Genomic DNA, 100,475 nt, shown 5'->3' with positions numbered 1-100,475 from the left:
CTGAAACAGATGTTCCTGGATTTAAAAGAGCTGGGATATGAAGGGTCGTACGACCGCGTGGCCGCCTTTGGTAGACGGTGGAAGGTGGGTCAAATGGAGAGGGTCAAATCCGCGAGCAAATCAACAAATTAGCTTCATCATTAAATCTTTGTTAAAGACCTGCTGCTCTCGATACTACGGGAAGAATGCGCGATGGTGTCGCGGAGGATAGCGGTCTTCTAGCTTGAAATGCGCTCCTCGTTGTACTGATACGATAAATTTTTTAGCATGGACTACTGCATCTATTCTTGCGCTGCAGCCCATGGCCTTGATCCCGCTTGCTGAGTTATTTGGGATGGAGTCGATGACTGAGCGAAGCTCTTCTTTCGTCGGGCACGAAGATGGCGGGGATGGGGTGCTGTTACTTTTGATCTGAGAACAAACTGAAGTCTAGCAGCCGTGTTAAGACGTCCTAATGCTTGCCAACGTGCTTTGGCGCCTCTGATATGGTGCTAGAAGGTGGGGCGGGGCTGTAAGTGGCTGGGGCCGCTGTCGTCGATTGAGATTGGTGCGGGTAGTCAGACTCGAACTGACAAGCCTTGCGGCGCTGCGACCTAAACACAGTGTGGTTACCAATTTCACCATACCCGCACGTACAACACATCAGGTTAGATATTTTGTCGTGGACAATTTTGTCTGAGCAAAAATCTTCCCAAATTTCCCAAACTCTTCCCAAATTTTTGGCGTGAATTAACCTGAATTTGGATGAAATAGGCTGAAACAAACTGAGACAGCCTGAATTCTTGCCTTGGCCTAAGTGCTTGATTTTTCTGCCAAAAAACGCTGGACCCCTTGTTGGGTAAGGCTCCTGCTGCGTGCATAAAAAAACAAGGTGCTTAAACCTAAACCTGGTGCGTCTACCAATTTCGCCATCCTCGCTGAAGGTGTCGGGCACCGGTGCGATAGCAGTCTGGCAGCGGGTGCGCCGCAGACCTGCCGCTACCGATGCAGGTAGCAATTTGTCAAAGCGCGCCATTGTACTGCAAGGTGTTGTCACTGTGGGCGTTTTTCTGTGGGACATTTTCTCGTCGCCGCCCATCGGTAGTACCATGCCGCCTGTCTTTTTACCGGGCAGGATTCTCATGACACGTTATCGTCACTACAAGGGCGGCATTTATGAATATGTCGACGAGGCCATCCTCGAGGCCGACCTGACTCCCATGATCGTCTACCGCGCCGCCGATGGCCGGCTCTGGCTGCGTCCACGCACGGCCTTCTTCGAGATGGTGGAAGTCGAGGGCAGGCAGGTGCCGCGTTTCGAGAAGATCGAAGACTGACGCTGTTTGCTCCCCGTCGACGTCGCCGTCCCACCGCGGCGGCACAGCGCCCAAGCTGAACAATGCCTGCGCACGGCGGTCTATCGCACTGTTGTCTGTCTTTTTCCCTGTTTGATTCACTTTATCCGGACATCCTCATGAACCATCAAGCACGCGCCCTGGCTGGCGCGATGTTCTCCTTCTTCGCAATCGCCGCCGCTGTTCCACATGCCGCCTCGGCCGAAGAGCTGGCCGATGTCAGCACGGCCTTCCGCTGGCTCGGCAAGAACGACCGCGTGGTCATCGAAGCCTATGATGATCCCAAGGTGCATGGCGTGACCTGTTACGTCTCGCGCGCCCGCACCGGCGGCGTGAAAGGCACGGTTGGCCTGGCCGAGGACAAGTCCGAAGCCTCCATCGCCTGCCGCCAGGTGGCACCGACCCTGCAATTCCAGGACAAGCTGCCGGTCCAGGAAGATGTCTTCAGCGAGCGCATGTCGATTCTGTTCAAGCGCCTGCACGTGGTGCGCGTGGTCGATACCAAGCGCAATACGCTGGTCTACCTGACCTATTCCGACAAGCTCATCGATGGCAGCCCAATGAACGCGGTGACCGCCGTGCCGGTGGCACCTTCCACGCCGATTCCGGTGAAATGAGGAAAATTCTCTAAATTCTTTACGCCGGACTTTGCCGGCAGGCAATCCATCAGCGGCGGTAGCGCGTTGGCGGGCCGCGCCGGGGCTGGTCCTGCGGGCTTTGGTGGGGATTTGCCGCTGTTTGCAGCGTGGCAAGCCCATTTTTGGACTATCGGCGCTTTTTGCGTATAAAATAGCGAGCTTTAGCGCGGCCGGGCAGGGCGCTTTTCGTCTGCAGTCTGATGATTGGGATGGAAGACAGCATGCTCCGGCTTACGGAATTCTTAACATTTGGACGATTTAAATGGCAACTGCAGTCGAAACCCTGAGCAAACTCGAACGTCGTATGACCCTGTCTTTCCCGCTGGCCGATGTTCAGGCTGAAGTGGAAAAGCGCCTGAAGGTGCGCGCCCGTACCGCCAAGGCACCGGGTTTCCGTCCGGGTAAAGTGCCGATGAAGATGGTTGCCGCCCAGTTCGGCTACCAGGTCGAAACCGAAGTCCTGAACGACAAGGTCGGCCGCGCATTCAACGACGCCGCTGTCGAAAACAACCTGCGCGTGGCTGGTTTCCCCCGCATCGAACCCAAGACCAGCGAAGAAGCCGGTGAAGGCAAGCTGGCCTTCGACGCCACCTTCGAAGTCTATCCGGAAGTCACCCTGGGCGACCTGTCCGGCGCTGAAGTCGAGAAGACCACCGCAGCCGTCTCCGACGCCGAAATCGACAAGACCATCGACATCCTGCGCAAGCAGCGCGTGCACTACCACGTCAAGGGCGAGCAAGGCGCGCACGGCGACGGCGGTGCCGACCAGTCGGCCCAGAACGGCGACCGCGTGACCGTGGACTTCGTCGGCAAGATCGACGGCGTCGAATTCCAGGGCGGCAAGGCCGACGCCTTCCCGTTCGTGCTGGGCGAAGGCCGCATGCTGCCGGAATTCGAAGCTGCAACCATCGGCCTGAAGGTCGGTGAGTCGAAGTCCTTCCCGCTGGCCTTCCCCGAGGATTACCACGGCAAGGACGTGGCCGGCAAGACCGCTGAATTCACCATCACCGTCAAGAAGATCGAATGGGCGCACATGCCTGAAGTCGATGCAGTCTTCGCTCAATCCCTGGGCATCGAAGACGGCGACCTGACCAAGATGCGCGAAGACATCAAGAAGAACCTGGAGCGCGAAGTCACCGCCCGCACCAAGGCCAAGACCAAGGACAGCGTCATGAACGTCCTGATCAAGGCCTCGGAACTGGAAGTGCCCAAGGCCCTGATCGACCAGGACGTCGAGCGCCTGTCCGAAATGGCCCGTCAGGACATGGCCCAGCGCGGCATGGACCCCAAGGTCATGCAACTGCCCAAGGAACTGTTCACCGCCCAGGCCGAGCGCCGTGTGCGCCTGGGCCTGATCCTGGCTGAAGTGGTCAAGCAGAACAAGCTGGAAGCCACCGAAGAACAGGTCAAGGCGCAGATCGAAGATTTCGCCCAGAGCTACGAAGATCCGCAACAAGTGCTGAAGTACTACTTCTCCGACCGTCGCCGCCTGGCTGAAGTCGAAGCTCTTGTTTTGGAAGAAAACGTCGTCAACTACGTTCTCGGCAAGGCCAAGGTCTCGGAAAAGCCGGTTTCGTTCGACGAACTGATGGGTAATCAGGCGCAAGCGTAATCCGGTTTTCTCTAGTAGTATCAGAAAACTCTTACGCTTAAGGATGCATACATGACAGGTCTGATGAAGCAATCTGCACTGGATACGCAAATGCTCGGCATGGTGCCGATGGTGATCGAACAGAGTGGTCGTGGCGAACGCGCTTACGACATCTATTCGCGCCTGCTGAAGGAACGCATCATTTTCCTGGTCGGACCGGTCAATGATGCGATGGCCAACCTGATCGTGGCCCAGCTGCTGTTCCTGGAAAGCGAAAACCCGGACAAGGATATTTCCCTGTACATCAATTCGCCTGGCGGTTCGGTCTCGGCCGGCATGGCGATCTTCGACACGATGCAGTTCATCAAGCCGCAAGTGTCGACGCTGTGCACGGGCTTGGCCGCCTCCATGGGTGCTTTCCTGCTGGCTGCTGGCGCCAAGGGCAAGCGTTTCTCGCTGCCGAACTCGCGCATCATGATTCACCAGCCCTTGGGCGGCGCCCAGGGCCAGGCATCGGATATCGAGATCCAGGCACGTGAAATCCTGTACCTGCGTGAACGCCTGAACACCATCCTCGCTGAAAAGACCGGCCGTAGCGTCGAGCAGATCAGCAAGGACACCGATCGCGACAATTTCATGTCGGCCGAGGCCGCCGCGGAATATGGCCTGATCGACCAGGTGCTGACCCAGCGCGCTTGAGGTTGCGTCATCGCATTGGCGACCATCCAACGCGAAAAAATGCCCGAACGTAACACGGTTCGGGCATTTTTTTTGGCCAAATTTTGACGAAATTGGCACAGAGCGGCTTTTTGGGTTCTGTTTGCTTGATAAATGGCACCTGGGCTGACATATAACGGTCATACGGCAGTCCTGTGAAGCAATTTGGGACATCAAAAATGACCAAGCCGTGACGAATCCGGATTTCGCGGGTATGATCGGGTCGTAACTTTTACTCTAGTAGCTCTATGTCCGAGAAAAAATCTTCCAGCGGCGAAAAACTGCTTTACTGCTCCTTCTGCGGCAAAAGCCAGCATGAAGTGAAGAAGCTCATCGCCGGTCCTTCGGTCTTCATCTGCGACGAATGCATCGACCTGTGCAACGACATCATCCGTGATGAAGCCGCCAGCGTGGAGAGCGTTACCGGCACCAAGTCGGATCTGCCGACCCCGCAGGAAATCACCGACCTGCTGGACCAGTACGTGATCGGACAGGCTACCGCCAAGCGCATCCTGTCGGTGGCGGTCTACAACCACTACAAGCGCTTGAAGCACCTCGGCAAGAAGGATGACGTCGAACTGGCCAAGAGCAACATCCTGCTGGTCGGCCCCACCGGCTCCGGCAAGACGCTGCTGGCACAGACCCTGGCGCGCATGCTCAACGTCCCGTTCGTGATCGCGGATGCGACCACCCTGACCGAAGCCGGCTATGTCGGCGAGGACGTCGAGAACATCATCCAGAAGCTGCTGCAGAACTGCAATTACGAAGTCGAGAAAGCCCAGAAGGGCATCGTCTACATCGACGAGATCGACAAGATTTCGCGCAAGTCGGACAACCCGTCCATCACCCGCGACGTCTCCGGTGAAGGCGTGCAGCAGGCCCTCCTGAAGCTGATCGAAGGCACCATGGCTTCGGTGCCTCCGCAGGGTGGCCGCAAGCATCCGAACCAGGACTTCGTGCAGATCGACACGACCAACATCATGTTCATCTGCGGCGGCGCCTTCGACGGCCTGGCCAAGATCATTTCCGACCGTTCCGAGAAGAGCGGCATCGGTTTCTCGGCCAGCGTCAAGAGCCAGACCCAGAAGAGCAATTCGGAAGTGCTGTTGAATGCCGAGCCGGAAGATCTGGTCAAGTTCGGCCTGATCCCGGAACTGGTCGGCCGTCTGCCGGTGATCGCCACCTTGAACGAGCTGGATGAGGAAGCCCTGATCCAGATCCTTGTCGAGCCCAAGAATGCGCTCATCAAGCAATATGCCAAGCTGTTGCAGATGGAAGGCGCCGAGCTGGAAATCCGTCCGGCCGCCATGCATGCCATCGCCAAGAAGGCCCTGGCGCGCAAGACCGGCGCACGTGGCTTGCGGTCCATCCTTGAGCACGCCCTGCTGGATGTGATGTATGAACTTCCGAGCGAGCAGAACGTGGCCAAGGTGGTGGTCGACGAGAACACCATCACCAACGGTGCCAAGCCGCTGTTGATCTATCATGACCAGCCGAAGGTGTCGGGCGGTTGATTGTCCCGGCAGGTGAAGTAAACAGTAAAGAGTAAAGAGCAGGAAAAGGAAGGCCTCATCCGGGGCCTTCCGGTAGCAAGAAGCCACCACGAAGTCCGGTCACCGCAAACACGGTAAAATAAACCGGCGCACATAACTGGCTTCCATCGAAAAGCCACCCGGAGCTAGCTTCGCGTGTGGCTTTTTTATTTTGTTGCGATCATGACAACGCGCAGCTGGTGAATATTTATTCCGCCGGACTTGTGTTTTGGTCACTCGTGCCAACATCATTCACAGTACTTATTGATAAGGCCCGCCATGACGACTCCTATACTCACAGAACAATCGCAATTGCCGCTGTTGCCCTTACGGGATGTGGTTGTCTTCCCGCATATGGTGATCCCGCTCTTCGTCGGCCGCCCGAAGTCGATCAAGGCGCTGGAAGCGGCCATGGAGCAAGGCAAGAGCATCATGCTGGCAGCCCAGAAGGCGGCTGCCAAGGATGAGCCTTCGGCCGAAGACATTTATGAAATCGGCTGCGTGGCCAATATCCTGCAGATGCTGAAGCTGCCTGACGGCACCGTGAAGGTGCTGGTCGAGGGCGCGCAGCGTGCCCGCATCCATCACATCAGCGAACTGGAAACCCACTTCGTCGCCGAACTGACCCCGGTCGAATCCGAGCAGGGCGACGAGGCTGAAGTCGAAGCCATGCGCCGTACCATCGTGCAGCAGTTCGACCAGTACGTGAAACTGAACAAGAAGATCCCGCCCGAGATCCTGACCTCGCTGGCCGGTATCGACGACGCCGGCCGCCTGGCCGACACCATCGCCGCGCATCTGCCGCTCAAGCTTGAGCAGAAGCAGGTGATCCTGGAGATCTTCAACGTCACCAAGCGCTACGAGCATCTGCTGGGCCAGCTGGAAGGCGAACTGGACATCCTGCAAGTGGAGAAGCGCATCCGTGGACGCGTCAAGCGCCAGATGGAAAAGTCGCAGCGCGAGTACTACCTGAACGAACAGGTCAAGGCCATCCAGAAGGAACTGGGCGAAGGCGAAGACGGTGCCGATCTGGAAGAGCTGGAAAAGAAGATCGCCGCCGCCAAGATGCCCAAGGAAGCCCTGGAAAAGGCGCAATCCGAGCTCAAGAAGTTGAAGCTCATGTCGCCCATGTCGGCTGAAGCGACCGTGGTGCGCAACTACATCGACACGCTGGTGGCGTTGCCCTGGAAGAAGAAGTCCAAGGTCAACAACGACCTCACCAATGCCGAGAAGGTCCTCGAAGGCGATCACTATGGCCTGGAGAAGGTCAAGGAACGCATCCTGGAATACCTCGCCGTGCAACAGCGCGTGGACAAGCTGAAGGCACCGATCCTGTGCTTCGTCGGTCCTCCGGGCGTGGGCAAGACCTCGCTGGGCCAGTCCATCGCCCGCGCGACGAACCGCAAGTTCGTGCGCATGGCGCTGGGTGGCGTGCGCGATGAAGCCGAGATTCGTGGCCACCGCCGCACCTACATCGGTTCCATGCCGGGCAAGATCCTGCAGAGCCTGTCCAAGGTCGGCGTGCGCAATCCGCTGTTCCTGCTGGATGAAATCGACAAGCTGGGCATGGATTTCCGTGGCGATCCGTCGTCGGCCCTGCTGGAAGTGCTGGATCCGGAGCAGAACCACACCTTCTCCGACCACTACATCGAAGTCGATTTCGACCTGTCGGACGTGATGTTCGTGGCGACCTCGAACTCCTTCAACATCCCGCCGGCGCTGCTGGACCGGATGGAAGTGATCCGCCTGTCGGGTTACACCGAGGACGAGAAGACCAGCATTGCGCAGCGTTACCTGCTGCCCAAGCAGATCAAGAACAACGGCCTGAAGGAAGGCGAGATCAGCGTGGCCGAATCGGCCATCCGCGACATCATCCGCTACTACACCCGTGAAGCCGGTGTGCGTTCGCTGGAACGCGAAGTCTCGAAGATCTGCCGCAAGGTGGTCAAGCTGCTGCTGCTCAAGAAGCAGGAGAAGAAGGTCACCGTCACCTCGCGCAACCTGGACAAGTTCCTGGGCGTGCGTCGCTATGACTTCGGCATCGCCGAGAAGGAAAACCAGATCGGCCAGGTGGTCGGCCTGGCATGGACCGAAGTCGGTGGCGACCTGCTGACCATCGAAGCGGTGAACATGCCCGGCAAGGGCCAGATCATCCGCACCGGTACTTTGGGCGACGTGATGAAGGAATCGATCGAAGCCGCACGTACCGTGGTTCGCAGCCGTGCCCGCAAGCTGGGCATCAAGAACGAAGTGTTCGAGAAGAGCGATATCCACATCCACGTGCCGGAAGGGGCGACGCCCAAGGATGGTCCGTCGGCGGGTATCGCGATGACCACGGCGCTGGTGTCCATCTTCAGCGGCATTCCGGTGCGGGCTGATGTGGCGATGACTGGTGAAATCACGCTGCGCGGCGAAGTGCTGCCCATCGGTGGTCTGAAGGAAAAGCTGCTGGCGGCGCATCGTGGCGGCATCAAGACCGTCCTGATTCCTGAGCAGAATGTGAAGGATCTGGCCGAGATTCCGGACAACGTCAAGAACAAGCTGGAGATCATTCCGGTGCGCTGGATCGACAAGGTCCTGGAAGTCGCTCTGGAACGCCAGCCGGTTCCGCTGACGGAAGATGAAGCCATTGTCGAAGCGGCCGTCAAGCCCAAGGAAGGCGCGACGGATCCGGTGGTGAAGCATTGATCCGGCGGGAGTCTTCCGCCTTGAAAGGCGCCTCAGTTGAGGCGCCTTTTTTATGTGCCAAAAGGATTCATGTATCGGCTCATGGGAATGAGCTTGAAAATCTCACTGAAAATCGCATCAAGCCTGCAGCTTGGCTTGACAGGGCTCTGGACGGGCTTGTTTAATAGCCGCTGCGGAAAATTTCCGTCAGGCAAGCGATGGTGTGGAGGGCTCTGTCGCGATGTGTTGGAGCTGAGGCACCGTCGTTTGAAATCAAACAACCAGAAACTTGTTCGAGGGGCGTAAGTGAATAAAGGCGAACTGATTGAGCACATTGCCGGCGAGGCCGACATCTCCAAGGCAGCAGCGGGACGTGCAATAGACGCATTCATTGGTGCAGTGAAGAACACGCTGAAGAAGAACGGCACGGTCACCCTGGTAGGTTTCGGGACCTTCGCCGTGGGCAAGCGCGCTGCGCGGACGGGCCGCAATCCGCAGACGGGGGCTGCCCTGAAGATCAAGGCATCGAAGGTTCCTAAATTTAAAGCTGGCAAAGCTTTAAAAGATGCTATAAAATAATGTTCTTTCGTTGCTGAGGTAACAAAGCAACGAGACTGTCAAGTTTGCCGGGGCGCTTAGCTCAGTTGGTAGAGCGGAGCCCTTACAAGGCTTAGGTCGGGAGTTCGAGCCTCTCAGCGCCCACCAGCATCTTGCAGTCGGCACCAGTTTAGGAGCGGTAGTTCAGTTGGTTAGAATACCGGCCTGTCACGCCGGGGGTCGCGGGTTCGAGCCCCGTCCGCTCCGCCAAATAAAACGCCTCATTCGAAAGAATGGGGCGTTTTTGTTTTTGCGCAGCAAAAACCTGCGGAACGGAGGGAGCCGCCTGCGCGGCTCCCGGCGGGGCGAGAAGGGAATCGCTTGCAAGCGATTCCGCGGCCTGCGCTTGTGTAGGAGAGCCCCGTCCGCTCCGCCAAATAAAACGCCTCGTTCGTAAGAACGGGGCGTTTTCGTTATTGCAGATGAATTTTCTCTCACTCGCCGCATGAATCCGATCTGAGAAAATTACGCCACACGTATCAAATAAATGTGAGTTTCAAGTACTTTTCCACATGGAAATGTTTACACTGGTCTCGAATTTGCAGTTTCTGAAAAAACAGGAGACCGGCACAGCCGGGGCAGACAATGTTTTTGAGGGAACCCGGCCTGCTGCATGGGGGCCGAGGAAGAAGGGCAAGAGCCGCTCCCCAAAGATGTGAAGAGAACCCACGAAACGCATTGCGGATTCGCAAAGTGGTGCAGTGTCATGGGCAAGCAGGGCAATGAGTGACGGCGCGGGGCAGCGTCGTCCGGCCAGGGCCTGCACGTGGACATCAAATGGGATCAACAAGGGGGTAGCGATGAAGCTCGCCAATTTCAATATCGGCGTCCGCCTGGGCGCCGCATTTGCAGTAGTTTTGCTGCTGATCGTGGTCACGGCCATGGTGGGCGTCAGGAACCAGGCTTCCAACAATGCTGAAATCAACAGCATCGTCAACGAGAAATACCAGCTCATCGCCTTGAGCAACCAGATCAAGAACAATGGCTACAAGGCCAATGCAGTGCTGTCCAACATCTTGCTGGCGACCACGCCCGAGGCCTCGGCGAAGTACATGGATGACTACGCCGGCCTGCGCAAGGCCAACACCGAGGCCTACCAGAAGCTGGAAGGCATGCTCGATTCCGACAAGACCAAGTCGCTCTACGCCGAACAGACCACCGCCCGCTCGGCCTACGGTGTGGCCGTGCGCAAGTTCTTCGAACTGATGAAGAGTGGCGAGCGGACCGAGGCGACCACGCTCTACCAGGGCGACATGTCACGCCTGCAGGTGGAGTACTTCGTCATGGTCGACAAGATGGTCAATTCGCTGGCCCAGGAAATGGTGGAAGACTCACACCAGGTCGCCGTGGATGGACAACTGGCCGTGATCCAGATGATCGTGCTGGCAGGCGTAGCCGTGGTGCTGGCGTCGGTCATCGGCGTGCTCATCACGCGCTCCATCACCGCTCCAGTACGCCACGCGGTGGTGCTGGCCGAAGCCGTGGCGCAGGGCGACCTGTCGTATCGCCTCAATGCCGCCGGCAAGGATGAGATCAGCCGACTGCTGCAGGCACTGCAGCACATGAGCGATAACCTGCATGACACCGTCTCCAACGTGCGCAATGGCACCTCCGCCATCGATATGGCCGCGCGTGAGCTGGCGCAGGGCAACCTGAGCCTGTCTGACCGCACCGAACAGCAAGCCAGTTCGCTGGAAGAAACCGCCTCGGCCATGGAGCAGCTCACCTCGGCCGTGCGCCAGAACGCCGACAATGCGCGTCAAGCCAGCGAACTGGCCGTCTCGGCCTCGGATGTGGCCGTGCGCGGCGGGGCCTCGGTGGAGCAGGTGGTCAACATCATGACGGCCATCAGCACCTCCTCCGGCAAGATCGCCGACATCATCACGGTCATCGATGGCATCGCGTTCCAGACCAACCTGCTGGCGCTGAACGCGGCCGTTGAAGCGGCGCGCGCCGGCGAGCACGGACGTGGTTTTGCGGTAGTGGCCAGCGAAGTGCGCGGCCTGGCCCAGCGCAGTGCAGTGGCAGCCAAGGAAATCAAATCGCTCATCGAGGGCTCGGTCGGCCATGTGAAGGCCGGCAGCGCCATCGTCGAACAGACCGTCTCCACCATCGATGAAGTCATCGCCAGCATCAAGCATGCCACTGACCTCATCACCGATATCAGCGCCTCCAGCAAGGAGCAGAGCGAGGGCATCGAGCAGATCAACCAGGCCATCAGCCAGATGGACCAGATGACCCAGGAGAATTCGGCCCTGGTGGAACAGAACGCGGCTGCCTCCCAGGCCTTGCAATCGCAGGCCGAGCAGCTGTCGGCGCTGATGGGCCGCTTCCGCCTCAGCGAGTTGCTGGCCAACGGCGCTGCCGGCGGCTACGCCGCTTCCCCGCGCAACAGTCCGCGCGAAAAGATCATCCAGCCCGAGCTGTCCCTGATCCAGGGCTGAGGCTTCCCCCGGGCGGCGTGCCTGCCGCCTGACCCCGTATCTGCGAGGAGACCGCGCCCGCTGCATCACTGTGGGCGCGACAACAACAAAGTGTCCCCCTGCAAGCTGCTGCCGCACCAGGCCGGAAAGGGCCTGGCAGCCGGCTGGCAGGAGCGGACACGTCCGTTGCGTGCGTCGCCGCTGCTGCAGGGCGCTGCGCGCTGCACCGTCCCCGTCCTTGCCCAGAAAGGTTACTCATGACGCTCCACCACGCCCACGCCAGCAGCACCGAGCAGATCTCCGATGCGCGCCAGGCCCTGGCCCATGCCCGCATCCAGTCCTTCATCGAAGCCTATCGCCACGAAGGCTACCGCATCGCCGACATCGATCCGCTGGGCACGGTCTCGGTACCGGAGATCCCCGCCTTGCTGCCGCAAAGCCATGACCTGAAGGATGAGGACCTGGCACTGGGCCAGCACCGCTTCCTGGAGGGACTGGGTCTGACCAACGTGAAGGAACTGACGCATTTCCTGAGCCGCCTCTATTGTGGTCCGCTCGCGCTCGATGCCAGCGGTGTGCGCGACGAAGGCCGGCGCCAGTGGCTCTTCGCCCGCCTGGCTGCGCGCGAGCACGGTAGCGAGCCGGCCCAGGGCGAGCGTGCTGCCGTCCTGGCCCGGCTGGCCGCCGCCGAGCAATGGGAGCACTACCTGCAACAAGACTATCCGCAAGCCAAGCGTTTTTCGCTGGAGGGTTGCGAAGCGTTGCTGGTGCTCATGGATGCACTGGTCGAGCGCAGCAGTTTCTACCAGCTGGAGCAGCTGTTCCTGGCCATGCCGCATCGTGGTCGCCTGAACCTGCTGGTGAACCTGATGCAGATGCCGGCGGCAGAGATCGTCGCGTATTTCGACGCCAAGCGCACCACGCAAGCCGCCGCGGGCGCGGTCGACCTGCCTTACCACCTCGGTGCCGAGACCGTGCGCAGCACTGCCCACGGCAAGCTGGGCCTGTTCATGGCCCACAATCCCTCGCACCTGGAAAGTGCCTATCCCGTCCTGCTGGGCATGGTGCGTGGCTATCGCAGCGCGCATCCGCAATCGCCCATGCCGGCCTCGGTGGTGATCCACGGTGACGCCGCCTTCTGCGGACAGGGCGTGGTGATGGAGTCGCTCAAGCTGGCCCAGCATGCGGGTTACGGCGTGGGCGGCACGGTGCACGTGATCGTCAACAACCAGATCGGCTTTACCACCCCCAATCCGCTCGATCCGCTCAATCACGGCTACTGCACCGACATCGCCCGCATCGTCGGCGCGCCCGTGCTGCACGTCAATGCCGACCAGCCGGAGGCGGTATTGAGGGCGGCACGGATCGCCTTTGACTACCGCATGCAGTTCGGTGCCGATGTCGTGATCGACCTGGTCGGCTATCGCCGCTGGGGGCATGCCGAGCAGGATACGGCGACCGTGACCCAGCCGCTGCTGCACGGTTTCATCGACAAGCATCCGCCGGTCACGCAGCTCTATGCCCAAGCCGGCTGGCCGGGCTCGCACGAGGGGGCGGCGCTGCTGGCCGCCAGCAGTCAGGAGGCCCTGGCGGGTTTTCGCGCCAGCCGCCCTGCGGCGCCTGCTGCGGCCAAGGCCACGCCGATGGCCGCGAGCCCGGTTGCACCGGACCTGCAGCGCCTGCGCCAATTCGTCGAACGCATGACGCGCTTGCCCGAGGGCTTCGACGCCCATGCGGCCATCACCCGCCTGATCACGCAATGGCAGGACAGCGTGAGCGCTCCCGATCATCCCTGCAGCTGGAACTTTGCCGAAAACATGGCCTATGCCAGCCTGCTGTCGGAAGGAATGGGGCTGCGACTGTCGGGCATGGATGTGCAGCGCGGTACCTTCATGCAGCGCCATGCCGTGTGGCACGCGGTCGATGCCGCACAAGGCGTGCAGCAGGCCTTCTGGCCGCTGCGCCAGGTGGCGGCACCCGGCGCAGCACTGGAGGTCATCAATTCGCCGCTGAGCGAAGAGGCCGTGGTGGGCTTCGAATACGGGTTCAGCGTCCAGGCCGGCGACGGTGCGCTGGTGATCTGGGAGGCCCAGTTTGGTGACTTCGTCAATGGCGCGCAGATCATGATCGACCAGTACATCAGCTCCGGGCGCGGCAAATGGGGCTATGCCTCGGCCCTGACGGTGCTGCTGCCGCACGGCTATGAAGGCGTGGGCCCGGAGCATTCGACCGGCTACCTGAGCCGCATGCTGCTGCTGTGCGCGCAGCAGAACATGCGCGTGGCGTATCCCTCGAACTCGGCGCAATGGTTCCATCTCTTGCGCCAGCAGGCGCTGCAGGGCGATCGTCCGCTGGTCGTCTTCACGCCCAAGTCGGTGCTGCATGCCGAGGTGCGGTCCCATTCGCCGCTCTCGGCGCTGTTGCAGGGAAGCTTCCAGCCGCTGCTGCCGGATGCGCAAGCGCTGCCCGCCGCACAGGTGCGGCGGGTGGTGCTGTGCAGTGGCAAGGTCTGCCATGACCTGGCGGATGCGCGCAGCCAGGCTGGCGATACCGCTACCGCGCTGCTGGCCGTGGAGCAACTGCATCCCTTCCCGGTGGAAAGCCTGGCCGCGCAGTTGCGGGGGTATCCGCAGCTGGAAGAGGTGATCTGGGTCCAGGAGGAAGAACGCAAGCAGGGCGCGTGGCTGTGCGTGCGGGATGCCATCGAGGCGGCCATGCCGACGCAGGCAGGTCTGCGGGCCGTGACGCGCCCCGATACCGACTCGGGACCGACCGCCTCCAAGGCCACCCACTACCTGCAGCAGGCTGCACTGGTGCAGGCCGTGTTCCCGCTGTAAACGAACGACGCCCAAAAGGCGAAAAAAAACGGTGTACTTCATCCTGAAGTACACCGCCCACCCCCTCCGGTTTCCCCGGTATGCATCGCAACTGATGTTGTAGTCCGCGCCTTGCTACATCGTCAAGCTGCAGCGCAATGCCGGCAGCGGGATCCTGGTGTCAAAAGCGCGTCATCCTGGCACATCAGCTCGTCCATCGGGCTTGGTTCAATAGGTCAGTGTCACGGTCACGGTATCCGAGTAGGCGCCGGCCAGCGGTGTCTGGGATGCAGGAATCTGGCCATAGACCGTCAGCGTCTGGGTCAGTCCCGAGCCGGTGCCGGCCTGGGTATCGGTACCGATGGTGGAGCCCCAGTTGTTGGTGCGGGCGGAGTCGCGGTACAGCGCATAGTTCAGGGTGCCGCCGCCGGCCGCGCTCATCTTGCGGTTGCTCACCGTTGCGCCCGTACCTGTGCCGGCATCCAGGCCAACGTTGTAGGTCGTGCCGTTGGTGCAGAGTACCGTGATGGTGCCGCTCTGGTTCACCACGCTCTGGGTGTAGGCGCCAAAGGCGATGGCCGAACCGACCACGGTGCAGGCTGCGACCACCGAAGCGCTGATGGTCAGCGTGCCGCTGGCGGTAGCCGCGATGGAAGCCGGGGCGCTGGAGGCCAGCACGACAGCAGCGATGGAAGCAGCAACGAAGCGATTTTTCTTGATGAAGAACATGTGTTTCTCCTTGTCTGGCTGCCCCGTCCTCGCCCCTTGCAAGAACTTCCCTGTGCAGCGTTGGTATGGAGATACTTTAATTTCCGAGGCCCGCATCCGACATCCGGGGATTCCCTATCAACCATCAATTCACGTCAGGGAAAACCTGAATCGCAACGAGAAGCCTTCTCAAGCTCATCCGTTTTATCAGGGCTTGTTCACATGCAGTCGGCACTCGCAGATTGAACGTGAACAGGCTTAGTAAGTGATGAGCACGGTGAGGGTGTCGAGATAGCTGCCGGCCTTCACGTTCTGGCTACCCGGCACGCGCCCATAGACGGTGTAGGTCTTGCTGACCGGGGTGAGCACCTGCAGCAGGTAGCCATCGGTGACAAAACTGGTACTGGAGGAACCGTCGCCCCATACCGAAGAGCGTGCGGCGTCGGCGTAGGCCTGGTAGTTCAGGCTATTGGCACCACTGAGCATCTTGCGCTGCGCATAGGCGCCGCTGCTGCCGGCGCTGAGTTTGACGGTGTAGCCGATCAGGAGCGACACGGTGGCTTGGCAGGTCACGGTGATGCTGCCGGTATTGTCGAGGTGGGCGCTCGATTGCGGGTCGTACAGGCCGAAGGACACCGGATTGGAGCTGGCCGAGCAGAGTTGCTGAGCCTGGGCCGGGCGGCAGCCCAGCATGAATGCCAGCGGCAGCAGCAGCGTGGCCAAGGGCAGGGGATGGACATTTTTCTTCATGTGCTCTCCATGATGCGGGCCATTTCCTGACAAACACTAACGGCAGATCACGACTTCGTTGCGCATGCCGCCATCGCTGCCGGCCTGCAGCGTCAGGGTGGCCTGGCAGCGCGCGCCCGAGGGCAGCAGTACGTCCAGGGTATTGACCGGACCCAGCTCAGGCAGGTAGCTCACGCCGTCATAGCCGACCGGTGCCTGCAGGCCGCTTTCGCGTACGCGGATGGAAGCGCCCAGGGGGATGAATTCGCCAGCCGCATCTTTGAGCACGATGGTCACATCCGAGGCGCGCCGGGCATTGAAGTGCACCACCACGCCGGATCGGTCACGCGGCTTCACGTACTGGTCGGACTGATCCAGTTGCAGGGTCAGCGGCAGGTCCAGCACGTCCACCGAAATCTTGTTGACGTCATAGGCGCGCAGGTCGGTCAGCAACAACTGGCCGTTGTCGTCGGTCCGGCCGGCATAGCGGTTCTCGTTGTAGATGCCGACATTCTTGACACCGCTGGCATTGACCACCGCAAAGCTGTCATCGATCCAGTCGGTGGCAAAGGCGCTGCCATCCATGAAGGCCAGCGCGCCACGCGCGCCCAGTCGCTGGCTGGTGGCGTTGGCCGACTGCGAAGCAGCCGCACTCACGCTGCCGTAGCGGCTCTTGTAGTTGAGCTGGCCGATGCGCTGGCGATAGCTGCCTTCGGTATCCTGCAATTGCCAGCCGAGGTCGCCGATGGCCACCGTCGAGCGGCTGGCCTGCAGCGTGCTGGTGCGCTGGCCGTTGTTGTTGCTCACGCTGGCACCGGCCACGTCGCGCCCGCCGAAGGGGATGATCAAGCCGATGGTGGCACCGTAGCCGCTGCTGCGAAAGTCGCGGTAGGCGGTGAGGTAAAAGTTGGAACTGCTGCCGACCGACTTGAACCAGGTCAGGGTGACGGTCTCGCTGTCGGCCAGGCTGCTGGTACCAAGCCCGGTGAAAAGCAGCGGGCTCTTGCTGCGTGCATAGGCCATGCTGAGCGACCCGTATTGCCCCAGGTTCAGTCCCAGCGTGGCAAGGGTAGCGCTGCGCGAGACGGGAGCCCCTTGCAGCGCGCCGATATCCTGGTAGCCGCGGGTGGACTGCGTGCGCGACAGGGACAGGCTCACCGGGTCGGCATTGCGTTCGATGGCCAGCGCCATTTGCTGGCCGGAATTGCCTTCGCTGCTGCTGGCGGCCAGCGAGCTTGCCAGCACCGCGCGGTTGCCCAGGTTGAAGACCGCGCCCCCGCCGGCCAGCTTGAGGCTGCGCATGGCTTCGGCGTGGCCTTCCAGCGTGAGCCAGTCGCTCATGCCATGGCGCGCCGTCCCGGATAGCGCGAACTGCCCATAGTCATTGCTGCGCAGCCCATAGTTGCGCCGCACCCAGCCACCCTCGGCGGAATAGGAGGACAGCCCTGGCTTCAACAACCGGTCGGTGGCGTAGAAGTTGATGGTGCGGAAGGTCTGGCGGCCCAGTTCATCGGTCACCGCCACGGCGATCTGCCCGGCGCCGCTGGCGATGGGGGGCTGGCGGATCTCGAAGGGACCGGGTGGTACCGGCTGGGAGAGCTGGCGCACGCCATTGACGAACAGGTCGACGGTGGACGGCACCACCGTTTCCCCGCCCAGGGACGGTGTGGGAAAGCGCACCAGGTCCGGCCGCAGGTTGAAGTCGGAGGCATACTGGAAACCACCCAGGCGCACCGAGCGGCTCCACGCCAGGCTGCCGTTGATGACGTCGCCGACGCGATAGCGGGTCAGGGTGGCCGGTTCCGAATAGGTGTAGGTCGACTCCAGCCGGGCTGACACGCCGCCGCTGTTGCCGGTATAGCCCAGGCCGGTCGAACTGAAGACACTGCTGCCGGAGAACCAGCGCGCATCGAACAGTCCGCCCAGCGCATGCTGGCGCTGGCTGCTGGAGGCCAGCAGGTCGTAATTGAGCACCAGACCGCTTGCGCCGGGTGACAGGGGCACTTTGCTGGCAATGCTGGCGGCGTCGATGTCGGTGGTGTTCATGAAACGGGCCGGGACCATCAGGTTGATCTTGGCGCCGGCCTCGTCGAGGTCGACGGCAGTCGCCAGTGCGCGCAGGGCGATGAGGTCCTCGTCAGCACCATCGACCCGCAGCTTGAGGCTGCGCAACTCCGCTGCAGTGACGTAAAGCAGTTGCTGGCGCCGGGTGAACTGCGCCACCAGGTTCGTTGCGCGACCGTTGATGGAGACTTCCAGCAGCAGGATCTCGTCGCCCGGCTCAGCAGTGGCTGCTCGCGCCAGCGTTGCCATGGCCATGAGCGTGGCCACGGTGAAGGACAGGAGCCAATGTGTCGTGCGAATCAAGGCGCCACGGTCAGTTCGGCATCAATCGGCCCGGCATCGCTGTTGGCAGTCAGCTTGACTCGGCTGCCCACGGCAAGCGGGGTATCGGTCTCGATCAGGTACTGCCGGGTGATGCCGGCCAGGGTGTAAGGATTGCCGCCGGCCGGGGCGCTGAGCTTCTTGCCATTGGGCAGGGTCAGGGCCAGGTCCAGCAGTCGCGCGCGCCGGTTGCCGCTGTTTTCCACCAGCAGGCGCAGCGGCTTGCCGGCGCGCAACTGGTATTCCAGCTGGGCCCTGGGCGAGCCGACCGGCGCAATGAAGACCGGCATGGAAATGCGGAACTTGAAGTTGATGGCGGCCCCTTCGGTGGCCGAGGGGATTTCATCGATCAGCAGGCGATAGGCGATCTCATTGCTGGCGGCGGGCTGTTTGGCCACCACCCGGATCACCTGCGAGGCGCCGGGCGCGAGGTTGAATACCGGCGGACTGAGGATCAGGTTCTGCGAGGGCTGCAGTTCATCCTTGCTGTCAGCCTGGTTCCAGTCGTAGGCGCGCAGCTGCAGGGAAACGTTGTGATTGTCGTTGTTGACGATCTTGATCACGCCGGCCGTACGCGAAGACGACAACTCCAATACCACTGGCGCAATCTCGAAGTTGGAGGCCCACGCCGCCTGCACCACCCCCATCGCCGCCATGCCGGCCAGCGCCAACAAGCGCAGACCTTGTCCCCATCCGGATGCTGATTTTTTCACGCTACGGCATCTCCACTCTGGTTGTCAGACCATTGTCAGTTTCTTTCTAGATTAAAACGAAACAGGACAACAAGTGTGAAGAGAGTTACATTTCAGCTACGAATGTGACCAATAATCAACAAATAGTTTTCTGTAAGGTAACTGCTGAGCAGGTGGGCGGGCATACAAAAATGGCGTGGCTTCGAAGAAAGCCCACGCCATTGCATATTGCATTTGCTGCGTCACCGGCGCTGAGCCGGCGCACCCCGACCAGTCACGGGGGATCAGTAGGACAGGGTGATCGCTACCACGTCGCTGTAGCTCCCCGCGCGCACGGTCTGGCCGCCCGGGATGTAGCCGTAGACAGCGAGGCTCTGGCTGCTGCCGTTGCCAACCCCTGAGACCGTATCGCTGCCATTGCTGTTGCCCCAGGCACGAGTGCGGCCGGCATCCTGGTAGAGTCCGTAATTGAGGGTGTTGACGCCATCGGCCGTGCTGAGCTTGCGGCTGGCCACGCTGGCGCCGCTGCCGGCATCCAGGCTCACGGTGTAGCTGGTGCCATTGGAACAGTGCACGCCGATCTGGGCATTTTGCTGCACGGCCCCGGCGGCGTAGGTGCCGAAGGGCAGGGCGGCACTCTGCACCACGCATTGCGAGGGCACGATGGCGGAAATATCAAGGTTGCCGGTCGACGAGGCGGCCTGCGTCTGCAGGTTCACGCAACACAGCAGACCAACGGCCAGCAGCAGGGAATGTGAATGTTTCATCGGAACAGGGCGCCGGCAGGACCCAGGCCAACGGCCTGAAAAAACGGGTAAATACCGGAATCTATTATAGAATTAATTCGAATAAACAATCGGAAAATGCCGAAGGACAGCGTTTGAAGCGCCTTGCTTGGCGCATTCCCGCAACAGCTTTTCCATGAATTCGAAGAACTTGGTTCCATTTGCTGACAGAAAGAAAACAGTTGATATCGGTTAAGCCTCCTTCCGATATCGGGACAGGCAGCAAGGAGACACTTCAGCAGCTCCATCGATACCCTGGCGCAGACGGGGTGGCAGGGCTGCTGCGGGGGAGAGGGCGAGGCCCGGTTGCGGTGCTTCGCCGTGCGCGATTCCCTGACATGCATCATGTGAAGATCGAGTGCAGCCTTGCTTCATGCACGCCGCTTCCGGGCGGGTGGCCGGGTAACCGGCTGTCAAACCGGGCGCGTGACTTGCAGACCAATGAAACGTGAACCATGCCGATAACTAGACAAAGCGGACTGGCCCGCGCCAGCACCGGCATCTTCTTCCTGCTGGCCTTGCTGCTCTCGGTGGGGGTGGCGGCTTTTTCCTACCACAGCGTGCGAGACTTCGAGCGTCGTGCGGTGTGGTTGCAGCACAGCTACACGGTGCTCAACAAGCTGGAAGAAGCCAATTCCACCGTGCGCGACGCCGTGAGCACGTCGCGCGGCTATGCGCTGTCGGGACAGCAGGAATACCGCAGCAATTTCGAGGCCGGCGTGCGCCACCTCAACGCGTTGCTGCAGGACCTGCGCCGCCTGCTGAGCGACAACCCGCAGCAGGCCGAGCTGCTGGGCCAGACCGAAGATCTGGTCATGCAGCGGCTGACGATGTCGCGCCAGCTGATGGAACTGACCCCCGAAGAAGGTCGCGCCCGCGTGCTCGAGGGCAGGGAGCTGGGCGAACGCATCCGTGCAGGCTTTGAGCAGATGAAGGGCAACGAGAATGCCTTGCTGGCTACCCGTTCGCATGACACCGCCGTGAGCGCCAACCTGACCATCTTCATGGTGATCTCCGGCAGCCTGCTCAGTATCGCCTTGCTGCTGCTGGTCTACCGCAAGCTGCGCAAGGAAATGACGCGCCGGGTCGAAGCCCAGCAGCGCGCCCAGGCCTATTCGGACGAAATCGAAGACCTCTACAACAACGCCCCCTGCGGCTATCACTCCGTCGACGAGACCGACAAGCGCATCATCAAGATCAACGATACCGAGCTCAAGTGGCTGGGCTACACGCGCGAACAGGTAGTAGGCCGCATGACCCAGGCCGACCTGCTGGCCCCGTCCAGCGCCGAGCGCTACCTGCGGGAGCTGCATCCGCAGTTCCTGCTCAGGCGCGAGATCAGCGGCATCGACCTCAATTTCCGCCGCGCCGACGGCAGTGAGTTCACGGCGCTGGTCAATGCCACCGCCATCCCCAGCCGTGACCGCAGCAAGCTCATCAGCCGAACCGTGATTTATGACATCTCCGATCGCAAGCGCGCCGAAGACGAGATCGAAGCCCTCAACGCCGACCTGGAGCGGCAGGCCCAGCACTTGCACAATGTGAACAAGGAACTGGAGAGCTTTTCCTACTCGGTGTCGCACGACTTGCGCGCGCCCCTGCGCGCCATCTCCGGTTATGCCATGATCCTGGAAGAAGATTACGCCCACGCCATCGACGAGAAGGGGCGCGAGCAGTTGCAGGTGATCCGGCGCAACGTGCGCAAGATGGACGCGCTCATCAATGACTTGCTCAAGCTGGCCAAGTCCACCACCGGCGAGCTGACCCTGCAGCGCTTCTCGATGGAAGAACTGGTGGGCCAGGTGGTGGCCGGCCTGCAGCAGGAGAACCCGGCCGTGGTGTTCGAGGTGGCACGCCTGGAAGGGGCCGTGGCCAATCGCGGCCTGATCGCCCAAGTGTGGGAAAACCTGCTCTCCAATGCCGTGAAATTCAGTAGCAAGAGCGAGCAGCCGCGCGTGCGCGTGACCATGCAGGCCACGGCCGAAGAATACGTCTATGGCGTGCACGACAACGGGGTCGGGTTCGACATGCGCTACGCCCACAAGCTGTTCGGGACCTTCCAGCGCCTGCATCGGCAGGAAGAATATGCCGGCACCGGCATTGGCCTGGCCCTGGTACAGCGCATCGTGGTACGCCATACCGGGCGCGTCTGGGCCGAGAGCAAACCGAAGGAGGGCGCCAGCTTCTACTTTGCGCTGCCGCGCAAGGGCGTGGTGCCCAGCCTGGGCGAGTCGCGCCGCTCGTCCGATGACAACTGAACCGGCCCACTGAGCCCGAAGGAGAACAAGGTCCCATGAGCATTCCGTTGCGCGTACTGTTCGTCGAAGACATGGAAGAAGACGCCGTGCTGATGGTGCGCGAGTTGAAGCGCGGCGGCTTCGAGCCGACCTGGGAGCGGGTCGACGACGAACAGGCCCTGTTGGCGGCGCTGCAGGCGCAGCGCTGGGATATCGTCATCTCGGATTACTCCATGCCGATGTTCTCCGGCGTGGAAGCCTTGAAGCTGGTCAAGGCCGACAATGACCAGACGCCCTTCATCATCGTCTCCGGCGTGATCGGCGAGCAGACGGCGGTGGAAGTCATGAAGGCCGGCGCCCAGGACTATTTCCTCAAAAGCGCCATCGCCCGCCTGCCCCATGCGGTGGACCGCGAGCTGCGCGATGCCCAGGCGCGGCGCAAGCAGCGCGCCAGCGCCCAAGCCCTGCGCGAGATGCAGGCACGCTTCAATGCCTTCATGAACGCCGCGCCCATGCCCACCTGGATCAAGGACGGGCAACTGCGCTACAACTACGTCAATCCGGCGCAGTCCGCCTTCTACGGTATGACTCCGCATGACATGGATGGCATGACCGATGCCGAGCTGATGACCTCGGGCGGCGCTGAAGCCTCGCGCGAGTACGACCGCAAGGTGCTGGAAGAAAAGTGCGAGCTGCACACCCAGGAAACCGTCTTCGACCACAACCACAATGCCCGCATCCTCGATGTGGTGCGGTTCCCGATCAGCGGCGAAGGCAAGGGCGACATGGTGGCCGGCTTGGCCATCGACGTGACCGAGCGCGAACAGTCGCGGCGCGAGCTGGAACTGGCCATCCAGCGCCAGCAGATCCTGTCCTCGCGCGTGATCGAGGTGCAGGAGCGCGAACGCCAGCACCTGGCGCGCGGCTTGCATGATGATGTGGGCCAGTCGCTGACGGCCCTGAAGATCAACCTGGAAACCATCAAGAAGACCGGTTCGCTGGAAGGCCCCTCGCTGCAGAACGGCATCGACATCGTCACCGCCGTGCTGGCCCAGGTGCGCAGCCTGTCGCTGGACCTGCGCCCGCCGCAGCTGGACAACCTGGGCCTCATTGCCGCCCTGCGTTCCTACGTGGAGCAGAAGTCCAAGCTGGCCAACGTGAACGGCTGGTTCGAGAGCAGCGGGCATGATGGACAATTGCACCACGACATCGAAAACACCGCCTTTCGCATCGTGCAGGAGGCCGTCACCAACATCCTGCGCCATGCGAAATGCCAGAACATCTGGGTCAAGATCGACCGCCAGCAGGACCAGGTGTACCTCAGCATCCGCGATGACGGCAAAGGTTTCGACATCGAGCGTGCGCGCAGCAATGCCATTTCCGGCACCAGTTTCGGCCTGCTCAACATGGAAGAGCGGGCGGTGCTGGTGGGCGGTTCCATGGATATCACTTCGGCGCCCGGCGCAGGGACGGAAATCGTCATGCACCTGCCGGTCGCCCCTATCGTGAGGAGAATGTAAATGCTGACCCGAATCATGCTGGCCGACGACCACGCGCTGGTGCGCAGCGGCATCAAGGCGCTGCTGACCGCCATGCCTGGGGTAGAGGTGGTGGGCGAGGCGTCCGACGGCGCCGAAGTCATCGAGATGATCCCCCAGCTCAAGCCCGACCTGGTGCTGCTGGACATCGCCATGAAGGGCATGAACGGCCTGGAAGCCCTGCGCCGCCTGCGCGGCGACTATCCGACCATCCGTTTCCTGATGCTGTCCATGTATGGCAGCGAGGAATACGTGATGCAGGCCTTGAATGCCGGCGCCAATGGCTATCTGTTCAAGGATTCGGCCGCCACCGAGCTGGAAAAAGCCCTGTATGAAGTAAAACATGGGCGCCAGTACCTGGATTCGCACATCTCGCGCGAGGCGCTCGACAACTATATGAAGCGCGTTGCACAAAACGGGACCCCCGTCGAAGTGCTCACCCCGCGCCAGCGCGAAATCCTGCAGTTGATCGCTGAAGGCAACAATACCAAGGAGATCGCCTACCAGTTGAACGTCAGCGCCAAGACCATCGAGACCCACCGGGCGCAGTTGATGGAGCGGCTGGACATCCGCGACGTGCCCGGCCTGGTGCGCTATGCGATTCGTACCGGCATTGCCACTCCGGACAAGTGACAAAGGGCCTGGGTGAAGACATATTCACATTCAGGAAATTTCTGATTTTTTTTGAAAATGCCTGTGCAATAATCCCCTGACAGTACGGGGATCGGCGTCCGTAGTGGTATTTCAAGCAGACCGCCGATGCTGGAACGAGGCCGCGGTGCAGTCGCAGCAGTGAAGCTCACTGCCGGGCGCTGTCCGGGGGATGGACCGGGCGGGCGGCAGTGGTGCGATACAGGGTGGCCAAGAAATGGTCATTCAGACAATAAATGTTCCAGCTTGAAATTAATTGAAGAAAGCGATCCATCCATGGATATCGAGCAATATGACATCATCCTCGTCGACGACAGCCCTGAAGTGGCCGAGTTGACACGCCTGGCGCTGGGCAGCCGCAAGCTGGCCGACAAGCTGACCTGGTTTGCCGATGCGGAGCTGGCCGAGGAATTTTTCTTCCAGGGGGAATATGCGAGCCGCCGCGACCTGCATCCCTACCTGATCTTGCTGGACCTGAACCTGCCGCTGATGAGCGGTCACGATTTCCTCAAGATCATCAAGTCCAATGCGGCCACCTCGCACATTCCGGTGGTGATGTTTTCTTCTTCCGACGACCAGCGCGACATCAACCAGAGCTACGAACTCGGCGCCAATGGTTACGTTGTCAAATCCACGGACCCCAAGGAATTCATGGGCACGGTGGTCGATACCGGCATCTACTGGCGCAACCGCAATCGTCCGGCGCGCGGGGATGAACTCGCCAAGGCCACGCCCTGAGCGGCGCGGCAAGCCAACGAAAAAGCGCGGCCTGGCCGCGCTTTTTTCATTTCCTCATGTCTTCCTGTCTTCAAGCCGCGTGAGCGTGGCTGCGTTTCATCCCGGAAATTGCCGCAGGCCTTCGAGGTCATTGATGGTGATGCTGCCATAGTCCACCTTCAGCAGGCCGGCCTTTTCCAGCACCTGCAGGGCCTGGTTGGCACGCTGGCGCGAAGTACCGGAGAGGTTGCCGACTTCTTCCTGCGAGATCTGCAGGTTCAGCCCGATACCGGGATTCAGGTAGGGGTTGAACAGGGCTGCCAGGCAGCGCGCCACGCGCGCATCCGGCTCCAGCATGCGGTCATACTCCACCAGTGAAATGAACAGCGCCAGGCGCTCGTTCAATTGCGTCACCAGGAAGCGGTTGAAGGGAATGCTGTTGTCCAGCAGCCAGAGATAGGTGGCCTTGGGCATGTAGAGCAATTCACTCTCGCGCAGGGCCACCACATCGTACTTGCGCGGTTCGTCCTTGAGCAGCGAGCCTTCGCCCAGCCAGCCGCCATTGGCCATGCCGGCGAAGGAGACGGTCTTGCCTTCGGGCGAGACGCTGCTCATCTTCAGCAAGCCCTCGTGCACACCGATCCAGTGCGCCACCGGATCACCCTTGCGGCAGACGTAGCCCCCGGCCGGAATCTTGCGGCTGACCACCTCCGCTTCCACCCGGGCCAGCTGTTCTTCGGTCAGCGCCTGCGCCCAGATGCTCTTGGACAGCATGCGTCGAATTGATGTCTCCATGATGATGCGTCGCAATATCGAAAGTTTTGTCAATTGTCGGTGAGATGACATCCACTGGCAACCACTGCCTCTACTATCATCGCAAAAAAGGCCCAGGCAAAAGCCTGGCCAATCATAGAGACAGGACAGCTGGCATGCCCGACACAATGACTGCCGCAGTAAGAGCAGCGTAAGCCTGGCAGCACAGACTGATCCGACACCGGGTTCGTATCCTCATGCAATCCAATGAAGGAAACGGATCTTTCGAACCTGCACAAGAAGGTGGGAAATGGTGGAGACGAGACAAGACAAGGAAGCCGCGACCTTTCCGCGGCTGCTGCTGGCGCATGCCCAACGACGCCCCGAGCGGGCGGCCTTCCGCGAGAAGGACCTGGGCATCTGGCAGACCACGACCTGGCGCCAGGTGGCCGACGAGGTACGCAGCTTTGCCTGCGGCCTGGCCGCGCTGGGATTCAAGCGCGGCATGAGCCTGGCCATCATCGGCAACAATTGCCCGCGCCTGTACTGGGCCATGAGCGCCGCCCAGGCGCTGGGCGGCATGCCGGTGCCGCTGTACCAGGATGCGCCGGCGGCTGACATGGCCTACGTGCTGGCCGACGCCAACGTCGACTTCGTCATGGCCGAAGACCAGGAGCAGGTCGACAAGGTCTTCGAGATCAAGGAAAACCTGCCCCGCATCGCCCACGTCATCTATGACGACGAACGTGGCATGCGCAACTATCATCAGCCCGAGCTGCTGTCCTTTGCCCGCGTGCAGGAACTGGGCCGCGCTTACGAACGTGCGCATCCGGGGTTCTTCGAGCAGGAGGTGGCGGCGGGCTCGCCCGATGATGTGGCCATCATCCTCTACACCTCCGGCACCACGGGCAAGCCCAAGGGCGTGTGCCACTCGCACCGCGCGATGATCACCACCGCCACCACGCTGGTGGAGTTCGATCACCTGGATGAGGACGACGACATCCTCTGCTATCTGCCGCTGGCCTGGGTGGGCGACTTCCTGTACTCCTTCGCCCAGCAGCATGTGGCTGGCTTCTGCCTCAATTGCCCGGAGTCGCCCAATACGGTGATGACGGACCTGCGCGAGATCGGCCCGACGTATTACTTTGCGCCACCGCGCGTCTACGAAAACATCCTCACCCAGGTGATGATCCGCATCGAGGACGCCGGCTGGATCAAGCGCAAGATGTTCCATGGTTTCATGAAGGTGGCGCGCCGGGTCGGCATGCGCATCCTCGATGGCAAGCCGGGCGTGTCGCTGGCAGACCGCCTGCAATACGCCATCGGCGACCTGCTGGTCTATGGACCGCTGAAGAACGTGCTGGGCATGTCGCGCCTGCGCGTGGCCTATACCGGCGGCGAGGCCATCGGGCCGGACCTGTTCGACTTCTATCGTTCGCTGGGCATCAACCTGAAGCAGCTCTATGGCATGACCGAGACCTGCGTGACGGTGTGCATGCAGCCCTCGGGCGACGTCAAGCTCGATAGCGTAGGCCGCCCGATGAAGGGCGTGGAAGTGCGCATCGATGCCAATGGCGAAGTGCTGGTGCGCTCCCCGGGCCTGATGAAGGAATATTTCAAGCGGCCCGATGCCACCGCCGAAGCCATCGACCAGGACGGCTACTTCCATACGGGAGATGCAGGTTTCTTCGACAGCGACGGCCACCTCAAGATCATCGACCGCGCCAAGGATGTCGGCAAGATGGCCTGCGGCAGCATGTTCGCGCCCAAGTACATCGAGAACAAGCTGAAGTTCTTCCCCTTCATCAAGGAAGCGGTGACCTTCGGCAATGGCCGCGAGCAATGCATGGCCTTCATCAACATCGACATGGATGCCGTAGGCAACTGGGCCGAGCGCCGCAACCTGCCTTACAGCGGCTATACCGACCTGGCCGCCAATCCGGCGGTCTACGACCTGGTGCGTGACTGCGTGGAAAAGGTCAACGCCGACCTGGTGGCGGACCCCCTGCTGGCCGATTCGCAGATCCATCGCTTCCTGATCCTGCACAAGGAACTCGATCCCGATGACGAGGAGCTGACCCGTACCCGCAAGGTCCGGCGCGGCTTCATCGCCGACAAGTATGCGGTCCTCATCGAGGCGCTCTATGCCGGCCATGCGTCGCAGTACATCGAAACCCAGGTCAAGTTCGAGGATGGCCGCCAGGGCATGATCTCGGCCGACCTCAGGATCGCCGACGCCAAGACCTTCAAGACGCTGCAAAGCGCCGCCTGAGCAGCACGCAGTCCCGTCCCGGCAGCGTCTTCGCTGCCGGCTTGCAGCGTAGCCCGACCAGACCACTGCTGAATGAACCCGATCATGAAACGACACCTGAGTTCCGAAATCCTGCCCGCGGGCCTGCCTCCCGTGACCAGCCCCGATGACGACGCCCCGGCGGTCGCCGCCAATGGCCGACGCATCGGCGAGGTCATCCTCGACCTACAGAACATTTCGCTGTCCTTTGGCGGGGTGAAAGCGCTCACCGACATTTCCTTCGACGTGCGCGAGCATGAGATCCGCGCCATCATCGGCCCCAACGGTGCCGGCAAGAGCTCGATGATCAACGTCATCAACGGCGTCTACCATCCGCAGAAGGGCAGCATCCTCTATCGCGGCCAGCCGCGCCTGGGCATGCATCCCAGCAGCATCGCGCGCCAGGACATCGCCCGTACCTTCCAGAACATCGCGCTCTTCAAGGGCATGACGGTGCTGGACAACATCATGACCGGCCGCAACACCAAGATGCGCTCGGGCCTGTTTTCCAATGCGCTGTGGTGGGGCGCGGCCCGCAACGAGGAAATCGAGCATCGGCGCAAAGTCGAAGAAGTGATCGATTTCCTTGAAATTCAGCACATCCGCAAAACTCCCGTGGGACGCCTGCCGTACGGCCTGCAAAAGCGCGTGGAACTGGCGCGTGCACTGGCGGCTGAGCCGCACATGCTGCTGCTGGACGAACCCATGGCCGGCATGAACGTGGAAGAAAAGCAGGACATGTGCCGCTTCATCCTCGACGTCAACGACCAGTTCGGTACCACCATCGTGCTCATCGAACATGACATGGGCGTAGTCATGGACATCTCCGACCGCGTCGTGGTGCTGGACTACGGCAAGAAGATCGGCGACGGCACGCCCGATGAGGTGATGAGCAATCCGGAAGTCATCAAGGCCTATCTCGGGACTTCCCACTGAAGACGAACGCTGAAGACGAAAACAATATAAATAATAAAAACAATATGGACATGGCAGGCAAGGAGACGACATGCAATTCTTCCTCGAAGTCACCCTGAGCGGTTTGCTCTCGGGGCTGATGTATTCCCTGGTGGCGCTGGGTTTCGTACTGATCTACAAGGCCTCCGGCGTCTTCAATTTCGCCCAGGGTGCGATGGTGTATTTCGCCGCGCTGGCGGTGGTGGGCCTGATGGAGAAGGGCATGCCGATGTGGGCGGCCATCATCGGGGCCTTCGTGGTGATGATCCTGGTGGGGCTGGCCACCGAGCGCTTTGTCTTGCGCAAGCTGGTCAACCAGCCGCCCATCACGCTCTTCATGGCCACCATCGGCCTGACCTTTTTCCTAGAAGGGCTGGGTCCCTTGCTGTTCGGCAGCGAAGTGCGGCCTATCGACCTGGGCATCGTCGATGAGCCGATCCAGTCGGTGATGGACGGCATCGGCATCGGCATTTCCAAGTTCGACCTGTTCGCCTCCGGCATGGTGGTGGCGCTGGTGGCGGCACTAGCGCTGTTCTTCCAGAAGACCAAGGTGGGCCGCGCCCTGCGGGCGGTGGCCGACGATCACCAGGCGGCGCTGTCGCTGGGCATCCCGCTGCAGCACATCTGGGCCGTGGTATGGGGCGTGGCCGGGTTCGTGGCGCTGATTGCAGGCCTGCTGTGGGGCTCGCGCAATGGCGTGCAGTTCGCGCTGACCATGACGGCCCTGAAGGCCTTGCCGGTACTGATCCTCGGGGGCTTCACCTCGATTCCCGGGGCGATCGTGGGCGGGCTCATCATCGGTGCTTCCGAGAAACTGGCCGAGATCTACATCCCGCCGGTCATGCAGGATGCCTTCGGTGGCAACTTCGGCGGCATCGAGGGCTGGTTCCCCTACGTGTTCGCGCTGCTGTTCCTGCTGGTGCGGCCCGAAGGCTTGTTCGGCGAGCGACATATCGACCGCGTATGACAATGTGCTCATTCCAATGTTGGCGATATGTCGCCATGGGTGCCATGCAGTAACAAGGAGAACGCAATGCTGTACCGTGAAGCAGGACAATTCAAGACAAGCTACATCGCCGACAGCCAGATCTTCCCGATCCGCCAGGATCGCATCATCTTCACGCTCTTCATGGTGTTCGCCTTCGTGGGCGTGCCGCTGTTGGGCAGTGAATACTGGTTCTCGGCCATCCTGGTGCCGTTCCTGGTGTTTGCGCTGGCCGCACTGGGCCTGAACGTGCTGACCGGATACGCCGGCCAGCTCTCGCTGGGGTCGGCCGCCTTCATGGCCGTCGGGGCCTATGCGGCCTACAACTTCCAGCTGCGCGTGGAGGGCATTCCCATCGTCGCTACGCTGCTGCTCTCGGGCGCCTGTGCGGCCATGGTGGGCGTGCTCTTCGGTTTGCCTTCGCTGCGCATCAAGGGCTTCTACCTGGCCGTGGCCACGCTGGCGGCGCAGTTCTTCGTGGTGTGGGCGCTGACCAAGTTTCCCTGGTTCTCCAATAATTCGTCCTCGGGCGTGATCAGCACACCCAAGATCGATTTCTTCGGCATCGCCATCGATACCCCGGTACGCAAATACCTGTTCGTGCTGGCCGTGGTGAGCGTGCTGGCGCTGGTGGCCAAGAACCTGGTGCGCTCCTCCACCGGACGCGCCTGGATGGCCGTGCGCGACATGGACGTGGCCGCCGAAGTGATCGGCATCCCGCTCATGCGCACCAAGCTGACCGCCTTTGCCGTGAGCTCCTTCTACTGCGGCGTGGCCGGTGCCCTGTACGCCTTCTGCTACCTGGGCTCGGTGGAGCCGGACGGTTTCTCGCTGGACCTGTCCTTCCGGATTCTCTTCATGATCATCATCGGTGGTGTGGGCAGCATCCTCGGGTCCTTCCTGGGCTCGGCCTTCATCCTGCTGCTGCCGATCTTCCTGGATAACGCATTGCCGCCGCTGGCGTCGCTGTTGCACCTGCCGTTCACCAATGCGACGGTGTCGCACATCCAGATGATGGTGTTCGGTGCCCTGATCATCTTCTTCCTGATCGCCGAGCCGCACGGTCTGGCGCGGCTGTGGCAGATCGCCAAGGAAAAACTGCGCCTGTGGCCGTTCCCGCACTGAGCGCGGCAAGACCGTATTGAGGTAGGCGGAGACCGGAACACCGGCCTCCGATAAAAGTCGGCAACGACAACAACAAGGAGACGAGACCATGAAAACCATGAAGCATCTGCGGCAGTGGCTGCTGGCCACCGCCTGCGCCGCCAGCCTGCTGGCCCCGGCGGCACCGGTACTGGCGCAGGCCAGCGACCAGTTCATCGCCATCCCCAGCTACCGGGTCGGACCCTATGGCACCAATGGCCAGTCGTATTACGGCGGCTATGTCGATTACCTCAACTACATCAACATCAAGGAAGGCGGCGTCAATGGCGTCAAGCTGTCCTGGGAAGAGTGCGAGACCGAGTACAACAACGCCAAGGGCGTGGAGTGCTACGAACGCATGAAGAACAAGAACCAGGTCACGCGCGGCACCGCCATCAACCCCATGGCCACCGGCATCTCCTATGCGCTCATCGACAAGACCGCCGAGGACAAGGTACCCCTGGTGATGATCGGCTACGGCCGTACCGATGCGGTGGATGGCTCGGTGTTCCCGTACGCCTTCCCGCTGGTGACGACCTACCAGATGCAGGTCTCGGCCATCGTGAAATACCTGGCCGGCAAGAACAATGGCTCGCTGGCGGGCAAGAAGATCGTCTTCCTGTACCACGACTCGGCCTATGGCAAGGAGCCCATCGTGGCGCTGCAGGCGGAGTCCTCCATCGGCAAGTTCAAGCTGGTGGAAATCCCTGTGGCCCACCCCGGCAACGAGCAGGGCGCGCAGTGGCTGCGCATCCGCCAGGAGAACCCGGACTACGTGATCTTCTGGGGCTGGGGCGTGATGAACCAGACCGCACTGAAGGCCGCGCAGAAGGTCGGCTATCCGCGTGACAAGATCGTCGGTTCCTGGTGGGCCGGCTCGGAAGAAGACACCATCCCCGCCGGTGATGCCGCCAAGGGCTACCTGTCTGCGACCTGGAACGTGGCCGGCAAGGATGTGCCCGTGATCGCCGACATCGACAAGGTGGTCTATGGCGCGGGCAAGGGCAACATGCAGGACAAGAACAAGCTCGGCTCCATCCTCTACAACCGTGGCGTCTCGGCAGCCATTGCCACCGTGGAAGCGGTGCGCACGGCGCAGGACAAATACGGCAAAGGCAAGGTCATGAGCGGCGAGCAGGTGCGTTGGGGCTTTGAAAACCTCAACATCACCGATGCCCGTCTGAAGGCCTTGGGCGCCACCGGCCTGCTGCCTGAAATCAAGACCTCGTGCGAAAACCACGAAGGTTCGGGCAAGGTCAGGATCCAGCAATGGGATGGCAGCAAGTGGGTGCTGGTGTCGGACTGGATCGAGGGCAACAAGAACCTGATCCACCCGCTGTTCAAGGCATCGGCCGCGAAATACGCAAAAGAAAAAGGCATCACTCCTGCCTGCATGAAGTAGGCGCTTGCGCCGGCGGCTCTGCACGTCTCCCACGGCCGCCGGTGCTTTTTTGGGAATGCGAACGACCATGAATGCCACACCGATCCAGACCAGTGCCGCGCCTTCCGCCGCTACGGCAGCGGTGGCCAAGGCGCTGGCCATCAACAACATCGAAGTGATCTATGACCACGTGATCCTGGTCCTGAAGGGCGTCTCGCTGGACGTGCCCGAAGGCAAGATCGTGGCCCTGCTCGGGGCCAACGGGGCCGGTAAGAGCACCACCCTGAAGGCCATCTCCAACCTGCTGCACGCCGAGCGCGGCGACGTCACCAAGGGCAGCATCGAATTCCGTGGCGAACGCGTGGACCGCATGACGCCCAATGACCTGGTCAAGCGCGGGGTGATCCAGGTGATGGAAGGACGGCATTGCTTCGGTCACCTGACGGTGGAAGAAAACCTGCTGACCGGCGCCTACACGCGCGGCATCAGCAATGCCGAGGTGAAGCACGAACTGGAAAAGATTTACGATTATTTCCCGCGCCTGAAGGTGCGCCGCAAATCGCAGTCCGGCTACACCTCGGGCGGCGAACAGCAGATGACCGCCATTGGCCGCGCCATGATGGCCAAGCCTTCCATGATCCTGCTCGATGAACCCTCAATGGGGCTGGCGCCGCAGATCGTCGAAGAGATCTTCGAGATCGTCAAGGACTTGAACAGCAAGGAGAAGGTCTCCTTCCTGCTGGCCGAACAGAACACCATGGTGGCGCTGCGCTATGCCGACTTCGGCTACATCCTCGAAAACGGCCGCGTGGTGATGGAGGGCGCAGCCGGCGAACTGGCCGATAACGAAGATGTGAAGGAATTCTATCTGGGCGTCTCCGGTGGCGGACGCAAGAACTTCCGCGACATGAAGTTCTATCGCCGCCGCAAGCGCTGGCTGGCGTAAGGGGGGAGGGCATCATGTCCGATCCGACACAGGTACTGGCCGAACTGGATGCGCTGGAGCGGCGCGATCCGCAACAGCGCGAGCAGGAACTGATGCGCGCCTTGCCGCAACTGGTGGCGCGCGCGCAGGGTGCACCGGGCTGGGCGCGCATCCTCAATGGCGTGGAGGCGGGGGCGATCACCTCGCGCGCGGCGCTGGCGAAATTGCCGGTCACGCGCAAGTCCGACCTCAAGGAACTGCAGACCCGCGAGAGCCCCTTTGGCGGCTTGAACACGACCCCGGCGCGGCAACTGCGGCGGCTCTTCGTGTCGCCCGGCCCGATCTTCGATCCCGAAGGGCAGGGCGCGGACTGGTGGCGGTTTGCCAGCCCGATGAAGGCGCTGGGGTTGCAGGGCGGGCACATCCTGCAGAACTGCTTTGCCTATCATTTCACGCCGGCGGCCTTCATGGTCGAGGGCGCGGCGGCGCGGCTGGGCTGCGCGGTGATTCCGGCCGGCATCGGCCAGACCGAATTGCAGGTCAATGCGATGGCGGCCCTGAAGCCCGATGCCTATGTCGGCACGCCCTCGTTCCTGAAGATCATCATCGAGAAGGCGGGCGAGATGGGTGCCGACATCTCCAGCGTGCAGCGCGCCCTGGTCAGTGCCGAAGCACTGCCGCCGTCGCTGCGCAGCTGGTTCCATGAACACGGCGTGCCGCAGGTGCTGCAGCTCTATGCCTCGGCTGACATCGGCAACATCGCCTACGAGACCATGAGCGAGGGCGCGGTGCATCCCGGCATGGTGCTGGACGAATCGCTGATCCTGGAAATCGTGCGGCCCGGCACGGGCGACCCCGTGGCCGAGGGCGAGGTCGGCGAAGTGGTGGTGACTTCCTTCAATCCCGACTATCCGCTCATCCGCTTCGGTACCGGCGACCTGTCGGCGGTGGTGCAGGGCATCTCTCCCTGCGGACGCACCAATACCCGCATCAAGGGCTGGATGGGGCGCGCCGACCAGACCACCAAGGTACGCGGCATGTTCGTCCATCCTTCGCAGGTGGCCGACGTACTGCGCCGCCATGGAGACATCTTGCGGGCGCGCCTGGTGGTGTCGGGCGAGATGGCCAATGACATCATGACCCTGCATTGCGAAGTGGGTGACCCGGAAGATCCGGCCATTGATGTCAATGCGCTGGCTGGCAGCCTGCGCGAGGTCACCAAGCTGCGGGGCGACGTGCTGCTGGTGGCGCCGGGCAGCCTGCCCAATGATGGCAAGGTCATTGAGGACGCCCGGAAATACGAATGAGTGAAGGAGCTTGCAGGGGATCGAAGGTGCAGGGCGATTTGTGCTTGTGCAGGTGAAGCTTCGCGCATAGAATCGGCATCGGAACATTGGTTCCAACGTCGCTCGGACGGTTCCGGGCGCTTACGTGAAAGACACCCATGACGCAATCCGCCGATTCGCGCGATCCCTCGCGCACGCCTGCTGTTCCCTCTTCCCCTGCCATGTCCCCGGACGCCTTCCCGGTCAGCTTCCCGCGCATCGAACGGCTGCCTCCCTACGTCTTCAACATTACCGCCGAACTGAAGATGGCCGCGCGCCGCCGGGGCGAGGACATCATCGACATGTCCATGGGCAACCCCGATGGCCCCACGCCGCCGCACATCGTCGAGAAGCTGGTGGAAGTGGCGCAGCGGCCCGATACCCACGGCTATTCTTCCTCCAAGGGCATCCCGCGCCTGCGGCGGGCGATTGCGCACTGGTATCGCAGCCGCTACGAAGTGGACTTCGATCCCGACAGCGAAGCCATCGTCACCATCGGATCCAAGGAAGGCCTGGCGCACCTGATGCTGGCCACCCTCGACAAGGGGGATACCGTGCTGGTGCCCAATCCCAGCTACCCCATCCACATCTATGGCGCCGTGATTGCCGGCGCCAACATCCGCTCGGTGCGCATGAGCCCGGGTGTGGACTTCTTCGACGAACTGGAACGCGCGGTGCGGGAGAGCTATCCCAAGCCCAAGATGATGATCCTGGGCTTCCCCTCCAATCCGACCGCGCAATGCGTGGAGCTGGAATTCTTCGAGCGCGTGGTCAAGCTGGCGCGCGAACACCAGATCCTGGTGGTGCACGACCTGGCCTATGCCGACATCACCTTCGATGGCTGGAAAGCCCCGTCCATCATGCAGGTGCCGGGCGCGCGCGAGGTCGCGGTGGAATTCTTCACGCTCTCCAAGAGCTACAACATGGCCGGCTGGCGCATCGGCTTCATGGTCGGCAATGCGCGCCTGGTGGCGGCGCTGGCGCGCATCAAGAGCTATCACGACTATGGCAGCTTCACCCCGGTGCAGGTGGCGGCCATCGCGGCGCTGGAAGGCGACCAGTCCTGCGTGGAGGAGATCCGCGCCAATTACGAAAAACGCCGCAACGTGCTGGTCAAGGGCCTGCATGAGGCGGGCTGGATGGTCGATGTGCCCAAGGCCTCGATGTACATCTGGGCGCGCATTCCCGAACCGTATCGCCAGTTCGGCTCGCTGGAATTTTCACGCATCCTGCTGGAACAGGCCAAGGTCTGCGTCTCGCCCGGCATCGGCTTCGGCGAATACGGCGACGAATATGTGCGCTTCGCGCTGATCGAGAATGAATCGCGCATCCGTCAGGCCATCCGCGGCATCAAGACCATGTTCAAGAACGCCAAGGGCGGCTGAAGGACGCGCCGGGCCTTGGCCATGTAAAGGCCGGAACTGCAAGGGCCCGGCGTGTGTCTTACAAGCATCTTCACCCCCTGACTGTTCTATATGATGAAAAAAATAATATTCGCCAGCCTCGTCGCGCTGGGCGCGTCGGCTGCGGTGCTGCCGGTTGCCCAGGCGCAAGTTTCCGTGAACATCAACATCGGCGCACCGCCGCCGCCCCGTGCAGAACCGCTGCCGACGCCGCGCCACGGCTACGTGTGGGCGCCCGGCTTCTGGGATTGGGATGGCTACCGCCACATCTGGCGTGAAGGCCGCTGGGTACGCGAGCGGCCCGGTTACGTCTATGCGCAGCCGGTCTGGCGCCAGGGGCCGCGTGGCTGGGAACTGGATCGCGGTGGCTGGCGCGGTGGTCCGCCGCCGGGGCGCGGTCCGCGTCATGATGATTTTGACGACGACCATCGTGGTCCGGGACGCGGACGCGACTGCCCGCCGGGCCATGCGCGCAAGGGCGAATGCTGAAGCGCGCAGGCGCTGGTTGATGTGAATTGAGCTGAATCGAATTGAATTGAAGTGATGAAACGAAACGGCCGCAACGTGAAGACGTTGCGGCCGTTTTCGTTGGCGCTTCGCGCAGGTGAGGTCAGGTCTTGTCCATGAGCGCGGAGACGGCGAAGGAGACGATGCCGGCCGTGATGCAGATGACCGCCAGGCGGTAGTGGGGAATCAGCTTGCCGATCCAGGGCAGCAGGAAATACAGGACGATGGCGATCAGGATGCTGGTCAGGAGTCTTTTCATTGTCGTAGCGGGAGGGTTGAACGCTGGGGCCTATGATAGTGCGAATCGTGTTGCGATGGCAGCGTCAGCCAGGGGCCAGTCCCTTCATGCCGGGGCGCGTGGGTGCAGGCGCGGCAGGCACGGGCGGCTTCGTCGGCAAGGGGGAGGCCGGTGTGGCAGGCGGCGCGGGCAGCGGTGTGGCGCCGGGCGGGAGATTGTCGTCCACCTGCTCGTTCTGGCGGCCGCCACCATGGGCATTGAAGAAGTTGATGACGGTGCGCGAGGCATCCAGGTTCTGTGACGACTTGCCGCCATTGACGATGGGCACCACGCCGCCTGGCCAGGCATGGCCACCGCCCTTGACCTCATAGAGCACCACGGCCTGCGGGTCACTCTTGCTGGCGTAGGTGTACTGGCGAATGGTGGTGCCATCGTTGGCGGTATCGGGGATGTCGGTCACCGTCGGGCGCGCATTGGCGCCGTCGGCCTTGACGAAAGCTTCGATGCTGCGCGCCACCGACAGACGCGGCAACTGCGAGACTTCCTGCTTGCCGATGCCACCCAGGAAAGGAATGAAGGGATCATCGCTGCCATGGATGTGCAGCAGCGGCATGGCCGCCTTCACCGACTCGGGCGGCACATCCAGCACGGCGCTGACCACGGCGACCGCCTTGAACAGTTCAGGTGCTTCAGCGGCCATGCGATAGGCCATCATGCCGCCATTGGAGACGCCCACCAGGTAGATGCGTTGCGGATCGGCCAGGCCATCCTTGACCAGCTTGTCGATCAGCGCGCGCAGGAAGGCCACGTCATCGACCTTGTGCATCTGCGCGTAACCGCAGCAGCCGCCGGAATTCCAGGTGCGGGCATCGATGGCCAGGCCGGTGCCGTTGGGGTAGACGATCATGTAGCCAGCCGCTTCGGCAATCTCGGTCAGCCCGGTGGCGCGCGCCATCAAGGAGCCACTGGAGCCGCTGGCATGGAGCGCGACGATCAGCGGCTGTGCTTCACCGACGGCATTGCGTTCGGAAAAATAGGCGCGCGAGAGATTGCCCACGCGGATCGTCTTCAGCGACAGGTCAACCGCCTGCGCCGGCAGGCTGGCCAGCAGTGGCAGCGCGCACAGCGCAGCCAGCAGGCCACGGCGCACGAGGCGGGCGCGATCAGGAGGGCAAGACGGAAATCGGTTCGTCATGGCAGGCAGGATGCGTTCGCAGTGATGGGCGCCATGTTAACGCGCGGGACCGGACGGTGCAAAACGATTTACACCTTGCGCCGCCCGGTGCCCGGCTGGCAGAGGCCGTCGATCAGCCGCGCGCCGGAATGTTCAGTCCGCGCACCACGGCCGGACGCGCCACGAAGGCTTCCAGCGCACGGGCGACGTTGGGGAAGTCCTGGAACCCCACCAGTTCGGCGGCTTCATAAAAGCCGATCAGGTTGCGGATCCACGGGAAGGTAGCAATATCGGCGATGGAATACGCGTCGCCGCCCAGCCATTGGCTCTGGGCCAGGCGCTTGTCCATCACGCCCAGGAGGCGCCTGGATTCGTTGACGTAGCGGTCGCGCGGACGCTTGTCTTCATACTCCTTGCCGGCAAAGCGGTGGAAGAAGCCCAGCTGCCCGAACATCGGACCCACGCCGCCCATCTGGAACATCACCCACTGGATCACCTGGTAGCGTGCAGCGGGATCGGCCGGCAGGAACTGGCCGGTCTTCTCGGCCAGGTAGAGCAGGATGGCGCCCGATTCGAACAGCGGCAGCGGTGCGCCGTTGGGGCCGTTGGGATCGATGATGGCGGGGATCTTGTTGTTCGGGTTCAGCGACAGGAATTCCGGCGACATCTGGTCATTGGTCTCGAAGCTCACCAGGTGGGCTTCGTAGGGCAGGCCGGTTTCTTCCAGCATGATCGAGACCTTCACGCCATTGGGCGTGGGCAGCGAATACAGCTGGATGCGGTCGGGATGTTGGGCCGGCCATTTTTGATGGATGGCGAAGGCGGACAAAGCGTGACTCATGAGATCGGACTCCTAGGCAGCGGATATGAGGAGGTCGCGGTCCTGGGCGAATTTTTCGAAGGCCTCGACCGTTACCGGCCGGCAGAAGTAGTAGCCCTGGTAGGCATGGCAGCCGGCATCGGCCAGGAAGGAGCGCTGGGCATCGGTTTCCACGCCCTCGGCGATCACCCCCAGCCCCAGGCTCTGGGCCAGGTTGACGATGGTCTTGGCTATCGAGGCGTCGTTGGGATCGATCAGGACATCGCGCACGAAAGACTGGTCGATTTTAAGCTGATTCAGCGGCAGCCGCTTGAGGTAGGACAACGAGGAATAGCCGGTGCCGAAATCGTCCAGCGAAAACTCCACGCCATAGGCCTTCAAGGCAAACATCTTCTGGATGATGTCTTCGACGTTGTCCACCAGCAGGCTTTCGGTCAGTTCCAGCTTCAGGCGGCGCGGGTTGGCGCCGGTGCGTTCGATGATGTCCAGCACGGTCTGCACGAAATCCGCCTCGCGCAACTGCGGCGCGCTGACGTTGACGGCAATGCTGAGCTCAGCCATGCGCGGTTGCTTGGCCCACGCGGCCAGTTGTTTGCAGGCGGTCTGCAGTACCCAGTTGCCCAGCGAGAGGATCAGCCCGGTTTCTTCGGCCAGGGGGATGAAGTCGCCTGGCGGCACCATGCCCCGCTGCGGGTGCTGCCAGCGCACCAGCACTTCGGCGCCGGTCACGCGGCCGCCTTCGACCACCTGCGGCTGGTAGTGCAGCAGCAGCTGGTTGCCGTCGATGGCCTTGCGCAGTCCGGCTTCCAGCGTGGCGCGTTCCAGCACGGCGGTTTGCATGGCCGGATCGAAGAAGCGCAGCGCATTGCGGCCGGTTTCCTTGGCCTTGTACATGGCCAGGTCGGCCTGTTTCATGAGTTCATCCACCGAGGCTGCGCGGCCCAGGAAGACGGTGGCGCCGATGCTGGCGGTGGTGCGGTATTCCACTTCGTCGAGCTGGTAAGTCTCGCCCAGGGCGGCCAGGATCTTCTCGCCGATGGCGCGGGTCTGGGTGGCGGCTTCCTGCTGGGTGTCGTTGAGGCCTTCGAGTACGACCACGAATTCGTCACCGCCCACGCGCGCCACCGTATCGTTTTCACGCACGTTGGCCAGCAGGCGCTGGGCCACCTGCTTCAGGAGCGTATCGCCCTTTTCATGGCCGACCGTATCGTTCAAGGTCTTGAAGTGGTCCAGGTCGATGAACAGCAGGGCGCCGCAGGTGCGCGTGCGCAGCGACAGCGCGATGGCCTGCTTGAGCCGGTCCAGCAGCAGGGTACGGTTGGGCAGGCGGGTCAGGGCATCGAAGAAGGCCAGTTCGCGGATGCGCTCCTCGGCCAGCTTGCGGTCGCTGATGTCGTGATGCGTGCTCACGTAATGGGTGACCTGGTTGTCCTTGTTCCTTACCGCCGAGATGGTCAGCCACTCGGGATAGACTTCGCCGTTCTTGCGACGGTCCCAGATTTCACCTTGCCATTTGCCGAAGCGGCGGATGCTCTCGCGCATCTCCTGGAAGAAGGCCGGACCATGGCGATCCGAGCGCAGCAGCTTGGGATGCTTGCCGACGATTTCCTCGGCGGTATACCCGGTGATCTCGGTGAAGGCCTTGTTCACGCGCAGGATCTTGCTGTTGGCGTCGGTGATGAGCATGCCCTCGCGCGAATCGAAGGCCACCGCCGAAATGCGCAGTTCGGCTTCGATCTGCTTGCGCTCGGTGATGTCGCGCGCGCTGGTGCGAAAACCGGTGAAGCTGCCCTGGGCGTCGGCAATCGGCGCCGACGACAGCGAGAGCCAGAACACCGTACCATCCTTGCGTACGCAGCGGAACTCGACGTCTTCGCGCTTTTGTCCATCCATGCAGCGTGCCAGTTCGGCGCGGATGCGGCGCTCGTCGTCCGGATGGACGATGGTGCCGATGAAGTCCGGCATCGACAGGCATTGCTCCACCGTATAGCCGGTGTAGTCGCGCACTGCATGATTGATCCAGCGCGGACGGCCATCCAGGCCCCACCAGACTTCCCAGTTGACGGTGCAATCGGCGATGGCGCGGAACTGTTCTTCGCTGGCGCGCAGTTCGGCGGTCATCTTCTCGGCCAGGCGCACGGCACGCTTGCGGCTGGACATCATCAGCCAGGCCAGCAATGCCAGGGTGATGCTGGCGCCGATGCCGGTGGCGGCGATGAGGTGCTCGGCATTGCGCCCGAACTGGGCGGTGAAGGCGTCGGTGGTGCTGATGGACAGGGTCCAGTTGTGGTTGGCCACCACCAGGTATTCGTCGGCCTGCAGCCGCGGCCGATGCATGGGGCCGCTGGCCAGGGGCGAGCGATAGAGCAGGGCTTCCGGTTGCTGGGTCACGCCGTCGTAGAGCGTGAAGGCGATGGTGCGGCTGCTCTCGCCATAGAGGCTGGCGATCACGTCGCTCATGCGGAAGACCGCATGCACCCAGCCAATCAGGCTGGCGCGTCGTTCGGTGATGGTGGACTGCGGCTTGCCGCGCTCGTAGAGCGGCAGGTACATCATGAAGGCCGGCGCTGCCGGACCTTCGCCGGCCAGTTCGATCTTGCCGGAAACGGTCGCCATGCCCGAGTCGCGCGCCTTCTCCATGGCCGCGCGGCGCACCGGATCAGACCACTGGTCATTGCCGAAGGGAAGACGGTTGCGCCCCACATAGGGTTCGCGCAGGATGGTCGGCGCATAGGCCATGCGCGCGCCGGGAGGACGGATCTTGTAGTCGGCCAGGCCCTGGCGCGTCATACGGGCCAGGTGCGCATCCAGCTGCGATGCCGGCACCCACTCCTCGATGCTGATGGCCTGGATGCCCGAGAAATTGGCGTCCAGGTTGAGCGCCTCGACATAGTCCCGGAACTGGTTGCGGTCGATGTTGCCGGTGGCCGAGACCAGTCCCTGCACGCCATGCAGCATCTGCTCGTAAGAGGCCATGCGCTGCTCGATGCGGCTGACCGTCTCGCGCAGGACTGAGGCGAACTGGGTATGGACTTCCTTGGCGGCGGCTTCGCGCTCGTGGTCCCAGGCGATCCAGGTGACGCCCAATCCTGTGGCCAGGATGATGACGGGTAGCAGGATCGGGCGGATCCAGTTCACGGCTTGCTCTGGAATTCAACCATGGCCGCCGCCAGTTCCGCATTGAAGTACTTGCGGAAGATGCGCAGCACCGTGCCGTCGGCCAGCATGCCATTGACCAGGGCACGCCATTTGTCCAGTTCGGCCGGCGAGAGCGCCTTGCGCGACATGATCAGGCCATGCGGTACCGAGGGGTCCTCGAAGCCGATGATGTTGGTGGCATCACGAATGCGTTTTTCTTCCACCACCGGGTAATCGAAGGGCTCCATGATCATGCCCTGGATGCGGTTCTGCAGCAGGGCTTCGTAGAGCGGCTCCAGGCCGCCGGCCAGGGTGACGCGGTTGGCGGCAGCGAGCTGGTCCACCATGCGGTTGGCATTGCTGCTGTAGCGGAAGCTGCGGATGACGCCCAGCTGGAAGCGTTCGTTGCGGGCGACATCGGACAGCTGGTTGATGCCGGCATCCTTGCGCACCAGCAGGTAGTACTTGTTGCTGAAGTACCAGGCGAAGGCGGCGAACTTGTCGCGGTCCGGATTGGTGATGCCCGAGAGGCTGAAGTCCAGCGCGCCCGATTCGATGAGCTGCCAGATGCGCGCCCGCGACATCAGGCTGACATTGACCTTGCAGCCGCTGCGGCGGATCAGCTCATCGGCGAAATCCTTGTCGATCCCGGTGTCCGTTGCGGCCGAGTAGAGCAGGCCGTGGTCGTGCAGCGCCAGCGTGAAGGGACGCGAACAATCCGGCCCGCCGGCGATGGCAGGGCCAGCAGCGTGGGAAAGCGGGGAAGCCAGCAGTGCAGTGAAAAGCGTGGCCGCGCTCGCACAGGCACGTACTGCGCGATTGCGAAAGAGTCGACTGAAAATACTGCCCCCCATGAATACGCCACTGTGTGGACGCCAGCCAGCGCCGCATGCGCGATCCTGCGCGGGCCCGTGGCGTGCCGTCCTTCCCTGAAATCACCATGCCAGGACCTTGTCCTGGCTTGTCGCTGTTGTTGTGTATCTGCCGCCCGTGGAGGTGGTGTGATGACCTGTTCTGCTGGCGTGCGTGCCATGGCTGCATGAACGGTCCTTCATCAGATGCCGAGCGATGTTACCCGAGCAGATTCCAATGCGCAACATAATGCGTCATTGGCTGCAGCGGCAGGCTGCATGCGGCTGCGCGGCTTGTGCATGCGGGGCTCGAAAAGCCAGGATGCGCTGCTGCCGAAGTGAATGATCATGCATAAAAAAGCCGGCATTTCCTGGGCGGAAACGCCGGTCTTGTGGTCACGCTCGTGATCAGGCCGCAGGGGCCTGGCTTGCTCAGATGGAGAAGCCGCCCGAGACCTCCACGCGCTGGGCGTTGATCCAGCCATTGTCTTCACGCAGCAGCGAGGCAATCGCAGCGCCGATGTCGTCCGGCAAGCCCACGCGGCCCAGTGCGGTCTGGCCGGCGATGAGGGCATTGAGCTCGGCATTGTCGCGCACGCGGCCACCGCCGAAATCGGTCTCGATGGCACCCGGTGCCACGGTGTTGACGGCAATGCCGCGTGCACCGAATTCCTTGGCCATGTAGCGCGTCATCACTTCCACGCCGCCCTTCATGGCGGCATAGGCGCCATAGCCCGGCAGCGTGAAACGCGCCAGCCCGCTGGAGATGTTGATGATGCGACCGCCATCGGCCAGCAGCGGCAGCAGTGCCTGGGTCAGGAAGAAGGGGCCTTTCAGATGGACTTTGTAGAGTGCATCGAAGTCGGCCTCGCTGGTCTCGGCAATGGCGCCATAGATGCCCATGCCGCCATTGTTGACCAGGTAGTTGAATTGGCTGGCCTGCCAGTGCCGGTACAGTGCATCGGACACTTGTTGTGCGAAGGCCGTAAAACTTGCGCTGTCAGCCAGGTCCAGTTGCAGGGCCGCCACCGGCACACCCAAGGCTTCGATTTCTGACACCGTGGCGTCGGCAGCAGTACGGTTGCCTACATAGGTGAAGAGGATACCCACGCCTTGGCGGGCCAGGTGCAGGGCCGCGTTCTTGCCCAGGCCGCGGCTGCCGCCGGTGATCAGGGCGATGCGGGGAGAGGTGTTGTTGGAAGAGGTTGCTGCGTTCATGTGAGGCTCCGGAAGTCGTTGAGAGAAGCGATGCAAGGGATGTTGCAAGACCACGGAGGCCAGTATATTGAGAAGGAAAAAGCGAATAAATTTCGGATTTGCTATTAGACTTTTCAATATTTCATAATAATCGGATGAGCGCATGAACCAGTTGGATACCCTCAAGATCTTCCAGCGCGTGGCCGAACTGGCCAGTTTCAGCGGTGCTGCGCGCCAGCTGGGGTTGCCCAATGCCAGCGTCTCGCTGGCCGTGCAGCAGCTGGAACAGATGCTGGGCACGCGCCTGCTCCAGCGCACCACGCGGCGCGTGCAGCTGACCGCCGATGGCGAAGCCTTCTACCGGCGCAGCCAGGATTTGCTGGATGAATTCGAGTCCCTGCGCGGCATGTTCCGCGCGGGCGGGCAGCCTTTGAGCGGCAAGCTGCGGGTCGACATGTCCAGCGCCATGGCGCGTGAAGTGGTATTGCCGGCCTTGCCGACTTTCCTGGCGCGGCATCCGCAGCTGGAGATCGAGCTGTCGGCCAGTGACCGTCGCGTCGACCTGGTGGCCGAAGGTTTCGATTGCGTGCTGCGGACCGGCACGCTGGATGATTCCTCGCTGGTGGCCCGGCCCATCGGGCATCTGGCACAGATCAACTGCGCCAGCGCCGCCTACCTGAAAAAGCACGGCACGCCGCGCACCCTGGAGGACCTGGCCCTTCACCAGCTGGTGCACTACCGCCAGGTGCTGGGTGGACGTTCACCGGGCTGGGAGTGGTTCGACGGCACCCAGACCCGCACGCTGCCCATGGCCGGCAGCGTCACGGTCAACAGCACGGAGACCTACTACGCCGCCTGCCAGGCCGGCCTGGGCCTGATCCAGCTACCGCTGGTCGGCGCGCAGAAACGCAAGATGCTCGACGGTGGCAAGCTGGTGGAAGTGTTGCCGCAATATCGTCCGGCGCCCATGCCCATCAACCTGCTCTATGCCAGCCGGCGCCATGTACCGGCACGGCTGGCCGAATTCATGGACTGGCTGCATGCGTTGATCTTTCCGCTCACGCAGGAAGGCGGCCTGACGCGTTGATCGCCCAGGCCGGCCCTTGATGGCGCCGTTCAGGCCAGCAGGGTCTGGCCGACCGGATCGATGGTGACGGTCCCCCGTCCGATCTCGATGACGCGCCCACCGACCTGGATTGCGCCATCGCTGCCGACGGCCAGGCGCAGGCGCGACGGGCGGTCGACGGCGGCGCCCTGGTCGATGGCATAGCGCGCCGGCAGGCTTGCGCCGGTGGCAATGAGCCAGCCGCCCAGGTTGGCGCAAGCCGAGCCGGTGCCCGGGTCTTCGGCCACACCGCCGCCTTGCTTGGTGAAGAAGTAGCGCGCCAGCACCTGGCCGGGGGCCTCCTCATCAAAGGCGAACACATAGGCCGTCTTGCGCCCCAGGCTGCTGGCCGGCCAGCGGTCCAGCAGGCCGCTGTCGGGCTGGACACGGCGCACCGCCTCGGGCGAGCGCAGCGCAATGAGGAACTGGTCGGCACCGGTATCGACCCACATGGGATCGGCGGCCAGGTCGCTTTCGTCCAGGCCCAGCAGGGCGGCCACCTCGCGGCGCGACAGGGGCGATGGCGCCGTGCGCGGGCCGCCGGGGCAGGGTGCGGTGAAGGTCCAGACGTCGCCCTCGGCTTGTACCGGCACTACCCCGGCCTTGAATTCCAGGCGCAGTGCATCGCCGCCGCCCAGGAGCGCGCGCACGACCTGCGCGCTGCCCAGCGTGGGATGTCCGGCAAAGGGCATCTCGTAGCCCGTGGTGAAGATGCGCACCCGCGCATCGGCCACAGTCGAAGGCAGGATGAAGGTGGTTTCCGAGAGATTGAATTGCAGGGCCAGCGCCAGCATGGTGGCCTCATCGAGGCCGCGCGCATCCTCGAAGACGCACAGGGGATTGCCGCCGAAGGTCGATTCGGCGAAGACGTTGAGCAGGCGGTAAGCGTAGGTGGCAGGCATGGAGTCTCGCAGCAAGGTCAGGGGACCTGCGCCAAAGCGCAAGCAGGAAGGCCGATTGTAGCGACGGCCTTCACTGCGAGACAGGTACAGTTCACTCGTCCACGGCAATACAGTCACGGCCCAACTGTTTGGCGCGGTACAGGCGGCGGTCGGCCTGCTCCAGGAAGGCGATGCGCTGGTCCATGGGCGAGGGCACGATGGTGGCCACGCCCAGGCTGATGGTGACGTGCTCGGAGATTTGCGACTTGGCGTGCGGGATGGCGGCTTCGTTGATGAGCGCGCGGCAGCGCTGGGCCACCTGCAGGGCGGCCTTTTCATCGCACTCGGGCAGGATCAGCACGAATTCCTCGCCGCCATAGCGGGCAAAGAAATCGCGGCTGCGGGTGGCGCTCTGGCTGAGCAGCTGGGCCACCTGCTTGAGGCATTCGTCACCCCGGATATGGCCGTAATGGTCGTTGTACTGCTTGAAGTAATCGATGTCGAGCATGATCAGCGACAACGGTGCGCGCGTATTGACCGCATTGGCCCATTCCACTTCCAGGGCCGAATCGAACATGCGGCGGTTGGCCACATTGGTCAGGCCGTCGCGATAGGACAGCGCCTCCAGCTCCTTCTGCAGCTCGGCCAGGCGCGCTTCGGTCTTCTTGCGCTCGGTGATGTCGAACATGAAGCCGATCAGCGCATTGGGGCTGCCATCGGGATTGCGCACCACGTGCACCACGTCGCGGATCCAGATGTGCTCGCCATCGCGGGTCAGGGCACGGTAGTCGGCCTCGTGATCGGCACCTGCCTTGGATTGCGAGATGCAGAAGTTGACCACGGCCTCGCGGTCTTCGGCGTGGATGCGCATGGCCCAGTCATCGGCCGTCTTCCAGCTCTCCGGGGTCCAGCCCAGCAGCTGCTCGATCTGCGGGCCGATGTAGGCGAACTGCATGGTGCTCCAGTCGATCTTCCAGGGAATCGCCTTGGTCGATTCCAGCAGGGTTTTGTAGACGGCGCTGTCGGGTTCCATCTGTTCTTGGATCGGATTGCTCATGATTCGTCGGGGCGTCGTGGTAGTGGCGGGTTGTCGTCAGGAAATGCTGCCGCAAGGCAGCACAAAAATTTTGCCGGCAAGCATAACGCGTATCGCTGTCAAAACGATGAAAAAGTGTGGCAATCCTTGCGCATGGCCCCCTGGATTTCCACGTGGCAATGAGCTGGAGCCGGAGCCCTTTGCGCTCTCCATGGCTATCGTTTTTCCTTATACCCCTATCCTCATTCGGTATTTCCGCATTGTTGGCCCCTGCGGATAGACTTCAGTCACAGCAGTTTTCGAGACGGAGATTGTTGTGTGGACCGCTACCACGGTCGATGTGTCTGGCAGTGATGTGCCGTACCCGGTGCAGTAATGGCAGACGCTATCTGAAACAAAAATTTTGGAGACAAGCAATGCAATTCCGTTCGGCAGCTGAGCCTGCCGCAGCGGCGACGCCAACCGTAGAAGGCGTTCGCGACTGCGCACAGGCTGTGACCCCAGTGAGCGCTCACTCGCCGGTCCTCGACCAGACACCCGGCACCCCCGCGACTGACGGCTTGCATACCGTCACCGCACACTTCATTGACCGGACAGGCAACCGTACCGGTACAGCTACAGACACTTCCGGACTGGCACCTGTCAGCCTGGACGACAAATACACCGCCACCGAAGGCGCCATCTATCTCTCCGGCATCCAGGCGCTGGTCCGCCTGCCGATGCTGCAGCAAATCCGCGACCGTGCGGCGGGCCTGAACACGGCCGGGTTCATTTCCGGCTATCGCGGCTCGCCCCTGGGCGGTCTGGACGAAGCCCTCTGGCACGCCCAGCCGCACCTGGCCGCGCACCGCGTGAAGTTCCAGCCCGGCGTGAACGAAGACATGGCCGCCACCGCCGTCTGGGGCACGCAGCAGGTCAAGCTGATCGGTCCTTCCGACTATGACGGCGTCTATGCCATGTGGTACGGCAAGGGGCCCGGCGTGGACCGCTGTGGCGATGTGTTGAAGCACATGAACCACGCCGGCACCTCCGCCCAGGGCGGCGTGCTGCTGGTGGCCGGGGACGACCACGGGGCGTATTCCTCGACCCTGCCGCACCAGTCGGACCATATTTTTTCGGCATCGATGATCCCGATGCTCTATCCCTGCAACGTGCAGGAATACCTGGACCTGGGCCTGCACGGCTGGGCCATGTCGCGTTATTCCGGCTGCGTGGTCGGGTTCAAGGCGCTGGCTGACACCGTCGAGTCCAGTGCCTCGGTGGATGCCGATCCCTTCCGCGTCGAGATCCGCCTGCCGACCGATTTCGTCATGCCTGCGGGCGGCCTCAACGCACGGCTTTCCACCGATACCCTGGGCGTGCAGGCGCGCAAGCAGGAAGCGCTGATGCAGGATTACAAGATCTATGCCGCGCTGGCCTACGCGCGCGCCAACAAGCTCAACCGCGTGATGATCGACAGCCCCCGGGCGCGGCTGGGCATCATCGCCTCGGGCAAGTCCTATCTGGATGTGCTGGAAGCCTTGTCCGAACTGGGCATCGACGAAGCCTTTGCGGCCGAGATCGGGCTGCGGGTCTTCAAGGTCTCCATGCCCTGGCCGCTGGAGCCGGATGGCGTGCGTGAATTCGCGCAGGGCCTCGATGAAATCCTGGTGGTGGAAGAAAAGCGCCAGATGGTCGAATACCAGTTGAAGGAGCAGCTCTACAACTGGCGCGATGATGTCCGTCCGCGCGTGATCGGCAAGTTCGACGAAAAGGGCGAATGGGTGGCCCCGCGCGGCGAATGGCTGCTGACCTCCAAGGCCGATTTCTCGGTGGCGCAGATCGCCCGCGTGATTGCCGCGCGCATCGCGCGTTTCCATACCAGTGACCTGATCAAGGCGCGCCTGGCCTTCCTCGATGCCAAGGATGCGGTGCTGACCAAGGCCGTCAATACGCCGCCGCGCCCGGCTTACTATTGCTCGGGCTGTCCGCACAATACCTCCACGCGCGTACCCGAGGGCAGCTTCGCGCTGGCCGGGATCGGCTGTCACGTCATGGCCACCGCCATCTATCCGGAATTCAACAAGCTGACCACCCACATGGGCGGCGAGGGCGCGCCCTGGATCGGGCAGGCGCCATTCTCCAAGGTGCCGCATGTGTTCGCCAACCTGGGCGATGGCACCTATTTCCATTCGGGTTACCTGGCCATTCGCGCAGCGGTGGCCGCGCGGGTCAACATGACCTACAAGATCCTGTACAACGATGCCGTGGCCATGACGGGCGGGCAGCCGGTGGATGGCACGGTGTCGGTGCCGATGATCGCGCAGCAGATGGCCGCTGAAGGCGTGCAACGCATCGCGCTGGTCTCGGAGGACATCAGCCGTTACGCCGACCGCAGTGGCCTGCCGCAGGCAGTGAGCCTGCACGACCGCAAGGACATGGATGCGGTGCAGCGCGAGCTGCGCGAGATTCCAGGCGTGAGCGTCATCATCTACGACCAGACCTGCGCCGCCGAAAAGCGCCGCCGCCGCAAGAAAGGCGAATTTCCCGACCCCAACGAACGGCTCTTCATCAATGCGGCCGTGTGCGAGGGCTGCGGCGATTGCGGCGTGCAGTCCAACTGCACCTCGATCCTGCCGCTGGAGACCGAACTGGGCCGCAAGCGCGTCATCGACCAGTCTTCCTGCAACAAGGATTATTCCTGCGTGAAGGGCTTCTGTCCCAGTTTCGTCACCGTGACTGGCGGCCAGTTGAAGAAGTCGCGTACCGGCGTCCGCAAGAAGGGCGCGCCCGATGATTTCGGTGCGCTGCCCGAACCGGCCATTCCTTCCTGCGAGACGCCCTTCAACATCCTCATCAACGGCATCGGTGGCACCGGGGTCATCACCATCGGCGCACTCATGGGCATGGCCGCGCATCTGGAAGGCAAGGGCGCGTCGGTGCTGGACATGACCGGCATGTCGCAGAAGAACGGTTCCGTGACCTCGCACGTGCGCATTGCCGCCCGGCGCGATTCCATCCGTGCGCAGCGCATCGCCACCGGCGAAGCCGACCTGGTGCTGGGGTGCGACATGCTCACGGCGGGCGCCTTCGATGCCATCTCCAAGATGCGCCCCGGCCGCACCCGGGCGGTGGTCAACCTGCACCAGCAGCCGCCCGGTCAATTCGCCAAGAATCCCGACTGGCAGTTCCCGTTCGAAGAGGTCAAGGCGCTGATCCTGGAATCGGTCGACCAGCAGGCCGACTTCATCGATGCCACACGCCTGGCCACAGCCCTGATGGGCGACGCCATCGCCACCAATCTCTTCATGCTGGGCTATGCCTGGCAGCGCGGTGAACTGCCCTTGACCGAAGCCGCGCTGCTGCGTGCGATCGAACTCAATGGCGTAGCGGTCGAGGCCAACCAGACCGCCTTCCGCTGGGGACGCCGCGCCGCCGTCGACTTGCGCCGCGTGGAGCAGATCGCGCTGCCGGCCCAGCCGGTGGTGGTGCATCTGCCGCAGTCGCTGGACCAACTGATCAAGCGCCGGGTGGCCTTGCTGACCGGGTATCAGGATGCGTCCTACGCCGCCCGGTTCGTCGAAGTGGTAGAGGCCGTGCGCGCCGCCGAAGCGCCACTGGGCAGCGACAAGCTGGCCCTGGCCGTGGCCCGCAATCTCTCGCGCCTGATGGCTTACAAGGACGAATACGAGGTGGCGCGGCTCTATACCAACGGCCAGTTCCAGAAGGACCTGGCGCAGCAGTTCGAGGGCGATTTCACCCTCAGCTTCAACCTGGCACCGCCGATCTTCGCGCGCAAGGATGGTCAGGGGCGACTGGTGAAGGCGCGCTATGGCAGCTGGATGATGACGGCCTTCAAGCTGCTGGCACGCTGCAAGGGCTTGCGCGGCGGGGTCTTCGATCTCTTCGGGCGGACCGCGGAACGGCGCATGGAGCGGGCGCTGATCGTGCAATATCGCGAGATGGTGATGGAGCTGCTGCCCGCATTGACGGCTGACAATCTGGCCGAGGCCATCGCCCTGGCGCAGTTGCCGGAACAGGTGCGCGGCTTCGGCCATGTCAAGGAGCAGGCGGTACAGGCCATGCAGGTGCGGCAGGCGCAATTGCTGGCAGCGTTTGCGCAGGCCGGCACGAAGCCAGCGCCTGGCGCAACGCCGGCTGCGGCCTGACCAGTTCTGGCCGCGCCAGGGTGAATACCCTCCAATGTCGCGCCGGTGACAACTGCCTGCCGCGAATTCCATTAAGCTAATCGCCAAAGCGGGAGGCGCCTCGCCATCCCGCATTGCCTGGCAAGAACAACGAACAGGAGACAAGCATGGATTTTGAACTCAACGAAGACCAGCTGGCCTTCCAGCAAAGTGCGCGCGATTTCGCTGCGCGCGCCATGGCCCCCTTCGCCGCCCAGTGGGACGAGGAGGCGCACTTCCCGCTGGACGTGATCGCCAAGGCTGGCGAACTGGGCTTCTGCGGCCTCTACACCCCGGAAGAGGTGGGCGGCCTGGGCCTCTCGCGCCTGGATGCCACGGTGGTGTTCGAGGAACTGGCGCGTGCCTGTACCTCCACGGCAGCCTATCTCACCATCCACAACATGGTCAGCTGGATGGTCGCCACCTGGGGCCATGCGGAACTGAAAGAAGAATGGTGCGAGCAACTGGCCGCCGGCCAGAAGATCGGCTCTTACTGCCTCACCGAACCGGGCTCGGGTTCGGATGCCGCCTCGCTCAAGACCACGGCGCGCCGGGTCGATGACTTCTACCTCATCAACGGCTCCAAGGCCTTCATCTCGGGCGCCGGCAGCACCGACCTGCTGGTGGTGATGGCACGCACCGGCGGCCCCGGTGCTCGCGGCGTCTCGGCCATCGCAGTGCCGGGTGACACCCCCGGCATCAGCTACGGCAAGAAGGAAAGCAAGATGGGCTGGAACAGCCAGCCCACCCGCACCATCAGCTTCGACAACGTCAAGGTGGCGACAGGCAACCTGCTGGGCGAGGAGGGCGAGGGTTTCGTCTTCGCCATGAAGGGGCTCGATGGCGGGCGCATCAATATCGCCACCTGCTCGGTGGGCGCGGCGCAGGCGGCGCTGGACGCGGCCCATGCCTACATGAAGGAGCGCAAGCAGTTCGGCCGTCCGATTGCCGACTTCCAGGCCCTGCAATTCAAGCTGGCCGACATGCAGACCGAACTGGTGGCCGCCCGCCAGATGGTGCGGCTGGCAGCGGCCAAGCTGGATGCCGGCTCGCCCGAGGCGACCACCTATTGCGCCATGGCCAAGCGGCTGGCCACTGACTTGGGTTTCCGGGTCTGCAATGAGGCGCTGCAATTGCACGGCGGCTACGGCTACATCCGCGAATATCCGCTGGAACGCTATTTCCGTGACGTGCGGGTGCACCAGATCCTGGAAGGCACCAACGAAATCATGCGCGTCATCATCTCGCGCAACCTGCTCGGCCGCGACACGCTGGACGACATCCGCTGAACCATCACAAGGAAACGCATGAGCACCTACACCAACCTGAAGCTGGAAAAATGCGGCCACACCGCCGTGCTGACCCTGTCCAATCCCCCGGCCAACACCTGGACCCGCGAAGCACTGGCCGATCTCACGCGCCTGGTCAAGGACCTCAATGCCGACCGTGAGATCTACACCCTGGTCGTGACCGGCGAGGGCGAGAAATTCTTCTCCGCCGGGGCTGACCTCAAGCTCTTCGCCGATGGCGACAAGGCCATGGCACGGGAGATGGCGCGCCGCTTCGGGGAAGCCTTCGAGACCTTGTCGGGCTTCCGTGGCGTGTCGATTGCCGCCATCAATGGCTACGCCATGGGCGGTGGCCTGGAGTGTGCCCTGGCCTGCGACATCCGCATCGCCGAAGAGCAAGCCCAGATGGCCTTGCCGGAAGCCGCCGTGGGCTTGCTGCCCTGCGCGGGCGGCACGCAGAACCTGCCCTGGCTGGTCGGTGAAGGCTGGGCCAAGCGCATGATCCTGTGCGGGGAACGTGTCAATGCCGAGACCGCCCTGCGCATCGGCCTGGTGGAAGAGGTGGTGCCCAAGGGCCAGGCGCGCGAACGTGCGCTGGCGCTGGCCTTGCAGGCCGAGAAGCAGAGCCCGTCGTCTGTTGCGGCCAGCAAGCAGCTGATCCAGGGGGCGCGTCACAATCCGCTGGGCACCATCCTGCAGACCGAACGCGAACTCTTTGTCGATCTCTTCGATACCCAGGACCAGAAGGAGGGCGTCAATGCCTTCCTCGAAAAGCGCGCACCGAGCTGGAAAAACGCCTGAACGTTTCGGCACATGGCCTGACGTTTTCTGCACCATGACCTGTTTTTGACGCGGCAAATGCGGCGTTGAAGCGGGCGTGGTGCGATGGCCTTGGGCTAGACTGGCAGCCTTGATCCACGTGATCCACGTGATTCATTTGATCCATCCGATCCCGTCGAGGCGTTCCATGTCATCACGTATTGCCGCGTTTCTGTTCTCCCTGCTGGCGCTGTCATGCCTGCCCGTGGCGGCAGGTGCTTCCGAACTGTCGGACAAACTGTCCCAGCCCGATCATGTCCTGATCATGCGCCACGCGCGTGCGCCGGGCATCGGGGACCCCGCAGGTTTCACGCTCAATGACTGTGCCACCCAGCGCAACCTGAATGAAGAGGGGCGTGAACAGGCGCGCAAGATCGGCAACTGGCTGCGCCAGCAAGGCGTAAGTCGTGCCATCGTCGCCAGCAGCCCGTGGTGCCGTACCAAAGAGACCGCCACCTTGCTGGGTTTCGGCGCACCCGAGGTGCAGGATGGCCTGGCCTCCTTCTTCAACGACGCGGCCCAGGGCGAGACCGCCAACCAGCGGCTGGAACAGTACCTGCGCAAGGCCTTGCCGGGCAAGGGCAGCCGGGCGCTGATCCTGGTCACGCATGACGTGAACATCGGGCGCTGGACCGGTGAGAGCGTGGCCTCGGGAGAAATGGTGCTGGTGCAGGTCGATGCCAGCGGCAAGCCCCTATCGCACAAGGTCTACGCGCGGCCCGACTGATCCGCCGGACTGCGCGAGGCACAAGGGACGCCGCAGCGCTGCATGCCCTGCGGCGTTTTGTGTTAACGTGACCGGCTTCGTCGTCACGTCCGCCTGCGCCCATGCCCATCGTCTACCGTACCGACCTTCAACTGACCGCCGATCAGTTCATCGACATTCTTTCCCGTACTTCGCTGGGCCCGCGCCGTCCGCTCGACGACCGGGAATGCATGGAAGCCATGGTCACCCATGCCAGCCTGACCGCGACCGCCTGGGATGGCGAATTGCTGGTCGGTGTGGCGCGCTGCGTCACCGATTTCGTCTATGCCTGCTACATGTCGGAGCTGGCCGTCGATGAACAGTACCAGCGCCGTGGCATCGGCAAGGAACTCATCCGCGCCGCCCGCAGCCGCCTCGGTCCGCGCTGCCGCCTGCGTTTGCTGGCTGCACCCGATGCCACCGACTACTACAGTCATATCGGTTTCGCCCACAGCCCCCGCTGCTGGGAGCTGACGCCCGGAAATGAACTGAAATAACGTTATAAATCATTTATAAAGAATTGCCATGATCGAGATTCAAGCCTATCGCCCGGAACACGCACAGGGCGTGGTCGACGTCATCCTGCCCATCCAGCAGGAAGAGTTCGGTATTCCCATCACGCTGGAGGGTCAGCCTGACCTGAAGGATATTGCCGGTTTCTACCAGAAGGGCCACGGCAATTTCTGGGTGGCGCTCGATGGCGGCAAGGTGGTCGGTACCGTTTCCCTGCTCGATATCGGCAACGCCCAGGTCGCGCTGCGCAAGATGTTCGTGGCGGCCAGCCATCGCGGCAAGGAGCATGGCACTGCCGCGCGGCTGCTGGAAGGCGCCATCGCCTGGGCGCGCGCGCAGGGCGTGCGGCAGATTTTCCTGGGCACTACCGACAAGTTCCTGGCGGCGCATCGCTTCTACGAGAAAAACGGTTTCCGGCTCATCGAGAAGAGCACGCTGCCGCCTGCCTTCCCGGTGATGGTGGTCGATTCCCGCTTCTACGCACTGGATTGCTGAAGCGCTTGCAGCGTCACAGCCGGCGCTGGCTGTCGACCCCGAAGTAGAACCATTCATTGCCCGGCAAGGCGCGCGGATTGGGGAAGACGATGTAGCCGTCGCCCGGCGCCAGCACCGCCTGGCCGTCATGCCGGTGGCCGATCACTTCACCCTGCTGCACGCGGTCGAAGCTGGACCATTCACGGGTGAAGCGGTCCTCGGCATGTTCCATGTCGATCACGTCGACCAGGCGGATCAGCTGGATATCGGCCGCCGGCGGCTGCAGGGGTGCATCGATCATGCCGTGCAGCGCCAGCGTCTGAAGGATGGCGCGATAGGCGACTTCCGGCGCTTGCGGATCATCATGCTGGCCGCATTCCAGGGTCACGCCGTATAAACCCTTGCTGCGTGCGTATTCGGTGGTGCCCACGCCATACTGGCGGTCCAGCAGGTCGGGCGAGACCGCATGGCCTTGCTGGCGGCGGCGCTCCACTCCGCGCACATAGGCCCCCATCCATCCTTCCACCACGCGCTGGCAGCCCAGGTGCGCCACCATGCGCGCTTCGGCGGCCGCATGGGCAAAGGGTTCGACCTCGCCGCCATTGTCTTCCGGTCCTAGCATCGCAAAGGGCATGCCGCCGGTATGGAAGGAATGCAGGTCCAGCAGGATCTCGTGCTCATCGATCCACGGACAGAGCACGTTGCAGAGCTGGTCCTCAAAGTTGGCGGGGGCCGGGTGCGGGCGCAGGTTGCGGTTCAGGTTGCGGTCGCCCTGGCGCTGCTGCCGTTGATAGGCCAGCGGATTGGTCACCGGCACCAGCGTCAGCAGGCCGCGCTGCAGGCGCAGTTGCCCGCTGTCGAGTTCTTGCTGCAGGCGGGCGATGGCCTGGGTGCCGCAGGTTTCATTGCCGTGCACGGCACCGAGGACCAGCAGTCGCGGGCCGGGAGCGAAGGCCGCATATTGCAGCCTGCGCAGGGAAGAGGGAAGGGAAGCGGACGTCATCATCGGCACACACAGGAAGCGGAAAGGGCAACGATACCCCGGTTCGGGCGGCGCTGCCAGTCGCAGCGGCCCGGCATCAGCGCAGCAGCTCCTGCCAGCCAGGCGTTGCGGCGGTCGCCACGGCGTCGTGCGCGTGCAGGCTTTCGAAGTGCGACACGCGCACCGAGCAGGCGGCAAAGCGCGCTTCCAGCGCTTGTTGCAGCCGGCGTGCAGCATCCTCCACGTACATCAGGTTGGCGCCATTGACCAGCGCAAAGGCCTGTTCATCCGCGCGCCGCACGGCCGTCTGCACGGCCGTTCCCAGTGCGGCTTCGGCGCGATCGATCAATTCCACCAGCGGGAACTGCGCAGCATCGCCGCTGACCGCAATGCTCAGCACGGCTTGACTGCGCTGGCTGTGCGGCGTGGCCACACTCGCATGGCGCGCCAGCCAGCCCAGCGCGGCATCGCGGTCGATGGCCTCGTGCTGCGCGAAGTCAGTGGCAAAGGCATCCTGCAAGGCCTGTCGCGATAGCGCTGCCGAGCAGGGGCAAGTGGAAGAATAGGCCACGCTCACCGTCAGGCGGAGATCGAGCGTGTCATCGCGCAGTTGCGCTGAGAGGCTGACCGGATAGCTCTTCCAGCCCGTCAGCGCCGGCGTGACCAGCGCAGCCCGCTGCTGCAGCAAGGCGAAGTCCAGCCGCAGCAAGGCGGCGCGTGACTGGCAATCAGCGTGGCTCTCGCGCATCTGGCGCAGCAGTTCATGTACGGCGGCAGGACTGAGGCGCGATCGACCCGCGAAGGTGTCCAGCAGCAGGTACAGCCGCGACATGTGGATGCCCTTGGCTTGCGGGTCGGGCAGGTCGACCGCCACTTCGGCGCTGGCAGGCAGTGTCGTGCCGTCGGGCAGCCGCAGCGGCAGGGCGATGCCGCACTTGCCCACCCATTGCAGGCGCAGGGCGATGCTGGCAGGTTCGTCGCGGGCGACGTCGGGCAGGGGGCTGCGTTTGTCGGTGACGCTCATGCCGTTTACTCCCAGCCGGGGAAAGGATCGGCCATGCGCGCCCAGCCCATCGGGCCTTGCGCCATCTCGGCATCGGTCAGCAGGCAGGCTTCGAGTTTGGCCGTCAATGCCGCCTGGTCCATCTCCATGCCGATCATCACCAGTTCCTGGCGCGCATCGCCGACGTTGTCATCCCATTGTTCGAGGATGAAGTCGATGGACTCCTGGTCCTGCGGCCACTTCTCGCGCGGCACGGCGGCCCACCACTTGCCGGCCAGCCCGTGGCGGCAGACGGCACCGGCCTGCGACCACGAACCCGCATGGGCCGGACGTGTGGCGAGCCAGAAGAATCCCTTGGAGCGCACCACGCCCGGCCATTCGCTGTTGACCAGAGCGTGGAAGCGCTGCGGATGCATGGGCCGGCGCGCACGCCAGGCGAAGCTGGTGATGCCGTACTGTTCGCTTTCCGGGACGTGCTCGCCGCGCAGTTCCTGCAGCCAGCCGGGGGCCTGGCTGGCTTGGTCGAAATCGAACAGGCCGGTGTTCAAGACCTGGTCCAGCGCGACCTTGCCGAATTGCGCGGTGACGATGCGTGCGCGCGGGTTGAGCTTGTGCAGGATGGCGTGCAGCCGCTCCAACTCAGGCGGTGAGACCAGGTCCAGCTTGTTGAGCACGATCACGTCGCAGAATTCGATCTGCTCGATGAGCAGGTCGACCACGGTGCGGCCGTCTTCCTCGCCCATGGATTCGCCACGCTCCTGCAGGCTGTCCTGGGAACTGTAGTCCTTGAGGAAATTGAAGGCGTCCACCACCGTGACCATGGTATCGAGCCGCGCCACATCAGCCAGGCTGGCGCCCTCCTCATCGGTGAAGGTAAACGTCTCGGCCACGGGCAGCGGTTCGGAGATGCCGGTCGATTCGATCACCAGCTGGTCGAAACGGCGCTCGCGTGCCAGCTTGCGTACTTCCAGCAGCAGGTCTTCGCGCAGGGTGCAGCAGATGCAGCCATTGCTCATCTCCACCAGCTTTTCTTCCGTGCGCGAGAGGTCGGCGCCGCCATCGCGCACCAGCGCAGCATCGATGTTGACTTCCGACATGTCATTGACGATCACCGCCACCCGCCGCCCTTCACGGTTGTGCAGGATGTGGTTGAGCAAGGTGGTCTTGCCGGCACCGAGGAAACCGGAGAGGACCGTCACGGGAAGCCGGCGGTCGCCGGGCTGGCGTTGGGGGGAGGTCATGGAAATTGTGAAATCGGCGAAAGAGTGGATGAAGGGCTGTTGCCATCAGCTGAACTGATGACAGGTCTGCTGAAGTAAATGCAACTGAGTTGCGAATATCTCATAAATGCAACTATGTTGCAATTGGCGAGTGCAAATGGCGCATGCATCGCGCTTCCGGAGGAGGCTTGCCAGTGGCCGTCCACGGGTAGGAAAGCCCGGCTTGTGCTAGCATGTCGCCTCGCAACAAGGAGGTTTCATCACATGTCCCAGATCTTCCCGTACAAGGGAAACGCCGTCATCCCGGAGATCAAGAAGCTCGACAACGGCAAATTCATGGCTTGCTTCGTGATTCACGAAGGCAAGGATGGCAGCGGCAAGCTGCGCTACCAGCGCAAGGCGCCCACCAATGAGTTCGATACCGAAGACGAGGCGATCGCCTACATCCTCGATTTTTCGGGCGACTGGATCGACGAAAATCCCATGTGACCCCGCTGCGCGCCGTGACCACGGCGCCGCGGGTCGCAGGCAGGAAGAGCCGCACGGAATTTGTTCCGTCGGCTCTTTTTCATTGGGGCTGCGACAAATTGCCACATTCGCAGGGAGCGCCGCACGGCCTACAATCGCGAGCCTCTTTCCGTTTTCGGCGCTCCCCGCCCGCAGCCATGACCACCTCCTTCCAGCCCGCCGGCGATGGCACTGCCAATGCAAATGCCAACGCCGCCAGCGCGACCGCCCGTACCGGCGACGCCCATCGCTCCGCCTTGCATGCCGTGCTGCTGCGCCTGCATTTCTACATTGGCCTGTTCGTCGGTCCCTTCATCCTGGTGGCGGCGCTGACCGGTACGCTCTACGTGCTCACCCCGCAGATCGAATCGCATCTCTACGCCTCGCAGCTCACCCACCAGAGCCGCGGCCAGGCCCGGCCGCTGGGTGAGCAGGTGGCAGCGGCACAGGCCTTCCTCGGGCCGCAGGCGCGCCTGTTCGCGGTACGGCCGGCCAAGGCCGACGGATGGAATACCCGGGTCATGTTCACCCAGCCCGGCCTGGGCGACTCGGAGAGCCGGGCCATCTTCGTCGATCCGGTCAGCCTGCAGGTCAAGGGCGACCTGATCGTCTATGGCACCAGCGGCGTGCTGCCTTTGCGCACTACGCTGGATTACCTGCACCGCAACCTGATGCTGGGCGACTTCGGCCGCAACTACAGCGAGCTGGCCGCTTCCTGGCTGTGGCTGGGTGCGTTGGGCGGAGTGTGGCTGTGGTGGCGAGGTCGCCAGCGCCGCGCTGGCAGTACGGTGCGCGCGCCGCGTCCCATGAACGCGCGCCGGCTGCATGCCCTCGTAGGGCTGTGGATCGTGTTGGGGCTGGTGTTTTTCTCGGCTACCGGCCTGACCTGGTCGCGCTGGGCCGGTGAGCGCGTGAGCCAGATGCGCACGCAACTGGGCTGGATCACGCCTTCGGTCTCGACCCAATTGCAGGCAGGCGCGCCGGCCATGTCCATGGGCGAACACGCCGACCACATGGGCGCGCATGGCATGCAGATGCCCATGCCGCAAGCCAGCGACCCGGCCCGCTTCGACATGGTGCAGCAGATTGCCCGCGCAGGCGGCATCGATGCTGCCGAGATCGAGATCCGCCCGCCGCGCGCGGCCCAGCAGGCCTGGGTGGTGCGCGAGGTGGATCGCTCCTGGCCGACCCAGGTCGATACGGTGGCCATCGATGCCGACCGCATGGCCATCACCAGCCGTGCCGATTTCGCTGACTTTCCGCTGATCGCCAAGCTGATCCGCTGGGGTGTGGATGCCCACATGGGCGTGCTGTTTGGCGTGGCAAACCAGATCCTGATGGCCCTCTTCGGCGTGGCCCTGACCGGGCTCATCGTGCTGGGCTACGTGATGTGGTGGCGGCGCCGCCCGGCGGCCGGTGCCAGCCTGGCACCCCTGTCGCAGGCGGTGATGCGCCTGGCGCCCCTGCAGCGCCTGACGCTGGCGGTGCTGGCCCTGCTGCTGGGCTGGAGTCTGCCCCTGATGGGTGCCAGCCTGTTGCTGTTCCTGCTGGTGGATGTGATCCGTTATTCCCGCGCGCGCCGCGCTACGGCCTGATCATTCACTGAGCAGGCCATCGGCGGTCTGCTCGAACCACTCGCTGCCGCGTTGTACGAAGGTCTGCGACGCGGCCAGCGCAAAACTTTTCACTTCGGGTTTCCAGCCCAGTCGATGCACCACGATCTGGTGCGCCTCCACCTGCAAGACGTTGAAGGAATTGCTCTCGCCGCGTCCGCGGGTGGAGGTGGCCGTGCCTGCCTGCACCACCAGCGCCGAATAGCCGGGGATGTGATAGCGCCCGGCGCTGCTGACGGCCGAACTGGTGTGCACGTGACCCGCCAGCAGCAGGTCGGCCCCACACAGCGCGAAGGCGCGCATGGCCGGCACCGCCTGGCCGACCAGGCCGTGATGTTGCGGGCCAGGCGGCAGGTCGAAGGGATGATGGGTGACGATGATCTTGACCAGGTGATCGCCCACACCGGCCAGTTCGCGCCGTGCGTGCTCGATCTGCCGGTCGTTCACGCGGCCATCCTGGATGGTCAGGGAACGCGCGGTATTGATGCCGACCACGGCGATTTCCTCATCCACGTACAGCGGCTGCAGATCGGCCGATATGTGGCGTTTGTACTTGCGCAGCGGCTGCAGCAGCCGCGCCGCAACGTTGAAGAGCGGGACATCGTGATTGCCGGGTACCACCAGCTGCGGCTGCGGCAGCATGTTGAGAAACGCCCGGGCCTCTTTGAACTGGCTGCTGCGGGCGCGCTGGGTGAGGTCGCCGGATACCACCACCAGGTCCGGCTTGAGCTCGTGCACCTGGGCGACCAGGGGTTCGATGATCTCCGGATCGGTGCGGCCGAAATGCAGGTCCGACAGGTGGATGAGGGTACGCATCAGTTCTCCCCCAGCAGCTTGTCGAGCAGGCCGGGCTCGCTGCTGCCGGCCGTTTGCGGGGCGGCGGCCTGCGGCACGATCACGGTCAGTGAGGCGGGGCGGATGCGGTAGTGCAGCGGTGTCTGCATCAGGTTGACTTCGCCATCGGTGGCCACGCGCATGCGCTTTTTGTGCGTCTCGATGTGGATCTCGCTGCAGGTGAGCACGTCGAAGTCGTGGGCCTCGCGCAGGCGGCCGAACAGTGCATGCAGGGCCAGGCGCAGCAAGCCCCAGCGGCCGGTGCGATGGCACACGTAGAGACTGAGCTGGCCGTCGGTGAGGGTGGACCGCTTGCCGATGTCCAGGCCGCTCATCAGGTATTCGTTGTTGCCGATGAAGACGAAGGGCGTGCGCCGCCAGTGTTCCTTGCCATCGATGGACAGCCGCACGCGCAGGAAGGGATAGCGCCGCAGCGCGCCCATGGCAGCCCAGGTAAAGGCCAGCCATTTGCCTCGGCCCAGGCGCGCCTGCTGCTTTTCGCGTTCGCGCACGATGTCGGGATAGAGACCCAGGCTGGAATTGTTGATGAAGGGCGCGCCATTGACCTCGCCGCTGTCGACCTTGAGCTTGCGCCCGGTGGCGATGTTGGCGATGGCCTGGTCCAGCGTCAGCGGGATGTTGAGGTCCTTGGCAAAGTGATTCAGCGTGCCCAGCGGCAACACGCCCAGCGCACTCTGGCAATGCGGATCGGCCAGCAGGGTGGAGGCGACGGCATTGACGCTGCCATCGCCGCCGCCCACGGCGACCACCGCGATCTTGTCGCGCACGGCATTGCGTGCAGTCTGCAGCATGTCTTCGCCGCTGCGTGCCAGATGCACCATGGCGTGCAGGCCGTGTCGGGCGAATTCAGCGGTGATGTGGGCGGCCAGTTCGTCGGCGTGGCCGCCGCCGGCACGGGCGTTGATGGCGGCCACCACGTCAGGGCAGCGTGCCGCGTCGGGGTGGCCATGGCTGGCGGGCAATTCCTGGGTCGTGTCTTGTTCTGTCATCCGCAGGCAATGGGAATATGGTTTCAGAGCCCGTTGGAGCGCGGTTGCGCGTAATAGTGCCGCTGCCACGTGAAAACCACGGTCGTCCACAGCGCGAACCAGGCCGTGCCCAGCAGCATCGCACCCACTACGTCGCTCAGGAAATGCGCGCCCAGGTAGACCCGGCTGAAGGCCGTCAGCGCCACCAGCAGCAGGGCTGCGCCGATGACGGCGGCCTGCACGCCGCGCTCGCCGGTCTTCAGGCGCGTACCGATGGCGGCGGTCACGCCCGGCTGGTTGAGCAGGTAGGCCGCCAGCATGGCGTAGAGCAGGGTGGCGCCGATGGTGTGTCCGCTGGGAAAGCTGTAGCTGTGCAACACCAGGATGGGGTCGTCAAAACTGGGACGCAGGCGCGCGAAAATGTGCTTGAGAGTGAAATTGCACAGCATGCCGCCGGGCAGCACCAGCAGCAGGTCGGTGACCCAGGCCCAGCGCTGCTTGCGGACCATATGCCAGAGCAACAGTGCGCCCATGACCAGCACGCCGATGGTGCCATGCAGGTGCGTATAGCCGAGCACCAGTTCGGTCAGGGGTGAAAAGGCATGCTGGTTGAACCAGTCCGCCAGTTGCTGATCCAGGTGCGTGAGTGCGCCTTTGCTGCTGACTTCGTAGGCGATCAGCGCAAACAGCATGGCCGTGGCCAGCACGGCCATCAGGCCCGTGGTGAGCGGCAGTCCGAGGTGGTGGTCGCGCGCCACGCGGGCGCGCAGGAAACGCTGGAGGGCGGGGGCGGAAGAAGTCGGTCGTTCTGTCATGCGGCCATTCTAACCTCAGCGCCCCGTTCCCCGGCAAGGGGGCCGGGGGCTTCGCCGCCCAGATCAGGCGCAGGGATCGTTGCCCAGCGCGATGGCGCGCAGGGCCGGCAGGTCGCACAGTTCCACATCGCGGTGGTTGACCTCAATGACGCCGGTCTTCTTGAAATTGGTCAGCAGGCGGCTCACGCTTTCCACGGCCAGGCCCAGGTAGTTGCCGATTTCCTCGCGCGTCATGCGCAGTTGGAAGCGGGTCGAGGAATAGCCCCGGCTGGCGTAGCGCGAGGACAGGTTGAGCATGAAGGCCGCCATCTTCTGCTGCGCGGTCATGCTGCCCAGGGTCAGCATGACGCGTTGCTCGCGCGAAATCTCCAGGCTCATCATGCGATGGAACTGGCGCAGCAGCGTGGGCATGTCGCGGAACAATTCCTCCAGGCGGGTAAAGGGAATCTCGCAGACTTCGCTGTCTTCCAGCGCCACCGCTTCGCACAGGTGATGGCCGGCGCCGATGGCATCCATGCCCAGCAGTTCGCCCGCCATCTGGAAGCCGGTGATCTGCTGGCCGCCATTGGTATTGCCCTGGAAGGTCTTGAAATGGCCCAGGCGAATGGCATAGAGCATGTCGAACTTGTCGTTGAGACGGTACAGGCTTTCATCGCGCTTGACCTTGCGGCGGCGGTTGATGACCTGTTCCAGGCGCTGCATGTCGCCCTGATCCAGCCCCATCGGCAGGCACAGCTGGTGCATGCTGCAGGCCGAGCAACTGGCACGCAGCGCGTGCAGGGTGAGCGGAGGCGGCGACTGGATGGGCGTGGGGACAGGTAAGCTGGACATAAGCGTTGGAGATTCCTCTGTGTTGTGGCGGCGTCGGCTGGCCAAGGCTTGGCGTGATGATATGTGATGCGCCACATTGTCATGCGGCCACGCTGCGATTTTTTCGTTACTTTTACCACACTTCTCACCTGTGAAACGCATTCGCAGGCCTGCCAATCAAAACTTTCATCGGGGCAAGGCGAAACTTGCTTTTCGATTACGCCGGCCCCTTTGGGCCTTGCGGACCCCGTTACTTCACCAGTTTCAGGACTGCCCGGAACTGCGGATGCGCACTGTGCTGCAGCCATTCGTAAGCCACCATCTCCAGCGTGACGGGAATGGCGCCCGCCGCGCGCATGCGCTCGAAGGCGGCATCGCGGTCCAGCGCGCGGCGCGAGCCGCAGGCCTCCAGCAGGGGCAGCACCGTATAGCCCTGTCGCAGCAATGAAAGCGCCGTCTGCAGCACGCAAATGTGGGTTTCACACCCGGCGATGATGATCTGCCGTACGGTCGGCGGGATGACGGGTAGCAAGCCGTCCGCGCAGGCATCGAAATGCTGTTTGGACAAGGTCTTGTCGCATAGCCGCGCGATCTCCGGATGATTGGGCCCGAGCTTGTCGGGCATCTGCTCGGTGGCCAGCACCGGCACGCCCAGCAGTCCGGCAATGCTGGCCATGCGCACCAGCTGCGCCAGTACGGCAGGGCCGTCATGGATGGCGGGCAGGAGGCGCTCCTGGGGATCGATCACCAGCAGGGCGGATTGAGGGGCCTGTATCAGCATGGGAGTCCTGTTCTTGATGGGCTTGGCAGAAATTGAAGGTCTTGTGTCATTGACGCCAAGCGGGTGGGAATTCGACAATTTTTCCATCATTGACCCATCGGAGCAAATCCATGCGCTTCTCCTCGCCTGCCGGTTCCCCTGGCGGTAGCCGCAATGCCGCCATCCTGGCCTTGTGCCAGGGCCTGTTTACCTGCGCCATCTCGATCGACCTGACCCTGACCGCGCTGACCGGCTGGCAACTGGCGCCGGACAAGGCGCTGGCAACCTTGCCGTTCGCCCTCATCACCGTGGCTGGCGCGGTGGTGACCTGGTTTGCGGCCTTCCTGATCCAGCGCCTGGGGCGGCGCTGGTCCTTCGTGCTGGGGGCGGCCAGCTGCTGTGCCGGTGGGCTCATTTCGGTGTGGTCGGTCTGGCACGGGCAGTTCTGGACCTTCTGCGTTGGCACCGCGTTGGTCGGTGTATTTCAGGCATTTGCGCAGTATTACCGGCTGGCCGCCGCCGATGCGGTAGCCGAAGCGGCCAAGAGCCGCGCCATCTCCACCGTGCTGGCCGGGGGTGTCATCGCGGCCCTGGTCGGCCCGGCGCTGGCGGCCTGGAGCAAGGATTGGTTTCCGGCGGCGCTGTTTGCCGGGGCCTATCTGGTGGTGGCGCTCATGGGGCTGTTGTCGGTGGTGGTACTGGTGTTGTTCTATCGGGACCAGGCCGAGCCGTCCACTGCGGCGCAGTCGCAGGCCGAGCTTGCACCGGCCCGCCCGCTCTCGGCCATTGCACGCACACCGGTGTTCATGGCCTCGGTGGCCAACAACGTGGCCGGGTCCATGGTGATGATGTTCATCATGACGGCCGCCCCCCTGGCGGCGGTGGCCTGCCATCACGGCATCGATGACGGCGCGGCCATCATCCAGTGGCACCTGGTGGGCATGTATGCGCCATCCTTCTTTGCCGGACGCCTGATCCAGCGCTGCGGCCTGGGACCGGTGCTGCTGGCGGGTCTGGGCATGAACCTCGGCTGCGCCATCATCGCCATGCTCTCCACCACGCTGCCCGCTTTCTACGTGGCCTTGCTGCTGCTGGGCGTGGGGTGGAATTTCATGTTCGTCGGTGGCACTACCTTGCTGGCGCAATCCTATACCCCGTCGGAACGCGCCAAGACCCAGGGCCTGGCCGAGTTGATGCGCTATGCCGCCACGGCCCTGGCGACGCTGGGCGCCGGTCCCTTGCTGGCCCGCTTCGGCTGGGAAACGCTCAATGCGGCCATCCTGCCGGTGCTGCTGGTGTCGGCGCTGGCCACGCTGCGCTGGATGTGGGCCCAGCGTGGCGGGCGCACGGCACTGGCCGCGGGCCTGCGCTAACATCGGAGGATGATTCCAATGACCCCCGTGCTTTCCGCGCAAGCCACACAGGCCGCGCGCAATGTGGTGCTGCTGGCCTATGCCGGCATGAACCTGCTCGATCTTGCCGGCCCCATGCAGGTGCTGGCGACCACCAACCGGCTGCAGGGCCGTGAAGTCTATCGCCTGCACGTGGCCTCGGCAGAAGGCGGCGCGGTGACCACCAGTGCCGGCCTGCCGGTGTTGACGCAATCCCTCCCTGCGCTGGACGCGCTGCTGCTTGCTGGGGGACTGCATACCTTGATTTCTCCCGGCGGCAGTGCGGGCGAGGTCTTCAGCATCGATCCCGCCCTGGTCGCCTGGATCCGCGAGGCCGCACCCCTGGCCCAGCGCGTCTGTTCGGTCTGTACCGGTGCTTTCCATCTGGCCGAGGCCGGCGTATTGGATGGCCTGCGCGTGACCACGCACTGGGAATCCGCCCACGAGCTGCAGCAGCGCTATCCGATGCTGGAAGTGGATGGCGAGCCCATCTATATCCGCCAGGGCCGTATCTGGACCTCGGCGGGCGTGACTGCCGGTATCGACCTGACCCTGGCGCTGGTGGAGCAGGACCTGGGCCACGCCGCGGCCATTGCGACGGCGCGCCAGCTGGTGATGTTCGTCAAGCGGCCGGGTGGACAATCGCAATTCAGCACGCCGCTGGCCGCGCAGGCGACCGGGGCGGGGCGGTTTGCCGAGCTGCATGCCTGGATCGCCGGCAATCTGGAGGCGGATCTGCGGGTGGAGAACCTGGCGCGCCAGGCCAACATGAGTCCGCGTACCTTCGCCCGGCTGTATGTGGCCGAGACCGGCCGTACGCCGGCGCGCACGGTCGAGCTGATGCGCCTGGAAGCGGCGCGCCGCGCGCTGGAAGAAACCCGTCTGCCGCTCAAGCGCATCGCCAGCCAGTCCGGTTACGGGGAAGAGCAGAACCTGCGGCGGGTCTTCCTGCGCCAGCTTGGCGTGAGCCCCGGGCAATATCGCGAACGCTTCGCGGCCTCCTGATTTACTGGCCTGCCTCTCGCATGAAGCGCTGCTGGTGGTGGCGGACACCCTCGCTGATGCGCTCCCAGGTGCGTACAGGGAAGTCGTCGGGGAGTTCGCCTTCGGCGACCGCCAGGGCATCCTCCGCGCCTTGCACCAGCGCCAGCATGGCCTGCCACACCGGCTCCCCGCCGTGCTGCAGGGCAAGCTGCCGCCAGTGGCGGGCTTCGATGGTATGGAAGTGGCGATGCGGATTGCGTCCGCGCAGCAGCATGGCCGGACCGGCCTGGCGCGCGCGGAACTGGTTAGGGCCTTTGCCGAAGTAGGGCCACATCGACAGCACGTCATACAGCGGCGTCATCTCGTAGCGGCCACCCGCATGCAGGTGCAGCGAGAAATTCTTGGCATGGCCGTCGGTGGCCGCCAGCAGGAAGAAGGCCAGTTGCGCCAGCAGGAAATAGGTCTTGTCGCCGCCCTGGCTGCTGGCGTTGAGCAGGCCCAGGCATTGGTTCAGGCCGGGACCGCCCTGGCTTTCGTACTTCATGGTCGGCGGCAGGCCGAAGGCCTGGCAGAAATCTTCCTGCGGCAGGCGTGCGATCCATCCTTCCTTCATCCTGGCGCGGTCGAAACGCTCTACGGCCAGCACCGTATGACGCCCGAAATGTTCCACCCGCGCTGACGCCACCGGCAGACCCATCGCCGCCAGGATGCGGGAGCACAGCCATTCGTTGTAGACCGAGTCCCCCGCATCGACCCGCTGCATCACGCCGCCGATGAGGCCCAGCGGCAGCTTGATGATGTGCGTGGTCGGCGTGGCACCGAGGGGACGGCACCATTTGCCGCGATGCCAGGTCAATGCGGTCTTTTCCTGTGCGCCTGCGATCGAGATGCGCAGCGCATCTTCCTGGGCGCTGGCCAGGGGCGAGGACAAGGGCAGGGCATACAGCAACTGCTCGAGCGCGGCCTCATCCAGGCGCTCGCAGTGGATGCTGCGCCAGCCTTCTGGTTCCTGGTCCGGTGGCAGCAATTGCAGCGCCCCGACGCAGTCCCGTCCCAGCGCCTGCAACAGGTCGAAGACGTCGGTGGAGGGCAGGCGATAGCGTTGCCGCAGCCGTTCGCGAATATCGGCGTTGTCGGGGAGCAGGTTGTCGAAATAGTTGCGCACGCTGTCGCCGCGCAGCTCGCCCGAGGCGGTCAGCGGCAGGGACAGCGACAGTGGACGGAAATGCGACGAGCGCACCCACGTGGGCGCATAGCGGAAGCGATGGACTTGGCGTTCCACGCTCCAGGTGCCGACCAGCTCACCGTTCATCCAGGCGTGCAGCATTACCAGGAACCCTGTTTGCGGGCCGGGATAAAGGCTGCCCCCGGCTCCGCGACACTGTGCATCGGCTGGTCGGCTGCATGTACATGCAGCTTGAGACCGGCCCCCAGCGTCGCCAGGAGCAGCAGCAGCTGCTCCACGCTGACGGCCCCCGGATTGGCTTCGATCTCGGCAATGCGCGCCTGGCTCACGCCGATGCGTTTACCCAGTTGCGCCTGTGTCAAGCGCTGCTGCTTGCGCAAGGCGCGCAGATGCTCGCGTAACTGGATGGAGAGGCTGATGGGGAAATCATTGGCCATGGGAGTTCCGTCAAGACAAGGAGGCAGCCGCGACGGTGGGCTCGGCGGAGGGCCGGGCCGTGCGGCTGTTGACGAAAATATAGGAGAAGAGCGATAAAACTGCAATACAAGAAATATCTTATATTTTACTTTTATCGCCTAAAGACGATAAATTGAAATTATCGGTTTTGGCCTGTATTCATGCTTGCGCCGGGCTAACCGGCGACAAGGCCGTCAATGCCGCCAGCGAGTCCAGCCACCACGACAGGGCCGGACCCGCCGGATGGTCGGGTTTGTAGACGCACTGGATCGGCAGTTCCGCCCCTGGCGGCGGATGGTGGATGGTGCTGATGCTCACCAGGCGCCCGGTGTCGAGGTCATTCTTGACCACATGCAGCGGCATGTTGCCCCAGCCCATGCCTGCGCGCAGCAGGGCGTGCTTGGTGCCCAGATCGCTCATGCGCCAGGTCAGCCGCGAGTGCACCGAGAAATCCTGGCGGGCAGTGAGCTCGCTGCGGTCCGACAGCACCAGCTGGGTTTGCTGCTGCAGGAGCTTTTCGGAAATCCTTCCTTTCACCTTGGCCAGCGGGTGGTCCGGTGCCACCACCGCCACCAGTTGCACGCTGGGCAGCGTAATGCGCAGCAGGTTGGGCGGCGTGGTCGGCAGCGTCCCCAAGATGCCCAGCATGGAGCGGCCGTCAATGACGCGCTCGGCCACCGCCCCCAGTGCTTCGACTTCCAGCCGTACCGTCACCGCCGGAAAGGCCTGGCGAAAGCGCTGCAACAGGTCCACCAGGCAATCGGTAGGGAAGAACACGTCCACGGCCAGCGAGACTTCCAGCTCTTGCCCGCGCGCATAGGAATTGGCCCGGACCTGCAGTGAATCCACGTGATCGAGCACCTGCCGAGCATCGGCCAGCAAAGCCACGCCGGGACTGGTCAGCTGGGGCCGGTAACCACTGCGGTCGAACAGCAGCACGCCAAGCTGGTCTTCCAGCGTAGCGACGGCGTAGCTGACGGCCGACTGTGCCCGCGCCAGCTTGCGTGCGGCCGCCAGGAAACTGCCGCTGTCAGCCACCTGCACGAAAACCCGCAACTGATCCAGCGACAGACGTTCAATATTCATATTGTCCTCAAGCTACGATGAAGTTTTGAAGTTTTGAAGTTTTGAAGTGATGAAGTGTCAACTATATCTAAAATTTAGATCATGATTATAAAAAGATAATCAGTTTTAGCCGAAACGGAACTTGCCTATTCTGTCGTCACTGGCTGCAGCGAATGCGCAAACAGCAGAGCACAGCGAGAGCCGGTTAAATGATTGGCATCAGGCAACAAGATTCAAGGCAACACGGCATCACAATTCAAACATCGTCGTTCACCCAAACACAGAGAGGCTTACCATGATCACCAACTTCACCACCTTCCGTATCGGCCGCGTCCTGCTGGCTTCCTTGTTCGTCATTTCGGGCATCTTCAAGATCGTCGGCTTTGCCGGCACCGTCGGCTACTTCAGCAGCCTCGGCCTGCCGGTCCCGACCCTGGCCGTGCTGGTCACCATCCTGGTCGAAGTCGGCGGCGGCTTGCTGCTCATGAGCGGCCGTGGCGTGCGTCCGGTGTCGCTGGTGATTGCGCTCTTCACTGTCGGCGCGACCCTGTCGGCCCACCATTTCTGGACGCTCGAAGGCGCTGCCGCCCAAGGCCAGATGATCCACTTCCTCAAGAACGTGGCCCTGATCGGCGCGCTGCTGCTGGTGTCCTCGATCGACCCGCAAGCCCAGCCGGAAGAAAGCCGTTGAGTCGCACAGCGTCCCATTGCATCCTTTGACCATGATCCATCGGCCCGCACCCACGAAGTGCGGGCCTCTTCAGGAGAGACAAACATGAGCACCCCCTACACCCGTCAAATCGAACGCCTGGTCAACGGCATCCCCACACAGGATGGCGCCGGCGTGAGCCTCACCCGCGTGCTGACCCACGACCTGCAGCGCCGCCTGGACCCGTTCCTGATGCTCGACGCTTTCCATTCGGACGAGCCCAGCGATTACCTGGCCGGTTTCCCCGACCACCCGCACCGCGGCTTTGAAACCGTGACCTACATGCTGGCCGGCCGTATGCGCCACCGCGACAATGCCGGTAACGAAGGCTTGCTGGAACCGGGCGGCATGCAGTGGATGACCGCCGGCCGCGGGCTGGTCCATTCGGAGTTGCCGGAACAGGAAAACGGCCTCATGAGCGGCTTCCAGCTGTGGGTGAACCTGGCGGGCAAGGACAAGATGACCGATCCCGGCTACCAGGACATCCCCTCGGCGGGCATCCCCGAGACCGAGCCGCAACCGGGCGTGAAGGTACGCGTCCTGGCCGGTACCGCCTTTGGCGTGGCGGGCGCCATCAGCCGCGAGACCACCGAGCCGCTGTACCTGGACCTGAAGCTGGAATCCGGCGTGACGCTGGACCTGCCGATCCCGGCCACGCACAATGCCTTCCTTTACGTCTATGAAGGCAAGCTGGCCGTAGGCGCGGCAGGCAGCGAGACCCGCGCCGCCGAGGCTGGCCGCATGGCCGTGCTCTCCAACGCCGTCGGTTCGGCTGGAGTGACGGTGCGGGCCGAGCAGGGCAGCCGCTTCCTGCTCATCGCCGGCAAGCCCTTGAACGAGCCGATCGCCCAGTGGGGACCGTTCGTGATGAACACCCGTGAACAGGTGGAAGCCGCCATCGACGATTTCCGCGCCGGCCGTTTCTGAGCAAGCATTCCCCATGAACCCAGCAGGCGGGCCGCCAACCAGGCCCGCCGCACCAGGAGAGCACCATGAGCAACATTCTTCACCAGATCCACGGCCTGACCCGTGACATCGGTTTCCCGGTCCGGCGGCTGCTGCCGGCGGCGGCTGCACGCACGGTCGGTCCCTTCGTCTTTTTCGATCATATGGGACCGGTGGAATTCGATGCCGGCACCACCGAAGGCGATGTGCGTCCGCATCCCCACATCGGCCTGGCCACCGTGACTTACCTGTTCTCGGGCGCCATGATGCACCGTGACAGCCTGGGCGTGGTCCAGCGCATCACCCCGGGGGCGGTCAACTGGATGGCCTCGGGACGCGGCATCGTCCATTCCGAGCGCATTCCCGACGATATCCGCGAGCAGAAAGTGCCGGTGCATGGACTGCAGATGTGGGTGGCCCTGCCGGCCGAGCAGGAGGAGAGCGATCCGCTGTTCCGTCATTACGCCTCGGAGGACATGCCTGAGGCGCAAGTAGGCGGCGCCCGTCTGCACGTGCTGGCGGGTTCGGCGTTCGGCGTGAGCTCGCCGGTGGCCACGGCCAGCCCGACGCTGTATGTGGCGGGCAGCACCACGCAAGGCGCCGAGCTGGAGATTGCCGCCGATGTGCAGGAGCGGGCGGTCTACGTGGTACGCGGCGAGGTGATGCTGGACGGCGAGCGCATGGAGCCGGGCACGCTGGCCATCCTGGCCCCCGGTGCGGCAGTGGCGCTCAAGGCGGTGGGAGAAACGGTCTTCATGATCCTGGGCGGCGCGCCGCTGGATGGTCCGCGCTTCGTCTGGTGGAATTTCGTGGCGACCTCGCGCGAGAAGATCGAAGCGGCCAAGGTCGCGTGGAATGGCCGGGACAAGAACGTGTTCCCGGACATTCCGGGTGAGACCGAGTGGATTCCGCTGCCGGCGCATTGATCTGCGCCTGAAGCTTGACGAACAAAACCGCCTGCCGCAATTCCAGCGACAGGCGGTTTTTCATCGGCCGTTGCAGCCGTTCATGGGTCGACCCATCAGATCAGCCCGATGATGCGCCCCATTTCGGTGATGTAGGGGCTGTCCTTGAGGACCTGGTTTTCCAGGCTGTCGGCGGCACGGCGCAGGGAGTGCCAGGTATCGCCGACCTGTCCCGCATGCGGCTGCGGTTGGCTCAGGTGCTGGCGCAGACGGGCGATGTCTTCGCGCAGCTGGTCGGCTTCGGTGCTGCCAGCGGGCAGTTTCTGCAATTCCGCCTCGAACTGGCCGACCATGTCCAGCAGGCGCTGGTGGTCGAACGCTGGGGTTTGCATGGGCTCGCTCATGGATTCTCCTTCGGTGATGGACCGGCTCCATCATAGGCGCATCGCGCCCGGGCCGGCAAAAAAAGGCGCCGGGGTTTGCCCGGCATCAAGTTCTGCTGTTTGGGTCCGCCCGCCCGTCGTAAGTTCCGGCAGCGCCGCGCGCAGCCTGTGCTTTGTTACACTGGCGGCTGTTTTTGCGCGGTGCACCCTGCGCCGCGCTCGCTGATCCCCTGATTCATGACCTCACACGACGACACTCCCGCCTTCATCACCTGGACCACCGGTGCCACTTCACAGCAGCTGCGCTGGCATTCCGAGGCCGGCAATGCGCCGCCCAAGCGCGTGGTCGAGGCGGACGACCAGATGGCCGCAGATACTGCCTACAAGCTGGCCTGCGAGGGGACCGGCCTGCTCTGGCGCGGCGACTTCCAGAATGCACGCCAGCTGCTGCAAGCCCTGGGCCGACGTGTGGACCGCGCCCGCGAGCGCGCCCAGGCCAAGGGCAAATCCAAACCGGCCACCGCCGAGAGCCCGGCACAGGCCTTCCATCATCATCGCCAGATGCAGGCGCAGCGCGCGCGCATCCTTGGCATGCTGCTCATTCCCGTCGAGCCCGGTTTCGTGGTGCCGCTGCGCCGTGCGCCAGACGTGCAGGCTGCCTGCAGCGAAGCTTATGAGCCGGCGTTGCAGGCGGCATCCTTTGCCGTCTCGCTGCGCGAGCTGCAGGGCTTGATCGGTGCGCATGAATGGCGCAAGAAGGGCGTCGAGATCGCCGCACTCGGTGGCCGCATCCATCCGTGGTATGGCGTCTTCTCACCGGTGCGCGGTGAATACGTGGACCTGGTGTCCAAGGCGCCGCTGCCATCGACCGAACTGGCCTTTGATATCGGCGTGGGCAGCGGCGTGCTCTCCGCCGTCCTGGCGCAGCGCGGCGTGCGCAAGATCATCGCCACCGACATGGACCCGCGCGCGCTGGCCTGCGCACGCGAGAACCTGCAAGGACTGGGGCTCTTGCCGCAGGTGCAATTGCAGGAGGCCGACCTGTTCCCGCCGGGACGCGCACCGCTGATCGTCTGCAATCCGCCCTGGCTGCCGGCGCGTCCCAGTTCACCGATCGAACATGCGGTCTATGACCCGGACAGCCGCATGCTGCTGGGCTACCTGAAGGGCCTCGCCGATCACCTCACGCCGCAGGGCGAAGGCTGGCTCATCCTGTCCGATTTCGCCGAACACCTGGGTCTGCGCGCGCCCGGGATGCTGACCGAGGCGATTGCCCAGGCCGGCCTCGAAGTGGTGGCGCGCCACGACATCAAGCCGCGCCACGGCAAGGCAGTCGATCGCGACGATCCCCTGCATGCCGCGCGCAGCAAGGAAACCACCAGCCTGTATCGCTTGCGCGCCCGCGCCTGAATCAACCTGATGCCAGCAAGGAGCCAACGTCCATGAACATGATCCGATGCCTGCCGCTGCTGTTGGGCGTGCTGCTCCTGCCGGCCACGGCCCAGGTCACCACCCGCGACCTGGGCGGGCACTATGGTCCGCAGCAGGGTGTGCCGCTTCCGGTGCCGGTCCCCGTACCGGTTCCGGATGCGCTGAACCGTAACCCGCAGCTCAGCGAACCCATCACCACCTCCGGCAACAGCTGCGCCTGCCAGGTGGCCGAGACCAGCGGCAGCGCCTGCATGATCTTCCTGCGCACCAATGCGGCCGACTGGATTGCCCGCAATGCGCCGCAGACGCCGCTGCGCTCCTCGGCCAGCGGACGTTACTACGACGCCTCCTTCGCGCTGGCCGCCAGCGCCTGTGCGGCACGCAAAGTGGCACCGGGCAGCGTGAAGGTGCATTGGCTGGACCGCCGCAATGCGATCCTGGAATGGAAATAGGGCGCTGACCAGGACGATCAGAACCTCAGGCCGGCTCCTGCCAGGCCGGAAAATCCAGCATGACCGCAAAATGCCCGTCAGGCAGGTAAGCAAAGCGCATCTCGCCCGCATGCGCGCGCATGACTTCTTCCACGATGGACAAGCCCAGGCTCGCCCCCATGCGGTTCTCGCCGCGCGGGGCGAAGGGCTTGCGCAATCGTTCCCAATCCTCGGCAGCTATCCCCGGCCCGTCATCGATGAAGCTCAGGCGGTGGCGCTGGCCGTCGCTGTCCAGCCGCACGTGCAACAGCCCCGGCGCGCCGTATTGCAGGGCGTTGTCGAGGATGTTCTTGATGGCCTCGCCCAGTGCAATCGGATCGCCCTGGATCAAACAGGGTAGGGGCGGCACATCCAGCGCCAGGTCGTGCGGCGTGCGCGCGCGATTGGACAGCACTTCGGTCATCTGCGAGCGCACCAGGTCGGCCAGATCGATGCGCTCCTGCAGCCGGCTGTCATTGCGATGCTGGACCATGGCGTGATTGATGAGCTGGTTCACCAGCGCACCCAGGTGGCGCGTGCGTTCGCGCAGCAGGGCCAGGTGGCGCTGGCGCTTTTCTTCGCTGGGTTCGGTGGCCAGCAGTTCCATCTGCGCCACCAGGGCGGTGACGGGCGTGCGCAGCTGGTGCGCGGCATCGCCGATCACGCGGCGCATGGTGGCGCGGTGGACCACCAGCCTCTCCATGAAGGCGTTGATGGCCGAGACCAGCGCATGCGTCTCGGCCGGCACGGTCAGCGACAGGGGTGAAAGATCGTTCAGGTCCCGCTCACGGATGGCCGCCTCGATGCGCTTGAGCGGCGCCAGTGCCTGGTAGAGCGTGAACATCGCTGCCAAGATGGTCAGCGCGCTCATGGCCACGATCACCACCAGCGCCTTGCCGCCCAGGCTCTGCGCAAAGGACATGCGCGCATTGTTGGTCTGCGCCAGCACGATGACCGCCCACGGATGCGGACTGTCGACCGGCATGCGCCGCCCGATGATGGCCATGCGCACGGGCGTGCCCAGATAATCGCCATCGCGCAGCAAGGGGCCTTGCTCCAGTTCGTTCCAGGGAATCTCCGGACGGAATTCGGCATCACCCGCAATCACCCGTCCACGCGGATCGAAGACCGCATAGATCGCATGGTCCCCCGTGCCCAGCATCGACAGCGCCGCCAGCGGCACATCGACATTGACCTCGCCATGGTCGTACCAGGTGTTCTCGGCGATCTGCAAGGCGCTGCCGGCCAGGATGCGGTCATAGGCCTGGCGTGCGGCCAGCTGGGTCGAGATCCAGATGGCGATGAGCAGCACGGCGGCGCTCACCAGCAGCACCGCGCCCACGCGCACCACCAGGCGTGTGTAGAGCGAACGCCCGGCGACGACGTGGGGCGAGCGGCCCAGCATCAGTGCAGGGCAGCGGCCGGGGTGGACGCCGCAGGTTCAGCGGATGCCGGGGCCTGCAACACCAGCTGATATCCGAGTCCGCGCAGGGTGCGGATCTCGAAGGCGGCACCGGCCAGTTTCTTGCGCAGGCGCGCCACGTATTGCTCGACCGTGTTGGCGTTGGGGGTGTCATCGACCGTGAAGAGCCGATCCATCAGCTCATCCTTGTTGAAGATGCGTCCCGGCCGGGCGGCGATGATTTCCAGCAGCGTCACCTCGCGCCGGGTCAGTTCGATGGGTTGCCCGTCCAGCGTGGCGGTGCGGCTCTTGCGGTCGATGCACAGGTTGGCACAGTGCAGCAGGTTGGTCGATTCGCCGCCGCTCCTGCGCAGGAGCACGCGGATGCGCGCCTCCAGTTCGCGGAAGTCGAAAGGCTTGACCAGGTAATCGTCGGCACCCAGGTCCAGTGCGCGCACGCGTTCCTCGATCTCGCCGCAGGCGGTGAGCATGAGCACCGGCGTGTGCTGGCCACGGGCGCGCAATTGCTCCAGCAGGGCGAAGCCATCGGTCTGCGGCAGCATCACGTCCAGGATCAGCAGGTCGAAGGCCTCGCCCAGGCGGCGCGCGGCGTGGCCGCCGTGGCTTTCCCATTCGACGGTGTGGCCGATGCGGGCCAGGTGGGAAACGATGGCCTCGGCGACGTCGGCAGTGTCTTCGACCAGCAGGATGCGCATGGGATCTCCAGTGTTGTTTTTCGATGCCGCAGCTGTTGGACGCTGCTTGGGCAGGGCGCCATTGTATGCCCGAACCGCTCACCTGCAACAGACGTCAGGATTTAGTCAGATTGGTTACAGCTTGGCGGCCTAGCATCCGTTCCAGCATCAATAATTCTTATAAATCATTTGGAGACAAGCATGAGCGACCCTGCCCAAGCTGCGGCTATCCTCGACCCATCGCGTCCGCTGCTGGAAATCGACCGCGTTACCCTGCAGTACAAGACCACCGATTCGCTGGTCACGGCGACCCAGAACGTCAGTTTCAACGTCCATCCTGGCGACCGCTACATCCTGCTGGGCCCTTCGGGCTGCGGCAAGTCCACCCTGTTGAAGGCCATCGGCGGCTACCTGCAGCCGACCTCGGGGGCGATCCGTCTCAAGGGGCGGGAAGTGCATGAGCCGGGACCGGACCGCATGATGGTGTTCCAGGAATTCGACCAGCTGCTGCCCTGGAAGACGGTGCGCCAGAACGTGGAGTTCGCGCTGCACGCCAGTGGCCGCCTGCAAGGAAAGGCTGCCGCCGAGCGCGCCGAGTACTACATCAGCAAGGTCGGTCTGGCCAAGTTCATCGACAGCTATCCGCACATGCTCTCCGGCGGCATGAAGCAGCGTGTCTCGATTGCCCGTGGCATGGCCATGGAGCCGGACGTGCTGCTGATGGACGAGCCTTTCGCCGCCCTCGATGCACTGACCCGCCGCAAGATGCAGGATGAACTGCTGCGCCTGTGGGACGACACCCAGTTCACCGTGCTCTTCGTGACCCACTCGATCGAAGAAGCGATCCGCGTGGGCACCCGCATCCTGCTGCTCACGCCGCACCCGGGCCAGGTTCGCGCCGAACTCAACAGCATCGATCCCGGCCAGCTGGGAACGGCTGCCCAGGCCGAACTGGAAACCCGCATCAACGACATGCTGTTCGCCCATCACTGAGCCGCGCAGGAGACCTCATCATGCAAACCAATCTGCCCTTCGTTCGCCCGGAAATCCTGGTCGATCCCAATCCCGATGCCACTGCCGAAGTGCAGCGGCCGCAGTCGGCCTTCGAATCCCTGTACCGCATGGGCTGGCTGCGCAAGACCGTGATCCTGCTGGTACTGGCCCTGGTCTGGGAAGTCTACGGCCGCTGGCTCGACAATGCCTTGCTCTTCCCCAGCTTCAGCGAGACGGTGCAAGCCTTCCTCTCCGGCATCGGCTCCGGCGTGCTGCTGCAGCGCGCCGCCGTGTCGATGCAGACCCTGCTGGTCGGCTATGGCCTGGGCATCCTGCTGGCCGGGCTGCTGACGACGGTGGCCATCAGCTCGCGCATCGGCAATGACCTGCTGGAGACGCTGACCTCAATGTTCAACCCGCTGCCGGCCATCGCGCTGTTGCCGCTGGCGCTGATCTGGTTCGGGCTGGGTACCGGCAGCATCATCTTCGTGCTGGTGCACTCGGTGCTGTGGGCGGTGGCGCTCAATACGCATGGCGGCTTCCGTGCGGTCTCCAACACGCTGCGCATGGTCGGCCAGAATTATGGCCTGCGCCGCTTCTCGCTGGTGAAATCGATCCTGATCCCGGCCGCTTTCCCCAGCATCCTGACCGGCCTGAAAGTGGGCTGGGCCTTCGCCTGGCGCACGCTGATCGCGGCCGAGCTGGTCTTTGGCGTCTCCTCGGGGGCGGGTGGCCTGGGCTGGTACATCTTCGAAAACCGCAACCAGCTGGAAACGGCCAATGTCTTCTCGGGCCTGTTCTTCGTGATCATCATCGGCCTGGTGGTGGAGAACCTGATCTTCGCCCAGATCGAGAAGCGCACCATCCGCCGCTGGGGCATGCAGCACTGAGCTGCCGGACGGGCGGACCTTGTTTCCATACAAGGTCCGCGCAATCCCTACATCAACACGCAACGATCCATACAAGACCGATAAACTGACGACCTTCAGGAGACAAGCATGCAACGACGTACCTTTACCAGCCTCATGATGGCCAGCGCCCTGGCGCTGTCCGCCGTATCCGGCACCGCCCGCGCGGAAGCGCAGGAAGTGCGCATCTCGCACGGCTATGGCTTGCTGTACCTGCCGCTGATGGTGATCCGCGACCAGAACCTGGTGGAAAAGCACGCCAAGGCCATGGGCCTGGGCGAAGTCAAGACCAAGTGGGTGCTGCTCGACGGCGGCAATGTCATCAATGACGCCATGCTGGCCGGCAACCTCGACATCGCCGGCACCGGCGCACCGGGTTTCGTGACGCTGTGGTCCAAGGCCCATGGCATTCCGCGTTCGGAAGTGGTGGGATTGGGAGCGCTGTCGACTTCGCCGCTCTGGCTCAATACCAACAACCCGAACGTCAAATCGCTCAAGGACTTCACGCCCAAGGACAAGATCGCCATTCCCGGCATCAAGACCTCGCTGTCGGCCGTGCTGCTGCAGATGGCTGCTGCCAAGACCTTCGGCATCGAGAACTACGCCAAGCTGGATCCGCTGACGGTGAGCCTGTCGCATCCGGAAGCGATGGCTTCCCTGGTCTCGGGCAAGACGGAGATCACGGCGCACTTCACCTCACCGCCGTTCTCCTACCAGGAAGCCAAGGCCCCGGGCATCACGCGCGTGCTCAATTCCACCGATGTGCTGGGCCACATCACCATCGATGTGGTCTTTGCGCTCAAGTCCTTTACCGACAAGAATCCCAAGCTGACCCAGGCCTTCATGGCCGCGCAGGAAGAGGCCAACGCCTACATCGCCAAGAACCGCAAGGGCGCAGCCGAGATCTTCCTGCGCGTCTCCAAGCTCAAGCTGCCCCAGGAAGAAGTGGAACAGATGCTGGCGGACCCGGGCACCGAGTTCACCTCGACGCCGGTGGACATCATGCAATACGTGATCTTCATGGGCAAAGCCGGCACCATCAAGACCAAGCCGGCGGTGTGGCATGACATGTTCGTGCCGGTGTTCAAGGAGCGCAAGGGCAGCTGAGCATGAAGCGGCACAGTCCGCACTGCGGACTGTGCCTGTCGTATCATGGCGGTTTTGCCTTTGCTGCCGTTCCCATGCGTGAGAACACCGCCCTCCACTGGATCATCGATGAAGACCGCCTCTTCACCGACATGGCCGATTCCCCCGACAATCCCTGCACCGCCTGCGGCGGCTGCTGCGCGCATTTCCGCGTGTCCTTCTACTGTGGCGAACTCAGCGATGGTTTGGGCGGCATGGTGCCGGTGGAACTGACCAGCAAGGTCAACGACACGCTGGCCTGCATGAAGGGGACCGAACACGGCCATGGCCGCTGCATCGCGCTCGTGGGTGAACTGGGACGGCCAGGCGTCGGTTGCCGCATCTATGCGCAGCGCCCCAGCACCTGCCGCGAATTCTCGCCCTGGGAGGCGGATGGCCAGCCCAATCCCGAATGCCAGCAACGACGCCAGGCCTTGGGCTTGCCGGTGCTGGCGGCATTGCCGCCGGAACAGGCCGCGCCCGTGCTGCCCGCCTGAAACCTCAGCCCGGTGATGTTTGGCTGCAGAGCGCAGCCAGTGCATCCCCCAGTGATTCGGGGCGGCCCTCGAAAAGGGTCTGCATGGCCTTGGGATCAGCCAGCAAGGCATAGAGCGCGCTGCGTGCCTCATAGTCGGTGGCCAGGCGTACGGCCGCCAGGATGTAATCGTCCAGCGTGGCGGCGATGGTCCAGTCGGGCAAGCCCACGCGGCGAAACAGCCCCTCATCGATATGTTCGAACACTTCCGGCCCGGTCTTGCAGATGCCAGGCAAGCCCACGGTGAAGGCGTCGATGATGCCGTTGGTATTGCCGAAGGGCAGGGGCGAGAGAAACATGTCGCACTGGTTGAAGATCGACAGGTACTGCTGGTAGGGCTGGTGCGGATACACCTGCGCGCCCGGCACGTAACGCAGGATCAGCCGATGCAGCTGCGGATAGAGCAGCCCCTGCGCCTGCCCCACCAGGAAGTGCAGCCGTACCTGGCGTGCCCGGCCGCCAGCTTGCTGTGCCGACAGATCAACGATGCGCTGGCAGGCTGACAGGAAGCGGGGATTGAGCTTCATGGTGGTGGCGGCAATGGCCACGTTGACCACCGGCTGGTCGGACCGTTCCAGGCGAGGCACGGCAAAGGGAATCGCGGTGGGGCGATAGGGTTGGCCATCGGCAGGCAGGCGCAGCAGCTTCTCGCTGAAGCAGGCCGGGTCGCCCACGAAATCGTCCTCCACGCTGATGTAGTCGATGCAGGGCGAATGCGTGGTCGCAGGATGCCCGAGCGCGGCCACCTGCAACGGCGCCACGCGCAGGTTGGCGGCAAACATGGTGATGGGGAACATGCCCACGCTGGGCATGTAGAACACCCGCGGCCGACGCGCCCGGGCAATCTCGCGCACGCTGCGCAGGCTGGCCATCAGGTCGGCCGGCTGTTCCAGCGTGATGAATTCATCGAAGACCGCGCGGCCCAGTTCATCGGTATTGCTCGCATAGCCCATGGCGACCACGTGGAAATGGCGGCGCGCGGCCTCCAGCGTCTTGGAGTGGGTGCGATAGATCGAATGCCCGCCCGAAAACCATTCCAGCAGCACCAGCATGACCGGCTTGCCATCGACCCGTGCGTCACCCGGTTGCGCCAGGTCGTGCAGTGCTTCGGTGTGCAGCTTCTTCTTCAGCAGCTGGTTGATGGCGCCCTTGATGCGATGGCGCTGCGGCAAGTCGGCGTAGCTGCAATGCATGTACACGTCATGCAGCACGCCGACCGGCAAGCCTTCCAGCGACTCCAGTTCATGCAGCCGGTCTGGCAGCCATTGCAGCAGCGCTTCGCGCTTGGAGTGCGCCGCCGGCGTACCCAGGAAGCGCGGGGACATCAGCGCCAGGAAGAGGGCGGCGGCCAGCGGTTTGTTCTGTGCCCACAGGGCTTCCACATCCAGCGCCAGTTCCGATTCGGGGGAATAAAGCAGGCAGAACTTCACCAGGTCCAGTGGCTTGACCTCGAACACCTGCGACTGCGGGCCGCCGAAGTTGAGCGAGCGCAGGATGTGATCGGCATTGATGAAATGACTGGCGCCGAAGAGCGCGGACAGCCAGCGCTGGAAGTTGATCAGCTGCCCGAAACCGTTGGGACTGAGATGGAAGCCCGGGTCCGAGAGCAAGGCCGAAATGGCGCTGGTCACGCGGGTCAGCATGTGCTGTTCCAGTTCGGCCTGGGTCACTGCCGGGGAGACCTGCAGGGAGAATTTGCCGCTCAGTTGCCCATACTGCCGGTCGATCAATTGCAGCAGGCGCACCAGTTCGCGCGCGGCCGGCTCCTGCTGGCGGGCGTAGCAAAGGTACTCGAAGTTTTCCAGGGAGAAAATGTCGTCTGGGCGGGCCGTCATCGTTTTTTCTCATTCTCGGGCTTGGACAGCGGGCATTGTGCCGTCTCTGCCGCCGCACTGCCAGTATTTTGGCAAGGCCGGCGTTGTCCGGGGCCTGCGAAGGGAAGATCACCGACAGGGCCGACGGCGAGCAGCAGGGCAGATAAGCGGACAGGCCGGGCCATCGTTGTGCCATATGAGCAAGTGCAGGCTTGCATGCCAAGGCATATCTGCAGAATATGCCCGAATATGTCGCTTCCTGCCGTACCAGCGCCTTGAACTCGCGCGACTCCAGGCTCAGTGCCGGGTCCGCCCCTGCAGCATGGACGAGGGCGTCTGTCCGAACAGTTTCTTGTAATCGCAGCAGAACTGGCTGAAATTGGCAAAGCCCCAGGCGGCCGCGATGTCGCCGATGCTGCCCACGGGTTGGCTGCCGTCGCCGTGGCAGAGGGCGCGGCGCACACCGTTGAGACGCAGCGAACGCAGGTAGCTCATGGGGCTCATGCCCAGCACATCCTCGAAGCAATATTGCAGCGTGCGGCGGCTGACATGGACCGCTTCGCAGAGCATGGGCACGGTGACAGGGTTGTCCTGGTGGGCCATGGCGAATTCGCGGGCGTCATTGACGATGCGGCGGCGACGCAGGAAGCTGGCACCGGCTTCGGCCTCGATCTCGCCAACATCCAGCATGGCCAGCAGCGACACCAGTACGGCTTCCTGGCGCAACTGCAGCGCCGCGTGGTGATGGGTGGCACTGGCTTGCCCGGCCAGTGACAGCAGGTCGTGGATATGCTGGCGGCAATCGGCCAGGCCCTGGTGATCGACCTTGAGCAGCTCGGCCTGGCCCAGGCGCTGCCAATCTGGCTGGCAGCCCAGGCGCGCGGCGCTGGCCTGCAAGGCATCGCGCTGGACCACGATGCCGTAGATCTCGTGCGCATCCGGCGTAACCAGTTCGAATTCGCAGGCCCCGGGACGCGTCATCACCACATCCTCGCCGACCAGGCGACCGTTGATGCGCATGCCGCTGGCACGCGGCTCGATGCCGAACCAGTAGGCATCGGGCCACACCTGGCAGGACTGGCGCACGGCCCGGCTGCTGGCTTCGCAGAAGATCTGCAGGCCGCTGCTGTGCCACTCCTGCAGGACCCCTTCAAAAGCCCCGCAGGTGATCTGGTCGTAGCGCTGCTCCCAGTCGGTCAGGTTGTGCGCATGCTCATCCACATCGCGCGCAATCGCGGTGCGCAATGCCCGCTGGCTGTGCGCGGCGGGTGTGTCAGCTTGGGACAGTGCGGGAGTGGACATCAACGGGCTCCTTGATCGACTGGCGGCCGGCAAGCCGCGCAGTTTTGCCGAATTTCGATAACGCCGCCGAAATCGCCGTTGCTATATTGCGTCGGCAGGCAGTGCAATGTGCGAAATCAAGCAAACGCCATGCCCGTCCTTACAAAGTGGCCGCACCACAGCGGCCTGTCCGTCGCGCCAAAGGGAGAAACTGATGAATGCAAGCTCTTCAGGGCAGGGCCATACGCTCAAGCCCGTCCTGTCCACCCTGCAGCTCTGGGCCATTGCGGTCGGGCTGGTGATTTCCGGCGAATACTTCGGCTGGAGCTACGGCTGGGCCAGCGCCGGCACGCTGGGCTTTACCGTCACGGCGCTGTTCATTGCGGCCATGTATGCCACCTTCATCTTCAGCTTTACCGAACTGACCACCTCCATTCCCCATGCGGGCGGCCCGTTTGCCTACAGCAAGCGCGCCTTCGGTCCGGTCGGCGGCTATCTGGCCGGCGCGGCCACGCTGATTGAATTCGTCTTTGCGCCCCCGGCCATTGCACTGGCCATCGGCGCCTACCTGAATGTGCAGTTCCCCGATATCGATCCCAAGCTGGCGGCACTGGGGGCGTATCTCGTGTTCATGACGCTCAACATCGTCGGCGTGCAGATCGCAGCAACGTTCGAATTGTTCGTCACGCTGCTGGCGATCTTCGAACTGCTGGTCTTCATGGGCGTGGTGGCGCCGGGTTTCTCGCTGGCCAATTTCACCAAGGGCGGCTGGTCCGGCAGCGATGGCTTCAGCATGGCGGCGGTGCCGGGCATGTTCGCGGCGATCCCGTTTGCGATCTGGTTTTTCCTGGCCATCGAAGGCGTGGCCATGGCGGCCGAAGAGGCCAAGGACCCCAAGCGTTCCATTCCCATCGCCTACATCACCGGCATCCTCACGCTGGTGGTGCTGGCCATCGGCGTGATGCTCTTCGCCGGCGGCGCAGGCGACTGGACCAAGCTCTCCAATATCAACGACCCGCTGCCACAGGCCATGAAGCTCATCGTCGGCGACAACAGCAACTGGTTGCACATGCTGGTGTGGCTGGGGCTGTTCGGGCTGGTGGCGTCCTTCCACGGCATCATCCTGGGTTACTCGCGCCAGATCTTCGCGCTGGCCCGCGAAGGCTACCTGCCGGCGTATTTCGCCCGTGTCCATCCCCGTTTCAAGACGCCGCACCGCGCCATCCTGGCTGGCGGTGTGGTCGGGATCGCCGCCATCTACAGCGATGAGCTCATCAAGATCGGCGGCCAGACGCTCACTGCCAACATCGTCACCATGTCGGTGTTCGGCGCGATCCTGATGTACATCCTGTCGATGCTCTCGCTGTTCCGCCTGCGCCGTGCCGAGGCCGGCCTGGAGCGGCCTTTCCGGGCACCGCTGTATCCCTACTTCCCGGCCTTCGCGCTCTTCGGTGCGCTGGTGTGCATGGCCACCATGATCTATTACAACCCGCTGATCTTCGGCATCTTCGTGGCCTTGCTGGCGCTGGGCTATGCCTGGTTCCTGGCCACGGCGCGCCAGCGTGCCGAAGGGGCGGCGGCGGTTGCGGAATTCTGAACGATATAAACCTTTTATACCGATATACCGATACACCGATAACTTGACAGGGCCATCATGAACAACAACCACAAACCGACGACCGATACCGCCGCACCCGCCCTCAAGCGCCGCGGCTTCCTGGGTGGCCTGCTGGCGGCCGCAGCCGGTGGCGCGCTGGCCACCATCGCCACGCCCGGCCAGGCGGCGGCCCGCGCTGAAGTCGCGCTGGACCGCGCCAAATGGGCTGCCCGCAATCATGAGATCGTGGCGCAGATGATCGCCGAGCATGGCAAGCTGGCGCCGGGCTACCAGAGCGGCAAGCGTCCTTATGCCGTGTTCGACTGGGACAACACCAGCATCATGAATGACTGCGAAGAAGCGTTGCTGATGTACCAGATCAATACGCTTTCCTTCAAGCTGACACCGGCCGAGTTTGCCGCCATCACGCGCCAGAACGTACCACCCGGCCCGTTCAGCAAGGACTTCAAGAATGCCGCCGGCAACATCGTGGACCTGGAGGCGATCTGTGCCGACCTCGATGCCGATTACGCCTTCCTGCACGCCAACTACAAGGGCATGGCCGGCAGCAAGAGCCTGGAAGAAATCACGGCTACGCCGGAGTTCCAGGATTTCCGCACCAAGCTGTACTACCTCTATGAAGCCGTCAACGATACCCATGGCGTGGCTGTCGGTTACCCGTGGGTGATCTATTTCTTCGCCAACATGAGCGTGGCCGAGGTGAGCGCGCTGGCGGAAGCCTCCAATGATGCGGCCCTGGGTGCCGCGCTGACCAAGGTCAAGTACACCAGTCCGGCAGACCGCGCGGGCAGGGCGGGCGTGGTGAGCGTATCGCACTTCCACGGCATCCGCCTGTGCACCGAAATCGGCACGTTGATGGACGCACTGCGCCGCAACGGCATCGATGTCTACGTCTGTACCGCCTCGCTGGAAGATGTGGTGGCCGTCTTCGCCACGCATCCCAAGTATGGCTATGGCGTGGCCCGCGAGCAGGTGATCGGCCTGCGCCTGGAGCGCAATGGCCAGGTCTTCCGCAATGCCTACCTGAAGGAGTGGCCGCTGACCTGGGGCCCGGGCAAGACGGTGGCCATCAAGCAGGTGCTGGTGGCGCAGAAGGGTTATGGCCCCTTGTTCGTGGCAGGCGACAGCGATGGCGATTACGATATGCTGCGTGACTTCCCCGACACCCGTTATGGCCTCATCGTCAATCGCATGAAGAACGGCAAGATCGGCGAGTTGTCCAAACTGGCTGCCGAGCAGATCAGTGCAGCCAAGCCCCGCTTCCTGCTGCAGGGCCGCCAGGAGTCGACCGGCAACTGGCTGCCGGCGGAAACCAGCATCAAATACGGCAAGACCGCACCGCAACTGCTGACCACCTGATCGGCGGTTTGTGTGCATGACGCGCCGCTGCCTGCCTGGGCGGCGCTGATCCAGGAGGAGCATCATCATGGCCGAACACCGTTTCCGGCACAGTGTGGGTAGCGCCAGCTACGTGTTTCGCGATCTCAAGGAAGTGATGGCCAAGGCCAGTCCGGCACGGTCCGGCGACCTGTTGGCCGGCGTGGCGGCCAGCAGCGCTGAGGAGCGCGCCATTGCGCAGATGGCGCTGGCGAACCTGCCGCTGAAGATTTTCCTGGAAGAGCCGCTGGTACCTTACGAAGAGGATGAAGTCACGCGGCTGATCCTGGATGGTCACGACCGTGCCGCCTTTGCACCGATTGCGCACCTCACGGTGGGCGATTTCCGCAACTGGCTGCTGGCCGATGACACCGACAGCACGGTCCTGGCCGCCGTGGCTCCCGGGGTGACGCCGGAGATGGCCGCGGCCGTCTCCAAGATCATGCGCAACCAGGACCTGATCCTGGTGGCCAAGAAGTGCCGCGTGGTCACGGCCTTTCGCAATACCATCGGCTTGCCGGGCCGGCTCTCGACCCGCCTGCAGCCCAATCACCCCACCGATGACGCCAGCGGCATCGCCGCCAGCATGCTCGATGGCCTCATGTATGGCAACGGCGACGCCGTCATCGGCATCAATCCCGCCACCGACAACGTACCGCAGGTGGTCAAGCTGGTCGGCATGATGGCCGATGTGATCGCGCGCTACGAGATTCCTACGCAATCCTGCGTGCTCACCCACGTCACCAACACGATTGCCGCCATCGAGCGCGGTGCGCCGGTGGACCTGGTGTTCCAGTCGATTGCCGGGACCGAGGCGGCCAATCGCGGCTTCGGCATCGACCTGGCCATCCTGGGCGAGGCGCGTGAGGCCGCGCTGTCCCTCAAGCGCGGCACCGTCGGCGACAACGTCATGTATTTCGAGACCGGCCAGGGCAGCGCGCTGTCGGCCAATGCCCATCACGGCATCGACCAGCAGACCTGCGAGGCGCGCGCGTATGCGGTGGCACGGGCCTTCAAGCCGCTGCTGGTCAATACGGTGGTGGGCTTCATCGGGCCGGAATACCTCTATGACGGCAAGCAGATCATCCGCGCCGGACTGGAAGACCATTTCTGCGCCAAGCTGCTGGGCCTGCCCATGGGCTGCGACGTCTGCTACACCAACCATGCCGAGGCGGACCAGAATGACATGGATGTCTTGCTGACCTTGCTGGGCGTGGCCGGCTGCACCTTCGTCATGGGTATCCCCGGTTCGGATGACATCATGCTGAATTACCAGACCACGTCCTTCCATGACGCGCTGTATGCAAGGCGGGTACTGGGTTCGCGGCCGGCCCCCGAGTTCGAGCAGTGGCTGCACCGGATGCAGATATTCAATGCGGGTGGCGAGGAGCAGGCGTTCCGCCTGCATGCCGACATGCCATCGGGATTTCGCGAGACCTTGTTGCGCCTTCAATGACCATGGACGACCAAGCCATTTCACCGCAAGGTGCAGAAAACGTCAGCCCCGGTGCAGAAAACGTCACGGCCAATCCGTGGGAAGCCTTGCGCCGGTTCACCGCTGCGCGCATCGCGCTGGGGCGCAGTGGCGTGAGCCTGCCGACCGCACCACAACTGGATTTCCAGCTGGCGCACGCGCAGGCGCGCGATGCCGTGCATTTGCCGCTGGATGTGGCTGCGCTGAAAGATCAATTGCAGCAACGAGGACTCTGCGCAGCCGCAGAGGTACTCGATGTGCAAAGCGCGGCAGCAGATCGCCTGGTCTACCTGCAGCGGCCGGACTTCGGGCGCAGGTTGTCGGAAACATCGCGCCAGCAACTGCTTGACCGTTTCGGCACCGAGCCGCAGCGGCGCTTCGATGTGGGCTTCGTGATCGCCGATGGCTTGTCGGCGCTGGCCATCGTGCGCAATGCTGCACCGTTCCTGGCCGAGGTGATGCAGCGGATTGCGCCAGAGGGATGGTCGATGGCACCGCCGGTGATCGTGCAGCAGGGACGGGTGGCGGTGGCCGACGAAATCGGGGAATTGCTGGGCGTGAAGCTGGTGGTGATCCTGATCGGCGAGCGACCGGGACTGAGTTCGCCTGACAGCATGGGACTCTATCTGACCTGGATGCCCGCACGCGGGCTGACCGATGCCAGCCGCAATTGCATCTCCAATGTGCGGCCGGAAGGCTTGCCTTACCCGGAGGCAGCCTACAAGCTGCATTACCTGATGGCGCAGGCGCACCAGCGTGGCCTGTCCGGCGTGGCCTTGAAGGATGAGACGGCCAGCGAGGGCGAGGAACTGGATGTGCGGCGCAACTTCCTGCTCGGCGGGGATTGAGCCGGCGTAGCTGAAGCGCAAAGCGTTATCGGGAAAAACGAAAAAGGCCGCGAACTTTCATTCGCGGCCTTTTGCTTTCTGCGCGGGGAGGGCGATGCATCCACCCTTCCTCAAGCAGCAACGCTTTACAGCGATTCCAGCGCCTGGTTCAGCGTGGCGCTCGGACGCATCACGGCGAAGGTCTTGGCGCGGTCCGGCAGGTAGTAGCCGCCGATATCGACTTCCTTGCCCTGCACCGAGTTCAGTTCTGCGACGATCTTCTGCTCGTTCTCGGACAGTGCCTTGGCCAGCGGTGCGAACTGCTTGGCCAGGTCGGCGTCGTCCTTCTGGGCGGCCAGTTCCTGGGCCCAGTACAGGGCCAGGTAGAAGTGGCTGCCACGGTTGTCCAGCTCACCGGTCTTGGGCGAGGGCGACTTGTTGTTGTCCAGCAGCTTGCCGGTGGCAGCATCCAGGGTCTTGGCCAGGATCTTGGCGCGGGCGTTGCCGGTCTTGATGCCGACGTCTTCGATGGACACGGCCAGGGCCAGGAATTCACCCAGCGAATCCCAGCGCAGGTGGTTTTCACCGACCAGCTGTTGCACGTGCTTGGGGGCCGAGCCGCCGGCACCGGTTTCGAACATGCCGCCACCCGCCATCAGCGGGACGATCGACAGCATCTTGGCCGAGGTGCCCAGTTCCATGATGGGGAACAGGTCGGTCAGGTAGTCGCGCAGGATGTTGCCGGTCACCGAGATGGTGTCCAGGCCGCGGATGACGCGTTCCAGGGTGTAACGCATGGCGCGCACTTGCGACATGATCTGGATGTCGGCACCGGTCAGGTCGTGATCCTTCAGGTAGGTGTTGACCTTCTTGATCAGTTCGGCTTCGTGCGGACGGTACGGGTCCAGCCAGAAGACGGCGGGCATGCCGGACAGGCGGGCACGGGTCACGGCCAGCTTGACCCAGTCACGCACGGCAGCGTCCTTGACCTGGCACATGCGCCAGATGTCGCCTTCTTCCACGTTCTGCTCCAGCAGCACCTGGCCGTCCAGGGTGACGATGCGCGCCACGCCGGCCTGGGCGATTTCGAAGGTCTTGTCGTGCGAACCGTATTCCTCGGCCTTCTGGGCCATCAGGCCGACGTTGGGCACGGTGCCCATGGTGGTCGGGTCGAAGGCACCGTTGGTCTTGCAGAAGTTGATGATTTCCTGGTAGATGCGGGCGAAGGTCGATTCCGGCAGCAGGGCCTTGGTGTCTTCGGTCTTGCCGGCGGCGTTCCACATCTTGCCGCCAGCGCGGATCATGGCCGGCATGGAGGCGTCGACGATCACGTCGTTGGGGGCGTGCAGGTTGGTGATGCCCTTGGCGGAATCCACCATGGCCAGGCGCGGGCGCTTGGCTTCATCGGCCTTCAGGTCGGCCAGCACTTCGGCCTTCTTGTCTTCGGGCAGGGTGTTGATCTTTTCGTAGACGCCGGACATGCCGTTGTTCGGGTTCACGCCGATTTCAGCAAACAGCTTGGCATGCTTGGTAAAGGTGTCCTTGTAGTAGGTGCGCACGGCGTGGCCGAAGACGATCGGGTGCGAGACCTTCATCATGGTGGCCTTGACGTGCACCGACAGCAGCAGGTCGGTCTCGAAGGCGTCCTGCATCTGCTCTTCGTAGTAGGCACAGAGGGCCTTCTTGCTCATGAACATGCTGTCGATGATTTCACCGGCTTGCAGCGAGATCTTCGGTTTCAGGACGATGGTTTCGCCGGACTTGGTGACCAGGTCCATCTTGACGTCCACGGCCTTGTCCAGGGTCAGGCTCTTTTCGCCGGCGTAGAAATCGCCGCCGTGCATGTGCGCCACGTGGGTGCGCGATGCCATGGACCACTTGGCCATCGAGTGCGGGTGCTTGCGGGCGTAGTTCTTGACGGCGTTGGGCGCGCGGCGGTCCGAGTTGCCTTCGCGCAGGACCGGGTTCACGGCGCTGCCGGTGACCTTGGCGTAGCGCTTTTGCAGGGCTTTTTCTTCTTCGGTGCTCGGGTTTTCCGGGTAGTCCGGCAGCTTGTAGCCGCGCGCTTGCAGTTCGCGGATGGCCGCTTGCAGCTGCAGGATCGAGGCGCTGATGTTGGGCAGCTTGATGATGTTGGCTTCCGGGCTCTGGGTCAGGGCGCCCAGTGCGGCCAGGTTGTCGGGGACTTTCTGTTCATCGGTGAGGTACTCCGGGAATTCAGCCAGGATACGCGCAGCCACCGAGATATCGCTTTCGACGACGTCGATGCCAGCCGCGGCGGTGAACTTCTTGACGATGGGCAAGAGCGAGTGGGTCGCCAGATAGGGTGCCTCGTCGGTCAGCGTATAGATGATGGTCGGGTTGCCAGTAGTCACGATGATGTCCTTGCGTTGGTGTGTTGATGTGCTTTGGTGCGATCCCCGCAGCGCCGGATGGACCGCCCCGGCTCTGTCGGCCTGGGCTGGCGCCACCTCCTTGTCGGCTGTGCTGCGCGGAAACTCGTCTCCCGGGGCGGCATGGCTGGCGTACTGCTGCCAGAAGGCCGCGGCAAAAAACAGCGGTAGTTTACTCCTAAGCGGGGCGAAATGCTTCAACTCTTATATAAGACTTGAAGAAATTTTTGCATTTCGAAGGATTGCTGCCCCGTTCTCAATCCCTTGGCATGACTCTGCTATTGTCGTGGATCCACTTTTTGTGGATGTCCGGCAAAATGCCGTACAATTCATTTCATGGGAAAACGCATGACACCAGCTGTCGCTACTGCTCGACTGGAAGCCCGGATCAGCCCGGAGCTGCAGCAATTGCTCAAACGTGCCGCCCAGATTGAAGGGCGCACCCTGACCGATTTTGTCGTCGCTGCGGTGCAGGAAGCGGCGCAGAAGACCATCGAGCAGGCCGAAGTCATCCGCTTGTCGCTGGAAGACCAGCAGCGCTTCGCCGAGGCGCTGCTGGCTCCGCCGCCACCTTCGGCGGCACTGCAGCGCGCCATCGCGCGCCATGACAAGCTATTGCGCAGCGAAGAATGACGCGCCCGCCGTTCCTCGTGACGGCGCTGGAACCCGCCCTTCACGATCGTAGCCGCTTCGACAGCGGTACGCCCGCATTGAACCGCTATTTGCGGGAACAGGTAACACAGGATATCCGGCGCCGCGTGGCTGCCTGCTTTGTTGCAGTGGATGACCAACAGCGGGTGGCCGGCTATTACACGCTGGCCAGTGCCAGCGTGCCGCTGGTAGGCCTGTCCGATGAGATGCGCCGCAAGCTGCCTCGCTATGGCGCCATTCCCGCCGTCCGCCTGGGGCGTCTTGCGGTGGATCGGGAATTCAAGGGCCGGGGGCTCGGTGGCGCTCTGCTGGCCAATGCATTGCGCCGGGCCGTCGCTGCGGAGATACCGGGCGCGGTACTGGTGGTTGATGCCAAGGACCCGCAAGCCTCAGCCTTTTATCGCCATCATGGTTTCATCGCCCTGCAGGACGCACCGCTCACGCTGTTTTTGTCCCTCGCGTCGGTACGTTAAGCAGCGGCATTTCTCCAGCAGGCGCTAGGTGTGTCTCAACCTGAGCGGCTTAGATGATGTGCTTGTCCTTTCCTTAAAGGAGCTGTGAAATGAAATGTCCTTGCTGCGGTGCAGCTGAACTGGTCCGCGACACACGCAATCTGCCTTACACCTACAAAGGGCAGAGCACCATCATTGAAGCAGTGACGGGAGATTTCTGCCCGGCTTGCGACGATGCCTTGCTTGATCGTGAACACGGCGACCGCTACGGCGCGGAAATCGGGAAGTTCCAGCGCGCGGTCAACGCCGCCTATGTCGACCCGACCTAGAAGCGGGTCAGACGCAAGCTCGATCTGGACCAGCGTGAGGCCGCCAAGCTGTTTGGGGTGGTATCAACGCCTTTTCCGCTATGAAAACGGGAAGAACAATCCGCCGCTTTACCAGATAAAAAAGGGCCGCAATTCTGCGGCCCATCCCAATAGCTAGTACAAGAACCTGTCTCAGGCCGTCACTGCCTGCCGTGCCGCCTTGTTGCGATACAGGATCAGGGTAGCGATCAGACCGCACACGGCGGCCGTACTCATCCAGATGCCCGGTGCTGCTTTGTCGCCGGTAGCCTGGATCAGGCCGGTCGCAATGGCCGGGGTGAAGCCGCCGAAGACTGCAGTGGCCAGGCTGTAGGCCAGCGAGAATCCTGCGGTGCGCACGTCGGCCGGCATCACCTCGGTCAGCGCCACCACCATGGCGCCGTTGTAGCTGGCGTACAGGAAGGACAGCCACAGTTCCACCATCAGCATCTTGGCGAAGCTGGCGTCATGCACCAGCCAGTTCACGGCCGGGTAGGCGGTCAGGATGGTCAGCACGGTGAAGGTCACCAGGATCGGGCGACGACCGATGCGGTCCGACAGCGCACCCATGATGGGCAGCCAGATGAAGTTGGAGAGTCCCACGCACAAGGTCACGATCAGGCTGGCCTCGGTGGAGAGCTTCAACACGTTCTTGCCGAAGGTCGGGGTGTAGACCGTGATCAGGTAGAACGACACGGTGGTCATTGATACCAGCATCATGCCGGCAATGACCAGCTTCCAGTTCTCGATCATCGAACGGAAGATCTGGCCGGTGCTCGGACGATGCTTGCGGCGCATGAACTCTTCGGTTTCCTGCAGCGAGCGGCGGATCACGAACAGCACCGGCACGATCAGGCAGCCGATGAAGAAGGGCACGCGCCAGCCCCAGTCACCGACCTGGGCCGGGGTGAGCGAGGTCGAGAGCAGGTAGCCGATGGCTGCCGCCACGATGATGGCCACCTGCTGGCTGGCCGATTGCCAGCTCACATAAAACCCCTTGTTGCCGGGCGTGGCCATTTCGGCCAGGTACACTGACACGCCGCCCAGTTCCACGCCGGCCGAGAAGCCTTGCAGCAGACGACCGATCAACACCAGCATCGGGGCCAGCGCGCCGATGGTGGCGTAGGAGGGGACGAAAGCGATGAGCATCGTGCCCAGTGCCATCAGCGCCAGGGTCACGATCAGGCCCTGGCGGCGGCCGACGCGGTCAACATAGGCGCCCAGGATGATGGCGCCCAGCGGACGCATCAGGAAGCCGGCGCCGAAGGTCATGAAGGTCAGCATCAGCGAGGCGAACTCGTTGTCGCTGGGGAAGAAGGCCTTCGAGATGTGGGTCGCGTAGAAACCGAACAGGAAGAAATCGAACATTTCCATGAAGTTGCCGCTGGTGACCCGCAGCACGGTGGAAAACTTCGATTGCGAAGAAGTGGATGTCGTCATGATATGTGCCTCGTTATCTGTTGGGCGGACCGTGTTGATTCCGGTCTTGCGCCTGTCTCGTACTGCCTTGCGGCAGCTTGTGTCAGGATCTTTTTTTGTGGGGACAGCTATTGCGCCGCCGATTCTATGCCCGAAAGTGATCCATGGGACCCACTTGCGGCGCTGCGCAAGCAAATATCGGTTTTTTCGATAGCTGGATGAAAGCTTCAGCCGCCATTTCGGCCCGAAACGGTGGCACCAAGACAAGCTGCTTTGCATCAATGTGATACACCGTGAAGTATGGTGCAATGCGTCATGGCGCCGGGTGTCCATCCTGCGCCGCCCATCCATGAAAGGTTCGTATGAAAACTGCCGTCTACAGCGCCCGCCGCTACGACCAGACCCTGCTGGCGCGCGCCAACGCTGCCTCCGGGGCAGCGCATGAACTGGTGTTCCTGCAAGACCGTCTCGATCCCGGCACGGCGCAACTGGCCAGCGGCTGCCAAGCCGTGGCGGCCTTCGTCAACGATGACCTGGGTGCGGCCGTGCTGGAGCGGCTGTCCGCGCTGGGCGTGCGTTTCGTCACCACGCGCTCGACCGGCTTCAACCACATCGATACGCAAGCCGCACGACGACTGGGCATCACGGTGGCGCGCGTGGCCGATTACTCACCTTGGTCCGTGGCCGAGTTTGCCGTGGGCCTGCTGCTGGCGGTCAACCGTAAAATCGCGCGCGCCAGCATGCGTACCCGCGAAGGCAATTTCGAGCTGGAAGGATTGATGGGCTTCGACCTGCACGGCAAGACCGTGGGGGTGATCGGTACCGGCAAGATCGGCGCGCTGTTTGCCCGTATCATGGCCGGCTTCGGCTGCACGGTGCTGGGCAGCGACGTGCATCCCAATCCCGAATTCGAGGCCCTGGGCGGGCGCTACGTGAGCCGGGACGAACTCTTCGCCGCCAGCGACGTAATCTCGCTGCATTGCCCCTTGACCGAAGCCACGCGCTATCTGGTCAACGCCCAGACCCTGGCCGGCACCAAGCCCGGCTGTATCCTGGTCAATACCAGCCGTGGCGGGCTGGTCGATACCGAAGCCGCGATCGCCGCATTGAAGAGCGGCCAGCTGCGCGGCCTGGCCATCGATGTCTATGAGCAGGAAGCCAGCCTGTTCTTCCAGGATTTGTCCTCGACCATCATCACCGACGACGTGATCCAGCGCCTGGTGTCCTTTCCCAACGTCATTGTCACCGGCCACCAGGCCTTCTTCACCGAGGAAGCCATCGGCCAGATCATGCAGACCACCATCGCCAACCTCAATGATTTCGCCGCCGGCCGCCCGCTGGGCGAGCGGCTGGTCGCCTGATCAGTGAGGATGCCGGCCGGCGTCGAACAGCGAGCCCAGCTGCTCGCCGATGCGCGGACGCAGGTGTTCATGCACGCGCTGGATGATGTGCTCGGCGTCATCGGCGCCATAGGTCTGCGCCAGCTGGCGGTGCATGTCGAAATGCAGGTAAAGCAGGCCGCGCAGGCTCTGGAAGGCGGTCGGATGGGGCTGGCCGCAGACCAGCTCGTTGTTGTCCATGACCTGATTGAGTACCCCCGGATCGAACAGCCGCACCTGGCAGATCACGGCGCAGCGAACGATCTCCAGGTCCAGTGCTTCCAGTTCCTGGGTCAATTCATCGGGAGTGTGGCGCTCGGCGCTCAGCTTTTCGCTCATGGCGGTCTTTCGGAGGAGGAGGGGGAGCGCCCAGCATAGCATTTGCTGCATTGCGGAAAACTTGTCGAAGATCAATTCAGGACGGATTGGTCAGGTATCACACGATTTATTTTATAAATGGTTTCGGGAGAAACCGCGAGGCCTCGGCCGGCGGGGCAGGCGCCCCACCTGCCGGCCGGGTATAACGCGCTCAGGCGGCTTCCACCATCGGATAGAAGTCGCGGTTCTCACGCCCGATGCGGTCGAACAGCAGCTTGAGGACACGATTGGCATCGGCCCGGAAGGCTTCAGGCTGCTCCGCGATGGACTGCGCGTCATTCCAGCGCCGGGAGAACTGGCCGTACTGCGCTGAAATGTCCTTCATCTCCTCCTGATAAAGCCTGGCCTTGGCGGCCAGGGCGGGGGTAGCCTGCTGCATGGAAGGGTACAGATAGCGATCCTCCACCGAGAGATGCAGCTTGATGACCGAGCTCATGGCGATGACCTCACGGGCAATCGCTGCCGCCTCATCGGCGATGCCGTGGGCGCACAGCGTGCGCAGGGTGCTGACGTGGCCGATGATGTCGGCGTGTTCGCGGCGATACTTGTCCAGATTCATGATGCTTCCTGTTTGGTTTGAGGGAGAGCGAGCTGCGGCTCATTCCAGCGCGGCGGCGGGTCCAAAAAATTCATATCGGCTCTGCGCCGCCGGTACCCCCAGCCCGCCCAGCGCACGCTTGATGGCTTTCATGAAGGGCTTGGGCCCGACAAAGTAGGCGTCCACGTCCCGCGTCTGGGGCAGCCATTGCTCCAGCAGGGCCGCATCAATGAAGCCGGTGGCATAGGGGGCGGGATCGCCGGCGCGCGCGCGTTCATAGCAGAAATGCGCCCGCAGCTGCGGGTGTTGCGCCGCCAGTTCTTCCACCTGGCGGCGGAAGGCATGCACGCCGCCATGGCGTGCCGCATGGATGAAATGTACCGGGCGACCGGTTGGCAGTGCTGCCGCCAGCATGGTCATCATCGGGGTAATGCCGACGCCTCCGCTGATGAGCACCAGCGGTTTGTCACTGGCCGTGAGTGTGAAGTCGCCGGCCGGCGGGAACAGTTCGACCACCGAACCCACATGGATCTGCTCGTGCAGATGGCGCGAGACCTTGCCCTCGGCTTCCCGCTTGACGCTGATGCGGTATTGCAGCGGCTGTCCGTCCTGGCGCAGCGGCGCCGACAGCGAGTACTGGCGGCGCTGTTCCAGCCCGTCCACCACCATGCGCAGGCCGATGTACTGGCCCGGTTCAAAGTCCAGCAGGGCGCCGCCATCCTGGGGCATGAAGTAGAAGGACGTGATTTCCTCGCTCTCGGCCACTTTGCGCGTGACCACGAAATTGCGTGCCCCGCGCCAGCCGCCGGGTGCTGCCGCCTTGGCGTCGTATTGCTGGCGCTCGGCGCCGATGAGGATGTCGGCCAGCTGGCCATAGGCGGCCGCCCAGGCATCGATGACGGCATCGGTGGCGATCTCGGCGCCCAGCACTTCGCGGATGGCGCGCAGCAGGCAGTCGCCGACCATGGGGTAGTGCTCGGGCAGCACCTGCACGGCGACGTGCTTGTTGACGATCTGCGCGGCCAGCGGTCCCATGGCTTCCAGGCGATCGATATGGCGGGCGTACATCAGCACGCCATTGGCCAGTGCCCGCGGCTGGTCGCCGCTGGCCTGGTGCGCGCGGTTGAACAGGGGATGCACCTGCGGATAGTCGCGCATGAGCATCTTGTAGAAATGCGTGATCAGCGCCTCGCCGCCCGATTCGAGCAAGGGGACGGTGGATTTGACGATGGCGAGTTGGGCATCGGTAAGCATGCTGGACCTTTCTGGAGAGTGGATGGGCCGGTGGATCCGGTTACCTCCTTATTACAAAAGGCATGCCATGCATCGATCCCAATAAAATCAATGACTTGCGATGCGTCCGTGTGGATATGACCTATGTCATAATGACCTTTCATTTCAATTGATGGAGTCAAAGTGACTTCCAAAGTCCTGCTTGATGCCTTGCTCCCGCTGGTGGCCGATCTCTCGCGCCAGATCGATGACCGCGAGCGCTATCGCCGGCTGTTGCACACCTTGCGCACGCTGTTTCCCTGCGACGCCGCCGCGCTGCTGCGACTGGACGGCGACCTGCTGGTACCGCTGGCCATCGACGGCCTTTCCAGCGATACCCTGGGCCGGCGTTTCCGGATTGCCGACCATCCGCGCTTTGGGGTACTGCTGGCCAATGCTTCGCCCACGCGGTTTCCGGCCGATTCGAGCCTGCCCGACCCCTACGACGGACTGGTCGATGGCCTCAATGATGCGAATTCAGGTGCGCTGGAGGTGCACGACTGCATGGGCTGCGCGCTCTCGGTCAATGGGCGTCCGTGGGGGCTGGTCACGCTCGATGCCTTGGGGGCAGGGCGCTTTGACGGGGTGGACATGGCCTCGCTGCAGGCCTTTGCGGCCCTCGCGGCGGCCACTGTCAACGTGGCCGAACGCATCGACGACCTGGCGCAAGCCGGAGAACAGGCGCGCCAGCGTGCCGAGGCCTACCGGCTGGGGCTGGAAGAAAGCCAGGGCAAGCGGGAATTGATCGGGCAAAGCGCAGCCCAACTGCAGCTCATGGACGAGATCCGCATGGCCGCCCCCAGCGACATGACGGTCCTGGTCACCGGGGAAACCGGCACCGGCAAGGAGCTGGTGGCGCATGCCCTGCATGCCGCTTCGCCCCGCGCCCACAAGCCCATGATCAGCCTGAACTGCGCTGCGTTGCCCGATACCCTGGTCGAAAGTGAATTGTTTGGCCACGTGCGCGGCGCTTTCTCGGGCGCGGTGGCAGACCGGCGCGGCAAGTTCGAGATGGCCGATGGCGGCACGCTCTTCCTGGATGAGGTGGGGGAATTGCCGCTGGCCGTGCAGGCCAAGCTGCTGCGGGTGCTGCAGAGCGGACAGTTGCAGCGGGTCGGTTCGGATCGCGAGCACCGCGTGGATGTACGCCTGATCGCCGCCACCAACCGCGACCTGGCCGAGGAGGTCAAGCGCGGGCATTTCCGCGCGGATTTTTATCATCGGCTTTCGGTCTTCCCGATCCGCGTACCACCGCTGCGCGAGCGCGGGCGCGATGTATTGCTGCTGGCGGGCTATTTCCTGGAGCAGAACCGGGCAAGGCTGGGGCTGTCCAGCTTGCGCCTCTCCGCCCATGCGCAGCGCGCGCTGCTGGACTATCCCTGGCCCGGCAACATCCGCGAACTGGAGCACTTGATCGGCCGTAGCGCCCTGCGGGCACTGGCCTCGCAGCCGGTTCGGCCGAGCATCCTGACGCTCGATGCGGCAGCACTGGAACTGGAGCATCCGCCCGCGATCACTTCGGCGCTGCCGCCCCAGGAAGGCACACGTGCGCAGCCGGAGCCGGAGCCAACCCGGGGCTTGCGCGACGCTGTGGAACGCTTTGAACGCAAGCTGGTGGGTGAAGCGCTGGCGCGGCACGAAGGAAATCTGGCCGCCACCGCCCGGGAGCTGGGACTGGACCGCGCCAACCTGAACCGGCTGGCCAGGCGCCTCGGCTTGCGGTAGCCCGGGACGGCGGTTTCAGGGGCAGTGAAGAAAAACAAAAGAAAACGGCCGGAATCGCTCAGGGCATGGCGCCCTTCATGATTCCGGCCGTAACGGGCATGAAGCTTCAGGCTTCACGCCCAACCTGAGGAGACACTCAGGACGGTTGACGTTCCGCGTCAAGCTCTGCCAGTTGCCCGCGAATGCGGATGGCGGTCAGGTTGCGGGCAGCAGCGGCGTCGTCGTTGACATGTTGCAGGTCTTCAGGCGGTGCGCTGATGACCTTCACGGGGTTGCCTGCGGGAGCAGGGGCGGTCAGGCCGGGGTTGAGTTGCGACATGATGATCTCCAAGCGATGAAAATCTCGTGCAGGCCCGCAGCAAGGCACCAGTGCGGGCAGGGCAGCCATCAGTTATATGAACGTTTTGGCAAGCCAGATGATGCAATATTAGCCGTTTTGGGTGCGCTGCAACAGGTGTTGTGCGGCTTAATTTTTTGTAGGAGGACGTGCAGTGTTGAAGCCTGGCAATCCTTGTGGGATGGCAATCGGGGCCTCAGCAGGAGATTGATTTGCTGCAGGGCAAAAACGGCAAGGCTGTCTTCCCGCCTGCCGATCTGCTCTTCACATGCTGTCCTACGCAAGCTGCTGGCATTGGCCGATGCCGGCTGCCAAAGCGACGGTCTAGGCTATGCGTTCGCCTCATCCCTGCATGAGCCAACCCAAATGGAAGGAGTCCCCATGACCGAGCGCAAGCAAGACAATTCCAGCACCTACAAGATCATCGAAGTGGTCGGCAGTTCGCCCAACGGCACCGATGATGCCATCCGCAATGCCATCGCCGACGTCGCCAAGACGGTCAAGAATGTGGACTGGTTCGAGGTCACGCAGTGCCGTGGCCATGTGGAGAACGGCAGCATCGGCCATTTCCAGGTCGGGCTGAAGATTGGCTTCCGCGTCGAGACCTGATGGGCTCTCTCGCATCCCTCGCATCTGTCGCAGGTGCCTGCCACGGATGAGGGATGCAGGCACACAATGAAACTCGCGCACGTATAGCGAGATTCAATTTGCCGCTGCCAGGCCCGCTGACTAAGCTGAGGACTCTTCGCTGAGGACTCTTCGCCTGCGCCTGAAGCCGGAATCGCGGCGCATTCCCGTGATGACGTCTGCAGCTTGTGCGGGGAAATCATTTAGCCATTTTCCCAGCTCATCTGGCAGCGCAACGTAGCCAGCTCTACCATGACCGATCAACGCAGGCCGGCGCGCGAGCGCCGGCCGCGTGCTTTTCTTTGCGCCTTGCTGCGCTCACGCTGGCACTTTTTCGCCGCGCTGCAACAGTAGGATTCATCCTACGCCATCTCAGGCCGCTGTCCGATAGTGAGCGGCTCTGGCGATCCGTATAACGTAATCATCGGCGCTCAAAAGACTGTCCAGCCATCACAACAACAAGGACAGGTTTTCGCCTTGGCCTGCAGATCAAGCTGCGGCAAAGACGAAAACCCATGCGATGCGACGAGCCAAGGGTGCTTTCCATCTCAGGTGCTTTCAACCATTAGGGGTCCATCTTG

At 63.3% G+C, this 100,475-nt stretch carries 89 protein-coding genes and 3 tRNA genes (1 of these 92 cut by a window edge); 55 read left to right on the top strand and 37 right to left on the bottom strand.

Features of this window, described 5'->3' with window-relative positions; all coding sequences use genetic code 11:
• Positions 1-545: 545 nt before the first annotated feature.
• Positions 546-630: transfer RNA gene (locus FYB76_RS08890), tRNA-Leu, on the bottom strand.
• A gap of 491 nt (positions 631-1,121) precedes the next feature.
• On the opposite strand from FYB76_RS08890, the gene FYB76_RS08885 reads away from it, so the two are divergent.
• The 11 genes from FYB76_RS08885 to FYB76_RS08835 all read left to right on the top strand — a co-directional run bounded on the left by FYB76_RS08885 (position 1,122) and on the right by FYB76_RS08835 (position 14,336).
• A complete protein-coding gene (locus FYB76_RS08885; protein ID WP_154133396.1) occupies positions 1,122-1,316 on the top strand; it encodes a DUF1653 domain-containing protein in 195 nt (64 codons plus the stop codon).
• A 137-nt stretch (positions 1,317-1,453) separates the two neighbouring features.
• Positions 1,454-1,951: a CreA family protein gene (locus FYB76_RS08880; RefSeq protein WP_154133395.1), complete on the top strand. Its 498-nt coding sequence runs from the start codon at positions 1,454-1,456 to the stop codon at positions 1,949-1,951.
• 283 nt (positions 1,952-2,234) lie between these two features.
• The gene (gene tig / locus FYB76_RS08875) at positions 2,235-3,584 is read left to right on the top strand and encodes a trigger factor (protein ID WP_154133394.1); all 1,350 of its coding nucleotides are present in this window, start codon (positions 2,235-2,237) and stop codon (positions 3,582-3,584) included.
• 51 nt (positions 3,585-3,635) lie between these two features.
• On the top strand, positions 3,636-4,262 hold the full coding sequence (gene clpP, locus FYB76_RS08870) for an ATP-dependent Clp endopeptidase proteolytic subunit ClpP (RefSeq protein WP_034341328.1): 627 nt from the start codon (positions 3,636-3,638) through the stop codon (positions 4,260-4,262).
• A 266-nt stretch (positions 4,263-4,528) separates the two neighbouring features.
• Entirely contained in the window at positions 4,529-5,794 is a 1,266-nt protein-coding gene (clpX, locus tag FYB76_RS08865) for an ATP-dependent Clp protease ATP-binding subunit ClpX (RefSeq protein ID WP_039787216.1), read from the top strand.
• A gap of 297 nt (positions 5,795-6,091) precedes the next feature.
• Positions 6,092-8,500, top strand: coding sequence for an endopeptidase La (gene lon / locus FYB76_RS08860; protein WP_088754320.1), 2,409 nt, complete (start codon positions 6,092-6,094; stop codon positions 8,498-8,500).
• Between the two features lie 285 nt (positions 8,501-8,785).
• Complete coding sequence (locus FYB76_RS08855) at positions 8,786-9,058, top strand: HU family DNA-binding protein (protein ID WP_088754321.1); 273 nt, start codon at positions 8,786-8,788, stop codon at positions 9,056-9,058.
• 50 nt (positions 9,059-9,108) lie between these two features.
• Positions 9,109-9,184, top strand: a tRNA-Val gene (locus tag FYB76_RS08850).
• 25 nt (positions 9,185-9,209) lie between these two features.
• Positions 9,210-9,286: transfer RNA gene (locus FYB76_RS08845), tRNA-Asp, on the top strand.
• 590 nt (positions 9,287-9,876) lie between these two features.
• On the top strand, positions 9,877-11,520 hold the full coding sequence (locus tag FYB76_RS08840) for a methyl-accepting chemotaxis protein (RefSeq protein ID WP_154133393.1): 1,644 nt from the start codon (positions 9,877-9,879) through the stop codon (positions 11,518-11,520).
• 236 nt (positions 11,521-11,756) lie between these two features.
• Entirely contained in the window at positions 11,757-14,336 is a 2,580-nt protein-coding gene (locus FYB76_RS08835) for a 2-oxoglutarate dehydrogenase E1 component (RefSeq protein WP_154133392.1), read from the top strand.
• A 207-nt stretch (positions 14,337-14,543) separates the two neighbouring features.
• Here the strand turns inward: FYB76_RS08835 and FYB76_RS08830 are convergent, their stop codons facing one another.
• The 5 genes from FYB76_RS08830 to FYB76_RS08810 form a co-directional block, all read right to left on the bottom strand.
• Entirely contained in the window at positions 14,544-15,044 is a 501-nt protein-coding gene (locus FYB76_RS08830; protein WP_154133391.1) for a spore coat U domain-containing protein, read from the bottom strand.
• A 237-nt stretch (positions 15,045-15,281) separates the two neighbouring features.
• Positions 15,282-15,773: a spore coat U domain-containing protein gene (locus tag FYB76_RS08825; protein WP_154133390.1), complete on the bottom strand. Its 492-nt coding sequence runs from the start codon at positions 15,771-15,773 to the stop codon at positions 15,282-15,284.
• A gap of 36 nt (positions 15,774-15,809) precedes the next feature.
• A complete protein-coding gene (locus tag FYB76_RS08820; RefSeq protein ID WP_229296925.1) occupies positions 15,810-18,119 on the bottom strand; it encodes a fimbria/pilus outer membrane usher protein in 2,310 nt (769 codons plus the stop codon).
• Positions 18,116-18,850, bottom strand: a complete 735-nt coding sequence (locus FYB76_RS08815) for a molecular chaperone (RefSeq protein ID WP_241517289.1) — start codon at positions 18,848-18,850, stop codon at positions 18,116-18,118. The genes FYB76_RS08820 and FYB76_RS08815 overlap by 4 nt, the downstream gene beginning before the upstream one ends.
• A 263-nt stretch (positions 18,851-19,113) precedes the next feature.
• Positions 19,114-19,596 carry a spore coat U domain-containing protein gene (locus FYB76_RS08810; protein ID WP_154133389.1) on the bottom strand — a complete coding sequence of 161 codons (483 nt, stop codon included), beginning with the start codon at positions 19,594-19,596 and terminating at the stop codon, positions 19,114-19,116.
• A gap of 473 nt (positions 19,597-20,069) precedes the next feature.
• Here FYB76_RS08810 and FYB76_RS08805 point away from each other — a divergent pair, with 473 nt between their 5' ends.
• The 4 genes from FYB76_RS08805 to FYB76_RS08790 all read left to right on the top strand — a co-directional run bounded on the left by FYB76_RS08805 (position 20,070) and on the right by FYB76_RS08790 (position 24,778).
• Positions 20,070-21,872: a CHASE3 domain-containing protein gene (locus FYB76_RS08805; protein WP_088754327.1), complete on the top strand. Its 1,803-nt coding sequence runs from the start codon at positions 20,070-20,072 to the stop codon at positions 21,870-21,872.
• A gap of 35 nt (positions 21,873-21,907) precedes the next feature.
• The gene (locus FYB76_RS08800; RefSeq protein WP_088754328.1) at positions 21,908-23,371 is read left to right on the top strand and encodes an ATP-binding protein; all 1,464 of its coding nucleotides are present in this window, start codon (positions 21,908-21,910) and stop codon (positions 23,369-23,371) included.
• Complete coding sequence (locus FYB76_RS08795) at positions 23,372-24,022, top strand: response regulator transcription factor (RefSeq protein WP_088754329.1); 651 nt, start codon at positions 23,372-23,374, stop codon at positions 24,020-24,022.
• Positions 24,023-24,316: 294 nt separating this feature from the next.
• The gene (locus FYB76_RS08790; RefSeq protein ID WP_088754330.1) at positions 24,317-24,778 is read left to right on the top strand and encodes a response regulator; all 462 of its coding nucleotides are present in this window, start codon (positions 24,317-24,319) and stop codon (positions 24,776-24,778) included.
• 96 nt (positions 24,779-24,874) lie between these two features.
• Here FYB76_RS08790 and FYB76_RS08785 read toward each other — a convergent pair whose 3' ends face one another.
• Complete coding sequence (locus tag FYB76_RS08785) at positions 24,875-25,552, bottom strand: Crp/Fnr family transcriptional regulator (protein ID WP_034334324.1); 678 nt, start codon at positions 25,550-25,552, stop codon at positions 24,875-24,877.
• A 268-nt stretch (positions 25,553-25,820) separates the two neighbouring features.
• Here FYB76_RS08785 and FYB76_RS08780 point away from each other — a divergent pair, with 268 nt between their 5' ends.
• The 9 genes from FYB76_RS08780 (at position 25,821) to FYB76_RS08740 (ending at position 36,405) form a co-directional block, all read left to right on the top strand.
• On the top strand, positions 25,821-27,782 hold the full coding sequence (locus tag FYB76_RS08780) for a long-chain fatty acid--CoA ligase (RefSeq protein WP_154133388.1): 1,962 nt from the start codon (positions 25,821-25,823) through the stop codon (positions 27,780-27,782).
• Between the two features lie 72 nt (positions 27,783-27,854).
• A complete protein-coding gene (locus tag FYB76_RS08775; protein ID WP_154133387.1) occupies positions 27,855-28,736 on the top strand; it encodes an ABC transporter ATP-binding protein in 882 nt (293 codons plus the stop codon).
• 70 nt (positions 28,737-28,806) lie between these two features.
• Complete coding sequence (locus FYB76_RS08770; protein ID WP_088754333.1) at positions 28,807-29,721, top strand: branched-chain amino acid ABC transporter permease; 915 nt, start codon at positions 28,807-28,809, stop codon at positions 29,719-29,721.
• A 66-nt stretch (positions 29,722-29,787) separates the two neighbouring features.
• Positions 29,788-30,864: a branched-chain amino acid ABC transporter permease gene (locus FYB76_RS08765; protein ID WP_039787190.1), complete on the top strand. Its 1,077-nt coding sequence runs from the start codon at positions 29,788-29,790 to the stop codon at positions 30,862-30,864.
• A gap of 88 nt (positions 30,865-30,952) precedes the next feature.
• On the top strand, positions 30,953-32,284 hold the full coding sequence (locus FYB76_RS08760) for an ABC transporter substrate-binding protein (protein WP_195724602.1): 1,332 nt from the start codon (positions 30,953-30,955) through the stop codon (positions 32,282-32,284).
• A gap of 67 nt (positions 32,285-32,351) precedes the next feature.
• Positions 32,352-33,209: an ABC transporter ATP-binding protein gene (locus FYB76_RS08755; RefSeq protein ID WP_154133386.1), complete on the top strand. Its 858-nt coding sequence runs from the start codon at positions 32,352-32,354 to the stop codon at positions 33,207-33,209.
• Between the two features lie 14 nt (positions 33,210-33,223).
• The gene (locus tag FYB76_RS08750) at positions 33,224-34,495 is read left to right on the top strand and encodes a phenylacetate--CoA ligase family protein (protein WP_088754335.1); all 1,272 of its coding nucleotides are present in this window, start codon (positions 33,224-33,226) and stop codon (positions 34,493-34,495) included.
• A 137-nt stretch (positions 34,496-34,632) separates the two neighbouring features.
• The gene (gene alaC / locus FYB76_RS08745; protein ID WP_154133385.1) at positions 34,633-35,898 is read left to right on the top strand and encodes an alanine transaminase; all 1,266 of its coding nucleotides are present in this window, start codon (positions 34,633-34,635) and stop codon (positions 35,896-35,898) included.
• A 90-nt stretch (positions 35,899-35,988) separates the two neighbouring features.
• Entirely contained in the window at positions 35,989-36,405 is a 417-nt protein-coding gene (locus FYB76_RS08740) for a YXWGXW repeat-containing protein (protein ID WP_154133384.1), read from the top strand.
• Between the two features lie 121 nt (positions 36,406-36,526).
• Here the strand turns inward: FYB76_RS08740 and FYB76_RS26620 are convergent, their stop codons facing one another.
• The 6 genes from FYB76_RS26620 to FYB76_RS08715 all read right to left on the bottom strand — a co-directional run bounded on the left by FYB76_RS26620 (position 36,527) and on the right by FYB76_RS08715 (position 43,862).
• The gene (locus tag FYB76_RS26620; RefSeq protein ID WP_008329375.1) at positions 36,527-36,682 is read right to left on the bottom strand and encodes a hypothetical protein; all 156 of its coding nucleotides are present in this window, start codon (positions 36,680-36,682) and stop codon (positions 36,527-36,529) included.
• Between the two features lie 64 nt (positions 36,683-36,746).
• Positions 36,747-37,856: a PHB depolymerase family esterase gene (locus tag FYB76_RS08735; RefSeq protein ID WP_229296924.1), complete on the bottom strand. Its 1,110-nt coding sequence runs from the start codon at positions 37,854-37,856 to the stop codon at positions 36,747-36,749.
• A gap of 112 nt (positions 37,857-37,968) precedes the next feature.
• The gene (locus FYB76_RS08730; protein ID WP_154133383.1) at positions 37,969-38,676 is read right to left on the bottom strand and encodes a glutathione S-transferase N-terminal domain-containing protein; all 708 of its coding nucleotides are present in this window, start codon (positions 38,674-38,676) and stop codon (positions 37,969-37,971) included.
• A 12-nt stretch (positions 38,677-38,688) separates the two neighbouring features.
• Positions 38,689-41,793: an EAL domain-containing protein gene (locus tag FYB76_RS08725; RefSeq protein ID WP_370516328.1), complete on the bottom strand. Its 3,105-nt coding sequence runs from the start codon at positions 41,791-41,793 to the stop codon at positions 38,689-38,691.
• Positions 41,790-42,647, bottom strand: a complete 858-nt coding sequence (locus tag FYB76_RS08720) for an ABC transporter substrate-binding protein (protein ID WP_088754339.1) — start codon at positions 42,645-42,647, stop codon at positions 41,790-41,792. Before FYB76_RS08720 ends, FYB76_RS08725 begins: the two co-directional genes overlap by 4 nt.
• Positions 42,648-43,076: 429 nt before the next feature.
• Positions 43,077-43,862: an SDR family NAD(P)-dependent oxidoreductase gene (locus FYB76_RS08715; protein WP_088754340.1), complete on the bottom strand. Its 786-nt coding sequence runs from the start codon at positions 43,860-43,862 to the stop codon at positions 43,077-43,079.
• Positions 43,863-44,004: 142 nt separating this feature from the next.
• On the opposite strand from FYB76_RS08715, the gene FYB76_RS08710 reads away from it, so the two are divergent.
• On the top strand, positions 44,005-44,928 hold the full coding sequence (locus FYB76_RS08710; protein WP_154133382.1) for a LysR family transcriptional regulator: 924 nt from the start codon (positions 44,005-44,007) through the stop codon (positions 44,926-44,928).
• Positions 44,929-44,957: 29 nt separating this feature from the next.
• Here the strand turns inward: FYB76_RS08710 and FYB76_RS08705 are convergent, their stop codons facing one another.
• Positions 44,958-45,848: a PhzF family phenazine biosynthesis protein gene (locus FYB76_RS08705; RefSeq protein WP_088754342.1), complete on the bottom strand. Its 891-nt coding sequence runs from the start codon at positions 45,846-45,848 to the stop codon at positions 44,958-44,960.
• A gap of 91 nt (positions 45,849-45,939) precedes the next feature.
• The gene (locus tag FYB76_RS08700) at positions 45,940-46,860 is read right to left on the bottom strand and encodes a sensor domain-containing diguanylate cyclase (RefSeq protein ID WP_088754537.1); all 921 of its coding nucleotides are present in this window, start codon (positions 46,858-46,860) and stop codon (positions 45,940-45,942) included.
• 563 nt (positions 46,861-47,423) lie between these two features.
• Between FYB76_RS08700 and FYB76_RS08695 the strand changes: the two genes are divergently transcribed.
• From FYB76_RS08695 to FYB76_RS08670, 6 genes are all read left to right on the top strand, one after another.
• A complete protein-coding gene (locus tag FYB76_RS08695; RefSeq protein WP_154133411.1) occupies positions 47,424-51,011 on the top strand; it encodes an indolepyruvate ferredoxin oxidoreductase family protein in 3,588 nt (1,195 codons plus the stop codon).
• 146 nt (positions 51,012-51,157) lie between these two features.
• Positions 51,158-52,318 (top strand): acyl-CoA dehydrogenase family protein, encoded by a 1,161-nt coding sequence (locus FYB76_RS08690; protein ID WP_154133381.1) that lies wholly within the window; start codon positions 51,158-51,160, stop codon positions 52,316-52,318.
• Positions 52,319-52,336: 18 nt separating this feature from the next.
• Entirely contained in the window at positions 52,337-53,119 is a 783-nt protein-coding gene (locus FYB76_RS08685) for an enoyl-CoA hydratase (protein WP_039787174.1), read from the top strand.
• 166 nt (positions 53,120-53,285) lie between these two features.
• Positions 53,286-53,864 (top strand): histidine phosphatase family protein, encoded by a 579-nt coding sequence (locus FYB76_RS08680; protein WP_154133380.1) that lies wholly within the window; start codon positions 53,286-53,288, stop codon positions 53,862-53,864.
• Between the two features lie 101 nt (positions 53,865-53,965).
• Positions 53,966-54,379, top strand: a complete 414-nt coding sequence (locus FYB76_RS08675; protein ID WP_154133379.1) for a GNAT family N-acetyltransferase — start codon at positions 53,966-53,968, stop codon at positions 54,377-54,379.
• Between the two features lie 28 nt (positions 54,380-54,407).
• Complete coding sequence (locus FYB76_RS08670) at positions 54,408-54,890, top strand: GNAT family N-acetyltransferase (protein WP_154133378.1); 483 nt, start codon at positions 54,408-54,410, stop codon at positions 54,888-54,890.
• A 13-nt stretch (positions 54,891-54,903) separates the two neighbouring features.
• Here FYB76_RS08670 and FYB76_RS08665 read toward each other — a convergent pair whose 3' ends face one another.
• From FYB76_RS08665 to zigA, 3 genes are all read right to left on the bottom strand, one after another.
• Positions 54,904-55,872, bottom strand: coding sequence for a succinylglutamate desuccinylase/aspartoacylase family protein (locus FYB76_RS08665; RefSeq protein ID WP_154133410.1), 969 nt, complete (start codon positions 55,870-55,872; stop codon positions 54,904-54,906).
• A gap of 76 nt (positions 55,873-55,948) precedes the next feature.
• Entirely contained in the window at positions 55,949-56,875 is a 927-nt protein-coding gene (gene folE2, locus FYB76_RS08660) for a GTP cyclohydrolase FolE2 (protein ID WP_154133377.1), read from the bottom strand.
• Positions 56,876-56,880: 5 nt separating this feature from the next.
• Complete coding sequence (gene zigA, locus FYB76_RS08655) at positions 56,881-58,095, bottom strand: zinc metallochaperone GTPase ZigA (RefSeq protein ID WP_154133376.1); 1,215 nt, start codon at positions 58,093-58,095, stop codon at positions 56,881-56,883.
• Between the two features lie 243 nt (positions 58,096-58,338).
• On the opposite strand from zigA, the gene FYB76_RS08650 reads away from it, so the two are divergent.
• Both FYB76_RS08650 and FYB76_RS08645 read left to right on the top strand, forming a co-directional pair.
• On the top strand, positions 58,339-58,563 hold the full coding sequence (locus tag FYB76_RS08650; RefSeq protein WP_034331366.1) for a hypothetical protein: 225 nt from the start codon (positions 58,339-58,341) through the stop codon (positions 58,561-58,563).
• A gap of 176 nt (positions 58,564-58,739) precedes the next feature.
• Positions 58,740-60,176, top strand: coding sequence for a PepSY domain-containing protein (locus tag FYB76_RS08645; protein ID WP_154133375.1), 1,437 nt, complete (start codon positions 58,740-58,742; stop codon positions 60,174-60,176).
• Here FYB76_RS08645 and FYB76_RS08640 read toward each other — a convergent pair whose 3' ends face one another.
• From FYB76_RS08640 to FYB76_RS08620, 5 genes are all read right to left on the bottom strand, one after another.
• Positions 60,177-61,010 carry a metallophosphoesterase gene (locus tag FYB76_RS08640; protein ID WP_154133374.1) on the bottom strand — a complete coding sequence of 278 codons (834 nt, stop codon included), beginning with the start codon at positions 61,008-61,010 and terminating at the stop codon, positions 60,177-60,179.
• Positions 61,010-62,038, bottom strand: a complete 1,029-nt coding sequence (locus tag FYB76_RS08635; RefSeq protein WP_154133373.1) for a diacylglycerol kinase family protein — start codon at positions 62,036-62,038, stop codon at positions 61,010-61,012. The genes FYB76_RS08640 and FYB76_RS08635 overlap by 1 nt, the downstream gene beginning before the upstream one ends.
• Positions 62,039-62,061: 23 nt before the next feature.
• Positions 62,062-62,832, bottom strand: a complete 771-nt coding sequence (locus tag FYB76_RS08630) for a phosphatase PAP2 family protein (RefSeq protein WP_154133372.1) — start codon at positions 62,830-62,832, stop codon at positions 62,062-62,064.
• A gap of 63 nt (positions 62,833-62,895) precedes the next feature.
• Positions 62,896-63,663 carry a fumarate/nitrate reduction transcriptional regulator Fnr gene (gene fnr / locus FYB76_RS08625; RefSeq protein ID WP_088754353.1) on the bottom strand — a complete coding sequence of 256 codons (768 nt, stop codon included), beginning with the start codon at positions 63,661-63,663 and terminating at the stop codon, positions 62,896-62,898.
• Positions 63,664-63,892: 229 nt separating this feature from the next.
• Positions 63,893-64,423 (bottom strand): isochorismatase family protein, encoded by a 531-nt coding sequence (locus tag FYB76_RS08620; protein ID WP_154133371.1) that lies wholly within the window; start codon positions 64,421-64,423, stop codon positions 63,893-63,895.
• Positions 64,424-64,533: 110 nt separating this feature from the next.
• Between FYB76_RS08620 and FYB76_RS08615 the strand changes: the two genes are divergently transcribed.
• Together FYB76_RS08615 and FYB76_RS08610 are read left to right on the top strand one after the other, a co-directional pair.
• On the top strand, positions 64,534-65,775 hold the full coding sequence (locus FYB76_RS08615) for an MFS transporter (RefSeq protein WP_154133370.1): 1,242 nt from the start codon (positions 64,534-64,536) through the stop codon (positions 65,773-65,775).
• Positions 65,776-65,793: 18 nt separating this feature from the next.
• The gene (locus FYB76_RS08610) at positions 65,794-66,798 is read left to right on the top strand and encodes a GlxA family transcriptional regulator (RefSeq protein WP_154133369.1); all 1,005 of its coding nucleotides are present in this window, start codon (positions 65,794-65,796) and stop codon (positions 66,796-66,798) included.
• A 1-nt stretch (position 66,799) separates the two neighbouring features.
• On the opposite strand, the gene FYB76_RS08605 is transcribed toward FYB76_RS08610, so the two are convergent.
• The 3 genes from FYB76_RS08605 to FYB76_RS08595 all read right to left on the bottom strand — a co-directional run bounded on the left by FYB76_RS08605 (position 66,800) and on the right by FYB76_RS08595 (position 69,505).
• Positions 66,800-68,104, bottom strand: coding sequence for a HipA domain-containing protein (locus tag FYB76_RS08605; protein WP_370516327.1), 1,305 nt, complete (start codon positions 68,102-68,104; stop codon positions 66,800-66,802).
• On the bottom strand, positions 68,104-68,400 hold the full coding sequence (locus FYB76_RS08600) for a helix-turn-helix transcriptional regulator (protein WP_154133367.1): 297 nt from the start codon (positions 68,398-68,400) through the stop codon (positions 68,104-68,106). The genes FYB76_RS08605 and FYB76_RS08600 overlap by 1 nt, the downstream gene beginning before the upstream one ends.
• Positions 68,401-68,578: 178 nt before the next feature.
• The gene (locus tag FYB76_RS08595; protein ID WP_154133366.1) at positions 68,579-69,505 is read right to left on the bottom strand and encodes a LysR family transcriptional regulator; all 927 of its coding nucleotides are present in this window, start codon (positions 69,503-69,505) and stop codon (positions 68,579-68,581) included.
• Positions 69,506-69,779: 274 nt separating this feature from the next.
• Between FYB76_RS08595 and FYB76_RS08590 the strand changes: the two genes are divergently transcribed.
• The 3 genes from FYB76_RS08590 (at position 69,780) to FYB76_RS08580 (ending at position 72,064) form a co-directional block, all read left to right on the top strand.
• Positions 69,780-70,175 carry a DoxX family protein gene (locus tag FYB76_RS08590; protein ID WP_088754360.1) on the top strand — a complete coding sequence of 132 codons (396 nt, stop codon included), beginning with the start codon at positions 69,780-69,782 and terminating at the stop codon, positions 70,173-70,175.
• An 84-nt stretch (positions 70,176-70,259) separates the two neighbouring features.
• On the top strand, positions 70,260-71,120 hold the full coding sequence (locus FYB76_RS08585) for a pirin family protein (protein WP_088754361.1): 861 nt from the start codon (positions 70,260-70,262) through the stop codon (positions 71,118-71,120).
• Positions 71,121-71,185: 65 nt separating this feature from the next.
• Positions 71,186-72,064: a pirin family protein gene (locus tag FYB76_RS08580; RefSeq protein WP_154133365.1), complete on the top strand. Its 879-nt coding sequence runs from the start codon at positions 71,186-71,188 to the stop codon at positions 72,062-72,064.
• A gap of 95 nt (positions 72,065-72,159) precedes the next feature.
• Here the strand turns inward: FYB76_RS08580 and FYB76_RS08575 are convergent, their stop codons facing one another.
• Positions 72,160-72,447: a hypothetical protein gene (locus FYB76_RS08575; protein WP_088754363.1), complete on the bottom strand. Its 288-nt coding sequence runs from the start codon at positions 72,445-72,447 to the stop codon at positions 72,160-72,162.
• Positions 72,448-72,663: 216 nt separating this feature from the next.
• Here FYB76_RS08575 and FYB76_RS08570 point away from each other — a divergent pair, with 216 nt between their 5' ends.
• Positions 72,664-73,836 carry a class I SAM-dependent methyltransferase gene (locus tag FYB76_RS08570; RefSeq protein WP_154133364.1) on the top strand — a complete coding sequence of 391 codons (1,173 nt, stop codon included), beginning with the start codon at positions 72,664-72,666 and terminating at the stop codon, positions 73,834-73,836.
• A gap of 32 nt (positions 73,837-73,868) precedes the next feature.
• On the top strand, positions 73,869-74,309 hold the full coding sequence (locus FYB76_RS08565) for a hypothetical protein (RefSeq protein ID WP_154133363.1): 441 nt from the start codon (positions 73,869-73,871) through the stop codon (positions 74,307-74,309).
• A 25-nt stretch (positions 74,310-74,334) separates the two neighbouring features.
• On the opposite strand, the gene FYB76_RS08560 is transcribed toward FYB76_RS08565, so the two are convergent.
• Both FYB76_RS08560 and FYB76_RS08555 read right to left on the bottom strand, forming a co-directional pair.
• On the bottom strand, positions 74,335-75,732 hold the full coding sequence (locus FYB76_RS08560) for a sensor histidine kinase (protein WP_088754366.1): 1,398 nt from the start codon (positions 75,730-75,732) through the stop codon (positions 74,335-74,337).
• Entirely contained in the window at positions 75,732-76,445 is a 714-nt protein-coding gene (locus tag FYB76_RS08555; RefSeq protein ID WP_154133362.1) for a response regulator transcription factor, read from the bottom strand. The genes FYB76_RS08560 and FYB76_RS08555 overlap by 1 nt, the downstream gene beginning before the upstream one ends.
• A 180-nt stretch (positions 76,446-76,625) precedes the next feature.
• On the opposite strand from FYB76_RS08555, the gene FYB76_RS08550 reads away from it, so the two are divergent.
• The 4 genes from FYB76_RS08550 (at position 76,626) to FYB76_RS08535 (ending at position 79,947) form a co-directional block, all read left to right on the top strand.
• Entirely contained in the window at positions 76,626-77,417 is a 792-nt protein-coding gene (locus FYB76_RS08550; protein WP_034335871.1) for an ABC transporter ATP-binding protein, read from the top strand.
• 20 nt (positions 77,418-77,437) lie between these two features.
• Positions 77,438-78,307, top strand: coding sequence for an ABC transporter permease (locus tag FYB76_RS08545; RefSeq protein WP_154133361.1), 870 nt, complete (start codon positions 77,438-77,440; stop codon positions 78,305-78,307).
• 108 nt (positions 78,308-78,415) lie between these two features.
• Positions 78,416-79,432 carry an ABC transporter substrate-binding protein gene (locus FYB76_RS08540; protein WP_154133360.1) on the top strand — a complete coding sequence of 339 codons (1,017 nt, stop codon included), beginning with the start codon at positions 78,416-78,418 and terminating at the stop codon, positions 79,430-79,432.
• 74 nt (positions 79,433-79,506) lie between these two features.
• Positions 79,507-79,947 (top strand): YkgJ family cysteine cluster protein, encoded by a 441-nt coding sequence (locus FYB76_RS08535; protein WP_088754540.1) that lies wholly within the window; start codon positions 79,507-79,509, stop codon positions 79,945-79,947.
• 4 nt (positions 79,948-79,951) lie between these two features.
• On the opposite strand, the gene FYB76_RS08530 is transcribed toward FYB76_RS08535, so the two are convergent.
• Both FYB76_RS08530 and FYB76_RS08525 read right to left on the bottom strand, forming a co-directional pair.
• A complete protein-coding gene (locus FYB76_RS08530; protein WP_154133359.1) occupies positions 79,952-81,820 on the bottom strand; it encodes a peptide transporter in 1,869 nt (622 codons plus the stop codon).
• A 276-nt stretch (positions 81,821-82,096) separates the two neighbouring features.
• Positions 82,097-83,101: a helix-turn-helix domain-containing protein gene (locus FYB76_RS08525; protein WP_154133358.1), complete on the bottom strand. Its 1,005-nt coding sequence runs from the start codon at positions 83,099-83,101 to the stop codon at positions 82,097-82,099.
• A gap of 193 nt (positions 83,102-83,294) precedes the next feature.
• Here FYB76_RS08525 and eat point away from each other — a divergent pair, with 193 nt between their 5' ends.
• The 4 genes from eat (at position 83,295) to eutC (ending at position 88,397) form a co-directional block, all read left to right on the top strand.
• The gene (eat, locus tag FYB76_RS08520) at positions 83,295-84,677 is read left to right on the top strand and encodes an ethanolamine permease (protein ID WP_088754372.1); all 1,383 of its coding nucleotides are present in this window, start codon (positions 83,295-83,297) and stop codon (positions 84,675-84,677) included.
• Between the two features lie 57 nt (positions 84,678-84,734).
• Positions 84,735-86,057: an HAD family hydrolase gene (locus FYB76_RS08515; RefSeq protein ID WP_154133357.1), complete on the top strand. Its 1,323-nt coding sequence runs from the start codon at positions 84,735-84,737 to the stop codon at positions 86,055-86,057.
• A 67-nt stretch (positions 86,058-86,124) separates the two neighbouring features.
• Positions 86,125-87,531 carry an ethanolamine ammonia-lyase subunit EutB gene (locus tag FYB76_RS08510; protein ID WP_154133356.1) on the top strand — a complete coding sequence of 469 codons (1,407 nt, stop codon included), beginning with the start codon at positions 86,125-86,127 and terminating at the stop codon, positions 87,529-87,531.
• A complete protein-coding gene (eutC, locus tag FYB76_RS08505; protein WP_154133355.1) occupies positions 87,528-88,397 on the top strand; it encodes an ethanolamine ammonia-lyase subunit EutC in 870 nt (289 codons plus the stop codon). Before FYB76_RS08510 ends, eutC begins: the two co-directional genes overlap by 4 nt.
• Positions 88,398-88,522: 125 nt before the next feature.
• On the opposite strand, the gene FYB76_RS08500 is transcribed toward eutC, so the two are convergent.
• Complete coding sequence (locus FYB76_RS08500) at positions 88,523-90,751, bottom strand: NADP-dependent isocitrate dehydrogenase (protein ID WP_088754376.1); 2,229 nt, start codon at positions 90,749-90,751, stop codon at positions 88,523-88,525.
• Positions 90,752-91,117: 366 nt separating this feature from the next.
• On the opposite strand from FYB76_RS08500, the gene FYB76_RS08495 reads away from it, so the two are divergent.
• From FYB76_RS08495 to FYB76_RS27095, 3 genes are all read left to right on the top strand, one after another.
• Positions 91,118-91,402, top strand: coding sequence for a DUF1778 domain-containing protein (locus FYB76_RS08495; protein WP_088754377.1), 285 nt, complete (start codon positions 91,118-91,120; stop codon positions 91,400-91,402).
• A complete protein-coding gene (locus tag FYB76_RS08490) occupies positions 91,399-91,893 on the top strand; it encodes a GNAT family N-acetyltransferase (RefSeq protein WP_154133354.1) in 495 nt (164 codons plus the stop codon). Before FYB76_RS08495 ends, FYB76_RS08490 begins: the two co-directional genes overlap by 4 nt.
• Positions 91,894-91,982: 89 nt before the next feature.
• Positions 91,983-92,201, top strand: a complete 219-nt coding sequence (locus FYB76_RS27095) for a type II toxin-antitoxin system MqsA family antitoxin (RefSeq protein WP_370516326.1) — start codon at positions 91,983-91,985, stop codon at positions 92,199-92,201.
• A 171-nt stretch (positions 92,202-92,372) separates the two neighbouring features.
• Here the strand turns inward: FYB76_RS27095 and FYB76_RS08480 are convergent, their stop codons facing one another.
• Positions 92,373-93,659, bottom strand: a complete 1,287-nt coding sequence (locus FYB76_RS08480; protein ID WP_154133353.1) for an MFS transporter — start codon at positions 93,657-93,659, stop codon at positions 92,373-92,375.
• Positions 93,660-94,000: 341 nt separating this feature from the next.
• Here FYB76_RS08480 and FYB76_RS08475 point away from each other — a divergent pair, with 341 nt between their 5' ends.
• Positions 94,001-94,999: a 2-hydroxyacid dehydrogenase gene (locus FYB76_RS08475; RefSeq protein WP_154133352.1), complete on the top strand. Its 999-nt coding sequence runs from the start codon at positions 94,001-94,003 to the stop codon at positions 94,997-94,999.
• Here the strand turns inward: FYB76_RS08475 and FYB76_RS08470 are convergent, their stop codons facing one another.
• The 3 genes from FYB76_RS08470 to hmpA all read right to left on the bottom strand — a co-directional run bounded on the left by FYB76_RS08470 (position 95,000) and on the right by hmpA (position 97,187).
• Positions 95,000-95,356, bottom strand: a complete 357-nt coding sequence (locus FYB76_RS08470) for a hypothetical protein (protein WP_088754382.1) — start codon at positions 95,354-95,356, stop codon at positions 95,000-95,002. It abuts the gene before it with no gap.
• A 190-nt stretch (positions 95,357-95,546) separates the two neighbouring features.
• Positions 95,547-95,954, bottom strand: coding sequence for a hemerythrin domain-containing protein (locus FYB76_RS08465; protein ID WP_154133351.1), 408 nt, complete (start codon positions 95,952-95,954; stop codon positions 95,547-95,549).
• A gap of 39 nt (positions 95,955-95,993) precedes the next feature.
• Positions 95,994-97,187 carry an NO-inducible flavohemoprotein gene (gene hmpA / locus FYB76_RS08460; RefSeq protein WP_154133350.1) on the bottom strand — a complete coding sequence of 398 codons (1,194 nt, stop codon included), beginning with the start codon at positions 97,185-97,187 and terminating at the stop codon, positions 95,994-95,996.
• A gap of 162 nt (positions 97,188-97,349) precedes the next feature.
• Here hmpA and norR point away from each other — a divergent pair, with 162 nt between their 5' ends.
• Positions 97,350-98,930 carry a nitric oxide reductase transcriptional regulator NorR gene (norR, locus tag FYB76_RS08455; RefSeq protein ID WP_370516325.1) on the top strand — a complete coding sequence of 527 codons (1,581 nt, stop codon included), beginning with the start codon at positions 97,350-97,352 and terminating at the stop codon, positions 98,928-98,930.
• Positions 98,931-99,066: 136 nt separating this feature from the next.
• Here the strand turns inward: norR and FYB76_RS08450 are convergent, their stop codons facing one another.
• A complete protein-coding gene (locus tag FYB76_RS08450; protein ID WP_088754542.1) occupies positions 99,067-99,249 on the bottom strand; it encodes a hypothetical protein in 183 nt (60 codons plus the stop codon).
• Between the two features lie 399 nt (positions 99,250-99,648).
• On the opposite strand from FYB76_RS08450, the gene FYB76_RS08445 reads away from it, so the two are divergent.
• On the top strand, positions 99,649-99,876 hold the full coding sequence (locus tag FYB76_RS08445; RefSeq protein ID WP_154133349.1) for a dodecin: 228 nt from the start codon (positions 99,649-99,651) through the stop codon (positions 99,874-99,876).
• Between the two features lie 596 nt (positions 99,877-100,472).
• Positions 100,473-100,475, top strand: the 5' portion of a protein-coding gene (glgA, locus tag FYB76_RS08440) for a glycogen synthase GlgA (protein ID WP_154133348.1). 1,599 nt of this gene lie beyond the right edge of the window; the window shows 3 of its 1,602 coding nt (coding positions 1-3); the start codon lies at positions 100,473-100,475; the stop codon falls past the right edge of the window.

The sequence above is a fragment of the Herbaspirillum sp. CAH-3 genome, from assembly GCF_009668275.1.
In the GTDB taxonomy this organism is placed as follows: domain Bacteria; phylum Pseudomonadota; class Gammaproteobacteria; order Burkholderiales; family Burkholderiaceae_D; genus Herbaspirillum; species Herbaspirillum aquaticum.
Note: the sequence above shows the minus strand (reverse complement) of the source record. Positions and strands in the feature narration are given on the sequence as shown.

Bases quoted from the DNA above. Each gene is read 5' to 3' on its own strand.
- tig (WP_154133394.1), top strand. From the start codon at position 2,235: ATGGCAACTGCAGTCGAAACCCTGAGCAAACTCGAACGTCGTATGACC.
- FYB76_RS08565 (WP_154133363.1), top strand. From the start codon at position 73,869: ATGAACATGATCCGATGCCTGCCGCTGCTGTTGGGCGTGCTGCTCCTG.
- fnr (WP_088754353.1), bottom strand. From the start codon at position 63,663: ATGTCCAGCTTACCTGTCCCCACGCCCATCCAGTCGCCGCCTCCGCTC.
- FYB76_RS08605 (WP_370516327.1), bottom strand. From the start codon at position 68,104: ATGCTGCACGCCTGGATGAACGGTGAGCTGGTCGGCACCTGGAGCGTG.
- FYB76_RS08615 (WP_154133370.1), top strand. From the start codon at position 64,534: ATGCGCTTCTCCTCGCCTGCCGGTTCCCCTGGCGGTAGCCGCAATGCC.
- FYB76_RS08560 (WP_088754366.1), bottom strand. From the start codon at position 75,732: ATGCTGGGCCGCTCGCCCCACGTCGTCGCCGGGCGTTCGCTCTACACA.
- FYB76_RS08835 (WP_154133392.1), top strand. From the start codon at position 11,757: ATGACGCTCCACCACGCCCACGCCAGCAGCACCGAGCAGATCTCCGAT.
- FYB76_RS08465 (WP_154133351.1), bottom strand. From the start codon at position 95,954: ATGAATCTGGACAAGTATCGCCGCGAACACGCCGACATCATCGGCCAC.
- FYB76_RS08785 (WP_034334324.1), bottom strand. From the start codon at position 25,552: ATGGAGACATCAATTCGACGCATGCTGTCCAAGAGCATCTGGGCGCAG.
- clpX (WP_039787216.1), top strand. From the start codon at position 4,529: ATGTCCGAGAAAAAATCTTCCAGCGGCGAAAAACTGCTTTACTGCTCC.
- FYB76_RS08670 (WP_154133378.1), top strand. From the start codon at position 54,408: ATGATCGAGATTCAAGCCTATCGCCCGGAACACGCACAGGGCGTGGTC.
- FYB76_RS08600 (WP_154133367.1), bottom strand. From the start codon at position 68,400: ATGGCCAATGATTTCCCCATCAGCCTCTCCATCCAGTTACGCGAGCAT.
- FYB76_RS08650 (WP_034331366.1), top strand. From the start codon at position 58,339: ATGTCCCAGATCTTCCCGTACAAGGGAAACGCCGTCATCCCGGAGATC.
- FYB76_RS08530 (WP_154133359.1), bottom strand. From the start codon at position 81,820: ATGACGGCCCGCCCAGACGACATTTTCTCCCTGGAAAACTTCGAGTAC.
- FYB76_RS08755 (WP_154133386.1), top strand. From the start codon at position 32,352: ATGAATGCCACACCGATCCAGACCAGTGCCGCGCCTTCCGCCGCTACG.
- FYB76_RS08545 (WP_154133361.1), top strand. From the start codon at position 77,438: ATGCAAACCAATCTGCCCTTCGTTCGCCCGGAAATCCTGGTCGATCCC.
- FYB76_RS08540 (WP_154133360.1), top strand. From the start codon at position 78,416: ATGCAACGACGTACCTTTACCAGCCTCATGATGGCCAGCGCCCTGGCG.
- FYB76_RS08700 (WP_088754537.1), bottom strand. From the start codon at position 46,860: ATGGAACCCGACAGCGCCGTCTACAAAACCCTGCTGGAATCGACCAAG.
- FYB76_RS08830 (WP_154133391.1), bottom strand. From the start codon at position 15,044: ATGTTCTTCATCAAGAAAAATCGCTTCGTTGCTGCTTCCATCGCTGCT.
- FYB76_RS08555 (WP_154133362.1), bottom strand. From the start codon at position 76,445: ATGCGCATCCTGCTGGTCGAAGACACTGCCGACGTCGCCGAGGCCATC.
- FYB76_RS08610 (WP_154133369.1), top strand. From the start codon at position 65,794: ATGACCCCCGTGCTTTCCGCGCAAGCCACACAGGCCGCGCGCAATGTG.
- FYB76_RS08750 (WP_088754335.1), top strand. From the start codon at position 33,224: ATGTCCGATCCGACACAGGTACTGGCCGAACTGGATGCGCTGGAGCGG.
- FYB76_RS08535 (WP_088754540.1), top strand. From the start codon at position 79,507: ATGCGTGAGAACACCGCCCTCCACTGGATCATCGATGAAGACCGCCTC.
- alaC (WP_154133385.1), top strand. From the start codon at position 34,633: ATGACGCAATCCGCCGATTCGCGCGATCCCTCGCGCACGCCTGCTGTT.
- FYB76_RS08710 (WP_154133382.1), top strand. From the start codon at position 44,005: ATGAACCAGTTGGATACCCTCAAGATCTTCCAGCGCGTGGCCGAACTG.
- folE2 (WP_154133377.1), bottom strand. From the start codon at position 56,875: ATGAGCGTCACCGACAAACGCAGCCCCCTGCCCGACGTCGCCCGCGAC.
- FYB76_RS08735 (WP_229296924.1), bottom strand. From the start codon at position 37,856: ATGACGAACCGATTTCCGTCTTGCCCTCCTGATCGCGCCCGCCTCGTG.
- FYB76_RS08810 (WP_154133389.1), bottom strand. From the start codon at position 19,596: ATGAAACATTCACATTCCCTGCTGCTGGCCGTTGGTCTGCTGTGTTGC.
- FYB76_RS08510 (WP_154133356.1), top strand. From the start codon at position 86,125: ATGGCCGAACACCGTTTCCGGCACAGTGTGGGTAGCGCCAGCTACGTG.
- FYB76_RS08720 (WP_088754339.1), bottom strand. From the start codon at position 42,647: ATGGGGGGCAGTATTTTCAGTCGACTCTTTCGCAATCGCGCAGTACGT.
- FYB76_RS08770 (WP_088754333.1), top strand. From the start codon at position 28,807: ATGCAATTCTTCCTCGAAGTCACCCTGAGCGGTTTGCTCTCGGGGCTG.
- FYB76_RS08685 (WP_039787174.1), top strand. From the start codon at position 52,337: ATGAGCACCTACACCAACCTGAAGCTGGAAAAATGCGGCCACACCGCC.
- FYB76_RS08645 (WP_154133375.1), top strand. From the start codon at position 58,740: ATGACCACCTCCTTCCAGCCCGCCGGCGATGGCACTGCCAATGCAAAT.
- eat (WP_088754372.1), top strand. From the start codon at position 83,295: ATGAATGCAAGCTCTTCAGGGCAGGGCCATACGCTCAAGCCCGTCCTG.
- FYB76_RS27095 (WP_370516326.1), top strand. From the start codon at position 91,983: ATGAAATGTCCTTGCTGCGGTGCAGCTGAACTGGTCCGCGACACACGC.
- FYB76_RS08665 (WP_154133410.1), bottom strand. From the start codon at position 55,872: ATGACGTCCGCTTCCCTTCCCTCTTCCCTGCGCAGGCTGCAATATGCG.
- FYB76_RS08470 (WP_088754382.1), bottom strand. From the start codon at position 95,356: ATGAGCGAAAAGCTGAGCGCCGAGCGCCACACTCCCGATGAATTGACC.
- FYB76_RS08490 (WP_154133354.1), top strand. From the start codon at position 91,399: ATGACGCGCCCGCCGTTCCTCGTGACGGCGCTGGAACCCGCCCTTCAC.
- clpP (WP_034341328.1), top strand. From the start codon at position 3,636: ATGACAGGTCTGATGAAGCAATCTGCACTGGATACGCAAATGCTCGGC.
- FYB76_RS08840 (WP_154133393.1), top strand. From the start codon at position 9,877: ATGAAGCTCGCCAATTTCAATATCGGCGTCCGCCTGGGCGCCGCATTT.
- FYB76_RS08525 (WP_154133358.1), bottom strand. From the start codon at position 83,101: ATGTCCACTCCCGCACTGTCCCAAGCTGACACACCCGCCGCGCACAGC.
- FYB76_RS08780 (WP_154133388.1), top strand. From the start codon at position 25,821: ATGGTGGAGACGAGACAAGACAAGGAAGCCGCGACCTTTCCGCGGCTG.
- FYB76_RS08590 (WP_088754360.1), top strand. From the start codon at position 69,780: ATGATCACCAACTTCACCACCTTCCGTATCGGCCGCGTCCTGCTGGCT.
- FYB76_RS08580 (WP_154133365.1), top strand. From the start codon at position 71,186: ATGAGCAACATTCTTCACCAGATCCACGGCCTGACCCGTGACATCGGT.
- FYB76_RS08690 (WP_154133381.1), top strand. From the start codon at position 51,158: ATGGATTTTGAACTCAACGAAGACCAGCTGGCCTTCCAGCAAAGTGCG.
- FYB76_RS08885 (WP_154133396.1), top strand. From the start codon at position 1,122: ATGACACGTTATCGTCACTACAAGGGCGGCATTTATGAATATGTCGAC.
- FYB76_RS08715 (WP_088754340.1), bottom strand. From the start codon at position 43,862: ATGAACGCAGCAACCTCTTCCAACAACACCTCTCCCCGCATCGCCCTG.
- FYB76_RS08585 (WP_088754361.1), top strand. From the start codon at position 70,260: ATGAGCACCCCCTACACCCGTCAAATCGAACGCCTGGTCAACGGCATC.
- FYB76_RS08445 (WP_154133349.1), top strand. From the start codon at position 99,649: ATGACCGAGCGCAAGCAAGACAATTCCAGCACCTACAAGATCATCGAA.
- FYB76_RS08635 (WP_154133373.1), bottom strand. From the start codon at position 62,038: ATGACAGAACAAGACACGACCCAGGAATTGCCCGCCAGCCATGGCCAC.
- FYB76_RS08620 (WP_154133371.1), bottom strand. From the start codon at position 64,423: ATGCTGATACAGGCCCCTCAATCCGCCCTGCTGGTGATCGATCCCCAG.
- FYB76_RS08480 (WP_154133353.1), bottom strand. From the start codon at position 93,659: ATGACGACATCCACTTCTTCGCAATCGAAGTTTTCCACCGTGCTGCGG.
- lon (WP_088754320.1), top strand. From the start codon at position 6,092: ATGACGACTCCTATACTCACAGAACAATCGCAATTGCCGCTGTTGCCC.
- FYB76_RS08880 (WP_154133395.1), top strand. From the start codon at position 1,454: ATGAACCATCAAGCACGCGCCCTGGCTGGCGCGATGTTCTCCTTCTTC.
- zigA (WP_154133376.1), bottom strand. From the start codon at position 58,095: ATGACCTCCCCCCAACGCCAGCCCGGCGACCGCCGGCTTCCCGTGACG.
- FYB76_RS08570 (WP_154133364.1), top strand. From the start codon at position 72,664: ATGACCTCACACGACGACACTCCCGCCTTCATCACCTGGACCACCGGT.
- FYB76_RS08630 (WP_154133372.1), bottom strand. From the start codon at position 62,832: ATGACAGAACGACCGACTTCTTCCGCCCCCGCCCTCCAGCGTTTCCTG.
- FYB76_RS08730 (WP_154133383.1), bottom strand. From the start codon at position 38,676: ATGAGTCACGCTTTGTCCGCCTTCGCCATCCATCAAAAATGGCCGGCC.
- FYB76_RS08575 (WP_088754363.1), bottom strand. From the start codon at position 72,447: ATGAGCGAGCCCATGCAAACCCCAGCGTTCGACCACCAGCGCCTGCTG.
- FYB76_RS08495 (WP_088754377.1), top strand. From the start codon at position 91,118: ATGACACCAGCTGTCGCTACTGCTCGACTGGAAGCCCGGATCAGCCCG.
- FYB76_RS08775 (WP_154133387.1), top strand. From the start codon at position 27,855: ATGAACCCGATCATGAAACGACACCTGAGTTCCGAAATCCTGCCCGCG.
- FYB76_RS08450 (WP_088754542.1), bottom strand. From the start codon at position 99,249: ATGTCGCAACTCAACCCCGGCCTGACCGCCCCTGCTCCCGCAGGCAAC.
- FYB76_RS08675 (WP_154133379.1), top strand. From the start codon at position 53,966: ATGCCCATCGTCTACCGTACCGACCTTCAACTGACCGCCGATCAGTTC.
- FYB76_RS08640 (WP_154133374.1), bottom strand. From the start codon at position 61,010: ATGCGTACCCTCATCCACCTGTCGGACCTGCATTTCGGCCGCACCGAT.
- FYB76_RS08760 (WP_195724602.1), top strand. From the start codon at position 30,953: ATGAAAACCATGAAGCATCTGCGGCAGTGGCTGCTGGCCACCGCCTGC.
- FYB76_RS08790 (WP_088754330.1), top strand. From the start codon at position 24,317: ATGGATATCGAGCAATATGACATCATCCTCGTCGACGACAGCCCTGAA.
- hmpA (WP_154133350.1), bottom strand. From the start codon at position 97,187: ATGCTTACCGATGCCCAACTCGCCATCGTCAAATCCACCGTCCCCTTG.
- FYB76_RS08795 (WP_088754329.1), top strand. From the start codon at position 23,372: ATGCTGACCCGAATCATGCTGGCCGACGACCACGCGCTGGTGCGCAGC.
- FYB76_RS08550 (WP_034335871.1), top strand. From the start codon at position 76,626: ATGAGCGACCCTGCCCAAGCTGCGGCTATCCTCGACCCATCGCGTCCG.
- eutC (WP_154133355.1), top strand. From the start codon at position 87,528: ATGACCATGGACGACCAAGCCATTTCACCGCAAGGTGCAGAAAACGTC.
- FYB76_RS26620 (WP_008329375.1), bottom strand. From the start codon at position 36,682: ATGAAAAGACTCCTGACCAGCATCCTGATCGCCATCGTCCTGTATTTC.
- FYB76_RS08515 (WP_154133357.1), top strand. From the start codon at position 84,735: ATGAACAACAACCACAAACCGACGACCGATACCGCCGCACCCGCCCTC.
- FYB76_RS08680 (WP_154133380.1), top strand. From the start codon at position 53,286: ATGTCATCACGTATTGCCGCGTTTCTGTTCTCCCTGCTGGCGCTGTCA.
- FYB76_RS08595 (WP_154133366.1), bottom strand. From the start codon at position 69,505: ATGAATATTGAACGTCTGTCGCTGGATCAGTTGCGGGTTTTCGTGCAG.
- FYB76_RS08800 (WP_088754328.1), top strand. From the start codon at position 21,908: ATGAGCATTCCGTTGCGCGTACTGTTCGTCGAAGACATGGAAGAAGAC.
- FYB76_RS08475 (WP_154133352.1), top strand. From the start codon at position 94,001: ATGAAAACTGCCGTCTACAGCGCCCGCCGCTACGACCAGACCCTGCTG.
- FYB76_RS08805 (WP_088754327.1), top strand. From the start codon at position 20,070: ATGCCGATAACTAGACAAAGCGGACTGGCCCGCGCCAGCACCGGCATC.
- FYB76_RS08705 (WP_088754342.1), bottom strand. From the start codon at position 45,848: ATGCCTGCCACCTACGCTTACCGCCTGCTCAACGTCTTCGCCGAATCG.
- FYB76_RS08825 (WP_154133390.1), bottom strand. From the start codon at position 15,773: ATGAAGAAAAATGTCCATCCCCTGCCCTTGGCCACGCTGCTGCTGCCG.
- FYB76_RS08765 (WP_039787190.1), top strand. From the start codon at position 29,788: ATGCTGTACCGTGAAGCAGGACAATTCAAGACAAGCTACATCGCCGAC.
- FYB76_RS08740 (WP_154133384.1), top strand. From the start codon at position 35,989: ATGATGAAAAAAATAATATTCGCCAGCCTCGTCGCGCTGGGCGCGTCG.